The following is a 113,738-nucleotide window of genomic DNA, read 5'->3' as shown; positions in this document are numbered from 1 at the left end:
ACTCGGATATGTCTGACCCCCTTCGTAGGCTGCGCCCGTGAGCATGGAGTCGACTGTGGAGTTCACCGTGGCGACCGCGCCGTTCGCTCGGGCCGCCGCGCGCGCCGACCGGCTGCTGCCGCCCCGGGCGGCCCGCGCGGGCGGCGTACGGCTGGACGTCACCGGGCAGCAGGTGCGGCTGAGCGCGTCCGGCGAGGAGGCGGCGGTCTGGGGTGACGTCGCCGCCGTCGCGAACACCGACGGGGTCGTGGCGGTAGGTCGCCGGGCGCTGGCCTCGGTGCTGGCCTCGCTCGACGCTCCGGAGGTCCGCGTACGCGTGGAGGGGTCGCGCCTGGCGATCCGCACCGGCACTGCCCGCTTCGCGTTGCCGCTGCTCGATCCGGCCGCGCTCGGTTCCGTTCCGGAGCCGCCGCCGGTCGCCGGGCGGGCGCCGGCCGAGGCGGTCAAGGCGGCCGTCGCGGCGGTCGCCGGAGCGGCGTCCCGTGACGGATTGCCGCTGTTCAGCGGCGTACGCGTCCGGTCGGACGGCGATCGGCTCCGGCTTGCCGCCACCGACCGGTTCCGGCTGGCCGTCGCGGCGGTGCGCTGGACCGGCGAGGGAGCGGTCGACGTCCTGATCCCGGCCGGCATCCTCGCCGAGGCGGCCCGGGTGGTGTCGGGAGCGGAGGTGACGCTGCTCGCCGATGCTGATCGGCTCGGGCTGTCCTGGGCCGAGGGTGGCGTCGCGGTGTCCTCCCTCGCGTTGCCGTTCCCGGACGCGCAGCTCGACCGGCTGCTCGGCGTACGCCCGGAGTGCACCGTCGACGTGGAAGCGGGCCGGCTTCGGGCGGCGGTCGAGCGGGCGATGCCGTTCGCCGGTCCGATCGGGACGGTGACGCTGGAGGCGGCCGACGGCGTCGTGGTGGTCCGCGGGTCCGACGACGGCGCGGGCGACTCCCGGGAGGAGGTCAAGGCGCAGACGGCTGGCTCCGCGACCGCGTTCTACCAGGGCCGTTACCTGCTCGACGCGCTGCGCCCGTTCGGCGACGAGCGGGTGGTGCTCCGCCTCCAGACCGGTATCCAGCCGACGAGCGTCAGCGCCGCGGCCGACGACACCGACGGCACCGAGCTGCGCTATCTCGTCGTGCCGCTGCGGAAGGCTCCGTAATCTGCTCAGGTGACCCGTGAGCTGATCGTCCTCGGCACCGCCAGCCAGGTGCCGACCCGCCAGCGCAGCCACAACGCGTACCTGCTGCGCTTCGACGAGTACGGCGTGCTGTTCGATCCGGGTGAGGGCGCGCAACGGCAGATGCTGCTGGCCGGGCTGCCTGCCTCGGCCGTCGACCGGATCTGCGTGACCCACTTCCACGGCGATCACTGCCTCGGGCTGCCCGGGATCATCCAGCGGCTGTCGCTCGACGGCGTAGACCATCCGGTGCCCGTGCATTTTCCGGCGAGCGGGGCGACCTTCTTCGAACGGCTGCGGCATGCGAGCTTCTTCCTCGACCGTTCGCCGGTCGAGGCGGCTCCGATCGAGGCCGACGGGCTCATCGGCACCGGCCCTTTCGGTTCCCTGTACGCCCAACGTCTGCGCCATTCCGTCGAGTCCTACGGCTACCGGCTCGTCGAGCCGGACGGCCGGCGGATGCTGCCGGATCGGCTGGCCGCGGCGGGCATCTACGGTGCGGAGATCGGCCGTGTGCAGCGCGAGGGCGGCCCGCTGCTGGAACAGGTCAGCGAGGTACGCCCCGGCCAGGTGGTCGCGTTCGTCATGGACACCGGGCTGTGCCCGGCCGCGGTCGAGCTGGCCGCCGGGGCAGACCTGCTCGTCATCGAGGCGACCTTCCTCAGCAGCGAGACCGAGCTGGCGGCCATCTCCGGGCACCTCACGGCGGCTCAGGCCGGCTTGATCGCGGCCGAGGCGGGCGTACGCAGACTCGTCCTCACGCACTTTTCGCAGCGCTACACCGAACCGCACGCGTTCGCGGAGGAGGCGGCTCAGGCGTACGCGGGCGAGATCGTCGTCGCGGAGGACCTCACGCGGGTCCCGCTCCCGCCCCGCCGCTGACCACCCCGTTGACCCGCCCGTTGACCCGCCCGCTGGATCAGGGTTCTCGGTCGAATCACGCTCCAAGATTCGACCGAGAACCCTGATCCAGCGCCAAAAAGCGGCAGAGCTAAGGAGCGCGAGCGGGTCAGGGGGTGGGGAGTTCGACGGCCGCCCGGGCCTTGACGAAGTCGCTCGTCACGCTCGCCGAGGTGCGGTAGTAGAACCCGAGCACGCCGTAGGTCTCCTGGTCGGCCCAGAGACAGACGGCGATCGTGATCCCGCTGGCTTTGGCGTCGGCGCATTTGGCGCTGCCGCCGAGCGGGCCGGGGTTGACGTCGTGGAACGGACCGGCGTTGAGGCTGGTCTTGAGGCCGTGGGTCATGCCGCCGGCCCAGGACGCGGGGTCGCCGACGGGCGCGTCGACCGCGATCACCATGGTGAGCTTCTGCTTGGCGAGGTTGCCGTAGAACCCCGAAACGGCGTCCTCGGTCTCCGGCGCGGTGTCCTTGAACTGCAGCGTCATGCCGTCGGCCAGCTTCTGGAGGGTGGCGTCGGTCAAGCGCGGCTGGCTCAGCAGCTTCGCGGGCAGGGTCACCTTCCGTGTCGCCGCCTCGGTCGCTCGCGCCGCCGGCGACTCGGCCGCGCTGGGGCTGGCGAAGGCGGTGGGCACGGCGATCGGTTCGGCGCGGTCCGCGCGGGGGATCAACAGAAGACCTCCGACGAGGCCCGCAGTGATCACGGCCACGCCGAGCGCCAGCCACACGGCGGTCCTGCTTCGCTTCGACTGGTACGCCTCAAGCCGGGGTGTCTGATCCGTCATCGCAGCTCCTGGGGGGTGAGCCAGTGATGCTAGTCGAGCCCGAAGCGCCGATGGAATCCCAGCTCGGCGCGTCCGTGGTGATCGTCACTCGGTCGAGCGTTGGGTGATCGCCGATCTTGGGTTTAGAGTCCGGTGTACGGAACGGTTTCGTACACCGTGACTCGAAGGGGGAGGGGAAGCCATGACCGACACCATGTCGCAGCCGGACGTCGACGTGCGCCGACCCGTCTCGCGCCGGGGGGCTGGTCGCCGCGAGGCGATCTGCGAGGCGGTCTTCGAGTTGCTCGCCGAGGTCGGCTACGACCGGATGACGATGGACCACGTGGCGGAGCGCGCGCACGCCAGCAAGGCCACCATCTACCGGACCTGGGCCGACAAGCCGGAGATGGTCGTCGACGCGATCGTCCAGCACTTCGGCGAGGAGCCACCCCCGGTCGACACCGGGTCGCTGCGCGGCGACCTGCTCGACCTCATGGACCGGGCGTGCACGGCCGCGAACCGTGCCGACGGCGACGTCATCACCGGCCTCATCACCGCGGCGGGTCACACGCCCGCCCTGGCGAAGGCGCTGCAACGCACCATCTTGGAGTCCAAGGCGTTCCTGTTCACCACCATCGTGGAGCGGGCGATCGCCCGGGGCGAGGTTCCGCAGGGCACCGACGCCCAGACTCTGCAAGAAGTGATGCACGCCATGATCGTGAGTCACAAGACCTGGCAGTGCGGCCCGATGGCCGAGGCGTACGCGGTGCACGTCGTCGATGACGTGCTGCTGCCCGTGCTGCGACGGTCCGCCGGCTGAAATATCGCCTTCAATCCAGCGAAATCCAATTGTCGGACACGGCTTCTAGCCTGACCGGGTCCGGCGGCGGACGCGTGCGCTCTTCGGCCGCCATCTCACACCTCAACGGGAAGGGACATTCATGTCCAACGACACCACGACGGCGCCCACCTCCGTCGGCACCTCGTCCCGGGTCGACGCCGGTCAAGCGGCGTCGCACCCGCCGGACCGACGGCGCTGGCTGGCCCTGGTCGTCATCGCCATCGCGCAGCTCATGGTGGTCCTCGACGCGACCATCGTGAACATCGCGATGCCGTCGGCGCAGGAGGCGCTGAACATCTCCCAGGCCGACCGGCAGTGGATCGTCACGGCGTACACGCTGGCCTTCGGCGGCCTGCTGCTGCTCGGCGGCCGCATCGCCGACTTCGCCGGGCGCAAGCGTGTGCTGCTCATCGGCCTCGCCGGCTTCGCCCTCGCTTCCGCGCTGGGTGGTGTGGCTCAGAACGGCGCCATGCTCTTCGCCGCCCGAGCGCTTCAGGGTGTCTTCGGCGCACTGCTCGCCCCGGCGGCGTTGTCCCTGATCACGGTGACGTTCACCGAGGTCAAGGAGCGGGCGAAGGCGTTCGGCGTGTTCGGCGCCATCTCCGGCGGCGGCGCGGCCGTCGGCCTGATCCTGGGCGGTCTGCTCACCCAGTACCTCGACTGGCGCTGGTGCCTGCTGGTGAACATCCCGGTCGCGGCGATCGCGATCCTGCTGGCGATCCCGATCGTCCGGGAGAGCAAGGCGCACGGCAACACCAAGTACGACATCCCCGGCGCGGTGCTGTCCACTGCCGGTCTGGTCACCCTCGTCTACGGCTTCACCAAGGCCGCCGAGGACGGCTGGACGTCGGGCGTCACGCTGACCCTGTTCGCGATCTCGGCGGTGCTGCTCGTCGCGTTCGTGGTCGTCGAGGTGCGGAGCGAGCACCCGCTGCTGCCGATGCGCGTGGTGCTGCAGCGCAACCGGGGCGGCTCCTACCTGACCTCGGTCACCCTGGGCGCGGGCATGATGGGCATGTTCCTGTTCATGACCTACTACTTCCAGGGGACGCTGCAGTACTCGCCGCTCAAGAGCGGTGTCGCGTACCTGCCGTTCTCGGCCGGCATCATCCTCACGGCCGGTCTGGGCAGCGCGATCCTGCCGAAGGTCGGACCGCGGGTGATGATGACGGTCGGCGCGCTGCTCGCGACCGGCGGCATGCTGTGGCTGACCCAGCTGAAGGCGGACTCGTCCTACCCGAAGCTGATCATGCCCGCCCTGGTCATCATGGCGGTCGGCATGGCCTGCTGCTTCGTGCCGCTGGGCAACACCGCGCTGTCGGGCGTGTCCGAGCACGACGCCGGCGTGGCCAGCGCGATGATCAACACCTCGCAGCAGGTCGGCGGGTCGCTCGGCGTGGCCGTGCTCAACACGGTGTTCACCACGGCCGTCGCGAACTACATCGTCGACAACGGCGGACCGACCCCGCAGAACCAGGCGCTGGGCGCGATCCACGGCTACAACGTGGCGTTCACGGTCAGCGCGGTCCTGCTGGCAGTCTCCGCGGTCATCACCTTCGTGATGATCCGGCGGGACCGGACCAACTCGGCCGTCCCGGGCGGCGCCGTCCACATCGGATAGGTTCACGGCACGGAACAGGGGCGGGCTCCCAGGAGGGAGTCCGCCCCTGTCGTGTCGCTGCTATTTCGCGTACACCTCGAATTCCCAGAGCGAGTAGCCGTAGGACGTGGCGCGCGTGACGCCCGTCATACGCACGTACCTCGCGCTGACCGGCGTGAAGGCGTCGATGTCGAGGCCGCCGTTGCCGGTGGTGGTCGACCAGACCGTGGTCCAGGCGCTGTTGTCGGTCGAGACCTCGATCCGGTACGCGCGCCCGTAGGCCGATTCCCAATGCAGCAGGACCCGGCCGACGGTCTGGGCCGAGCCGAGGTCGACCTTGATCCAGTTGCTGTCGTTGTAGGAGCTGGACCAGCGCGAACCGTCGTTGGCGTCGACCGCCTTGCCCGGCGTGTAGCTGGTCAGGAACTGCGTGCTGGACGCCGTCGCGGTCTTGCCGTTGGCCAGGTTCGCGATGGTGTCGCCGCGGTGCGCGGGGAACGAGACGACCTGCTGGTAGGTCGGGCGGTTCTGCCAGCTGATCTTGTCGTCGGTGATCCCGCCGAGCGGGGACTGCACGACGCTGTCCGCACACCACTGGTCGCCCGCCGAGCAGTACTTGTCCGCCGGGTACACCGTGGCCGCCGGCGTCGCCGCCGCGCTGCTCAACGTGCTGAGCAGCATCGATCGGCAGGCGGTCAGGCTGCCGCCGCCGCAGTAGGTCGCCGCGAGCGGGCCGCTGACCGGCCGGCCGAGGACCGCGCGCAGATCCTTGCTCACGTAGCCCCACCAGCCGTGCTGGAACGACGAGCCCTTGTGGCCCTGGGTGTCGTTCAGCGATCCGCCGCTGCCGGCCGGATCCTGCTGCCCGCCCGACGGCGACTCGTTGATCTGCATCGCGCCGACCAGGGAGGCGTACAGGCTGTCGCCCAGCGTCGGTTTGAACTCGCCGGAGACCAGCAACGGCCACCAGGCGTCGAAGACCCGGATCGCGTCGGCGTACTGGTAGGCGTGCGATCCGGCCGACGTCTCCAGCCGCCGTCCACCCGCGTTCAGCCAGGTACGCAGACTGCTCACGAGCGCGGCCTGATTGGCGTCGGTGACGGTCTGGCTCTCGATGACGTCCAGCGCCAGATCCAGGGTCTCGGTCGCCCTTAGATCGGAGACTGCGGCGTCGGCCATGACGCGTACGACGTCGGCGCGGGTGAGTTTCCGCCCGCCCGCCGTCGCCGCGCGGACGCCCTTGTCCAGCAACTGCGCCCGGTGCACGGGGCCGAAGCTGAAGTTGCCGTCGGCGGCGCTGTAGTCACCGGCCTGCTTGTTGTTCCAGCTGACGAAGAAGTCCTGGTTCACCGCCTGCGGATGCGCGCTCGCGGGCGTGTATGCGGCCGTGTTGGTGTCGGGGTTCCAGCTGACCCACTCGTGCGCGGCGTCGGCCTTCTGCGGCAGGTTCGGATCCGCCGTCGACTGGCGCTGCGGGTTCGATCCCGAGTTGAAGTAGGCCGCCTGGGTGTTGTTGAGGTAGAACCAGTTGAAGGCGTATCCGACGTTGGACGCCGAGGTCGTGAACGCGGCGGCGTCGCCCATCTGCGACGGGTCGTTGAACATCTGGAAGCCGATCGCCGAGTCGGCCTCGTGGCGATAGGTCGAGCGCAGCGACGTGTACGCCGTCGGCACGCCCCCGGCCAGCCCGCGATGCGTGACCAGGCCGTACTTGGTGCGGTAGGTGATCAGGGAGTAGGACCCGGCCGGCGTCGAGTCCGCCGTCGTGGGCTGCCACGCGTTGTCCTGCCGCAGCGTCTCCATCGGCGTGCACACCCCCCGGAACAGGTACGCCATCGAGTTCACCGTCGGGGTGGACCCGTTGGTCTCGCAGAGCTGGACGGCGTACGTGTCGGTGATGTCCTGCCCGGCGGAGGTGGCACTCCAGGCGTAGTCCTGGCCCCGGCCGAGCTGCACGTAGAGGTTGACCCCGGCGAACGACGCGCCCCGGGCGCTGATCCCGGGTCCCTGCAGCTCCTCCAGCATGAGCAGCTGCGGCGAGAAGTAGCCGGTCTGCGGACCGAACACGGCGATGGGGTTGCCGGTCGCGGTCATGGAGCCGGAGACGACGATCGCGTTCGACATGCCTTTGCGCTCGGTGGCGGGCTCGACGGCCTCGGCGGACACCCCGGCACTTCCCGTTCGGTTGTAGACGACCGGTACCCCGGACGTCGTGCCTCGGTCGGGCAGCACCACACCCGTGGCGTTCGCTGGTGACTGCCCGTAGGGGAAGCTCTGCCCATTGTGGAGTGTGAGCAGCGTCTCCGGGTCGTTCTGCTCCCGGAAGGCGCGCCAGACCTGGTCGCCGACGGTCGCGCCGTACTTCGCCTGGGCTTCCACCCGGACGAGCGCCGAGGCCATCTCGCCGCCGCCACCACCGCCGAACAGGCCGCCGACGACGCCGGAGATGGCCACGATGTCGGTGACCTTGAAGGGTTCCGGGCCGCCCTCGTTGGTGACCGCGTCGAGGTGACCGGTGAGCACGTACTCGCCGGGGCAGTCCACCGGCGACTGACTCATGCAGTGGTTGATGTACGCGTTGACGCCCGCGATGTACTGCGTGATGTCGGTGTAGAGCTGCGCTCCACGGGCGCCGCGGCTCTGCAGGGCGGTCACCTGCGCCTGCAGATCCGCTTCGGTGTACGGCGAATTGCGCCAGACGCTCTGCTCCAGCTCCTGATTGCCGGGTGAGCCGCCGGCGAAGGTCGTCAGGGTGCCCCGGCCGACATGCCGCAGCAGATCCATGAGGAACAACCGGTCCTGCGCACCGGCGTACCCGGCGCCGAACATGGTGCCCTCACGGGTGGTTCCCGTGACGTGCGGTACGCCGGTCGCCTTGTCGCGCACGATGGTGACGTCGGACCGGGGGCTGATCGTGCTCTCCACCTGCCCGGCCGGCACCCCGAAGGCGCCGTCGTTGTAGAACTGGCCGATCTGCTCGTCCGTCAACCCGGTGTACGCGCTGAGCAGGTTCGCGTACGCGGCGAGCTGGTCGGCGGAGTGGGCCGGGCGGGTGCCGATGCTTTGGTGCAGCAGGATTCCGGCCAGCGTGGCGTTGCCGTTCTCGCCCGGCGGCAGGATGTCGTTGCACTGGTCGAGGCAGTAGTCGTTCGTCTTGAGGTACGCGCTCGCGGCGGCCGCGGGGGCGGCTGGGGCGACGGCGACCATCGCGGCGGTGAGGACCAGGACGAGGGTGGCCCTGGTTTGGAATTTGACGGACATGGGCAGTGTCCTTTCACGACGGAACTCTCGGGTAATGCGAAAGGTTGTCGCGTTTACCGGACAGTAACGTTTAGCGCCCTCAATGTGAAGGGGTCAAAGATGTTCGCCTGGATCGGAGTCGCCCTCTTCGCGATCTCGCTGCTCGTGCAGTGGCTGGACGTGGAGACCAACGACATCATCAACGCGTCGACGCTCAACACCGCGGGTCTGCTCTTCGTGGCCCTCTCGCTCGCGGGATGGGCGCCTCGGGCGTACTGGCGGGGTCGCCGCCGCTGACCCACCTCGGCCCGCGAGGGCTTGCGAGCCGTCCCCGCGGGCCCCTTAAATGATCTAGGCGAGAAATGGCTGCCCCAACGACCATTTCTCGCCTGGATCGTTTTCGTCGCCGCACAAACACGGGTGCCCGCCCTCCGAATCAGGAGGGCGGGCACGGCTGCGCCTGGAGCTACAGGTCCTGCGGACGCGTCTTTCGGCCGGACAACACGTCCCGCATCTTGTCGATCGTGCCGAGCGCTGGGTCCACCACCTTGTTGAGTGGCGGGGTGGACGGCGTGTTCGGGTGCGGCCGGGTCGGCGCCGCCTCCTCGAAGATGTCGATCCGGTTGCCCAGCTTCACTTGCTCTTCGCGGTCGAGCCGGCGGCGCAGCTCGGGGTAGATGTCCTCGTCGGCCGTGCGTACGTGCCGGCGCAGGTGCAGGTCGGCTCGCGCGAGCAGGGCGGCGAACTCCGCACCGTCGGGGTCCGCCTTGTGCAGGTCGGCCAGGACGCGCAGGATCTCGCGATCGGCTTCGATCTCGTCGTCGACGATCCGGTCGCCGTTGTCGAGGGCGGTGCGGGCGGCCGGGTAGAGCTCCTGCTCCTCGGCGGACAGGTGACGGCTCATCGCGGCGATGAAGGCGTCGGCGATCTGCCGGGTCTCGGTCGTCCCGGTCGTGACGGCGCCGGTCGCGGTCAGGGCATCTTCGAGGAGGGTCTGCAGCCGGGTGTGCTCGTCGGCGAGAACGCGTGCGATGCCGCGTCCGCCCCATTCCTCGGACTCCCAGCTCTCCGGATCCGTTACAGTCAAGGCTCCTCCTTCGGTCGGCGAGGTGATTGCCCGTCCGGCCGGTTTCCGAAACCCCGCCGGAGTGCCGATGCGTCGTTTCACCCTCCTCGCCGACATCGTGCCGACATGGCCGGACGGGCCGGCGTGGGCCGACGGGCCGACTCCTGGCCAGGGCTGGAGTGAACAGGGCTACCTACGGCTCGTCGGCATCCTGATCGGCGTGGGCATCCTCTGGTTCGCGATCCGGTCGATCTTCGGCAAGAAGAAGTAGGTGATCCGGGGTACCGTGCGTGCATGGTGGGCGAAGACTCGGCGCCCGGCTGGAGCGCGATCGACGCCGCGTTGGAGCGGCTCTACGGCGATGCCGTCCCGCTGCACGTCGCCCCGGAGCTGCCGTCCTACCTCGGCGGAGTCGAGGCGCTCGACGGGATCAGCATCTACGCGCGGGAGGATCCGGTGCCGCACTGGCACCTGATCAGCTACGGGATGTCGGAGCTGTACGAGAAGCGCAGCGAGAATCCGGTCGACTCCGGATTCGGCTTCGAGTTCACCCTCCGGGCCGCACGCCGTCCGGCCGGGGATGCGCCGCCGGCCTGGGCGGTGCTGCTGATCCAGCAGCTGTCGGCTTACGTGCTGGCGACGGGGGAGTGGTTCACGCCGGGCCAGACGTTGCGGCCGGGCCGGTTGACCCTGGGCGACCTGGACACCCGGCTGACCGCCCTGGGCTTCATTGTGGACAGTGAACTGGGCACCATCCCCACGCCGTTCGGCGGGCTGGCGTTCCTGCAGATCGTGGCGCTCTCCGACGCCGAGTACGCGGCCGCCCAGGACGGGAACGCGCGAGTGGTGCTCGACGCCATCGGGGAGAAGGTCCCGCTGCACGTGATCGACCCGGCGCGGCCGTCGCTCTGGTGACTTGACGCCGGACCGTCGCCCGCCAGGTGGATCCTCCGCCGGATCACGGTTCCCGGTCGAATCTTGCCCCAAGATTCGACCGGGAACCCTGATCCAGCGCCGGAAGCGGCAGCGCCCGAAGCGGCAGCGCCGGAAGCGGCAGCGCCCGAAGCGGCAGCGCCAGGCGCAGCGCCTGCGTCAGGAGATGTCGCGGTTCCGGGTGATGAGGGTGCCGATGACGCCGGTGACCGCGGCCCAGGCGAGCAGGACGAGCCCGCCGACCCAGTAGTGCGGCTGTTCCGGCAGGTCGACTCCGCTGACGAGCAGGCTGGACGCGTTGGACGGCAGGGCCCAGGCGAGCTGCTGGATCCAGTCCTGGTCGAGCCACAGCGACAGCAGCTGGACGATGATCGAGACCGCCAGGGTGCCGACGAGGTACAGGATCAGCGCCGTGACGGTGGCCCCGATCTGGCTGCGGATCAGGACGCCGAAGCCGACGCCGATGAGCCCCCACAACGCGAAGGCGAGCAGGTTCAGCAGGATCGAGCGGATGACCGCCGAGTCGCCGAACGCCGCCTCGGCGTTCTCGATGTTGAGGAAGATGACCGTGCCGATGACGCTGAGCACGGTCGTCACCGCCCAGAGCAGGAAGCCGAAGATGGCCGCCGCCACGGTCTTGGCGACGATGACGGCCGTCCGGTGCGGGGTCGCCAGGAAGGTCGTCGTGGCCGTCTGGTGGTAGAACTCGTTCGTCACCGTCAGGATGCCCAGCAGCAGCACGAACATCAGGCCGAAGTACTGCCCGGTGGTCGCGAGGTAGGCGGTCATCGCCGCCGGTTTGGCCATCGCGCTGAAGGTCGCGGCCTGATCGTCCGGTACGCCCTCGGGGTTGAGGACGTAGTGCGACTGGACGGCGTTGACGAGGAAGGAGAGTCCCCAGAGGACGACCGTGCCGAGCGCGAAGAGCCACCACACGTTGGTGGTGCGGATCTTCAGGAACTCGCTGCGGATCAGGTTCATCGGATGGCCTCCTTGCCCGCGGTCAGCTCGAGGAAGACCCGTTCGAGGTCGGGCCGCTCGGTGACCAGTTCGTGCAGCGCGACTCCGGCCCGCAGCGCGGCTTCGCCGACGGAGGCCGCGGTCGCGCCGGTGACGACGAGCGCGCCGTCGTCCTGCCGGGCGACGGTCGCCGAGTCCAGCGCCGCGATCAGCTCGTCCGGCTTGGGCGTACGCACCCGGACCAGGCCGCCGTCGCCCATGTTGCCGACGATGTCGCTGACGGCGCCCTGCGCGACGAGCTTGCCGGCCGCGATGATGACGACGTCGTCGGCGAGCAGTTCCATCTCGGAGAGCAGGTGGCTGGAGACGAGGATGGTGCGACCCTGGGCGGCCAGGGACTGCAGGAAGTCACGCATCCAGCGGATGCCCTCGGGGTCGAGGCCGTTGGCCGGCTCGTCGAGGATGAGCACCTGCGGGTCGCCGAGCATCGCCGTCGCGATGCCGAGCCGCTGGCGCATGCCCAGCGAGTATCCCTTGAACTTCCGGTTGGCCGCCGGAGTCAGCCCGACGATGGCGAGGACTTCGTCGGCCCGCGACGCCGGCAGCCCCGCCGCCGCGCAGATGACCCGGAGGTGGTTACGGCCGGTCCGGCCCTTGTGCGCGCTGGACGCCTCCAGCACCGCCCCGACGCTCTTGGTCGGGTCTGTCAGGTCTGCGTATCGGTTGCCGCCGATGGTCGCCGTCCCGGCGGTGGGACGGACGAGGTTCAGCAACATTCGCAAAGTGGTGGTCTTGCCCGCGCCGTTCGGCCCGAGGAAACCGGTCACACGCCCCGGCTTCACGGTGAACGACAGCCCGTCGACGGCCTTGACCTGTTTGTAGTGTTTGGTCAGGCCGGACACGACGATCTCACCGTTGGTGATCTCACTGCCCATCGGCACAGTGTGTCGTACGGGGTCAACGCGAAACCATCAGGGTTGTCCCCTATGACTCGGTGGATGTCCACAGCGTGGCATGATCATCCTCCGTTCGGCCTTCCAGCCTGGTCAGCAAGGCGTCGGCTGGAGTGCGGCCTCGTGTGACGAAGCGGTCGGCGTACTGGGCGACGCGCGCGCTGACCGGTGGCGGGGCGCCGAGCCGGGGCAGGGCGTCGAGCGCGGCCTCGAAGCAGGTCGCCGCGGCGATCGCGAAGGCGGGGCGGCTCAGCCCGTGCCGGGCCGCCTCCTGCCACACCCTCGGTATGTGGCGCAACGGTTCGCAGGCGTCGGCGGCCCGATCCGCCGCGCGGGCGTCGGTGAGCAACGCGGTCGCGACCGCGAAGGGCACGGTCCACTGATCGCCGGGCTGGGCGTCGATCATCCGCAGTTCCAGGTAGCCGCGGGGGCGTACCGGCGGGAAGAGGGTGGTCAGGTGGTAGGCCAGATCGTCGGCGGTCGGTGGACGAGGTAGCCCGGTGCGGATCCAGTCGCGGAAGGTGAGCCCCTCCGGCACCAGCCAGGGCCCTTCAGCTTTGCGTACGCAGAGCACGGCGGCGTCCAGGGCGTACCGCGCCCAGGCTTCGCGGGGATCGTCGCCGGTCGGCGGGCGCGTACGCCCCGGGTCGAGACTGGCCCAGACCGCCTGGCGCGTGGATCGCCAGCCGGTCGGGAGCCCGCGCGCGATCGGTGAGTTCGCGAAGGCCGCGACGAGTACCGGGCCGAGGTCGTGGGCGAGCCGCCAGCGCTCGCGGAAGCCGAGCGGACCGCGCGCCTCGTGTCCGGAGTGGACGCAGACTTGCACGGAGGCGGTGCCGGTCATCATCCAGCGCCCGGCGTCGCCCCGGCGGTCCAGGTAGGTCTCCATCGCCGCGTATCGGGGCGCGTCGAGCAGGCGGTGGGGCGGCCGGACGGGATCCAGCCCGGCGCCGACCAGAGAGATTCCGGCCTCGGCCAGTGCGGATCGGACGGACGCCACCTCGGTGGTCATGTCGGCCAGCGCGGCGGCGACGGTGCCCGCCGGACGCGAGCTGAGTTCGAGAGCGCCGCCCGGTTCCCAGGTCAGCGCGGCCCAGCGCGGCAGGGCGGACGCCGCGGTCAAGGCCGCCTGGGCGGTGTCGAATGGTACTCGTTCACGCGGCTGCCGCTTGTCCACGAGCAGCCATTCCAGCTCGACCCCGAGTTGCGGGTCGGCCCCCGGATGGACGGTGCGCGCCGCGACGAACTCCTCGGCCTCGCGCTCGCCGATCGGGCGCGCGGGTTCGGGTTCCGGTGGCGTGTCGGGTAGGGCCGGGGTGACGGACGAGGGGCGAGCGTTCATGGCGCCCTCCGGCTCGACGGAGACAGAGATATCCGTAAATCATATGGGAAATGTGAAGTATCCTCCAAGGCCAGATTGTGTTGCGGTATCTTCGCCGAATGATGAACACCGCCGCGCGGATCGCCGACGAGGTGCTGTTTCCGGCCGCCACGGAGGTCGACCGCGCGGACCGCGTACCGGTGTCGCATGTGGAGATACTGGCCCGCGAGGGCTTCTACGAGGCGGTCGGCGGCCCGGTCGATCAGGTGGGACCGCTGGTCGCGGCGTTCGCGGGCGGCTGCCTGGCCACGGCGTTCGTCTGGCTCCAGCATCGGGGGCCACTGCGGGCCGCGGCCTCGTCTCCAGAGCCAGGGGTACGCGAAAAGTGGCAGGCGTCGTTGGCACGTGGCGAGGTCCGGGGCGGGATCGCCCATTCCGGCGCCCGGCCGGGCGCCGGCGGGCTCAAGGCGTCCGAGTCGGCCGGAGGTTGGCAGCTGACCGGGCAGGCGGCCTGGGTCACCGGCTGGGATCTCATCGACGTCCTGCACGTCGCGGCGATCGGCGACGATGGCTGGGTCCGGTTCTTCCTCGTGGACGCGGTGGAGTCGGGCACCCTGCGAGCACAGATCGTTCCGTTGTCGGCGGCGAACGCCGGCCGGACGGCCACGGTGTCCTTCGACGGCCATGTCGTCTCGGCGGATCGCCTTGTCGCCGCCGAGCCGTACGCCGACTGGGCCGCGCGGGAGGCGCCGGGCTGGGCGCTCAACGGATTCCTGGCGCTGGGCGTCGCCGAGCGCTGCGTCCGGCTGCTGGGCGACTCTCCGGTCGTGCCGGAGTTGACGGCCGACCTGGCCGCTTGCCGTTCGGCGCTGCTCACGGCGGACGCCGGGACGACGCCGGCTGCCCGGGCGACCGCGTCGGAACTGGCGATGCGATGTGCCACGGCGCTGGCGGTGCAGACCGGCAGCCGGTCGGTGCTGCTGGACTCGGCGGCCGGGCGGCTGGTCCGGGAGGCCGCGTTCCTGCTGGTGTTCGGCAGCCGGCCGGTGATCCGGGACGAGCTGCTGCGCCGGATCGTCCCCTCCCGCTAGCGACGGTTCGGGGTGTTCCCGTCAACGGAAAAGGCGGGCCGTGACGTCATCGTCACGGCCCGCCCTTCGGGGTGCTGCTATGTCACTTGACGGCGTTGACCGCCTTGACCACCGCGGTGGCGTTGCCCTGGTGCTTGGCGTACGCGTCGGGGAACGCGGAGCCCTGCACGGTCTGCGCGGCGACGGTGATGGGCATGTTCTGCCATCCCGGCACGCGCTGCAGCGCGCGGTAGAACTTCTTGGCCGACTCGGAGGGGTTCATGATCTCCTTGACCGTGCCCCAGCCGGTGGTGTACCGCTGCTGGAACAGGCCGACCGAGTCGTAGTCGGCGCCGGTGCCCTGGTGGGCGTACTTGAGCGACTCCGGCACGACGTGGCTGGCCAGGTTGTAGAGGTTGCTCTCCTGCATCGCCGTGGCGACGGCGACGATCTGGCCGCGCTCGGAGATACCGAGCTCCTTGCCGGCCTTGACGATGATCGCGGCGTTGTCCATCTGCGTCTGGTTGTAGCCCGCGGTGGGCTTGACCTTGGCCGTGGTCGTCGCGGCCTTGGTGGCCGTCGACTTCGGGGTGGCCTTGGCGGCTGCGGACTTGGCGGGGGACGTCGCGGCCTTGGTGGCCGTGACCACCTGGGCCGCCTTGGCGGTGTTCAAGCTGCTCGGCTCGGCCGTGGCAGCGGAGGTGTGGAGCAGGGCGCTTGCCCCAGCGACGGCCACCAGGCCGAACGCTGCGACACGGCGCGGGCTGGTCGTGAAGCGTTCGCGGATGAGGGTGAAGACCTGCGAAACCTTGTTGGTGAGCATGGTCTTGACGTCGTTGTCTCGGCGCATTGGTCGACCTTAGCGACCGTCTAGAGCCCTGCCCACCTGCACATACGTCGAATGATCACTATGTACGCCATCAATATGGGGGATAGACTGTGCGCGATGGGCCCGGGAAGGCCGCCGACCTGACAAAGTACGCAAAACGCCCATTCCGCCACTCTCGCGCTCAGCGCGTGAGTCGAGGGCGGATCCCTCGGCGCCGATCTCAGTGCTCCGTCACGGCGTGAATACCAAGCGTAAACCCGTAGGGGATGGGTCACAAATCGGTCTCAGACGGGCAATTTTATACGCATAGCGATCTATGTGTCACGCTCCGTGGTTGCCTCGGCGTGGTGCTGGTGTTTGCAGTCAGCCAGGTTCCCCACCGTGATCAGATCTAGTCATGGGGCATTGGTTCGACCACGAGATCGTCGAGACCGGCCGGCTGCCGCTGTTCTGCTTCTTCGCGGGCGTAGTGATCGGCTTCGCGTTCATCCGGATCTCCGTACGCCTCATCCGCGCCCAGGTCAGCTGGTGGCCCGGCAACGTCACCCCGGGCGGCCTGCACATCCACCACGTGGTCTTCGGCGTGATCTTCATGCTCGTCGGCGGAGTGGCCGCCCTGGCCATCCCGCGTGGGCATACCGCCGCCCTGTCCGTGGTCGCGGGGTTGTTCGGCATCGGGGCGGCCCTCGTGCTCGACGAGTTCGCGCTGATTCTGCACCTCGACGACGTCTACTGGTCCGAACAGGGGCGCACGTCGGTCGACGCCGTCTTCGTCGCGGTCGCGGTCTCCGGGATGCTCCTGCTGGGGCTGCGGCCGATCGCGATCGACGAGTTCCTCAACGCCGGCTCCGAGGGCGGCGGCTGGGTCAACTGGGCGATCGCCCTCGCCGGTACGCTCCTCAACCTCGCCCTCGCCGCGATCACCCTGCTCAAGGGGAAGATCTGGACCGGACTGGTCGGGTTGTTCGTCCCCATCCTGCTGTACGTCGGAGCGATCCGGCTCGCCCGGCCGGGCTCGCCCTGGGCGCGCTGGCGGTATTTGAAGGACACGCCCCGGGCCCGGGGGAAGCTGGCCAAGGCGCAGTGGCGGGAACGCCGGATCCGGCGGCCGCTCATCCGGGCCAAGATCTGGCTGCAGGAGCTGCTCGCCGGCCGCTTCGAACCCTGACTTCCGCGAACCCTGACCTCCGCGAACCCTGACCTCCGCGCTGGATCAGGGATCCCGGTCGAATCATGGCCCAAGATTCGACCGGGATCCCTGATCCAGCGCGGAAGGAGAGCCGGTCAGTGGTACTTCTGCTCGCCCGCCGTGATCGCGATCGGCAACGTGTTCTCCGGCGGCGGCAGCGGGCAGGTGGCGTACTCGGTGAAGGCGCAGGGCATGTTGTAGGCGCGGTTGAAGTCGACGCGTACGCGCCCGTCGGCGTCGGGCGCCGGCACCGACAGCGACCGGGAGGCGGCGTACGTGGTGACTCCGCTGGTCGCGTCGCGGAACAGCAGGTCGAGCGAGCCGTCGCCGCCGTCGAACGCGGTGAGCGCCAGCTCCTGCCCGGCCACGGAGAACCGCAGTACGCCGATCGCCGACTCGGCGTGGGTGAGCCCGTCGATCACCGAGCCGATCTTGATCTCCTGCGCCTCGGGGAAGCGCTCGAAGTGGCCGTCGACGACCCAGGCCGGGTCGAAGGCGTACGCCGGAACGCCGGTGAACGAGGTCAGCGTGGGTGACTGCGGATCGCGTACGCGCAGCGCCCACCAGCCGCCGCGCTGGATGACCTCCACCTCGACCTCCCCGGCGTGCACCCGCTCCGGCGTCGAGACGGCGACCTCCCCGTCGATCGGGGTGCCGAGATGGACGAGGCCGTCCGCGCGGTCGGCCGCGACGTAGACGGTGTCGTCCAGCACCCGCCACCGGCCGGGGACGGTGTCGAAGGTGGCCGGATCGGTGCCCAGCCAATGCAGTCCGGTGAGGCTCAACCAGCCGTGCGGATTGCGCAGGCTCCGGTCGCGCCGTTCCCGCCAGCTCTGCCAGCCGGCGAGGAGATCGTCACCCATGGTTCCTCCCAAGATCGTCCGGGAAGCGTACTCCGGGGGTGTGAACAAAATAAGGCCGGTAGGTCGTCCCCACCGGCCTTGGTCCCCTGAAGGATTACGCGCGCAACCAGACGGTCGTGTCCGACGGGACCATGCCGTCGTCGAGCGGGCCGCTGGCCAGCACGATCGTTCCAGCGGGCAGCTCAGCCGGCTCGGTGCCCAGGTTGGACACGCTGATGAGGTCGCCGCGCCGGAAGGCAAGCACCTCGGGCGCCGAGTCGAGCCAGGCCATGGGCGCGTCGCCGAACTCGGGCCGGACGGCGAGGGCCGCGCGGTAGAGCGACAGCATCGACGCGGGATCGCCGTCCTGCGCCTCGGCGGTGTAGTCCTTCCAGCCCGTGGGCTGCGGCAGCCACCCCTCGGTGTCGCCCTGGCCGGAGAACCCGAACGGCGGCTGATCGCCCGACCACGGCAGCGGCACCCGGCAGCCGTCGCGGCCCCGCTCGGTGTGCCCGGACCGCTCCCAGATCGGGTCCTGCCGCAGATCGTCGTCGAGGTCCTCGACCTCCCACAGGCCCAGCTCATCGCCCTGATAGACGTAGACCCCGCCGGGCAGCGCCATCGACAGCAACGCGGCGGCTCGCGCCCGCCGGGTCCCCAGCTCCAGATCAGACGGTACGCCGTGCCGGCGGTCGTCGAAGCCGAAGCCGGTGTAGTCCAGCCGCCCGTAGCGGGTGACCACCCGGGTGACGTCGTGATTGGCCAGCACCCAGGTCGGCGGCGCGCCGACCAGCGCGTGGGCGGCGTTCGTCTCGTCGATGACGGTACGCAGCCGCGCCGGCTCCCAGGGGCAGAACAGGAAGTCGAAGTTGAACGCCGAGTGCAGTTCGTCGGAGCGCAGGTAGCGGGCGAACCCCTCGGGGTCGGGTCCCACGATCTCACCGACGAAGACCCGTTCCCGCTTCGGGTCGGCAGCCGTGTACTCGTCGGCGATGGCGCGCCAGCGCCGGTAGATGGCGTGCACGCCGGGCTGGTCCTCGTACGGCTTGCCCGCGCCGGGCTCCAGCGACGCGATGTCCGGCAGCCCGTCCGCCTTGACCAGGCCGTGCGCCACGTCGATGCGGAAGCCGTCGACGCCGCGGTCCAGCCAGAACCGCAGGATGTCGTCGAACTCCTCGACCACCGCCGGGTTCGCCCAGTTCAGGTCGGGCTGCTCCGGGGCGAACATGTGGAAGTAGTACTCGCCGTCGGCCACGCGGGTCCAGCCCGAGCCGCCGAAGTTCGACTGCCAGTCGTTGGGCGGCAGGTCGCCGTTCGCGCCCCGGCCGGGCCGGAAGTGGAACCGGGCCCGCTCCCGCGAGCCCGGCCCGGCCGCGACCGCGGCCCGGAACCAGGCGTGCTGGTCCGAGCAGTGGTTGGGGACGATGTCGACGATCACCCGCAGCCCGAGGTCGTGGGCCTCGCCGATGAGCGCCTCCACCTCCGCCAGCGTGCCGAAGATCGGGTCGATGTCGCGGTAGTCGGCGACGTCGTAGCCGGCGTCCGCCATGGGCGACGAGTACCAGGGGCTGAACCAGATCGCATCGATACCGAGGGTCTTGAGGTGGCCCAGGCGGGCACGGATGCCGGCCACGTCGCCGACGCCGTCACCGTTGCCGTCGGCGAAGCTGCGGGGGTAGACCTGGTAGATCGCGGCGGTGCGCCACCAAGCGGCGGAGTTCGTCAAGGCAGTCTCTTTCTTGTGTTGGATCGCCTTCAATAGGGGGTCTCGCTGCGCTGCTACTCCTTGACGGCGCCCGTGGTGAGCCCGGCCATGATGCTGCGCTGGAAGATCAGGAAGAAGATCACCGTCGGGATCGCGGCGATGACGGCCGCGGCGATCACGACGTTCTGCGGGGTGCCCCCGGCGAAGGCGTAGATGCCGACGCTGATCGTCCTGGTCTCCGGGGAGGGCTCCACCAGCTTGGGCCAGAGGAAGTCCTTCCAGACGGCGGTCACCGCGAAGATCGAGACGACCCCGAGGATCGGCCGCGAGATCGGCAGGATGATCGACCAGAGGATGCGCAGCGGTCCGGCGCCGTCGACGATCCCAGCGTAGATCAGATCCTGGGGCACCGAGTCGAAGAACCGCTTCAACAGGAAGATGTTGAAGGCGTTGGCCACCGCGGGCAGCCAGATCGCGAACGGCGAGTCCAGCAGGCTGATGTGCAGGATCGGCAGGTCGATCGCGGTCAGGTACTGCGGGACGATGAGGACCATCGCCGGGATCATCAGCGTGGCCAGCATCGCGCCGAGCACGACGTTGCCGAAGATCGGCCGCAGCTTCGACAGGGCGTACGCCGCCGCCGTGTCCAGGACGAGCTGGAACAGCAGCGCCCCGCCCGCGTAATAGATGGTGTTGAACAGCAGCTTGCCGAGCGTCAGGTTGTTCCACGCGTCGATGTAATTCTGCGGGTCCGGGTTCGCCGGGAACAGCGTCGGCGGCGTCTGCGCGACCTCCTGACCCGTTTTCAGGGCGCTGGTCACCATCCAGTAGAGCGGGCCGATGAAGGCCAGCGTGAAGATCACCACGATGGCGATCAGCAGCGTCCAGTAGACCGCCGGTCCCTTGCCCCGGGTGAGCTGCGTGTGCGACAGCAGCGTCCGCGGGCCTTGTTCACGTGTCGTCATCGTCATTCCTGCTTCGCGCTCAGCCGGAGGTAAGCCGCGGAGAAGCCGCCCAGCACCACGAGCATGATCACGCCGAGGGCGGCCGCGCCGTTGAGATCGTTCTGGAAGAAGCCGTGCTGATAGATGAGGTACGCCACCGAGGTCGCCGAGTCCTGCGTACCGGCGCCGTTGGCCAGGATGAGGGGCTCGATGAACAACTGCATCGTCGCCACCACCTGCAGCATCGCCATGAGCGACAGGATCAGCTTGGTCTGCGGGATGGTGACGTGCCGGATGCGTTTGAACAGCCCGGCGCCGTCCAGTTCGGCCGCCTCGTAGAGGCTGCCGGGGATGTTCTGCAACGCCGCCAGGTAGATCAGCACGGCGCCGCCCATGTTCATCCAGGTCGACGCGAGCACCATCGCGGGCACCGCCATCGAGGTGGACTGCATCCACTGGGAGGTCGGCAGGTGCAGGAACTTGAGGACGGCGTTGAACAGCCCGGCGTCGCTCGGGTCGTACGCGTAGTACTTGTACAGGAACAGCGCGGACGCGGGCGGCAGCATGACCGGCAGATACACCAGTACGCGCAGATAGCCGCGGGCGTGCCGCAGCTCGTTGAAGATGATGGCCACGACGAACGGGACGGCGTAGCCGAGCACCAGCGCCAGCACCGTGAAGTACGCCGTGTTCTTCCAGGCCGTCCAGAAGCTCGGATCCTGGAGGATGCGCTCGTAGTTGTCCCAGCCGACCCAGGTGGTCACACCCCGGCGGGTGCGCTGGAAGCTCATGATGAAGCCGCGGACCATCGGATACCAGGAGAACAGCGCGAAGCAGATGATCGCGCCGATCAGGAACGCGTACCCGGTGACGTTGTTGGTGATCTTCTGACCGCCGGGCTTGCGCGGGCGGCGGGCCGGCGCGGCAGGTCGTGAAGCGTGGACGGGGCTGGGCGCCACGGTCGCCGAAGGCATGGGAATGCTCCTTGAGGTGAGGTGGGGGCCGGCTCTCGCTCTCCGACCGGCCCCCACGCCTTCTCACTTACTGGGCGGCGGCTACTTGGCGGCGGCGGCCAAGGCCTGGTTGACCTTGTCCTCGGCCTTCTTCAGCTCGTCGTCGACGCTCGCGTTCGGGTTGGTCAGGATCGCCGACATCGCGGAGTCGAGGATGGCGTAGATCGCCTGGGCGTTGGCCGGCTCGAACTTGATCGGGACGGGGTTGTTCGCGAAGAGCGCGAAGTCGTCCACGGTCACGTTCGCGTTGGCGACCTTCAGGTCGTTGTCCGCCTTGAACGCGTCGCTGCCCGGGATGAACAGCTGCGGCTGCGGCAGGCCGACCGGGTTGTTCTCCGGCTTGGCCCGGACGTAGTCGAACTGGCCCTTGCCGACGGTCAGCTTCTCGTAGGCCAGCCACTTCAGGCCCGCCTCGACCTGCGCCTTCGACAGGCCCTTCTTGAAGAAGTAGCCTTCACCGCCGCCAAGGGTGCCCTTGGCCGGGCCGCCCTGGCCGGGCATCGGGGCCATCGCCCAGTCCTGGTACTTGCCCTGGAACTGGGTGACGATCGCGGTGGTGGCGTCCGGCGCGCCGACGAACATGCCGACCTTGCCGGCCCCGGCGTTGGTCAGGAGGTCCGCCCACTGCAGGAGCTGCTTCTCACCCATGCTCTTGTCGGTGTACCGCATGTCCTTGAGGTTCTGGAGAACCTTCTTGCCGAGGTCGTTGTTGAAGTCGGCCTTCTTGCCGTCGGCCGTCACGACCTGACCGCCCTGCGAGAACAGCTCGGCGGTGAAGTGCCAGCCGCCGGTGTTGCCCGCGCTGTAGTCGGAGTACCCGGCGATGCCGTTGCCCAGGGCGGCGATCTTCTTGGCCGCCTCCCGGACCTCTTCCCACGTCTTGGGCGGGTTCTTCGCGTCCAGACCGGCCTGCTGGAACAGGTTCTTGTTGTACAGCAGACCCATCGAGTAGTTCTTGGTCGGGATGCCGTAGAGCTTGTCGCCCTCGCTGAAGGCGGCCTTGGCCTCCTTGGAGATGCTGTCCCAGGTGGGGATCACGTCCTTGTTCACGTACTGGGTGATCTCCATGGCCTGGCCGGAGTCCAGCACCTGCTGGAGATCCGTCATGTACGCATAGAAGACGTCCGTGACGGTGCCGCCGGCGAGCCGGGCGGTGAAGTCCGGCGGGTTGTTGCACTGGGCGCCGACCGAGACGCTCTTGATCGTGATGTTCGGGTTGAGCTTCTGGAACGCCTCGACGTCGGCGTTCCAGTCTTTCAGCAGCTCCTTCTGCGAGCCCACCGGCATGCAGTCCACGGTGATGGTGACCTTGTCACCGCTGCTGGACGAGTCGTCGCCCTTCGTCGAACAGGCCGCGAGGGCGAGCCCCAGTCCGGCCACGGCCGCGAGGGCTGCCACCCTGCGGTACTGCGTTACGGACATCTATCCATCCCTTCGGGGAACGGGTTGTCGCTGAGTGGGCTCACTGTAACTATGGCGACTCCTGGCGGCAATACTCAGACAACACAATGCAAAATTACGACTTTGCAACGGTGATCGCGAAGAGTCCTTGCATAAGTCCTCTGACCTGCTGCTTTGCGGGCACGAAGAAGCCCCGCCCGGGCGTACGCCGGACGGGGCTGTGCAAGAAAGTGCTAGGCGGCGGGTGCTGGACCGGTGGAGCCGCGGACCACCAACTCGGGCTCGAAGAGCAGCTCGTCGGTCGGGATCGGGTTACCCGCGATCGCGTTGATGAGCAGGGCGACGACCGCCTGTCCCATCGCCTCGATCGGCTGCCGGACCGTGGTCAGCGGCGGCTCGGTGCAGGTCATGAAGGACGAGTCGTCGTAGCCGACCACCGAGACGTCGTTGGGCACGCTGCGGCCCAGCCGCCGGACGGCCCGGATGGCGCCGAGCGCCAGGACGTCGGAGGCGCAGATGAGGGCGGTCGCACCGCGGTTCATGAGCCTCGTCCCGGCGGCGTGCCCGCCTTCCAGGGAGAAGATGGTGTGCTCGTAGAGGTCGGGCTCGGCCGCCTTGCCGCCCCACGCCGTGAGCTTGCGCAGCGACGGCATGTGGTCCTCCGGCCCGATGATCAGGCCGATCCGCTCGTGGCCGAGCGCCACGAGATGCTGGTACGCCTGCTCCACCGCGTGCGAGTCGTCAGTGGACACGCGGGGGAACTTCAGCCCGTCGATGGCTGCGTTGACCAGCACGGCCGGCAGGCCCCGGTCGGCGATGCGATGGTAGTGCTCATGGTCGGCCGCGCCCTGGGCGTAGTTGCCGCCGGCGAAGATCACTCCGGAGACGTGCTGGTCGAGCAGCATGTCGACGTAGTCGCCCTCGGAGACGCCGTGCTGCGTACGGGTGCAGAGGACGGGGGTGAACGAGCGTCGGGCCAACGCGTCCGCCACCACCTCGGCGAACGCCGGGAAGATCGGGTTGCCCAGCTCGGGCAGGACCAGTCCCACCAGGCGGGCTCGTTCGCCGCGCAGCTTGGTCGGGCGCTCGTATCCCAGCACGTCGAGCGCGGTCAGCACGGCGGTGCGCGTGGCGTCGGAGATCCCGGGCTTGCCGTTCAGCACCCGGGAGACCGTGGCCTCGCTGACTCCGACGTACTTCGCTACCTCAGCCAGTCTGCGCGTCATGAGTGCAAGCGTAGTGCATCAGCGTGCAAGTGACTTGCACGAGTCTGTGTGGGATTCCCGTCAGCTCGTGGCGAGCAGCTCCGGCAACCGGCGCATGTCATCGAAGACGACCGTACCGTCTCCGGTGAGCTTCTCGCCAGAGGTGACTCCGGCGGCGTACGCGAAGCAGCGCATGCCCGCTGAGCGGGCCGCGTGAACGCCGGGCTCGCTGTCCTCGACCACCACGCACTTCGCGGGATCGGCGCCGAGCGTACGCGCCGCGTGAAGGAACAGATCGGGGAAGGGTTTGCCCCGCTCGACCATTGTGGAGCTGAACAGCCGATCCCCGAAGTGGTGGCTGAGCCCGGTCAGCTTGAGGCTGTGCCGCGTCTTCTCCAGCCGGCCGCTGGACGCCACGCAGACCGGCAGGTCGATGCGGTCCAGCGCCTCGGCGATGCCGTCCACCGCGGTCAGCTCGGCGTCGTGAGCGGCGGTCATCCGAGTCATCCAGAGATCCGGCCACTCGGGCACCGGCCGGCCCAGCCATTCGGCGATCTTCTCCTGGATGGTCGGCAGCGACTTGCCGACGAAGTGATCGACGATGTCGGCCTCGGTGGCGGTGTGGCCGTACTCGGCCAGCATCTCGATGTTGAGCCGGATCGCGATCCGCTCGCTGTCGACCAGTACGCCGTCGCAGTCGAAGATGACCAGTTCAGGTTTCGCCACGGCGCCACTTTAGGCGGTCGAGCGTCCGGGGCGGCCGGCGTACTGGACGACTGTGCCGAACACCATGTCGAGCAAAGACCGGCGGCGTTCGTCGAACAGCACCGTAGCCAGGCCGACGAACCAGATCGGGGCGAGCAGCAGGCCCACCGCCGCCCGGAGCACTGCCCGGATCGGGCCGATCCGGCGGCCGTCGCCGAGGCGCACCGCGGTGCCGAAGACGCTGCCGCCGATGGTCTCCCCGGTCAAGATCCAGCATCCGGCGAAGTACACGGCGGGCGTGATGTTGGCGGCCCAGTCGAAGCCGGTGAGCATCCACTGCGGCGGCGTACCCGCGACCAGCCGCCACACCTCCGGCAGTCCACGGCCCACGACGACGACCGTGATCGCGGCGATGAGCACGTCCAGGCCCAGGCCGGCCAGCCGTGACACCAGTCCCGCGTACGCCCGGTGCTCCATCGGCTACTTCGCCGTGGCGGAGCTCGAGAGGTGGAACAACCGCCGGAACCCGATCTCCACCCGGTCGTCGGCGGCGGCGGTGCTGTCGCGCAGATCCCCGGCCGCGTCGGCGACCACGTCCCGGCTCTGCTCAGTGATCAGCTCCCGCAGTTCTTCACTCTCGGTCAGGTCCTTGATCATGATCGGGACGACCTTGTCCCGCAGGAGCGGGATCGCGGCGTCGAGCAGGCGAGGCATCATCCGCGCCTCGATGAGCGGCATCGCCGATTCCATCAGTCGTGGCAGCAGCTTGGCCTCGATGAGGGGCAGCGCCGCGTCCAGGAACCGGGGCAGCACGGAACTGGTCAGGTAGGGCATCAGTTCGTCGATGACCCCGGGAGCGACCGCGCGGGCCACCATGCGCACCCGCGTCTGGACCTGATCCAGGGCGGCGTCCCGGGTATCGGTCACCGAGCGGATGCCGGCGGACGCCGCCCGCTTCACGAGGTCGCGAGCCGTGTCGGCAGCCAGCACGGCGCTGCCGAGAGCGACTTCCGGCAGGCTGGCTCGGGTCGTATCGGACATATCACCCAGTCTACGGCTCTCCGGCGGTGAGCTTGGCGAGAAATGGTCGCCGGGTCCGCCATTTCTCGCCAAGATCAATCGGTGGCGAACTGCTACCGTAGAACGCACTGACACCTTCAGACAGGAGGGCGACGTGGCGACGACCGCGAACCCGATGAACCGAGCCCCGCTGGCGCTGCCGCGGCCGGTCGTCGAGGTATGCGGCGTACGCGTACGTCGAGTACGGGTCGCCGGCTGACAGCCGGACCCGTTCGTTCCTCACCCTCCATCAAGCCCGCCTCACCAGGTGTGGCGTCTCGAAAGGTGCACACGAATGCATCAGGCGATCCCGGAAAAGCCCAGTCTGGACGGACTGGGGGAGAAGTGGTCGGCCCGCTGGGCGGCCGACCAGACCTACCGCTTCGACCGGTCGGCCTCGCGCGACCAGGTCTACTCCATCGACACCCCGCCTCCGACCGTGAGCGGAGCCCTGCATCTGGGGCACGTCTTCTCGTTCACGCAGACCGACGTGCTCGCCCGATACCACCGCATGACCGGCAAGGCCGTGTTCTACCCGATGGGCTGGGACGACAACGGCCTGCCGACCGAACGCCGCGCGCAGAACGTCTTCGGCGTGCGCTGCGACCCGACCCTGGCGTACGCCCCCGATGAGCGGACGCCGGGTTCCCTGGAGCACCCGGCCAAGGGCAAGGAGCAGACGCCCGTCTCCCGGCGGCGCTTCATCGAGCTGTGCCAGGAACTCACGGCGTACGACGAGCGGCACTTCGAGGAGGTGTGGCGAGCCACCGGGCTCAGCGTCGACTGGTCGCTCACGTATCAGACGATCGGCGACCGCGCCCGGGCCACCGCACAGGGCGCCTTCCTGCGTAACGTGCGCCGGGGTGAGGCGTACCTCGCCGAGGCGCCGACGCTCTGGGACGTGACCTTCCAGACCGCCGTCGCCCAGGCGGAGGTGGAGTTCCGCGAGAGCGACAGCACCTTCTACGAGCTGCGCTTCGAGGGACCGTCCGGGCCGCTGACGATCGCCACCACGCGCCCCGAGCTCCTGCCCGCCTGCGTGGCGCTGGTGGCGCACCCGGACGACGAGCGCTATCAGGACCTGTTCGGCGGCGTTGTGCGTACACCTTGGTGGGAAGCGGAAGTGCCGCTGCTGCCGCACAAGGACGCGGACCCGGCGGTGGGCACCGGCCTGGTGATGGTGTGCACGTTCGGTGACCTGACCGACGTGACCTGGTGGCGCGACCTGGACCTGCCCATCCGCGCGATCGTGGGCCGCGACGGCCGGTTGCTGCCGGACGCACCCTCTGGTGTGGACGCCGAGCGGTACGCGCCGCTGTCGGGGCTCACCGTGAAGGCCGCGCGGCGCGAGACCGTGCGGACGTTGCGCGAGGCGGGCCTGTTACTCGGCGAGCGGCCGCTGCGGCACGCCGTGAAGTACTACGAGAAGGGCGATCTGCCGCTGGAGATCGTCACGAGCCGTCAGTGGTACATCACCAACGGGGGCCGCGACGACCGTCTGCGGGAGGAGATGCTGCGCCGGGGCGAGGAGCTGAACTGGTACCCGCCGCACATGCGCACTCGCTACGAGTCGTGGGTGCGGGGGCTCACCGGCGACTGGCTCATCAGCCGCCAGCGGTACTTCGGTGTGCCGATCCCCGTCTGGTATCCCCTCGACGAGCACGGCGAACCCCGCTACGACCAGCCCCTGCTGCCCGCGGAGGGCCGGCTGCCGGTCGACCCGCGCGCCGAGACGCCCGAGGGGTACGCCCCGGAGCAGCGCGACCGGCCGGGTGGTTTCACCGCCGATCCGGACGTGATGGACACCTGGGCGACTTCGTCGCTGTCGCCCGTGATCGCCGCGGGTGACCTGCTGGACCAGGTGTTCCCGATGGACCTGCGCCCGCAGGCCCACGAGATCATCCGGACCTGGCTGTTCGCCACGGTGCTGCGGTCGCATCTGGAGTGCGACCGGCTGCCCTGGAAGAACGCCGTGATCTCCGGCTGGGTGCTCACCGACACCATGTCCAAGATGTCCAAGAGCAACGGCCCCATCTCGCGCCCGATGGAGGCGATCGACGAATACGGGCCGGACGCGGTGCGCTACTGGGCCGCGTCGGGGCGTCCCGGGGTGGACATCGCGCTGTCGCCGGGCCAGATGCGCATCGGGCGGCGGCTCGCGGTGAAGCTGCTCAACGCCTCCCGCTTCGTGCTCACCTTCCCGTCGTCGGACGCTCCGGTGACGTCACCACTGGACCTCGCCATGCTCGCGCGCCTGGAAACCGTCGTCTCGGCGGCGACCTCCGCGTTCGAGGCGTACGACTACCCGGGTGCGCTGTCGATTGTGGAGCACTTCTTCTGGGAGTTCTGCGACGACTACCTCGAACTGGCCAAGCCGCGGGCGTACTCGCCGGACGGCGGGTCGGCCGTGGTCGCGATGCGAACCGCCCTCGACGTGCTGCTCCGGCTGTTCGCGCCGGTCCTGCCGTTCGTGACCGAGGAGATCTGGTCCTGGTGGCGTACGGGGTCCGTCCATCGGGCCGCCTGGCCCACGCTGTCCGGCGGGGGTTCGGACGCCCCGTTGACGGCGGCGTCGGAGGTGATCGCGGCGGTGCGGCGGGCGAAGTCCGAGGCGCGGCTGTCGCAGCGGGCTCCGGCGTCGGCCGTGGCCGTCACCGGTCCGGCCGCCTCCCTTGAGGCGCTGGGGCTCGTCGCGGACGACCTGCGGGCCGCCGGCCAGATCGGGTCGCTGACGCTGCATGCCGCCGACGGCTCGCTCGCCGTCTCCGTCACCCTCTAGCGCACCCCCGCGCCGTCCTTCCCGCTGGACCGTGCCGTCCTCCCCGCTGGATCAGGGTTCCAGGTCGAATCTTGGCCGAAGATTCGCACGAGAACCCTGATCCAGCGGTAGCGGGTCCGGCAGTCATCGCCGAGCCGTTGACACGGTCGGGAGACCGGCTTAACCTCGGCGCAACGAGTTTGGTGACTAGTCAACACATCGGAGAACGACGTTGTCTGATGATCCGCATCGCGAGCTGTACGACCGTCTTCAGCAGATCTACGTCCTGCTCGACGACGGCGACCGGCGTGCGCTGCGCTCGATCGGGCTGACGCCGACGCACCTCACCCTGCTCCGGCTGCTCGACCCCGCCCGCGAGACGGGGCGCACCATCACCCGGCTGGCCGAGCTGATGCTCTGCACCCGGGGCAACGCGACGAGACTGGTGCAGCGGCTGGCCGAGGCCGGGCTCGTGGTCACCGGTTCGGATCGCGACGATCAACGCCTGGTGCAGGTCTACCTCACGCCCGCGGGTGCGGACCGGCTCGCGGCCGCGTCCGTCTACCACGCGGCGGCCAACCGGCTGCGGTTCGCCGGGCTGCCGGAGGAAGACCTGCGCCGGCTGACGGAGCTGGCCGGCGTACTCGCCGATCAGCTGGCGAAGAACCTCGAAGGACAGAGCGACTCCACCCGCCCGCGCTGACTTCGTCTGCCGCCGGCCCGTTCCGGACCGGCGGCACGTCCACAGAGGAGACCGCAATGCAGCGGAGATCCCGCCTGACCGCCGTCCTCAGCGCCGGCGTGTTGCTGGCGGCGCTCGGACCGGCCACGTCCGTCCGGGCCGACGCGCCGGTGAGCAACCGGGCGAGCCTCAAACAAGACCTCTGCTATCAGATCGTCACCGACCGGTTCTTCGACGGGAACACCGGAAACAACAACCCCACGAAGAGCCCCGGGCTGTACGACTCGACCAAGGCCAACTGGAAGCTCTACTGGGGCGGCGACTTCGCCGGCATCCAGGCGAAGCTGGCGTACCTGAAGAACATGGGGGTGACCTCGATCTGGATCTCGCCGCACGTCGACAACATCGACAAGTCGGCGGTCTACGGCGGCACCGCCAACGCCGGCTACCACGGCTACTGGGCGCGCGACTTCAAGAAGACCGAGGAGCACTTCGGCACGCTCGCCGAGTTCGACGCGCTCATCGCGGCCGCGCACAGCAACGGCATCAAGGTGATCATGGACTGGGCGCCGAACCACACGAGCCCGGCCAACCCCGCCGACTCGACGTTCGCCGAGGCGGGCGCGCTCTACGACAACGGCACCTTCCTCGGCAACTACGTCTCCGACCCGAACGGCTACTTCCACCACAACGGCGGCATCACGAACTGGGACGACCGCTACCAGACCCAGTACCTCAACCTCGCCGACCTGGCCGACCTGGAGCAGCAGAACGCCACGGTCAACAACCTGCTCAAGACCGACGCCAACTACTGGATGGACCGCGGGGTCGACGGCGTACGCGTGGACGCGGTCAAGCACATGACGGCGGGCTGGCAGAAGTCCTTCGCCGACACGGTGCTGAGCCACAAGGACACGACCCTGTTCGGCGAGTGGTACCTGGGCAGTCAGTCCGATCCGCTCTACGCCGACAACGTCCGGTTCGCCAACACCAGCGGCATCTCGGTGCTCGACTTCTACATGAACATCGCGATGCGCAACGCGTTCGGCTCGGGCGGCTCGATGACGGCGCTCGACGCGGCGATCACGAAGACCGGTCAGGACTACAAGTACAAGGAAAACCTGATCACCTTCATCGACAACCACGACATGTCGCGCTTCCTGACGCTGAACAACAACCAGTCGCTGCTGCACCAGGCGCTGGCGTTCATGCTGACCGTCCGGGGTACGCCGTGCCTCTACTACGGGACCGAGCAGTACCTGCACAACGACACCAGCGGCGGCGGCGATCCGTGGAACCGGCCGATGATGCCCGGCTTCAGCGAGACGACTACGGCGTACCAGGTGGTCAAGAAGTTGTCGGCGCTGCGCCAGACGAACCCGGCGCTGGCCTGGGGCACCCACCAACAGCGGTGGATGAACAACGACGTCTACATCTACGAGCGCAAGTTCAACAACGACGTCGTCCTCGTGGCGATCAACAAGGGTGCGTCAGCGGCCAACATCACCGGCCTGAACACGGCGCTGCCCGCCGGGACCTATTCCGACCAGCTCACCGGTACGCTCGGCGGCGGCTCGCTGACCGTCACCAGCGGATCCGGCGGCAACAACCCGGCGAACGCGTTCACCTTGAACGCGGGGAACGTGGCCGTGTGGTCCTATCACCCGGGTGAGCCGAGCACGCCGCAGATCGGCAGCGTCGGGCCGACGCTGACCCGGGCCGGGAACACCATCACGGTCGAGGGCCGCGGCTTCGGCGCGAGCGGCACGCTCAAGGTCGGCGGCGTCACCGCGTCGACGACCAGCTGGACCGCGAACCGGATCAAGGCGACCGTCCCCGCCGGCGTCGCGGCCGGGACCGCCTCGGTGACCGTCACGACGAGCGGCGGCACGAGCAACGGCTACGACGTGATCAACGAGTCGGCGGCACAAGTCCCGGTGACCTTCACGGTCACCAACGCCTCACCGACCAGCGTCGGGGACAACATCTACCTGAGCGGTAGCGTCTCCGAACTCGGGAACTGGTCGACGAACAAGTCGGTGGCCATCGGGCCGATGCTCGCGCCGAACTATCCGACCTGGTACGTGACGGCGAGCGTGCCCGCTTGCACGACGATCCAGTTCAAGTTCCTGAAGATCACCTCGGGTGGCGCCGTGACCTGGGAGAACGGGACGAACCACAGTTACACCGCCCCGTGTTCGGGCACCGGCTCGACCACGGTCGGCTGGCAGTACTGACCCTCCGGACTCGTTGATCATGGAGTTTCCGATCGCGACACACTAACTCCATGATCAACGAGCGAGCGGGAGGAAAGCCTGGCCGGGTGGCGCGCCACGGGGGTGCACCACCCGGCCACCGCGCCAACGGGGGAGCCGTCAGCGGGAGTAGACGGCGGTCAGGGTCGCGCGGGCGATCGTCGCGAACGTCAAGTTGAAGCCGACCGCCGCCGGGCTGGCGTCGTCGTCGAGGTCGGTCAGCGGCGAACCCAAGGCGTGCACCGCGAAGATGTAGCGATGCGGGGCGTCGCCGGGCGGCGGGCACGGGCCGCCGTATTCCTTGTCGCCGAAGTCGTTGCGCACGGCGAAGACGCCGTCGGGCAGCCGCCCGTCCACGATCTCGGTGACGTCCGGCGGGAAGCCGACGGCCGACCAGTGCCACCAGCCGCTGCCGGTCGGCGCGTCCGGATCCAAGCAGGTCACGGCGAAGCCGGCCGTCTCGGCCGGGAACCCCGACCAGCGCAGGTGGGGGATGTTGTTCCCGCCGCCGGCGTACGTGTGGACGAAGTCGAGCGGCACCGTCTTGCCCTCGGCCAGATCGTCGCTGACCAGCTCGAACGACGGAACCTCGGGAAGAGCGTCATAGGGGAATTGCGCCTTGGCTCGCATGGGCTCCACCCTAATGGAGATCCGGTACGGTTTCCGGCATGCGCTTCGGACTTCTCGGCACCGGATATTGGGCCACGGAGACTCAGGCGACCGCACTGGCCGCGCATCCGCGGGCGGAGCTGGTCGCCGTGTGGGGACGCGATCCGGCCAAGACGGGTGTGGTCGCCGAGCGGTTCGGGCTTCAGGCGTACGAGCAGGTCGACGACCTGTTGGCCCACGTGGACGCGGTGGCCGTGGCGCTGCCGCCGCACGTGCAGGCGCCGCTGGCCGCGCGGGCTGCGCGGGCCGGCAAGCACCTGTTGCTCGACAAGCCGCTGGCCCTGGACGTCGAGGACGCCGACGACATCGTGGCGGCGACCCGCGAGACGGGCGTCGCCAACCTCGTCTTCTTCACCAACCGGTTCGACCCGGTGGTCAGCGCGGCGCTGGCCGACGCCGAGAAGACCGGCGGCTGGTTCGCGGGCCGCGTCTCGCTGTTCGGCGCGATCGACACGCCGGGCTCGCCCTACGCGCAGTCGCAATGGCGGCACGAGCACGGCGGCCTCTGGGACGTCGGTCCGCACGCGCTCGCGCGGCTGCTGCCGGTGCTGGGCCCGGTGCGTCAGGTGACGGCGCTCGCGGGGACCCGGCTGACCGGGCATGTGTTGCTACGCCACGAATCCGGCGCGGTGAGCGAGATGAGCCTGACGGTCCACGCGCCGCAGGCCGCCGGTCACTTCAGCAACGTCTTCTACGGCGAGTCCGGCATTCTGGAGGTGCCCGGCGGGTCCATCAGCGCCGTCGAGGCGTTCGGCAACGCGGTCGACGAACTGCTCGTGCTGGCGCAGACCCCGGGGGCCGGTCACCCGTGCGACGTGGTCTTCGCAGCTCAAGTGGTACGCATTCTGTTCGCTGCGCTGGAGTCGGTCGAATTCGGTCGCACCATCTCGTTGGGAGCATGAGGGAAGGCCCCGGGCAAGCCCGGGGCCTTCGTCGTCCTGCGTTACTCGGTCAGCTGAGGGGCGGGTAGGCGTTCGCCATCAGCTGCTGGAACTGGGCCGAGAACCATTGACCCGACAGCGGCGCTCCGGGCAGCGCGCCCGACAGGTTGTTGCCGTTGAGGCTGTTACCCGTGTAGGTCGGATCGCACATCCGGTCGAAGCCCTTGCCCTCGTCGTTCGGGATCTCGGTGCTCGAGCCGTCCGACTCGCCCGGCGGCTTGATCCAGACGTACGCGTCCAGGCCGGAGACCGGGTTGGCCCGCGGCCGCTCGCCCATGCCCGCGCCGGCCTGGTTGCACCAGTTACCGGCGTGGATCCGGCGGTCGATCCGCGAGTTGTTCACGAAGGTGTTGACGTCGGTCGACGTGCTCGGGGCGGTCGGCCGGAGAGCCGGACCACCGGCGGCACACGGCGTCTGGACGCAGTTGCCCCAGCCGTTGCGGGAGGTGTCGATCAGCATGCCGAGACCGGACTGGAAGCCCTTCGCCACGAGGGCGTTGCGCAGGCCGATCGCGTACGACTGCTCGTCGACGTACTGGTTCCAGTCGACCCACTTCGACTGGCGGATCGAGGTGCCGTTCACCGTGGTGCTGATGGTGAAGTTCGGCTCGACCGTCGCCGAGGTGTTCGCCGTGTTCGTGATGAAGCCGTCCACACTGGCGACACCGGCGGTGGTGCCGGCGGCGGTCGAGTAGAACAGGTTCACGACCGGCCCGAAGTTGCTGTCCCAACCGAGCCAGGCGTGGTGCCCGGCGTCGATGTACGTGTACACGTTGGGCAGCGCGTGCAGCTTGTTGAGCGCGTACTGGACGCCCTGCACGTAGGCGCCGGTGCTCTGCGCCTCGGAACACTTGGCGAAGCTCAGGTTGGTGATGAGGTTCGGCAGCGAGTCCGGCTCGATGACCGTCGAGATCCGCAGGGCGCGGTACTTGCTGTCGGCCATGATCCCCGCGATCACGTCGATGTACTCGGTCTTGTATCGGGCCAGCCCGTTGTTCGCGATCAGCAGCTCACCGTTGGAGGCCAACGCCGAACAGTCGCGGTTGGGCAGGTCGTAGATGACGAACTCGATGGTCACCGGCGCGCTGCCGTTCGCCGCGTCCTGGGCGACCGCCGCGTCCAGGTGTGCCCGCAGGCCCATGCCGCCGTTCACGCCGTTGATCGCGGCGATCCGGTCCAGCCACACCGCGGTCGACGTGTTCGAGACGCGGCTGCCGCCGGGCTCGGCGTTGGCCTTCGCCTTCCACTCCGGGTTGACGTAGCCGGTCGCCCCCGCGTACGGGTTTTCCACGTGGGTTCCGGGCGGCGGCGGGCTCGACGTGGTGCTCGAGCTCGGCGACGTGCTGGACGACGGCGAGGTGCTCGAGCTGGGCGAGGTGCTCGCCGACGGGGACGAGCTGGCGCTGCTGCTCGCCGACGGCGAGGAGGTGGCGCCGGTGCAGGCCACGCCGTTCAGCGTGAACGCGGTCGGGTTCGGGTTGCTGGTGGTCCAGGCGCCGTTGAACCCGATCTGCGTCGAGGCGTTGGTCGCCAGGGCTCCGTTCCAGCTGAGGCTGGCGGCGTTGACGTGCTGGCCGGACTGCGTCCAGGTGGCGCTCCAGCCCTGCTGGACGCTCTGGCCGGCGGCCGGGAAGTCGAAGCCGAGGTTCCAGCTGCTGATCGCGTCACCGAGGTTGGTGATCGTCGCGTACGCCGTGAACCCACCCGGCCATTGGCTGGACGTGTAGGTGACCCGGCAGCCGGCGGCCGCATTCGCGGAGGACGCCATGGCGACGACGCCGGCCGAGGCCAGGGCGACGACTCCGGCCGTGGCGACCGCCCGGCGTACGGGCGACCGCAACGCCTGCCGGATCCTGCCGTGGAGGGGGACAGATCTCATCAGGACACTCCTTGGGCGTGGAGGAAGTGACCGTCATCATGGCATGGGAACGCTCCCATGGCAACAGGTAGGTAACTACCTGGAAATGACGCGGACCGATCCACTGTGGTCAGTCGACCTCCCTCGCGTCAGGTCGCGCGGTGGGTCTGCCGGACTCGGGGCGGTCGGGGCGATACCGTCAGATCGTGACTAATGGCACGCCGCCTCAGCCGCCGGTTCCCGACGAACCGGGTAAGCGCCGCCGGGCCGGTCGGTTGCCGTTGCTGATCATCGCCCTGGTGGTGGCGATGCTGGCCGCGATCGGCTGCCTGGCCGGACTGATCGTCGTCGTGCAGAAGGACCGCCGGCCGCCTCCTCCGCCGCCGATGATCTCGCCGTCGCCGCGGCCCAGCGAGGGGCCCACCACCCCGGGCGGCGGGCCGAGCGGAACCGACACCGACGGACCGCCGGGCAACGCGCTCTTCCGCTGGTGACTCAGGCGTTTCCGGCTGGTCACGGCTGAACGGCTCGCGGCTCGGGTGCTTCGCGGCTCCGGCGTTTCGCGACTCAGGCGTTTCCGGCGCCGAGGGCTCGGCGTACCGGGGTCAGGCGGAGCAGCCGGACGATCTCCGCGGGGAGGACGGCGGCGGCGGCCGGTGACTCGGCCGTCCGCACCATCGCGTACGCCACCGCGGTGAACGGCTGCTCGCGGGCGGTGTCGAGCAGCTCCACGGCCAGCTCGGGTTCGCCTAGTCGCCGGGCGCGGTCCCACATCCGAAGACAGCGTTCGATCGTCGTACGCGCGGCGAGCCGGCCTCGGGTCAGGATCGGCCGGTTGAGCCCGCAGACCTCGATGGTCGCCTCGCCCCGGGCGGTGAGCCCGACGTAGGACCCGGTCGTCAGGGACAGCCGCAGATGGTCGGCCGGGTCGTCGACGGTCGGGTCGACGAGCAGCGGATTGCCCTCGGCGTCCAGCGGGAACCGGTCGCGTTTGTAGTGCCCGTTGCAGATCGAGCAGGCCAGCAGGTGGTTGAGCCAGTCGAAGGTACGCAACGGGTTACGCGACAGCGGCTCGAAGTGGTCCACATCGGAACCCTGGTTGTCGCCGCAGTACATGCACCGTTCCAGCCCCGGCGCCATCCCGCCCAGCGCCTGCCGGATCGTCGGGCGTACCGTGCGATCCCGGGACCAGATGCGGCGGGCCTCGGCCGACCGGCGCGGGCCGGGAACGGCGGCGATCCTCTCGGTCAGGTCGATCATGCGGGCCAGGGCGTCGGTCGGGAGTTCGGGGCGCCGCAGGGGAATCACGCGCGCCGCTCCCGCAGGTACGCCGCCCGCCGCCGCAGCCGGGCCCGGACTTCCTCGCTCCGCGCCTCGGGGGAGCTGGTCAGCAGCGCTCGTAGATCGGTGAAGCGCTCGGCCTGTGCCGCGCTGGCCGTCCCGTCGAGCACCGCCATCTCCAGCGCGACCAGTTCCTCCCGCAGCCGTCTGGCCCCGTCGGAGTACGGCGAGACCACGCCGAACAGCTCGGACTGGGCGGCGTCGTCGCCGCTGCCGAAGATCACCCGGTGCAGCAGGTTGTCGTCGGCTCGGAACGGCGTACGCCCCGGGTCGAGCCGGATCGCGACGTCGGCCGCCTGACAGGCGTACGGGCTGTGGGTCGCCACCACGAACTGCACCCCCGGGAACGCCTCCTTCAGGCGGAACCCCACCGCCCGCTGCGCGACCAGGTCGAGGTGCGCCTCGGGCTCGTCGATCAGCACCAGCCCCTCGGCGTCGGCCTCCGCCCGCGAGGCGAGGTCGTCGAGCAGCACGGCGACCCGGTCGCCGGCCGGCAAGGCGCGGTCGGCGGAGTAGAAGGCCAGGACGCGCGGGGCCGGTTCGACGACCTCGGGATCGCCGTCGGCCATCCTCGTGAGCAGGGCTGATTTGCCCGCGCCGTTCGGGCCGGTGAGCACCACCCAGCCCGGATACGTCCCATCCGGCTGGGACAGCTCCAGCCACCGGGCGCCGGACCGGTCGGCAGGCGGTCGGATGCGCTGGGCGTACATGATGATGAGCGTAACGGTAGGTTCGTCGCATGAGTGAGTTGACGACGCGCCCGGCCGACGCCCAAGAGACCGAGACCTGGCGTGAGCTGTGGATGGACCGCCTGACCGGATACGCCGCACGGACCCGGCGGCCGGTGCGGACCGAGCAGGCGGCCAAGCGCCGGGAGAAGGCCGACGAGGCCGTGCTGCTGCGTCTGCTCGACGGCGAGACGCCGGTGGGCTACCTGAGCCTGATCCGGTTCACCGAAGACGGTGGCCAGGTGGTGATCCTGGAGGACCTCCAGATCGAGGAGCCCTACCGGCGGCGAGGTCACGGCCGGGCCGCGCTCGGGATCGCGCGCGAGTGGGCGCGCGGCCGATCGCCCCGGGTCAGCCTCGGCGCCGACCCGACCGACCCCGCGCAGCAGGCGCTGTTCCGCGACGTCCCGCTCGGCTCCCAGAACATGCACAAGGACCTCGGCGACCGGCCGTCGCTGCCGGCCGGGGTGACCGTCCGCCGGATGTCCGCGGACGAGTTCGGTCCGTGGTGGACCGAGCAGCTGGCCGGGTACGCCGAGTCGTTCGTCCTCAACGGACTGCTGACCGAGGAGCAGGCCCGGGAACGGGCCGAGCGGCAGTCGGGCGAACTGCTGCCGTCCGGATTGGACACTCCCGGGCATGACATCTACACGATCGTCGCCGAGGACAAGCCGGTGGCGTCCATCTGGGTCTGCCACGAGGTCGAGCCGGACACGAGCTTCGTCTTCGACGTGGTGGTGGAGGACGGCCACCGCGGCAAGGGCTACGGCCGGGCCGCGATGCTGGCCGCCGAACAGTCCGCGCTCGACGCCGGCAGTCACGTGCTGGGGCTGAACGTGTTCGGGCACAACGAGGTCGCGCTGCGCCTCTACACGAGCCTGGGCTACCGGCCGACCAGCCAGATGCGCACGATGACCGTCTAGGGCCCGGCGGTGCTGCAGCTCATCACGAAAGCGGTCACCGACCGCGGCGCGCAAGGCATCGCCGCCGCGGTCAGCCGCCTCGTGCACAGTGGTGAGCTGCCCGCCGGCGTCCGGCTGCCCACCGTACGCGCGATCGCCCGGGAACTCGGGGTCAGCCCGACGACGGTCAGCGAGGCGTGGAGCTGGCTGACCCGAGCCGGGCTGGTCGCCACCCGGGGCAGGTCGGGGACGGTCGTGCTCGGCGACGACGGACTGCGGTCCCGGATGCGGTACGCCCGGCTGGCGCCCGGGGTCGCCGCCGCCACCGACCTGTCGACCGGCGTACCGGATCATGAGTTGCTGCCCGACCTCACGGAGTCGCTGCGCCGGCTCGGCGCGAAACCGCTGACGAGCAGTTACCTGGACGCTCCCGTGCTCCCCGCGCTGGAAGCGCACCTGCTCGACCACTGGCCGTACGCCGCCCAGCAGCTCACCGTCGTGGACGGCGCACTCGACGCTCTCGACCGGATCATGCGAGCCCATCTTCGGTTCGGCGACCGCGTACTGGTGGAGAACCCGACCTTCCCGCCGATCCTCGACCTCGTCGACTCGGCCGGGGCCACCGCCGTCCCGCTCACCTTGGATCGCCAGGGCATCATGCCGTCCTCCTTGAAGGCCGAGCTCACCTCCGGGGCGCTGATGCTGATCCTCCAGCCCCGGGCCCACAACCCGACCGGGCTCTCCATGACCAGCCGGCGCGCCGCCGAACTCGCCGGCCTGCTGGAGGAGCACCCGGCGGTGATCATCGTCGAAGACGACCACGCCGCCGACATCACCAGTGCGCCACCGGTGTCACTGGGCCGCTTCCTGCCGGGGCGTACCGTCCGCATCCGCAGTTTCGCCAAAAGCCTCGGACCGGATCTGCGGCTCGCCGCGATAGGCGGACCGGCCTCAGCGCTCGCGCCCGTGGTGGACCGGCGGATGCTCGGTCCCGGCTGGTCGAGCCGTCTCCTTCAGCACGTCCTGCTAGACCTGCTCACCACGCCGTCGACGGCGGTGCTCCTGGAGAACGCCCGGACGGAGTACGCTCGCCGCCGGCTCGCCCTGCTCGCCGCACTCGCCCAAGAAGGCGCGGTCGCGACCGCCGACGACGGGATCAACCTCTGGCTGGAGGTGGCCGACGAACGCGCCGCACTCGTCGCCCTGGCCGCCCACGGGATCGCCGTCGCACCCGGCGTCCCCTTCGAAGCCGCACCGCTCGGCCAGGACCACGTACGCGTGACCGTCGGACTGGTCCGCGACGGGTTTCCCGAGCTGGCCGCCGTTCTCGCCGCGGCCGCTCGGGCTGTTCCTCGCGGGGGTGCGCGGTCACGCTCGTTGCCTCGCGGCACCCGCTGACCCACCCCGTTCCCCCTCCTCTCGCCTTCCCGTGAGCGCTGGATCAGGGTTCCCGGTCGAATCTTGAGCCAAGATTCGACCGGGAACCCTGATCCAGCGCGGGAATGCGGGTCGTGTGTCGGAATGCGGGCACTGCCGGGGTGGGTGCGGGGTGTTCAGTGCGGCGAAGTCCCGGGCCGGCTCCTTGGCGGGCACCGGGGTGGACTCGTCACTCATGATCGGTACTCCTGACTGCGCGGCGCTCGCCGTCGTGAGGTAGAGGACGGCGTGGGGGCCGAGCGTGAGCGAGGCCCACCCGTCCGAGTCGGCGAAGGCGGAGCCGAGGTTGCCCGCCCCAGAACCCCCGTAGCAGGTGGCGTCGGTGTTGAGCATCTCGCGCCACGTGCCCGGGGCGGGCAGCCGAATCCGGTATCCGGAGTGTGGCACCCCGGCGAAGTTGGCCACGCAGACGACGGGCGCGCCTTCGTGTGAACGGCGAGCGAAGGCGACCACATTGGACGCTGGGTCGGAGTGCAGCCACTGCCAGCCGTCCGGCGAGGTGTCCAGTTCCCACAACGCCGGCTGCGCCCGGTAGAGCGAGTTGAGGTCACGGACCAGCGATTCGACGCCGCCCACCAGCGGATCGGCCCGGACGGACCAGTCGAGCCCCCAGGCCTCGCTCCACTCGTGTTCCACGGCCAGCTCGGCGCCCATGAAGACGAGCTTCTTGCCCGGGAACGCCCACATGTACGCCAGCAGCCCGCGTAATCCGGCGACGCGTTGCCACCGGTCGCCGGGCAGTTTGCCGGCCAGGGATCGTTTGCCGTGCACCACCTCGTCGTGGCTCAACGGCAGCAGGAACTGCTCGTCGAAGGCGTACAGGCCGGGCAGGGTCAGCTGGTCGTGGCGTTCGTGCCGCCACAACGGGTCCTGCTCGGCGTAGGACAGCGTGTCGTGCATCCAGCCCATGTTCCATTTGAGACCGAAGCCCAGCCCGCCCCAGTCGACCGGCCGGGACACCGACGGCCAGGCGGTCGACTCCTCGGCGATCATCACGACGCCCGGGTGGTCGGCGTACACGGCGGCGTTGAGGTCGCGGAGGAAGTCGACGGCCTCCAGATGAGTGTTGCCGCCGTAGATGTTCGGCGTCCATTCGCCCGGTTGCCGGGAGTAGTCCAGGTAGAGCAGCGAGGCGACGGCGTCCACCCGCAGGCCGTCGACGTGGAACTCCTCGCACCAGTAGCGGGCGTTGGCGATGAGGAAGTTGCGTACCTCGGGTCGTCCGTAGTCGAACACGAGGCTGCCCCAGTCCGGATGCTCGCCCCGGCGCGGATCGGGATGCTCGTAGAGCGGGGTGCCGTCGAACCGGGCCAGCGCCCAGTCGTCCTTCGGGAAGTGGGCGGGCACCCAGTCCAGCAACACGCCGATCCCCGCCTGGTGCAGGGCGTCGATCAGCTGGCGGAAGTCGTCGGGCGTACCGAGGCGCGCGTCCGGCGCGTAATAGCCGGTCACCTGATAACCCCAGCTCGGGCCATAGGGATGGGCCATCACGGGCAGGAACTCGACGTGGGTGAAACCGAGGTCGGCGACGTGCTCGGTCAGCTGCGTGGCCAGCTCGCGATAGGACAGCCCGGGCCGCCACGATCCCAGGTGGACCTCGTAGACGCTCATCGGCCGCCGGTGGTGCTCACCCGGGCGATCCTTCATCCAGGCGTCGTCGCCCCACTGATACTCGCTGGTCCAGATCTCCGACGCGGTGTCCGGCGGCGTCTGGGCGCGGCGCGCCATCGGGTCGGCCTTGTCGCGCCACACCCCGTCCGCGCCGAGAATCCGGTACTTGTATCGCTGTCCGCGCCGGGCCTGGTCCGCGGTTCCGCTCCAGACCCCGCTGGGTCCCTGCTTCTCCAGGGATACGCCGTCAGCAGCGCCCCAGCCGGTGAAGTCGCCGACGACGCGGACTTCACGGGCGTTCGGAGCCCACACGGCGAACCGGCAGCCGCCGTCGGCTGCCTCATGTGCGCCCAGCACGGTCCACAGTTGCTCATGACGGCCCTGGGCGAACAGATACAGATCGAGATCGGTCGGCTGCTTCATGCGTACAACAGATTCACGCCGGCGGGGACGGAGAGCTGGGGGAGGGTCCCGACCTGGACCCCGACGGTGCTGCTGGTGCCCGCCCGCCGGTACGCCGCCGCGGTGCGCGTGGCGATCCCGTGCCACGCGTAGCGTTCGCGGAGGACGAGCCGCCCGTGTTCGACCATGCGCCGCGCGCCGGACCGATCCGCGAGCAGACCGCCGACCGCCGTGGCCAGGGCTTCTGGATCGCTGTGCGGGAAGGTGACCCCGTTGACCCCAGGCTCGACGATCTCGGCCAGTCCGCCGGTGGCCGCCACGGCGAGCGGCGCGCCCGCGGCGGCGGCCTCCAGCGCGACCATGCCGAACGGCTCGTAGAGGCTCGGGACGACGGTGGCGTCGGTGGCGCCGAGAACGGCGGGCAGCTCACCGGCGTTCAGGAAGCCGGTGAACGTGACGCTCGTGCCGAGCCGGAGCTTGGCGGCCTGCTCCTGCAGTTCGCTGCGGAAGGGACCGTCGCCGGAGATGACCACGCGGAGCCCAGGGTGCTCGGCGCGCAGTTGTGGGATGGCGCCGACCAGGTGCTGGACGCCCTTCTCGTAGACGAGCCGCCCGGCGAACCCGACGAGTGGACCCTTCCCGCCGAGCCGGGCCCGGGCCTTGGCCACCGCCTCCGGCGCGGCCGTCCAGGCACGGTCGTCGACGCCGTTCGGGATGACCTCGACCCGGTCGAGCGACGGTTCCCAGAGCTTGCCGACCTCCCACTTCATGTACTCGGAGCAGACGAGCACCCGGTTCGCCTCGTGGGTGAGCCACCACTCGACGGAGTGGATGCATTTGTTCATCTCCTCCGGCAGCCAGCCCTGGTGCCGGCCGGCCTCGGTCGCGTGGATCGTCGCGACCAGCGGGATGCCGAGATGTTCCTTGAGCGTCACGGCGGTGTGCGTGACGAGCCAGTCGTGCGCGTGGATCACGTCGTACGCCGAGTCCCCGCCGGTCGCGCGCAGCGCCGCCCGGGTCAGCGTGTGGTTGAACGCCATCGTCCAGGCCAGCAACGACGGCGTCGCGAGCGGGAACTGCGGCGGGTCCTCCGGGGCGCGGACGACGCGTACGCCCTCGACCACCTCGTCGAGCGGAGCGCCCGGCGCGTGCCGGGTCACCACGGTGACGTCGTGCCCGACCGCGACGAGGGAGGTGGCCAGCGCGTGGACGTGCCGGCCAAGGCCGCCGACGACCAGCGGCGGGTACTCCCAGGAGAGCATCAGGACGCGAAGCGGCTTCGCCCGGCCGGCCCCGCCGGCTCCCGTGCCGACGGTGCCGGTGGCTCGCGCCTCGCCGACGGCTCCAGTGGTGAGTTGATCCATGACAAGCGACATACCGGCCCCCAGGGTGAACGCGCCCCGCCCGTGCACACGACACCAGGCACCTGACCAGGCGCCTGGTGGTTCGACGGGGTGCCTCTATCCTCGCTGATCAGGCGTTACCGGCGGAGAAGTTCAGGTTTCCGGAATGTAACGTTCGCCTTGCTAGGGCGTTTCGTCCGGCGTGTCACTCGGTCACGCGTGTCGTCTCGCGCTGCTGCGTTGGGCGCTGGATCAGGGATCTGTGTCGAATCTTGGTCCAAGATTCGGCCGGGAACCGTGATCCAGCGGCAAAGGGTGGGCGGCCGACGGTATGACGGCTAGGTGACACGTGTCGTCTCCGCGACGGACCAGGCCTGGAAGGGACACCCGGTCGCCCCGTGGGGCGCGTCGCCGTCGGCGGTCTCGCTCACCGAGCCGAGGCCGTAGTCGGTCCGGTGGGCCTCGATCCCACTGCCGTCCACCTCGAGGCCGACTTTCGCGGCGGCGTCGTGCAGCGGGCCGAGCAGCCACGGCCACACCGTTCCCTGGTGGTATGCGCCGTCGCGCTCGGCGGGCGTACCCCGATGACGTCCCCGGTAGCCGTCGGCCTCCGGTGACAGACTGCGCAAGCCCATCGGCGTGAGCAGGTGGTCCATCAGGCGGCGCAACGGCTCGGGCTCCGGAGTGAGCGGCGCATAGGGGAGCGACCAGGCGAGGAGCTGGTTCGGCCGGACTCCCGGGTCACGTCCGATTCGCTGGCCGGGTCGGGTTCGCTGGTCGGGTCGGGTTCGCCGGTCGGGTCGAGTTCGCTGGTCGGGCTCGTCGAGCACGTCGTGGAGGAGGCCGTCCTCGCGCGGGAACCTCGCCTGGAAGGACTCTCTGGCCCGGTCGTGCAACCGCCGATAGCCGTCCTCGGGCCAGCGCTCAGCCAAGCCGGCCAGCCCGTTGACCCACAGCGCGTTGACGTCCACCGCCTTGCCCGCCCGCTGGGTCACCGGCACCCCGTCGACTCGGGCGTCCATCCAGGTCAACGCCTCGCCGTCGGCCCCCTGGCTCAGCAGGCCGTCGACGGGGTCCATCCTGATCGCGTACCGGGTGCCCCAGGTGTGGTGGTCCACGACCGACCGCAGCTGCGGCCGCAACTCCTCGGCCAGATCCGGGTCCAGCCGCGCATGACGGTCGACCGCGTGCAGGAACCACAGCGTGGCGTCGGCGGTGTTGTACTCCCGGGACCCCGTGTCGCAGGTGTTCGCCAGCATGCCCTCGCTGAGCGTGGCCGCGTAGTCCCGCAGCAACTCACGGCCCTCGTCGAGGCGTCCGGTCGCCAGGAAGAGCCCCTCATAGGAGATCATCGTGTCCCGGCCCCAGGCCCCGAACCACGGATAGCCCGCGACGACGTCCGGGCCGGTCGGCGTACGGATGACGAACTGGTCGGCGGCCCGGTCGTCGCCCAGCCGCCGTCCCCGGTCGCGGGCCAGCTCGACGGTCGTCTCGGCGGGCTCGACGCGGGTGCCCTCAGCGGACGCGGTCACCCCGATGGCCTGCCCGGGTCGGTCGAGGCGACCGGCGTACTCCCCGAAGTGCCACAGGTCCTCGACCGGAGTGAGGCCCCGCGCCGCTTCCTCGCGATGGCGTACGCCGAACCACCACTCGCCCTTCGCCCGCCACTCCGCGTCCCCCTGTACGCGGTAAGCCCTCTCGACGACCACCCCGTCGGCCGTCGTCACGCTCTCGGGCGGTGGACCCTGCGCGGTCCGTTCACCGTGGACGTCCCGCCAGGTGCCGAGCACGGCGAGGGTCAGCTCGACCGGGCCGCCGCTGACCAGCCGGTGCACCACGGCGACCGCCGGTTCCCCGTGCCGCATCGCGATCTCCCGCTCGATCACCACCGAGCCGATCTGCCATCGCCACCGGGGTATGCCGTCCGCAAGGTCGAACGTGGCCAGCAGCTCGTGCCCGCGCGGATCGAGCGTGCCGTCGGCCCACTCGTGTACGCCCAACCGCACACTGCGGCCCGATTCGAGGGTGACCGTCGCGTCCAGACTCGCCAGCCCGAGCCGCCGCCGAGCCGGCCCGTGCACCGGATCGGCCACCACCAGCAGCCCGTGATAGCGGCGCGTACGCAGGCCGGAGACGGTGCCCATGGCGTACCCGCCGAGGCCGTCGGTCACCAGCCATTCGCGTCGCGCGCCCTCGGACAGGTCGGTGCAGAGCTGCGGTCCGAACCGGATCGTCATACCTCCGATTATCGGCTGCTCTTCCAACCCCAGGCGTGTGTTGATCGTCGGCGGCCGCCAATCTTGGCAGTTTGCGCCCCGATGATCGTCGGCTGCCGCCGATAATGGGGCTCTGACCGGCCTGATCGTCGGCTGCCGACGATCACCGACCGGGCCGAGAAGGTTTTCCACAGGAGACTCGCTCTGCTGGACCGCCGAGAACGGCGGCTGCCGTCAGCGGCGGTGGAGGATGAGGTTCAGGACCAGGGCCGTCCAGCCTGTCTGGTGCCAGGCGCCCAGTGCCGCCCCGTTGTCTCCGTGGAAGTACTCGGGGAAGGCGAGCCGATCCTTCCAGTCGGGATGGGTTTGGAACAGCTCGCACGCGCCGTAGATCGGCCGTCGTCCGTGCTCGTCGCGGAGGAAGAGGGAGATCAGCCGGTCGGCGAGGTCGTCGGCGACTTCGGTCAGCGTACGTTGCACCCCCGAGCGCACCGGATACTCGACGCGGAGGTCGTCGCCGAAGAACAGCGCGTACTCGCGGAGCGCTTCGACGAGGAGGAAGTTGACCGGCATCCAGACCGGGCCGCGCCAGTTGGAGTTGCCGCCGAAGACGCCGCTGGTCGATTCGGCGGGCTCGTAGCCGACGGTGAAGTCCTGCCCGGCCAGGGTCACGGTGAAGGGCTTGTCCTCGTGTCGTTTCGACAGGCTGCGGATGCCGTACGGCGAGAGGAACTCCTCGTCGGACAGCATCCGGCGGAGGACGCGGAGGAGTCGTTCCGGGTCGACCATCGCCAGGAGCCGGCGTTGCTGGCCGCCGTCGGAGATCCGGCGGGAGCCGACCACTTCGGCGTACTCGGGCTTGTTGGTGAGGAACCAGCGGATGCGCTGGGCCAGTTCAGGCAGGCGGACGAGGGTCACCGTGCCGACCGTCGTCGTGGCGCACAGCGGGATCAGCCCGGCGACCGAGCGGTAGCGCATCGGCGTACGCCCTTGGCCGGGCACGCGCAGCGAGTCGTAATAGAAGCCGTCCGCGTCGTCCCACAGCTTGGCGGCCGCCGTCGCGATGTACGCGAAGTGCTCGAAGAACTTCGTCGCAATGTCTTCGTAGGTGCGGTCGTGCAGCGCCAGGACGGTCGACATCTCCAGCATGTTGAGGGCGTACATCGCCATCCAGCCGGTGCCGTCGGACTGTTCGAGCAGGCCGTCGGCGATGGGCAGCGCGGCCGAGCGGTCGAACGGGCCGACGTTGTCCAGGCCGAGGAAGCCGCCTTCGAAGACGTTGTTGCCGTCGGTGTCCTTGCGGTTGACCCACCAGGTGAAGTTGAGCAGCAGCTTGTGCGTGATCCGGCTGAGGAAGCCGAAGTCGGTGCCGCCGTCGATCTCGAAGACGCGTAGCGCCGCCCAGGCGTGCACGGGCGGGTTCACGTCCCCGAAGGCCCACTCGTACGCCGGGATCTGCCCGTTGGGGTGCTGGTACCACTCGCGGAGGAGCAGGAGCAGCTGCTGTTTGGCGAACCCCGGATCGACGTGCGCGATGGCGACGCAGTGGAAGGCGAGGTCCCAGGCGGCGTACCAGGGGTATTCCCAGGGATCGGGCATGGAGATGACGTCGAAGCTGTTCATGTGCCACCAGGCGCTGTTGCGCCCCTTGCGGCGGGACGGCCACAGCGGTGGTGAGGCCGGATCGCCGCGGAGCCATTGCTGGACGTCGAAGTGGTAGAACTGCTTGCCCCACATCAGCCCGGCGACTGCCTGGCGGACGACGGCGGCCTCGTCGGCGGACGCGCCGGCTGGAGTCAAGGCCGCGAAGTACGCGTCGGCCTCGGCCTGGCGCTGCTCGACGATCTGGTCGAAGGCGAGGTCGAGCGCTGGCGGCGGGCCGAAGGCGGGCGGCGGCGCGGTCTGCGCCAGCCGCAGCCGGAGGGTCACGGACCCCCGCCCGGCCACCTCCAGGGTGTAGTGCAGCGAGCCTTTCGTGCCGACCAGGTCGGGGTTCACCGTCGCCGCGCCGTGCACCAGGTGGTCGTTGATCCCGTCCTTCGGGTACGCCGACCGCCCCCGCAGTCCCCACAGCCGCTCGGCGTTGGACTCGTTGTCGCAGACCAGCGCGGGCGGGCGGGTGCCGTCCGGGCCGGGGCCGGCCTCCAGCACCAGTTGCCCGAGGGTCTGATGCCGGGCGACGAGCCGGCCGCCGGCGGGATCGCCGTGCAGCACCGGCTTCACGTCCCGGTTGGGCAGGCCCCAGGACCAGGTGTTGCGGAACCACAGCGTCGGCAGGAGGTGCAGCGTCGCCGGGTCCGGACCTTGGTTGGTCACGGTGATCTCGACGCAGACGTCGTGCGGGTCGGCTTTGGCGTAGACGACCTCGACGGCCCAGTAGCGGTCCTCGTCGAACACGCCGGTGTCGACCAGCTCGAACTCGGGCTCGTCCCGGCCGCGTTCGCGATTGACCGCGGCGAGCCGCGTATAGGGGAACTCGGCCTGCGGGTAGTGATAGCGCCAGCGCATCAGGGAGTGGGTCGGCGTGGAGTCCAGGTACCACCAGTACTCCTTGGCGTCCTCGCCGTGGTTGCCCTCGGGGCCGGCGAGGCCGAACAGCCGCTCCTTGAGGATCGGGTCGCGGCCGTTCCACAGGGCCAGCGCGAAGCAGAAGATCTGGTGCTCGTCGCTGAACCCGGCCAGGCCGTCCTCGCTCCACCGGTAGGTCCGCGACCGCGCGTGGTCGTGGGGGAAGTAGTCCCACGCGGTGCCGTGCTCGCTGTAGTCCTCCCGCACCGTGCCCCAGGCCCGCTCGGACAGGTAGGGTCCCCACGCTCGCCAGGGCTCCGCGCCGGCATCGGCCGCTTCCAGGCGTCGCCGCTCACTGCTCGCGTGTTCCTCCATCACGAGAATCTTCCCGGTTGTACGCCCAGCGGCGGGCCCTTTGCCGGAAAGATTTTGCCGGGTGTTCACAGACGCCCCGGTTAGCCGGAGTTCACCCACGGCCGAATGAGGTGGCCGCTGCCAGCCGGGCCGACCTACCATCGGCGGGTGCTCAAGCCGTCCTACCCGATCTACACCGCCCGGCTGACCCTGCGCCCCTACACGCTGGACGACTTCGACGACCTCTACGCGATCCAGTCGAATCCCGAGGTCACGCGCTATCTCTACTGGGAGACCCGGGACGAGGCGGGGGTCCGGGCGGACCTCCAGGCCAAGATGGGCGCGTCGGAGATTCGGGAGGTCGGCGACCGCCTCTTCCTGGCCGTGGTCTGGCGGGAGGTCGAGCGGGTCGTCGGCGGGGTGACGCTGACCTGGCTGAGCCGGGAGGACGGCGGCGGCGAGATCGGCTACGTCTTCAATCCGGAGTTCGGCGGGCATGGCCTGGCGACTGAGGCGACCTCGGCCGTGCTCCGGCTCGCCTTCACCCTGCCGGTGGACGGCGGCCTGGGCCTGCACCGGGTGATCGGGCGGCTCGACGCGCGCAACACCGCCTCGGCGAAGGTGCTCGAGCGGCTGGGCCTGCGGCGCGAGGCGCACTTCGTCGAGAACGAATACGTCAAGGGCGAGTGGACCGACGAGGTCGTCTACGCCATCCTCGAGTCGGAGTGGCTCGCCCGGCGCGTCTCGCCGCCGCGGACGCGTGTGTCGCGCAGCTGAGCCCGGGGCGTCCTACGCTGGGCCCATGGCGCTCGGTCCGATCGCTCAGATCCACATCTCGGTCACCGACCTCGATCGCTCGGTGGCGTTCTACCGCGACGTCCTCGGCATGTCGCTCCAGTTCGTGGTGCCCGGCCAGCCGATGGCGTTCTTCGCCAGCGGGGACGTCCGGCTCTACCTCGGCGTACCGGAGAACCCGGAGTTCCGGACCCGGACGGTGCACTACTATTCCGTAACCGACGTCGACGCCGAGTACGCGCGCCTCCGCGACCTGGGCGTCGAGTTCCTCGACGAGCCGCACGTGGTGCACCGGGACGACTCCGGTGACCTGTGGATGGCATTCCTCGAAGACCCGGACGGGCACAAGATCGCCCTCACCGAGCTGAGGAGATAGGGGCTGCGCGAACAAGCCCGGATCACGCAGACTGGGGCGCGTGACCGTCCACACTGTCCAGACTGGCCAGCCTGACCCGAGCGCGCGAGGCAACCGTCCGCTGCTGGTGATCGCCGTCGTCGCCGCGCTGGTGGAGTTCGCGTTCAGCGGCCGGTACGGCTTCCACCGCGACGAGCTGTACTACCTGGCGGCGGGCCGGCATCCGGCGTTCGGCTATGACGACCAGCCGCCGCTGGCGCCGCTGTGGGCGGGCTTCACCGGCCTCGTCGCCGACGGCTGGCCCGACTGGCTGCAGCTGATGCTGCTCCGGCTGCCGTCCGTGCTCGCGCTCGGCGGAATCGTGCTGATCACCGGCCGCATCGCCGCTGAGTTCGGGGGTGGCCGCCGGGCGCAGGCGCTGGCCGGGCTCGCCATCGCGATCGCACCCGCCGTCGTCATCTCCGGTCACCTGCTGTCCACCACGATCTTCGACATCCTCGTCTGGAGCGTCCTGGCCTGGCTGCTCGCCCGCTGGCTGCGTACGCGGGACGACCGGCTCCTGCTCCTGCTCGGGGTCGTCGCCGGGGTCGGCCTCCAGATGAAGAACCTGCCCCTGATCTACGCCGCCGGGCTGGTCGCCGGACTGCTCATCGCCGGGCCACGGGAGGTGTTCCGGCGCTGGCAGTTGTGGGCGGGCGGGCTGATCGCGCTGCTGATCTGGGCGCCGAACCTGTGGTGGCAGGCCACCCACGGCTGGCCCCAGCTGCAGATGACGGCGGTCATCCGGGAGGACGCCGACTGGGGCGGCCGGGCCGGGCTCATCCCGTTCCAGCTGCTGCTGCTCGGCATACCGGCGGCCGTCGTCTGGGCGACCGGGCTGTGGCGGCTGCTGCGGGACCCGTCGGCGGTCCGGTTCCGGGCGCTCGGGTGGGCGTACGTGGTCGTCTTGCTGCTCGTGCTGGCGACCGGGGGACGGGAGTACTACCCGGCCGGGGCGTACCCGGCGCTGCTGGCCTCGGGCGCGATCCTGCTCGACCGGTGGGTCGGCGACAGCACGGCCCGGCGTCGGACCGTCGGCTGGGTCGCCGGGATCTTCGCGCTCAGCACGCTCTCGTTGGGCCTGCCGGTGTACCCGGTCTCGATGCTGCACTCGACGTTGCAGCCCGCGGTCAACTACGACGCGGGGGAGACGGTCGGCTGGCCGGACTTCGCCGCCCAGGTCGCCGCGGTCTACCAGGGGCTGCCGGAGGCGGAACGGAAGACGGCGGTGCTGGTGGCCGGGAACTACGGTGAGGCCGGTGCGCTCGACCACTATGGACCGTCGCTCGGGCTGCCTCAGGTCTACTCCGGGCACCTGGCGTACTGGCGCTGGGGTCCGCCGCCCGAGGGCCCGGGCCCGGTCTTGGTCGTCGGCCACTTCGAGGAGGCGGAACTGCAGACCCAGTGCGCGCAGGTGACCCATGCGGCGACCTACGACAACGGTGTGGACCTCGACAACGAGGAGCAGGGTGTGGACGTCTGGATCTGCCGGGGACCGCGGCGCACGTGGGCGGAGTCGTGGCCGGAGCTGCGGCGGCTCTGACCTGTGAGACCTACCTGTTAGGTTGCATCCGTGCTGCAGGAGTCTCCCCCGAAGGGCGCGGTGCTGGAGGCCGTCCTCGAACGGATCACCTATGCCAACGAGGAGACCGGCTACACGATCGCGCGCGTGGCCACCGATCGGAGCGCCACCGATCTGCTGACGGTCGTCGGACCGCTGCTGGGCGCGCAGCCGGGGGAGAGCCTGCGGCTGACCGGCCGCTGGACGTCACACCCCAAATACGGCAAGCAGTTCGAGGTCTGGTCCTACAAGACGGTCCTCCCGGCGACCATCAAGGGCATCGAGCGCTACTTGGGCTCAGGGCTCATCAAGGGCATCGGCCCGAGGCTGGCGGAGAAGATCGTCGGCCACTTCGGGGCGGACACCCTGCGCGTCATCGAGGAGGAGCCGGCGCGGCTGGTCGAGGTGCCCAAGCTCGGCCCGAAGCGGACGAAGATGATCGCGGCCGCCTGGGACGAGCAGAAGGCCATCAAGGAGGTCATGCTCTTCCTCCAAGGCGTCGGCGTGTCCACCTCGCTGGCCGTACGTATCTACAAGCAGTACACCGACTCGGCCATCTCGGTGGTGAAGAACGAGCCGTACCGGCTGGCCGCGGACGTGTGGGGGATCGGGTTCAAGACGGCCGACACCATCGCCCAGGCGGTCGGCATACCCCGGGACAGCCCCGAACGGGTGAAGGCCGGCCTGCAGTACACCCTGAACGAGGCGGCCGACGCCGGGCACTGCTTCCTGCCGCAGCCCAACCTCGTCGGCGACGCGGTGAAGATTCTGGAGGTGCCGTCGGCGCTGGTCACCGAGTGCCTCGAAGATCTGGTCGCGACCGAGGGCGTGGTCCGGGAGCCGGTTCCCGGTCCGGTGTCGGCCGACGGCCCGGCCACGATTCCCGCCGTCTACCTCGTGCCGTTCCATCGGGCGGAGACCTCGCTGGCCAACACCCTGCTCGGGCTGCTGAACACGAGCCGCGACCGGCTGTCCGCGTTCGCCGACGCCGGCTCGAACGCTCGAGCCGGGAGTGAGGACGGAGAGCCGGCTCACCGAGGCACGGTCGACTGGGTGAAGGCGCTGGCCTGGCTGCGTACGGTCACGGGGCACGAGCTGGCCGCGGAGCAGGAGCAGGCGGTCCGCCTCGCGCTGACCGAGAAGGTCGCGGTCCTTACCGGCGGCCCCGGCTGCGGCAAGAGCTTCACCGTACGCTCGGTCGTGGAACTCGCCCGCGCCAAGCGCGCGAAGATCGTGCTGGCGGCGCCGACCGGGCGGGCCGCGAAACGGCTCGCCGAACTGACGGGCCACGAGGCGACGACGGTCCACCGGCTGCTTCAGCTGAAGCCGGGCGGCGACGCGACCTACGACCGCGAGAACCCGCTCGACGCCGATCTGGTCGTCGTCGACGAGGCCTCCATGCTGGACCTGCTCCTCGCCAACAAGCTCGTGAAGGCGGTCGCGCCGGGCGCGCACCTGTTGTTCGTCGGCGACGTCGACCAGTTGCCCTCGGTGGGCGCCGGGGAGGTCCTGCGTGATCTGCTCAACGCCGATACCGTCCCCCGCGTACGCCTGACGCGGATCTTCCGGCAGGCCCAGGAGTCCGGCGTCGTGGTGAACGCCCACCGCATCAACAACGGCGAGCCGCCGCAGCTGCGGGGCTTCGGCGATTTCTTCTTCTTCGCCCGCGACCAGCGGGAGGACGAGGAGCCCGCGCAGACCGCGGAGGCGACCGCGCAGCTCGTCGTCGACCTGGTGAGCAAGCGCATCCCGCGGAAGTTCGGCCTCGACCCGAGGCGGGACGTCCAGGTGCTCGCGCCGATGCATCGGGGCGCGGCCGGGGCGGGGAACCTCAACGCCCTGCTGCAGGAGGCGCTCACGCCGGGGCGGGAGAACGTGCCGGAGAAGCGGTTCGGCGGGCGCGTGTTCCGCATCGGCGACAAGGTCACGCAGATCCGCAACAACTACGACAAAGGCGTCGCCGGGGTCTTCAACGGGACGCTGGGTGTCGTGACCGGACTGTCGGCCGAGGACCACAAGCTGACCGTGCGCACCGACGAGGACGAGGAGATCGAGTACGCCTTCGACGAACTGGACGAGCTGGCGCACGCGTACGCGGTGACGATCCACCGCTCGCAAGGCAGTGAGTATCCGGCGGTGGTGGTGCCGCTGACCACCGGTGCGTGGATGATGCTGCAGCGCAACCTGCTCTACACCGCCGTCACCCGGGCGAAGAAGCTCGTGGTGCTGGTCGGCTCGTTCAAGGCGCTCGGCGTCGCCGTACGCACCCTGGGCGCGGGCCGCCGCTGGACCGCGCTGGACCATCGGCTCACGCCGGGCGACCGGCCCGGGAACTACAGGTAGCTCAACAGGTCCACGCCGAAGCTGAGTTTGAGCGTCAGCCAGACCACGAAGGACACGAAGACCAGTCCGGCCGCGCCGATGAGCGCCTTGACCGGCCACGGCTGGAGGCTGACCCAGGCGGTCCACGCGCCGAGCTTGCGCCGGCCGTACTGGAGAAGGTGGCGGGCCCAGACGAACTCGATGGCCCAGATGCTCACGCCGAAGAAGACGATGAGCCAGCCGGGGCCGGGCAACGGAACCAGCGCCAGTCCCAAGACGACGATGAGCCCGCCGAGAATGGCGATCGCGGTCCGAAAGGCGACACTGCCCGTGGGATGTGCCCGGATTGCCGCAATCTTCCGCTTAATCCCACGGGGACTGTCCGGTTTCGACCCTCCCGCGGGGTCCTGGAGCGTACTCATATCGCGTGTGGCGGTCTTTCCGGGTGACTCGTCGGGCAGGGCGGTGTTCCTCGCCCGTCACCTTACAAGTGGTGCGCACGTTACGGAGGTGAGTCGACGTTGAATGCACCCGGCGCCGACAGGCACCCCGCAGCGAGCTGCGGATTCTAACGAAATCCGGCCCCCCATGGGCCGGGTTTCTGCCTGTCTTCCCACTACTGGGTGAGATCATCGTATGACGGAGCGTAATTGCCGGAGTGCGCCTGAGTATGGGAAGGCGGGGCGAGACCAGCCTCGCAGCGGTGCCGGGGGGAGTACGACATGAGTGCCATCCGACCAACGACCGTCGAGGTCGAGACGTCGCTGCGGCTCGTCGCGCCGGACGCGACGGCGTTACCAGTACGCGCCAGCCTGCGCTATGACCCGGCTGACCCGTACGCGGTCCAAGTGATCTTCCACGCCGAGTCCGCCGGAGGGGAGGCGGTCAGCTGGTCGTTCGCTCGCGAACTTCTGGTGACCGGTCTCGACGAGCCGGCCGGGATCGGCGACGTACGCGTCTGGCCATGGGCCACGCCGCGCGGCGACTTCGTCGCGCTCGCGCTCTCGTCACCCGACGGGAACGCCCTGTTCGAAGTGCCGCGGAGCGTCCTCGTACGCTTCCTCCGGCGTACCTATGTCGTCGTGCCGAGGGGTCGGGAGACCGAGCACCTGGACGTCGACGCGGCGGTCAACCGGCTGCTGGCCGGGCGCTGACCGTCGTCACGGAGGGTGACGAGCCGGTGGGTGACGTGGGAGGCGGCGCAGGGGAAGGTGTCGCCTCCACGTATTTCGCCCGGTGGTCGGCTCCGAGACGGGTCTTGTCGGGGTCCAGGAAATCGATGAGGTCGATCAGCGCCCGCTGCGTGTCGATCACGCGGGCGTTGCCGGCCTCGCTCTGGTCGGCGATGTCGTCGACCTCGCGGAGCAGCCGCTCGAACCAGTAGCGGAATCGGGGGTCCTCGTCCAGCCGGCGGGTGAATTCCGGGTAGGTGATGCAGTCGTGGTGCCCCTCGGCGCCCGGCTGCATCATCAACTCGCCGATCGCCCGCTGCTGGCCGCGGAACAGGCGGTAATGGGCCCGCTCGTACTTCTGGCTCGACAGCGTGTTCGTCACGTCGAGCAGCCGCTTCGTGAACTCCCGGTTCTGCTCTTCGCCGCCCAGGTCGAGGAAGCGCAGCTCGCGCCGGATGATCTCCACCCAGCAGAGGTACTCCGCCAGGGTGTAGACCGTGAACTGCCGGGCGTAGTCCTCCTGCTCCGGGTCGCCGCAGTGCAGGTAGACGGGCAGGTACTCGTCACGCACCGCGTTGAACAGGCGCGACTGGAGGCTGTTGGCCGCCAGCAGCAGCGGCTCCCGGTACCGGCCGAGCACCTTCGCGGCCTGCTCGGCCTTGGTCTCCTCGTGCCGCTCCCGCTCCAGCTTCGCCTCGAAGGCGGTCGCCTTGCGGCTGGACCAGCTGGTCATGACGCCGGCGACGATCGCGCCGACGACGGAGACGACGGCCGAGAGGATGCCGATCAGGTTGTCCACGGCGGCAGTCTGCCGGGCCGGCCGACCTCGCGGCATCCTCCGCCCGGCCGGGCTTGATTGTCTACAAGAGACGGACGTAGTGGACAAGCGGCCCCACCTGTGATGCCATGTCCGGCGTGCTGATTTGCTCCGCCGGAGGCTTGAGGTGTTGAAGAGACGGTCGATCCGGGCGAAGATGGCGGCCCTGGTCATCATCCCCCTGGTGGCGCTGCTCGGGTTGTGGCTGCTGGCCACGGCGCTGACCGTCGGACCGGCCCGCAATCTGGCCGACGCCGGCCTCTTCGCCCGCCACGTCGGCGGGCCGGCCGCCCAGGTCGTCGCCGAGCTGCAGACCGAGCGCCGGCTGACCGTGGTCTGGCTCGCCCAGCCCGGCACCTCCACCGAGATCACGGCCCAACGGGACGCCACCGACACGGCGGTCCGGGAGTTCCGGCAGCAGTCGGCGAGCGAGGACGTCTCCGACCGCGCCGACGACCTGATCAAACGGCGGCTGACCGAGTTCACCGGCGAGCTGGATCAGCTCCAGTCCGCCCGCAGCGCGGCCGACGCGGGCGGCGCGGGCCGCAGCGCGGATCTGCGCGCCGCCGCGATGACGGCGTACACGAAGATCATCGACGCGGCGTATCGGCTGTTCGTGCCGCTGGCGGAGGTGCAGGACCCCCAGCTGTCCCAGCTGTCCCGGACGCTCATCGGGCTCAGCCGGGCCCGGGAACTCGTGGCCCAGGAAGACGCGCTGGTCAGCGCGGTCTTCGCGGTGGGCAAGCCGGCGATGAACGACGTCACCCAGATCGCCGGGGCCATCGGCGCCCAGCGCCAGCTGTTCGCCGACGCCGTGGGGGAGCTGCCCGACGCCGACCGCGCCCGCTATCAGGAGATGGTCCGCGGGGACGCGTTCGTGCAGCTCGCCGTCATGGAGGAGGCCTTCCTCAGCCGGGGCCAGCCGAACAATCCGCTGCCGATCAACGCCGCCAACTGGCGTACGGCGACGAATGCGGTGCTCAAGGCGCTGCGCTCGTTCGAGGAGCAGGCGGCGGCCGCGCCCGCGGAGCGGTCGGAGGCGGCCGTGTCGACCGCGTACACCCGGATCGTCGCGACCGGGCTGGCCGGGTTGATCTCGGTCGCCCTGGCGCTGTGGGTGGGCCTGCGGGTCTCGCGCTCGGTCGCCGGGCGGCTGCTGCGCCTCCGCGACACCGCCACGGACCTGGCCGAGGTCGAGCTGCCCGCGGTCGTCGCCCGCCTGCGCAAGGGCGAGCGGGTCGAGGTGGCCGAGGCCGAGCTGAGCTTCGGGCACGACGAGATCGGCGAGGTCGGCCGAGCCTTCGCCGAGGTACGCCGCACGGCGGTGCGGTCGGCGGTCGACGAGGCGGTCCTGCGGCACGGGCTGAACGAGGTCTTCCTCAACGTCGCCCGCCGCAGTCAGACCCTGTTGCACCGGCAGCTGAGCCTGCTGGACCGGATGGAGCGGCGCGCCCGCGACCCGCAGGAGCTGGAGGACCTGTTCCGGCTCGATCATCTGTCGACCCGGATGCGGCGGCACGCCGAGGACCTCGTGATCCTCGCCGGGGGCGCCCCGGGCCGGGGCTGGCGGCATCCGGTGGCGGCGGTCGACGTCATCCGCGGCTCGGTCAGCGAGATCGAGGAGTACGTCCGGGTGGTCGTCGAGAAGATCCCCGACGTGGCGATCGCCGGGCGGGCCGTCGGCGACATCATCCACCTGCTGGCCGAGCTGGTGGAGAACGGGACCTCGTTCTCCCCGCCGCAGACCCGCGTCCACGTCAGTGCCGAGAAGGGGCCGGACGGTCTGCTCGTCCGCGTCGCCGACCGGGGCCTGGGCATGACCGAGGAGGCGCTGGCCGAGGCGAACGCCCGTCTGGCCGTCCCGCCGGACTTCGATCCGGCCAACAGCGCCCGGCTGGGCTTGATGGTGGTGGCCCGGCTGGCGGCCCGGCACGGGATCACCGTCGCGCTGACCCGGTCGAGCCACGGCGGCGTCTGCGCCGAGGCGCTGATCCCGAATTCGCTCATCGCGACGGTGCCGAAGCCGGCCGCCAAGCCCACCCCGGTGACGGATCTGCCGAAGCGCCCTTCGGGGGCCAAGATCCCGGTCCAGGCCGAGGTCTCCGCCCGGCCGGAGCCGGTCACGCAGACGGCCGGGTCGGTCGACGTGGGCGGTCTGCCCCGCCGGTCGCGCCAGGTGCCGGCCGAACCGCCGGCGTCGCCGGCGCCGGAGGCGGCGAGCCCGGTCAGCGAGCGTACGCCCCAGCGGGTGCGGGCCAACCTGGCGGCATTCCAGCGAGGCACCGCGTCCGGCCGGGCCTCGCTGGACGCGCCGGCCGATCAGGCGACCCAACCGGAGTCGCTTTCGGACGGTGGAGAAACCGACAGTTCCGGGTCTGTCCCGGCGGGTGATAATGGTCCGTCGAGCCCGGCGGCCACGCCGCCGGAAACCGATTCGGTCGAGGGCGATCAGCCCGTGCGCGACGAGGGGAAGGCCCAGCCATGACGTCCACCAGCGACACCGCCGCGCCGAGCGGACTCGGGTGGCTGCTCGACGACCTCGTCGGCAAGGTGCCCGCCGCCCGGCACGCGGTCCTGCTGTCGGTCGACGGTCTCGTGCTCGGCCGCGACGCGAAGTTCACCGCCGACGAGGCGGATCACCTGGCCGCGGCCTCCGCCGGACTGGCCAGCCTGGCCCGCGGCGCCGGGCGCCGGTTCGAAGGCGGTGCGGTCCGGTCCACTGTGGTCGAATTCGACACGGCGTACCTGCTCATCGCCGACGCCGGCAACCGGACGTGTCTGGCCGTGCTGACCGGGGCGGACACCGATCTCGGGCTGCTGGCGTACGAGGCCGAACTGATGGTCACCCGGGTGGGCGAGCACCTGGCGACTGGAGCGCGGTGAAGGCGGAGGACTGGGAGTCCGACTGGCTCGACGAAGAGGCCGGTCCGGTCGTCCGTCCCTACGCGATCACCGGTGGGCGAGTGGACCCGGCCGGGTTCGATCTCATCGCGCACGTCGTGGCGACCGTCGACGACCCGGCCGGCGGGCAGACACCCGAGCAGCGGGCCATCCTGGCCGCCGCCGCTCGGCCGTGCGCGGTGGTCGAGGTGGCGGCGGTGGTCGACCTGCCACTCGGGGTGGTCCGGGTGCTGCTGGCCGATCTGCACGCGGAGGGCCTGATCGAGCGCTACGACCCGCCGTCCACTCCCGACGGTCCGACCGAGCAACTGCTCCAGGCGGTGATCCATGGCCTCCGGGCGATCTGAGCGGGCGGTGCCGCAGGCACTGAAGATCCTCATCGCGGGCGGTTTCGGGGTCGGCAAGACGACGCTGGTGTCCTCGGTCAGCGAGATCAGCCCGCTGCGTACCGAAGAGGTGCTCACGAGCGCCGGCGAGGCCACCGACGACATCAACGGCGTCGAGGCCAAGCGGACCACGACGGTCGCGATGGACTTCGGCCGCATCACGATCGCCCCGCACCTGGTGCTGTACCTGTTCGGCACGCCTGGTCAGGACCGCTTCATGTTCCTGTGGGACGAACTGGCCTCGGGCAGCCTCGGCGCGGTCGTGATGGCCGACACCCGGCGGCTGGCCGACAGCTTCAACGTCATCGACTACTTCGAGCGCCGGGGCACGCCGTTCATGGTCGCGGTCAACTGCTTCGACGGCGTGCGTACGCACACCTCGACGCAGGTGCGGACGGCGTTGGACCTCGAGCAGCACGTCCCGGTGGTGCTCTGCGACGCCCGGGAACGCGAGTCGGTCAAGGAAGTGCTGATCACGCTGCTGGAATACATCCTGCGAACGGGCGGAGCCTCGGCCACCAAGTGACCGAGGCTCCTGTCCCGAACGGCGTGGCGGTCAGACCTTGTTGGCGTGGATGATGTCGGAGTACCACAGGGCGCTGCGCTTGGGGATCCGGCGCTGCGTCGGGTAGTCCACGTAGACCAGGCCCCAGCGCTGCTCGTAGCCCTCCTGCCACTCGAAGTTGTCCATGAAGGACCACACGTGGTAGCTCTCCAGGCGGACGCCCTGGGCGATGGCGGCGTGCGCGGCGGCGAAGTGGTCGCGCAGGAACGCGATCCGGCCGGCGTCGTCCACCTTGCCGTCCTCGCCGACCTGGTCCGGGGTGGGCAGGCCGTTCTCGGTGATGGTCAGCGGCACGTCGCCGTAGTCCTTCTTGACCCGGACGAGGATGTCGGTCAGCCCGCGGGGGTAGATCTGCTGCCAGAACGCCTCGGTCAGCGGGTGCTTCTGGATGGTGCCGCCGGACGAGGTGACGTAGATCGGCGTGTAGTACTGCACCGCCAGCACGTCGACCGGCGCCGAGATGATCTTCAGGTCACCGTCCTTGATGTACTGCGCCATCGGGCTGAACTCGGCGATGGACTCGAGCGTGTCGCGGGGGTACTCGCCGCGGAAGACCGGATCGAGGTAGAGCCGGTTCTCGTAGCCGTCCATGAGGTGCGTCTGCTCGGCCGCCTCGGGGCTGTCGTCGGCGGGGTAGCACGGGTGCAGGTTCAGCGCCGGGCCGATCCGGCCACCGCCGATGTGCGGGCGCGCGGCTTCCACCGCCAGGCCGTGCGCCAGCATCAGGTGGTGCGCCACCACGTACGCCTTCGCCGGGTCGCGGAAGCCGGGCGCGTGCCCGCCGTTGAGGTAGCCGTTCTGCACGACCGTCTTCGGCTCGTTGAGCGTCAGCCAGGTCGGCACGGCCTCGCCGAGCGCCTCGGTAACGGCGGCGGCGTACTCCGCGAAGCGGTAGGCGGTGTCCCGGTTCTCCCAGCCGCCCGCGTCCTGCAGCGCCTGCGGGGTGTCCCAGTGGTAGAGGGTCGCCATCGGCGTGATGCCGCGTTCGTGGAGCCCGTCGACGAGGCGCTTGTAGAAGTCCAGGCCTTGCTGATTGATCGGGCCCTTCCCGTCCCGGATCACCCGCGGCCACGCGATGGAGAAGCGGTAGGAGGACAGTCCGATGGACTTCATCAGGTCGAGGTCGGCGGCGAACCGGTGGTAATGGTCGGCGGCCACGTCACCGGTGTCTCCGTTGCGTACCTTGCCGGGCGTGTGGCTGAACGTGTCCCAGACCGACGGGGTGCGGCCGTCCTCGGCGGCGGCTCCCTCGATCTGGTACGCCGACGTCGCGGCGCCCCACACGAATCCGGTGGGGAAGCTCAGCCCGAGGGTGGGTTCGGGGATGGGCTGCCCGGGGCTGTCGTCGCAGGCGGCCACGGTTGTGCCTACGGCCGCTGCGGCTGCCGCCGCGCCGGTCGTGCGGGCCGTGGTGACCGCCGCGCTGTAGGCCGACGCCGCGGCCCCTTCCAGCAGCCTCCGGCGGGTGAGCACCGGCATGGTCGACTCCTTCAGTTATGGACCTTGGACGTAGTGTATGTGGGAACGCTCCCACGTTCGGCCGGGCGTCGCCTTATCTGCGACCGGGCCGCCGCATTGCGCTGCGATCCAGTCTTTGCCGCCGACCGTGGGAGCGTTCCCACGCTATTGCGAAGGACTGTATCTCGGATGACTCGGCCAGTGGAAGACCCGCAACCACATTTGAATATTTCAGGCACTTGGCCGTAACGCGGGTCGACTAGGACGCAGCCGAAATTGGCCCGTTCCGCGTGCAACGCAAGCTCGGGGAGTGGCGTCTTCCGGATTGAGGCATCCATGAACTCATGGATGCCATTTCACGGATAGGGGAGGTCATGCTTCGAAACCGACGAGAAGGGGGCCGCGTTCTGGCGGCCGCCTTCGCGCTGGCGGTGCTGGTCGGCGGCGTACCCGCCGCGGCCGTGCCGTCCGGACCGGTCAGTGCAAACCCGACCGCCACGACCGACGGGGGCATCCGTGCCACTCCTGACGGCCGGGCTCACACCGTCACGCTGATCACCGGCGACGTCCTGCGAGTCGCCGATTCGGGTCGGATCAGCATTCTGCGAGGAGCCGGCCGCGATCACATCACGTTCGCCAGCTACCGATCGAAAGGACATCTGCACGTCATTCCGTCCGATGCCCGGCCGATGCTGGCCGCGGGCCGGCTGGACTCGCGGCTGTTCGACGTCACCGCGCTCATCCAGTTCGGTTACGACGAGCGCCGGGGCGATCTGCCGGTGATTGTGGCCGCGAAGTCGGCCCCGCCGGCCGACACCGGTCTGAAGCTGACCCGTACGCTCACCGCGGTCCACGGGTCGGCCGGGAAGGCCGACAAGCGCAGCCTCGGCAAGCTGTGGAAGGGGCTGACCGGGGTCGACCGCCGGCTCGCTGCCCAGCCACTAGCCACGGCGAAGGTGTGGCTGGACGGCGTACGCAAGCCGACCCTGGACGTCAGCGTTCCGCTGATCGGCGCGCCCACCGTCTGGCAGGCGGGTTACACCGGGGCGGGCGTGAAGGTGGCCGTCCTGGACACCGGCGTCGACGACACCCACCCGGATCTGGCCGGGAAGGTGATCGCCCGGCAGAACTTCGCCGCCGCCGACTATCCGGATGAGGACGACCGCGATCACGTCGGCCACGGCACCCACGTCGCGTCGACGATCGCCGGCAGCGGCGCGGCCTCGGGCGGCCGGTACAGGGGTGTGGCCCCCGATGCGAAGCTGCTCAACGGCAAGGTGTGCGTCGAAGGAGGCTGCGCCGAGTCCTGGATCCTCGCCGGGATGCAGTGGGCGGCCGAGCAGGGCGCCGACGTGGTGAACCTGAGCCTGGGCGGCCCGGACACCCCCGACGTCGATCCGCTGGAGCAGGCGGTCGACGACCTGACCGCCCAGTACGGCGTACTGTTCGTCATCGCCGCGGGCAACGACGGAGAGTTCGGCGATCGGACGGTCGGCTCACCGGCCAGCGCGGACGCCGCGTTGGCGGTGGCGGCCACCTCGAAGACCGACGAACTGGCGAGCTTCTCCAGCCGGGGACCACGGGTCGGCGACGCGGCGGTCAAGCCGGAGATCTCCGCACCCGGCGTCGACATCGTCGCCGCGTGCAGCTCGATCGGCTTCCTCTGCACACCGGGAGAGCCGTACGCGACGTTGTCGGGCACCTCGATGGCCACACCGCACACCGTGGGTTCGGCGGCGCTGCTGGTGCAGCAGCATCCGCAGTGGACACCCGCACAGCTGAAGGCGACGTTGATGGCGTCGGCCAAGCCGCTGGACGGCGTCGCCGCGTTCGGGCAGGGTGCGGGCCGGGTGGACGTGGCCCGGGCGATCGGGCAGACGATCACCGCTGACGCGCCGAGTGTCAGTTTCGGGTTGGCGTCGTGGCCGCACGGCGACGACAGTCCGGTGGCCAAGACGGTCACATTCCACAACAGTGGCGCGTCCGAGGTGACCTTGAGCCTCGCGTTGCACACGACCGGGCCGGGTGAGGCGGGTTCGTTGTTCTCGCTGAGCGCGCCGACGGTGACGGTGCCCGCTGCCGGATCGGCGTCGGTCACGCTGACCGCCGACACCCGTGCCGACGTGCCGGACGGCTTCTACTCCGGCCAGCTCGTCGGTACCGCGTCCGGGGTGAGCGTGAGCGTGCCCTACGGCGTGGAGAAGGAGATCGAAAGCTACGACGTCACCTTCGAACACGTCTCCCGCGACGGCACGCCGAACGACACCCACCTCACGATCCTGTCCGACGGCGGCATGGGCCAGTACGTGCTGTTCGGCGGCGGCTCGGAGACGCTGCGCCTGCCCAAGGGCCGGTACTTCGTGAACAGCTGGCTGGACGACCTCGACGAGCCGTCGACCACCATGCTGATCCGGCCCGAGCTGGTCGTGGACGCGCCCGGCAAGGTCGTCCTCGACACGCGTACGGCTCGGCCGGTGCGGACCAAGGTGCCCGATCCGGCGGCGATCAACGTCGGCACCATCCTCGACGCCGAGTACCTCTTCCCGAACGGGAGCACGGCCGGCTTCGGCCTGATCGGCGACGAAGGCCTCGGCAAGATCTACAGCGGCCTGATCGGATCGTCGCCGGTGCAGGGACTGTCCAGTTCGGTCGTCTCGGCCTGGGCACCGCCGGGACCCGACGGAACCCTGTTCAACGCGCCGAGCATGTACAACCTGGCCTGGTTCTATCCGAAGACCTTCCCGACCGGCGTCGACAAGGAGCTGACCAAGCGAGACCTGGCCGTCGTCAAGACCACCTACCACCAGCACACGACGGGCCTGGAATCGGTCGCCTTCAGCCATCCGACGCCCGTGGACGATCCACTCGCGGGCAGTTGGGCGATGGGGATCTCGTTCCGGACGCCGCTGCAGCGCACGCAGTACTACGGTGGCGACGCCGCCTGGCAGGAGGAGTACCAGGAACAGGACTGGTCGGACGAGACCGGCGGGCAGTGGGCCACCCTCATCGGGGCACGGCGCGTCCTCAAGCCCGGTCGCACCACCGCCGAGTCGTGGAACGCTCCCGTCTTCGGGCCGGCCTTCGGCGGCGACGGCCGGTTCCCGAGCATCGGCCGGCTCGGCGACGAGCTGATCGTGAGCCCGCCGCTGCTCGGCGACGGGGCCGGTCATCCGGGCTACTCGGCGTACTCCTCGGTGCGGACGACGCTCTACCGCGACGGGGTGAAGATCGCCGAGGCGGACGACACCTACCTCGACGTCGAGGTGCCGCCGGAGGCCGCGACCTACCGGGTCGTCAGCGAGCTGACCCGGGACGCGCGGTTCTCCACCAAGGTGACGGCGAGCTGGACCTTCCGGTCGAAGCATGTCGACGGCGACCCCGAAGCCGGGTTCGCGCCGGTGCCGGTCACCTCGGTGAGCTTCGGCCCAGAGGTCGACGCGACCGGACTGGCGTCGCCCGCGCTGGTCGCGATGGTGCCGATCACCGTGGCGGGTCAGCCGAACTCCGGCGCGGCCCCGCTGCGCAAGCTGAAGGTGGACTACTCCACCGACGGCGGCAAGACCTGGAAGCCCGTGCTCGTGGTCCCGGCCGGCCCCACCTGGTACGCGTTCGTGCCGCAGCGGGCGGGCAGCACGATCTCACTGCGTGCCCAGGGCGGCGACGCGACCGGAGTGGTCGTCGAGCAGACGATCCTGGGGGCGTACCAGGTCAAGAAGTAGTGGCGGCCTGAAGGAGGAGCGGGTCGTGGGTGGCGACGACGATCGCCGCCCCGGCCCGCGCCGCCGCCCGGAGGGTCGACGCGACCAGTTCGGCGTGCGCCTCGTCCTGCTGTGACGTCGGCTCGTCGAAGACGGCGATCGACGGCTCGGCGGCCAGCGCCCGGGCGACGGCGACCCGCTGGCGCTCTCCGCCCGAGAGCGTCTCCACCGGCCGGTGGCGTACGCCGGTCAGCCCGAGCCGGGCGATCAGCTGCCCGATCAGCTCCGGATGCTCCGGCAGTCCCCGGGCCTCCCGCGCGACGTGGAGGTTGGCCACGGCGTCCAGCGTCTCCACGAGGGCCGCCCGTTGCCCGGCGACGCCCAGCCAGGTACGCCGGAACCGGGCCAGCTGAGTCCGGTCGAGGCCGGCCAGATCGGTGCCCTGGACGACGACCCGGCCGGAGTCGGGCCGTTCCAACCCGGCCAGCAGCCGCAGCAGCGTGGTCTTCCCGGAGCCTGACCGTCCCTTGAGGATGGTCCAAGCGCTCGCCCGGACGTCGAACGAGAGCCCGGAGAGGATCGACCGGCCGTCCCGGGCCAGCGTCACCTCCGACAGCGACGCGACGACGTCTCCCGGCGGGTGCGGCGGGGTCGCCGCCTGCGCCGGTCGCTCCGCCTCGACCAGGGTGGTGGGACGAAGTAGCAAGCCGTCCGGCCGCTGCTCTGGGCGTACCCGATGAAGCGCGAGCGGGAGCCGCACCCAGCCGCGGTCGTCGACGACCAGATCCTCCGGCTGGCCGGGACGCCATTCCTCGGACAGCCGCCCGTCGCGGATCCGGACCACCCGGTCGGCGATCCGCGCCGCGCGGACGTCGTGGCTGACCACGAGCAGCGACGCACCGACCGCGGCGGTGGCCGCGACGAGCAGGTCGTAGATCAAGTCGGCCGACGCCCGGTCCAGCTCGCCGGTCGGCTCGTCGGCGAGCACGAGGCTCGGGGAGTGGGCCACGGCGGCACAGACGGCGACCCGCTGGGCCTCGCCGCCGGACAGCGAGCCGGGGGACCGGTGCGCGAGGTCGGTGAGGCCGAGCGTCGCCAGCAGCTTGAGGGCGGTGTCCCGGGGCTTGTCGGCCTTGCGCGTTCCCACCCGGCTCTGCAAGGCGATGTTGTCCACGACGGACAGTTCGGGGATGAGGGTCTTCTGCTGGTCCACCAGGCCGAGGACGCGTGAGCGCAGGCGAGCGGTCTCCGCCTGCGGCGCGCCCACCAGATCGACACCGCCCACGGTGACCGTGCCCGCGCTCGGGGCGATCTCCCCCGCGAGCACCCGGAGCAGCGTCGTCTTACCGGATCCGTTCGGGCCGTGCACCAGCAGGCGTTCGCCCGGGGCCAGCTCCAGGGTGAGGCCGCGCAATGCTGCGACGAACCCGTTGCCGGGCACGCGGTGCAGGCAGAACAGATCGTCGGCGCGAATGACTGGGCTCACGGCGATTCCTCCGGGCGGGTCGACTGGTGGGCCGTGGTGCGCGCTGGATCAGGGATCTCGGTCGAATCATGGCGGAAGATTCGGCCGAGATCCCTGATCCAGCGGGATCGGAGAACCCGCGGCATCACAGCGCCTCCGGGCGGACGGGCAGGGGAGTGCGGAAGGATCGCCAGGCCACCAGCCCGGCGCACAGCAGGCCGAGGCCGACGCCCGCGCCGAGCACCGCCGCGAGCTGCAGCGGCGAGGCCGCCAGGGCGAGCGGCGGGCGCGGCGCCGAGCCGACCGCCGTCACGAGCACCAGCGCGGTGGTCAGCCGGGTCAGGAGCAGACCCAGGAGTACGCCGCAGGGCACGGCGACCGCGACGACGGCGGTGGCGCGGGCGAACAACAATCCGCGCAGCGCACCCGGGGTCAGGCCGTCGCTTTCCCAGGCGTACAGCTCGGCCGCGTCGTCCCGGCGTTCGGCGATCACCAGCAGCACCAGGGCGACGGCGGCCACGCCGAGCGCGACGAGGGCTCCGGTCCACAGCAGACTCGCCGCGCCGACCGCGAGCGGATCGGTGGCGAGCTGATCCTCGACCTGCGCGCGGGACCGCACCAAGAGCTGGTCGTAGGGGGACTTCGCGAGGTTCTGGCGCAACGCGTTCGGGTCCGAGGAGGACAGCCAGAGTTCGCTCACCGAGCCGGTGCCCGGCTCCCGGGCGTCCAGCGCGTCGGCAAGCGCCCGGACGTCGGCCACGACGAACCGTTCGCCGGTGGCGGGGAACCGCGGCAGCACCTGGACGATCCGCCCGGTCACCGGGGCCGAGCCCTGGACGCTGAACTGAAGCCTGCCGCCGCTCGCGGCGGTGGCGGTGACGGGGTCGACGATCACCGGCAGCTCGGTCTCCGGCGTCGCCCCGATCAGCGCGACCATCCGGCCGGTGGCCAGCTCGTAATCGGTCTCGAAGGTGTTGCCGAGTCCGCGGACGGTCAAGTGGCCGGACAGGACCGGGACGTCGAGGCCGCCCTCGCCGGTGTGGTGCTGGCGCCGCTGGCCGTAGTCGGCGGTCTCGGCGATGTTCAGGGCGAACAGCTTCGCCTCGGTGGTCGTCGCCTTCGCGAGGTCGCCGGACAGCTGCCGCCCCGATCGGGTCAGCTCGACGGCGAAGTCACGGCCCCCGGCGTCACGGAGCCAGGCCGTGATCTTCAGGTTGTCCAGCGGACCCTGCGTATCGAAGGTCAGGTTCTTGGTCCCGGCCGGCACCGTCCAGCCCCGGACCGGCGGAGCGGCCGTGAGGAGCTGGGCGGAGTGGGCGGCGTCGTCGCCCCCGGTCACCCGGTCCCAGGCGGGGATGCGCGCGAGCGCGTCGGGGGTCACGCCGACGACTTCGGCCGCCTTCGTCTCGGCCGCGTTGACCCGGATGCCGGCGGTTGCGCGTACCACCCTGGCGGTGAGCACGCCCGGAGCCAGCTGGGTGTAGTCGGTCTCGTCGGCCACGTCGAGTGGACGGCGCAGGTTCTGCCCCGACCGGACGCTCACGTCGAGCGGCACGGCGAAGGTCGCCTGATCGACCGCCCCCTGCTCCAGCGTCGCCCGGTAGCCGCCCGCGAACAGGACGATCCCCGTCGCGGCGGCGAGGAAGGCCACCGTCGCCACTGCGCGCAGCGGGCGGCGTACGGCACCAGACAGGCCCAGGCGTACCGGCAACCCGGCCGCGCCCGGCAACCGGCGGGCGACGCGTACGCCCAACGGCGCGACCAGTGGGAACAGGCGCCCGGCCAGGAGGCCCCCGCAGACGATGGCGATGATCGGCAAGGCGACCAGCAACGGATCGGTGCGCTGGCCGATGGCCTGCACGGTGACCGCACCGCGGGCGAGGGCCACCGCCGCGATCACGATCCCGGCCACCACGACGGCGTCGACCGCCCGCCACGGATGCTCCGGCGCCCAGCTGAGCGCGGCTCCGAGCAGCACCGCGGCCAGCACCGTCGTGACCGAGATCTGCGCCACCGCGGTGCCGGACAATGCGGTCGTGCCGAAGACGGCGAGTCCCAGCAGGACGCCGAGGACGGTCCCGACGAGGACGGGGATGACCGCGGTGACCGCCGTCAACGTGAACAGGCGGCGGGCCGGTGCGCCGCGGCGGCGTACGAGGGCGACGACCGCCCGATGATCCCGGCGCGCGCCGATCGCGCCGATGACGGCGAAGCCGACCAGCAAGGCGGTCGCGGCCCCACTGAGCAGGTCGAATCGGCGGGTGCTGCGCTGGGCGCGGTCGTGCTCGCCGCTCAGCACCTCGTCGGGGGCGGTCAGGTGCAGGCCGACGCTGTACCGGGACAGATCGTCCCCGGCCTGGCGGCTGGCGTCGAGGTATGCCGGCACGTCGGCCGAGGCGCGCTCGACGTCGAGGGGGGCGACCCACCCGTACTGCCGTTGGAAGGCGGTCAGCGCGCCGATCGCGCTCGCCTTCGCCACCCCGTCGGCGAGCAGCAGCGGAATGTCGCGCTTCGGCTCGAACGTGCCGGTCAGCAGCAGCGGATCGGTGCGTACGCCAGTCCCGACGATCTCGACGCCGAGCCCGTCCGGCATCTTCGGCGGCGTCTGTCCGATGAGGATGACCTCGCAGTGCTGCGGCGTGCACTCGGCGGGCAGGCGACCACTGGTCACCTCGACACCGGAGGCGAGATCGTCGGCGGCGCCCAGGAAGAACGAGCCCCCGGCGGTGTCGCCCATCTCCCGGAACAGCATCTGCGCCCGGGCCGGATGCCGGGTCAGCTTGGCCAGCTGGGTGCGTACCTGGGTGTCCATGCCGGTCAGCCGGTCCGGCTCCATCGCGAGGTTCGGGTAGGACACGATCAGGCTCTGCTCACCGGGTGGCAGTGCGGCCAGCCCGTGTGCCAGCGCCTTCGTCGAGGTCGAGGCGGCGGTGGCGGCGGCGGACATCGGCAGCAGCGTCGCCACGGCCACGCCGGCCACGATGAGCAGCCACCGGGTCGGCCCCCGGTAGAGCCGGGCCAGGGCCAGTGAGAGGATCGCCCGCACACCTTCTCCTCAAGGGGAGCCGCCGGCCTTCTCCTGCTGGAGAGCTAACCGGTAGAGTACGGTTCAGAGGTTAGTGGTTGACTAAGGGGTAGAGCAATGCCTGTCATGGTCGACGGTCTGCGGATGCCCGCCATCGTCGCCGGAGACGTGGCGCTCGAAATCTGCAACACCCGCGCGGCCTGGGCCGACTACGGCGTGACCGGCGTGGAGTCCCACGAATACCTGCACAGCTACGAGCATGTCGCGGTGTGGGCGCGCCATGCCGGGCTCCTGCCCGACCTGGCCCGCGCCGGAGCGGCGGAAGGCGAGCGCGTGCTGCGCCGCGTCCTGGAGTTCCGCCGGGCGTACTACCTCGCGCTGACCGGCGGCGACCCGGACTGGTCACTCCTGTCGCGATACGCCCGCGAGTACGCCCCCGGCCTGCGACCCACCGGCGAGACCACCGCCGAGTGGGATTACGGCGACGACGCGGAACGCCCGTTGCGGGCGATCGTCCATCAGGCCGCCGGACTGCTCGCGTCGCCGGGAAGCACCGAAGTACGCGCCTGCGCCGGAGCCGGCTGCGGCTGGCTGTTCCGCGACCCGCGTGGTCGGCGGCGGTGGTGCGTCATGGCGGTGTGTGGCAACCGGGCCAAGGTCGCCCGGCACGCGGCTTCCCATCGTCCGTCCGCCTGACCGTTTAGGCGCTGGATCAGGGATCCGGGTCGAATCATGGCCCATGATTCGACCGAGATCCCTGATCCAGCGCCCTCGGCTGCACCGCGGGGAGCGAGGGCGCCCACAGCGGCGGGCGAGTCAGGGGCCGAGGACGCGGGAGAGATACGCGTTGGCGAACACCCGGTCGGGGTCGAGCTTTTCCCGGGCCGCGACGAACTCGCCGAACCGGGGATACAGCGAGGCGAAGTCGGCCGCCTCCCGGTAGTGGATCTTCCCCCAGTGCGGCCGTCCGGCGTGGGCGCGGAAGATCTCCTCGACCGCGCGGAAGTACTCGTGGTGGTCTTCCTTGAAGTAGCGGTGGACCGCGATGTAGCCGGTGCGGCGCCCATGCGCGGTCGACAACCAGATGTCGTCGGGCGCGGCGACGCGTACTTCGAGGGGGAAGGAGATCCGCCAGTTCTTGCGGGAGATCAGCTCCTCGATCTCCCGGACGGCGAGCGGGACCGCCTCGACGGGGAGGGCGTACTCCATCTCGCGGAAGCGCACGCGGCGGACGGTGGTGAAGACGGAGGTCGAGACGTCGGTGAAGGTACGGTCGCCGGTCAGGTGCGAGGCCAGCCGGTTGATCGAGGGAATCGCCCCGGGGAAGGCACGACCGAGGCCGCAGACCCAGGAGAAGACCGTGTTCGACATGAACTCGTCGTCCACCCACCGCTGGAACCCGCCCAGCGGCGCGCTCTCCGAAGAAACCGGCAGGCGGGTGTTCGTCTTCGTCAGCGCCGTCGTCGTATGCGGGAACCAGTAGAACTCGAAGTGATCGGGCGCGGCCGTACGCTCCAGAAAGGACTCCAGTACGCCCGCCAGCGGCTCGGGCCGCTCCACCGCCGCGAGTTTGAACGCCGGTACGCACTGCACCGTGATGTCGACGAGTACGCCGAGGGCGCCGAGCCCCAGTCGGGCGGCGTCGAACAGTTCGTGCGAGGAGTCGATCCGCAGGATCTCGCCCGTCGCGGTGACGAGGGTGACCGCCACGATCTGGGTCGCGAGCCCGCCGAAGGCCGCTCCGGTGCCGTGCGTACCGGTCGAGGTGGCCCCGGCGATCGTCTGCGCGTCGATGTCGCCGAGGTTCTGCATGGCCAGCCCGTACGGCGCCAGCAGCGCTGGAACCTCGTGCAGGTGCGTACCGGCGGCCAGGGTGACCTGCTGAAGCTCGGCGTCCACTGCGAGCAGGCCGCTGAGGCGGGACAGGTTCAGCTGCACCCCGTCGGCGACGGCGATGCCGGTGAAGCTGTGCCCGGCGCCGATCGGCTTGACCGTCAGCCCGTCGCGGCGGGCGTCGGTGATCGCGGCGGCCACCTCGTCCGGCGACGCCGGGGTGACGACGCGTACGGGGTTGGCGGACTCGGAGCGACCCCAGTTGTGCCAAGTCACAGGAACACCTTTCCCTCGCCGCGATACGTCGGCACCGAACCCACGACCGCCGAACCGTCCACGATGTACAGCTCATCGACGTGCTCGCACACCTCGCCCGCCTTCGTGTGACGGAGCCAGACCCGGTCGCCGACCCGCAGCGACCGAGCGGCCGCTCCGACGACGGGCGTCTGCACCTCGCCGGCCGCCTCCCGGGCGACGTAGGACAATCCGGCGGGCCAGACGAGCTGGGGCAGCCGGTCTGGTCCCGGCGGGCCGGACGCGATCCAGCCGCCGCCGAGCAGGGTCACCCGGTCCGGCGCCGGACGGCGTACGACGCTCAGGGCGAACGCCGCGGCCGGGGCCGGGGTGAAGTGCGCGTAGTTGTCGAACAGATGCGGCCCGAGCAGCCCCGAGCCGGCGGTGACCTCGGTGACCGACGGATCGGCCGCGGTCGCCTCCAGACTGCCGGTGCCGCCGCCGTTGACGAACTCCAGCTCGGCCAGCTCGCGCACGGCGGCCACCGCGGCGGTCCGTCGCTCGATCAGCTCCGCCATCGATCGCTTCTGGACGGTCCGGAGAATCCGGCCCATGAGCGGCTTGCCGCGCGGCGCGTTGCCGAGCCCGGCGATCTGCGCCTCGTACCCCATCATCCCGACCAGGGTGAAGCCCGGCCGCCGGACGATCTCCCGGGCCAGGGCGGCCGCCTCGGGCGCCTGCCGGACGGGCGACCGCCACACGCCGACGTGCCCCAGCAGGCGGGACCGGTAGGACGAATCGAGCTCGATGCACACCCGGAGCGGTTCGCGGTGCGGCACGACGGAGTCGATGAAGTCCAGCTGCTCCACCGAGTCGACCATCAAGGTCACGCGCGTCGCCAGCTCCGGCGACAGCGCCAGCTCCGTGAGCGCCGCGCGGTCCGCGGTGGGATAGCCCACCACCACGTCGTCGACTGGACTGCACTCCTCGCGGCTCGCCCAAGCGGCTCCCCGGCCGGCGGCCAGCCACATCGCCTCCGCCAGCGTGTAGGCCAGCACACCCCGATAGCCCGGCAGGGCCAGCAGGCCCGCGATGAGCTCGCGGCTGCGGATGCTCTTGCTCGCCACACGAATAGGGGTACGCCCAGCGCGGCGCACCATGTCCTGTGCGTTGTGCCGCAGCGCTCCCAGGTGGACAGTCCCGAACGGAGGGTCCAGGTCGGCGGTCGCCTTGTCCATCTCCTCCCAATTGACGGGGAGATGCGCTGCGGGCAACGACAGGTCGATCATTTGACGCCTTTCACGGGTGCGACGCAGAGGGCGCCGACGAGCGAGGTGAGCCCGGCGATGAGGTAGAGCACCCCGAACCCGCCCGCGTACGCGACGATCGCCGCGCCGACCAGCGGGGCGACCGCCTGCGGCACGGTCGTCGCGATGTTCATGATGCCGAGGTCCTTGCCATGGGTGGCCGGGTCGGGCAGCACCTGCGTCGCCAGGGCCTGGTCGACGGACAGGAAACAGCCGTAGCCGAGCCCCAGCAGACCGGCCCCCACGGTGGCGACGGTCAGGTTCGGGAAGACCGCCAGCAGGATGGCGGCCAGGGCCTGGCTGGCCGACGCCGTGATCACGAAGATCTTGCGGCGGCCCAGGCGGTCGGACAACCGGCCGAGGTAGAGCGACGCGGCGATCACGAAGAACATGTAGATCACCGAGAGGAGCAGCAGCGAGCCGTCCGGGTCGGCCGCGTGCACGTGGTACTTCAGGAAGTACAGCAGCAGCGTGGTGCCGAACGCGTTGCCCAGGTTCACCAGGATCCGGCTCAGGAGGGTCCAGCCGAAATCAGGATGCTCCTTCGGTGACACCCAGAAACCGGCGAGCAGACCACGCAGGCTGAACGGCGGCCGGTCGCTCTGGCGGAGCGCTGCGTCCGGCGTACGCATCAGGAAGGGAAGGACCAGCGCGACGAGCAGGACGGCGACGGTCGTGTAGCCGCGGAGCCGGCCCGTGAAGATGGTCGTGACCAGCAGCAGACCGAGGATGGTGCCGATGGCCTGCGGCGCGGAGATCCAGCCGGAGACGAACCCGCGCTGGCCGACCGGGACCTGATCGGAGATCGTGGCGGTCAGCGCGGCGGTGAGCACGCAGAAGCCGATGAGCGCGAGCGTCCACCAGACGCCGACCGCGACCACCCCGGTCTGGGCGCCCAGCACGACGAGCGACAGCGCGAACAGCAGCGTGCCGACGGCGATCCACGGACGGCGACGGCCGAAGCGCGACGTCGTGCGATCCGACAGCGCCCCGGTCAACGGGTACGCGACCAGCGCGAACAACCCGGCGACGCCGGAGATGACGCCGAACGCCATGACGCTGCCGACCCAGTCGGAGGCCGGGCGTTGCGCCTCGACCTGCTCGGGCAGCAACAGTTGGACGGGAGTCAGCTGGGCCATCCAGATGCCCAGCCAGGCGAGTCCGAACAGGCCGACCCAGCGGCCGGTGACCGGCTTGGCGGGTTCGATGAAGACAGCGGGTCTTGCGGCGAGCGTCTCGCTCATGCCGGCTCCGGGGTGTCGAGGGGGTCCGCGAGCGCGGCGATCGCGTCCGCGGCGAAGTCGATGATGGGCTGGGTGGCCGTGCGGTCGCGGTGGACCAGCCAGCCGAGGGTGAGCCCGTCGGTCAGGGTGACGACGATCCGGGCGATCTCGCTCGCCGGGCGGCTCCAAGTACGCCCGGTTAGCTGGGCGGCCGCCTCGACGAGGGCCTCGGCCGCCTTGTAGTAGCTCGCGTACTGGGCCTTCGCGGCCTCGTGCAGGTCCTCCGTACGCAGCGCGTAGAGGGAGAGTTCGAACATCGCCTGCTCCCGCGCCGGATCGGCGGCGACCAGCTCTACGAATGCCTCCATCGCGTTCTTTACGGTCGTATGGAGGTCGTGCCCGGGGGCCAGGGTCTGCTCCGCGGCCAGGCTCTCATGCTCCACGACGTACGGGATCAGCTCGGCGATCAGCTCGTCCCGCGACCGGAAGGCGTAGTGGAAGCTGGCCAGCGACATGCCCGCCTCGGCGGTGATCGCCCGGGTGGTCGCGGCGGCCACCCCGTCGGCGGCGATCACCCGCAGCGCCGCCTGGATCAGCGCGGCACGCCGCTCGGTCACCGCCATCCTGGCCATGCGCTCGCCTTCGGTAGTGGGTCAGGTGACCCAGTCGTGTGACCTAGAACTATGGCACGCGTCACGCTCACTGGCAATGGCCCGCTTCCCGGCTGCCCGTCCGGGTCGGCGCTGGATCAGGGTTCCCGGTCGAATCTTGGGGAGAGATCCGACCGAGAACCCTGATCCAGCGGAAGGCGACAACCCTGACCCAGCGGGGAGTGGGAGTGAGGCATTAACCTCATCGCGTGCGGTATGTCGCAGCCATCGATCAGGGCACGACCTCCTCCCGGTGCATCGTCTTCGACGCCGAGGGCCAGGTCGTCGCCGTCGACCAGCACGAGCACGAGCAGATCTTCCCGCAGCCGGGCTGGGTGGAGCACGATCCGGAGGAGATCTGGGCCAACGTGCGCCGAGTGGTCAGCGGGGCGCTGGACCGCGCCGGGCTCACCCGGTCGGATCTCGACGCCGTCGGGATCACCAACCAGCGTGAGACGACGATCGTCTGGGACAAGCAGACCGGCCGTCCGGTGCACAACGCGATCGTCTGGCAGGACACGCGTACCGACTCGTTGTTGCGGGAGTTCGGCGAGCCCGAGGTCTTCCGGGCCCAGACCGGTCTGCCGCTGGCGACCTATTTCGCCGGACCGAAGCTGCGCTGGCTGCTCGATCACGTGCCCGGGTTGCGGGCGCGCGCCGAAGCGGGGGAGGTGCTGTTCGGCACGGTCGACTCCTGGCTGATCTGGAATTTGACCGGCGGGCCGAAGGGCGGCCGCCACCTGACCGACGTCACCAACGCGAGCCGCACGTTGCTGATGAACCTCGCGACGCTCGACTGGGACGAGGACATCGTCAAGGCGATGGGCATCCCGCGCGCGATGCTGCCCGAGATCCGCCCGTCCGTGGAGGTCTACGGCGAGGCCCGGGGCGAGCTGGCGGGCGTACCGGTGGCGGCGGCGCTGGGCGATCAGCAGGCGGCGCTGTTCGGGCAGACTTGTTTCTCGCCCGGCGAGGCCAAGTGCACCTACGGCACCGGCAGCTTCCTGCTGCTCAACACCGGCACCCGGCCGGTCGCCTCGACCCACGGGCTGCTCACGACGGTCGGCTATCAGATCGGAACAGGTCCGGCCGCGTACGCGCTCGAAGGTTCGATCGCGGTCACCGGCTCGCTCGTGCAGTGGCTGCGCGACAACCTCGGCCTGATCCGCTCGGCCGACGAGATCGAGGCGCTGGCGGCCAGCGTGCCCGACAACGGCGGATGCTATCTGGTCCCGGCCTTCGCGGGCCTTTTCGCACCGCACTGGCGCTCGGACGCGCGCGGAGTCCTCGCCGGGCTCACCGGCTACGTCACCAAGGGCCACATCGCCCGCGCCGTGCTCGAGGCGACCGCGTGGCAGACCCGCGAGGTCGTCGACGCGATGCTCCAGGACTGGCAGGGCAGCGGCCTATCGCAACTGCGGGTGGACGGCGGCATGACCGCCAACAACCTGCTCATGCAGTTCCAGTCCGACGTGCTCGACGTCGAGGTCGTCCGGCCCGCGGTCGCGGAGACGACCAGCCTGGGCGCGGCGTACGGCGCCGGGCTCGCGGTGGGCTACTGGCCCGACCTCGCGACACTCCGGGCACAGTGGACGGTCTCGGCTCGCTGGACGCCGGCTATGACCTCAGGGGTACGCGACAAGGAGCTGGCCCAGTGGCGTAAAGCGGTGCAGCGTACCCTCGCGTGGGTCTAGCGCTCGCCGTTCGCGTGATCATTGCGCCACTCGCCGTTCGCGTGATCATTGCGCCAGCCATGCTGTTTCGGGCGTCGAAATGTCCGTTTATGCAGCATGGCTGACGCAATGATCTTGGTCAGCCCTTGACGGAGCCCGCGAGCAGGCCGCGGACGAAGTAGCGCTGCAACGACAGGAAGACGATCAGCGGGACCACGATCGAGATGAACGCGCCCGAAGTGAGGCGCTGCCATTCGTTGCCTCGCGTACCGGCCATCTCGGCGAGGCGTACGGTCAGCGGTGCGGTGCGCTGGTTGCCGCCGGCGAAGATGAGCGCCACGAGCAGGTCGTTCCACACCCAGAGGAACTGGAAGATCGCGAAACTGGCCAGCGCCGGGACGATCAGCGGCAGCACCACGCTGCGGAAGATCTTCGGGTGGCTGGCCCCGTCCACCTTGGCCGCCTCGATCAGGTCGCGCGGCAGCTCGGCCATGAAGTTGTGCAGCAGGAAGATGCCGAGCGGCAGGGCGAAGCAGGTGTGGGCGAACCAGACCTGGATGAACTTGTCCGGCCCCTGGAGGTCCCACGCGGGCAGGAGCTGGATGCCGGCGAGGCTGACGCCCTTGCTGAAGAAGCTGAGCAGCGGGACGAGCGCCATCTGCAGCGGCACGATCTGCAACGCGAAGATGCCGATGTAGATCCAGTCCCGGCCCTTGAAGTTCAGCCACGCCAGCGCGTACGCCGCGAGGCTGCAGAAGAACACCGGGAACAGCACCGACGGAATGGTGATCACGATGGAGTTGATGAAGTAGCTGGCCAGCCGCCCGTTGACGTTGGACGTGCCGAACAGCACCTCCTGGTAGTTCTCCAGGGTGAAGCTGGGGCTGGTGAAGAAGTTCCACCAGCCGTTGCCCTTGATGTCGTTCTCCGGCCGGAACGAGGAGATGAACAGGCCGAAGGTGGGGACCGTCCAGAGCAGGGCGATGACGATCGAGACGACGGTGGCGGTGCGGCTGGTCAGCTTCTTGCCGACGCGCTTGGCCACGCCGCCCTGATCGCCCGGCGCGACCTCGGTCTCGCCGCTGACGACGGCAGGCGGTACGACGGTCATCGGATCTCCCTCTGCTGGCGGAGGTTGCGGATCTGGTAGATCACGATCGGCGTGACGAGCAGGAAGAGGAAGACGGCCAGCGTCGAACCTCGTCCGGTGTTGTCGAACGGGAACGCCCAGTTGTACATGTCGTACGCCAGGACGCTGGTCCCGAAGTTGCCGCCGGTCATCGCGCGGACGATGTCGAAGACCTTGAGCGTGCCGATGGTGATGGTGACGAGCACGACGATGAGGGCCGGCCGGATGCTGGGGACGGTGACCCGCCAGAACATCTGCCAGGCCGTGACGCCGTCCAGGCGGGCCGCCTCGACGATCTCGGCGGGGATCGCCTTGATCGCGGCGGACAGGACGACCATCGCGAAGCCGGCCTGGATCCAGATCAGCACGACGATGAGGAACAGCGTGTTCCAGGGACCCTTGAGCAGCCACTGTTGCGGCGTGCCGCCGAGCCACACCACGATCTGGTTGAGCAGGCCGAGCTGCTTCTCGTCTTCCGGGCGGTACTCGTAGATGAACTTCCAGATGATGCCGGCCCCGACGAATGAGATCGCCATCGGCATGAAGATCAGGGACTTCGCGAACGCCTCACCACGCGAGCGGTCCACCAGGACGGAGTAGATCAGGCCGACCGCGGTCGACACCGTCGGGACCAGCAGCACCCACAGCAGGGTGTTCAGCAGGGTGTGGCGGGACTCGGGTTCGGTGAACATCCAGATGTAGTTCTCGAACCCGGCGAATTTGTTGCTGCCGGGGTGGGCGATGTCCGGCTTGGTGAACGAGAGGATGAAGGTGCGGATGGCCGGGATGATCAGGCCGATGGTGAGCAGGACGCCGGCGGGGAACAGGAAGGTCAGGGCGACCCAGCGATCCTTGCGCATCGGCAGCTTGTCGAGGACGAACAGCAGGAGGCCGACCACGGCAAGGAAGCCGATGACGCCGTAGAGCAGCTCTAAGAGTTTGGGCGGTTCGTTGCTGAAATCCATCAGATCTCCCGGTGTGCCCCACAGGGCCGGTGGGCGGCCGGAGCCCCGTCCGGTGTGGACGGAGCTCCGGCTGGTGTCGATGTCGTCACGGCCACGACGGTCGTCGTGACCCCAGGATCACTTCGGCCAGCTGTTCTCGATGTAGTCCAGCGTGTCCTTGGTGCTCTTGCCGTTGATCCAGTCGGTCATGCCCTTCCAGAACGAGCCCGCGCCGACCGCGGCCGGCATGAGGTCCGAGCCGTCGAAGCGGAACACCGTCGAGGAGTCCTTCAGGATCTCGACCGACTTCTTGTCGATCGGGTTGGCGACGTTCGCGATGTCCAGGCCCTTGTTGGCGGAGACCCAGTTGCCCAGCTTCGCCCGCGAGTTCGCGTGGTCCGCGCTGGCCAGGTAGGTCTGGAAGGCCTGCACCTCGGGCCGGTCGTCGAAGATCGCGGTGAACTCGCCCGCGCCCAGGACCGGCTTCTTCGACGGGTCGACCGCCGGGAAGTAGAACGCGAACACGTCGCCGTCCTCGGCCACCTTGGTGCCCTGCGGCCACTGGTTGGCGTAGAACGACGCCTGCCGGTGCAGCGCGCACTTGCCCTGCGTGATCGGCGTGCCGCCGGCCTGGAACGACGTGGTCGCGATGGACTTCACGCCGCCGAGGCCGCCGTTGACGTACTTGTCGTTCTTCAGGATCGAGCCGACCTTGTCGACCGCCGAGGCGATCTTCGGGTCGTTGAACGGGATGCTGTGCGACACCCACTGGTCGTAGACGTCCGGGCCCTGGTCACGCAGGAGGACGTCCTCGATCCAGTCGGTGGCCGGCCAGCCGGTCGCGCTGCCGGACTCGATGCCCGCGCACCACGGCTTGATGCCGGTGGCGGCGATCTTGTCGCTCAGCGAGATCAGCTCGTCCCAGCTGGTGGGGATGGTCCAGCCCTTGTCCTTGAACATCTTCGGCGAGTACCAGACGAACGACTTCACGTTCGAGCCCAGCGGCGCGCCGTAGAGCTTGCCGTCGACCGTCGCGTACTTCAGCCAGTCGGCCGAGTAGTTCTGCGTGGCCATCGCCTGGGTCTTCTCGGCGGCCGGCTTCAGGTTGCCCGCCTTGGCGAGCTTCTCCAGCAGACCGGGCTGCGGGATGAACGCGATGTCGGGCGCGTTGCCGCCCTGTACGCGTACCTGGAGCTGGGCTTCGAAGTCACCGTTGCCCTCGTAGTCGATCTTCACGCCGGTGCAGTCGGCCCACTGCTTCCAGGACTGCTGGAGCAGATCGGCCTCGGCGTCCCGGATCGACGTGTAGACGCTGACGGTCTTGCCAGCGATACCTGTGTAGTCCTTGTATGCCGCGCACTCCGGCTTGTCCAGATTGTCGCTGGACTTCTCGCCGGAGCTGCACGCCGCGAGTCCGCCGAGCGTGAGCCCGGCTGCCGCGACGAGCGCCACGAATGAACGCCGCCTGGCTGATGCCATGGACATCTCCTTCTCACCCTGCTGGGTTCTTGCACGACCTGATCGGATCATGCAATCCCTTACCGTCGGTTTACGTCTAGAGCCGGGGCGTAGCGGGCTTCGTAACGATTCGGAAACCCAGTCGTGAGCCTGCCGTGACCTCGGTTATCGTTATACAAGACGGACGTACGGTTTTCTACATGCTGCGTGGGAGCGTGCACAATGTGGGACCCCCAGGTGTATCAGTTGTACCGGGACGAACGATCTCGCCCATTTTATGATCTTCTGGCGCGTGTTGGGAGTCACGCACCTGCGCACATCGTGGACCTTGGCTGCGGTCCTGGCAACTTGACCGTGACCTTGTCGCAACGCTGGCCGGAGGCCCGGATCGAGGGTCTCGACTCGTCCGCCGAGATGATCGAGTCGGCGGCGGCCCGGCCGGAGGTGCGCTCGGGGAAGGTCGCCTTCGCCGTCGGCGACGTACTCACCTGGAGGCCGCCGGAGGACGTGGACCTGATCGTCGGCAACGCCGTTCTGCAATGGGTGCCCGGCCATCGCGACCTGCTGCGCTCGTGGGCCGGGGCGGTGCGTACGGGGACGTGGCTGGCCTTCCAGGTGCCGGGCAACTTCGAAGCGCCGTCGCATCAGCTCCTCCGGGAGCTGTCGGCCAGCCCGGAATGGGCCGGCCGGATCGACGGCCTGCGCGACGGCGGCGCGGTGTGGGAACCCGCCGAGTACGCCGGTGACCTGCTGGCGGCGGGCTGCGACGTCGACGCGTGGGAGACGACGTACCTGCATCTGCTGCCGGTCCGGCCCGACGCGCCGCATCCGGTGCTGGCCTGGATGGAGGGCACAGCCCTGCGACCGGTCAAGGCGTCGCTCGCCGATCGGCCGGCGGACTGGGCCCGGTTCCGGGAGCAGTTGCAGGACCGGCTCGCGAAGGCGTACCCGGTGCGGCAGGAGGTCGTGGCCTTCCCGTTCCGCCGGATCTTCCTGGTGGCCCATAAGGCCTGAGCCCGATCGCCGGCGCCTATGATCACTCGATGCAGGAGTTCATCGCCGGTCTGCCCAAGGCCGAGCTGCACGTGCACCATGTCGGATCCGCGTCGCCGCAGACCGTGGCGGCGCTGGCCGCCCGGCACGAGGGCACCTCACCGGTGCCGGCCGACGCCGACAAACTCGCCGAGTACTTCACGTTCACCGACTTCGCCCACTTCGTACAGGTCTACCTGAGCGTCGTCGACCTGATCCGCGACGCCGAGGACGTGCGTACGCTGACCGCCGGGATCGCCGCCGACCTGGCCGGCCAGAACGTCCGGTACGCCGAGCTGACCGTCACTCCATGGTCGAGCGTCCGCCGGGGGATCCCCGCCGAGGCGTTCTGCGAGGCGATCGAGGACGTCCGGGTGACCGCCGCCCGGGACCTCGGCCTCCAGCTGCGCTGGGTGTTCGACATCCCCGGCGAGGCCGGCCTGGAGGCGGCTGAGAACACCCTGCGGATCGCCCTCGACCAGCGGCCCGACGGGCTGATCAGCTTCGGCCTCGGCGGACCGGAGATCGGCGTGCCCCGGCCGCAGTTCAAGCCGTACTTCGACGCCGCCCGCGCGGCCGGACTCCACTCGGTCCCGCACGCGGGGGAGACGAGTGACGCCCAGAGCATGTGGGACGCCATCCACGACCTCGGCGCGGAGCGGATCGGGCACGGCATCCGCGCGGTGCAGGACCCGGAGCTGGTGGCGTACCTGGCCGAGCATGGAATTCCGCTCGAGGTCTGCCCGACGTCGAACGTCTGCACCCGGGCGGTGGCCTCGCTCGAGGAGCACCCGTTGCCGCAGCTCGTCGCGGCCGGCGTGCAGCTGAGCATCAACACCGACGACCCGCCGATGTTCTCCACCTGGCTCAACAAGGAATACGCCGTCGCCGCCGAGCTGCTCGGACTGGACGAGCGCGGCGTCGCCGACCTGGCCCGGGCGGCGGTACGCCAGTCGTTCGCGTCGGAGGCGGACAAGTCCGCGCTGCTGGGCGAGATCGAGGCCTACTCACACGCCGTGTAGGCGGCGTACCTTCTGCCAGATCTTCGCGTCGAGCGTCCCGGCCCGGTCCTGGAAGCCGCCCAGCGGCACCCGGATCGGGCCGGTGAGATCCAGCCAGCTGTCGTGGTCGGCACCCGGATCCCAAGTACGCGTGGGAATGACGACGTGGTCGTTGCGGTCCGACTGGTCCTGACTGGTGATCTTGAGGACTTCGCGGTGCCGGTTGTCGCCACGGAGTACAAGGCACGGCCGCACCTTATGCCCGCTGCCGTCCTCGTAGGGGACGTCGGCCCACCAGATTTCGCCCGGTTGCGGCCCCGCGACCGGGGTGGCTGGACGCTTCGGCGGGGCGGGTTTCGGACCACGGCTCGGCTTCGGCGCTCGACCCGGCTTCGAGGGCCGACGTGGTTGCGTCCTCGTCCGCGTGACGATCACGACGACGGCGACGAGGACGACGGCCAGCAGGACCCACCAGATCATGGCGCGACCCTACCTGCCGGATTCCGGCGCTCTCGATTCACGCCCTCGCCCGGAAGCGGAGAACCTGGTAATTTCGCGACGTCCCTCAGTCCGGAAGACGGGTGCCCCAATGAGCTTCATCGATGTCCTGAAGCGTTTCCGCGGCGACGACCTGGTGCGCGCCGTGGCTCGGCGGCAGTCGGAGCAACTACGAGAGATCAACGAGCGGCTGGAGCGAATCGAGAAGTCCCTATCTGTTCGGACCAGTTCCGCGGCGCCGCTGCGCTCGACGATCGACCGGGACGCCTGGCAGGGCGCCGCGCAGTCGGGCGAGCTGAGCTTCCACAAGGGAAACGCCGGGTTCCGCGGCCAGGATGATGTCTGGCAGGCGGCGGTCGACACCGACTGGCGCGCGGCCGGCTTCAGCCCTGAAGGTTGGGCGGGCAAGACGATCCTCGACGTCGGGGCGGGTTCACGCTTGCGGTCGCTGTGGTTCCAGGGGGCCGAGGTGCTCGTCCTGGAGCCGCTGGCCGACCGATTCCGGGCCGAGGTCGAATGGTGCGACCTCGACCGGGCGCAGGAGGTCTACTCGGTGCCGGGCGAGGAGTTCGTCCCCGAGCTGGCGGGCCGAGCCGACCTGGTGGTCTCGATCAACGCGCTCGACCACGGCTACGACATCGCCCAGTCGATCCGCAACATCCGTGGCTATCTGAAGGACGGCGGCGAGGCGTTCCTCTCCTTCGACATGCACTACCAGCCGGACGAGATGCATCCGCTGGTCCTCGACAACGAGATGATGCTGAAGATCTACGCCGAATCGGGCTTCGAGGTGGTGCGCCACGAACCGGCCCGCCGCTATCACGGCACCGACGGCCCGGGTGCTTTCCACTACTGGCTCAAGCCGGTCCCGGCGGCCGTCCCCCGGCAGCGATAGGCCTACAGGTCGCTCGTCAACTGCGCGAGCAGCTGACTGGTGACCTCACGGCACACCTTCTCCCCGTACGCCTGGCCGAAGTCGAGCGGGTATCGGGTCAGGATCGCCAGGACGATCCGGTCGCCGGTGCCGGTCGAGGCCCACTCGGCCAGGCAGTTCAGGTTCCAGAGGCCGGTGGCGGCATGGTCGGTCCAGCCGTTCTTCACCGCCGGGTCGGCCTGCGGATCGGTCTCGGCCAGCACCTGGGCGATGCCGAACGCGTTGTCGTCGGCGACGTTGCGCATCAGGTCGTCGACGAGCCACCGCACCGGCTCGGACGTCTCGGCCCGGCGCAGGATCTCGCGCATCATCCTGGTTGCGTCGAGCGCCGTGATCTGGGTCTTCGACCACCAGGTCTCGGTGATCGTGGTGCCGGTGAGCCCGCATTCGTCGATCGCCCGCTGGATCACCTCGTCGCCGCCCCGGCGCAGGTACAGCGTCTGAGCGGCGGCGTTGTCGGACTGCTTGATCATCTTGGTGATCAGCGTCTTGTCGGCGTCGCTGAGCGCCTGCCCGGACGCCTCGATCCCGGCGAGGTAGTCGGCGCCGATCCACGCCTTGATCATCGACTCGGTGTTGTTCGTCTGCGTTGCGGCGTTGGCCGATCCGTAGGTCTCGCCGGTCGTCAGATTCACCCACTGCCAGGCGTACCAGGTGTCCGCGTCGGTCTGGACGCGGACGACGGGATCGACGACCTTCGCCGAGACGGCCGGGGACGAGCCGGTCGCGGTGGCTGAGGAGGACGTCGTGGCGAGGGCGGGGGACGGGCCGGCGGCGTTGCCTCCGGACTGGGCGGTGAAGATGCCGACTCCGCCGACCGCGGACGCGGCGATGCCTCCGGCGAGGATGCCCATCAGACGCCGACGGCTCAGCTGGGGGCGGCGAGTCGTGTCCTCCATGTCATCGACCTTGACTCAGCAACCTGTGAGCAACCTGTCAGCAGGGCCCGAAGGTGGTGCACCTCACTGGCGGTGACGCCGGCGGCCGGGGCGGCGCCGGGCGCCGAGAGGACGTGGCGATAGCATGACCCAGGCCGGAATGTCCGCCTCTGACAAGCATCCGCACCTACTCGAGGAGCACACCGTGAGCGCAGCGCCCGCACCCGCCGCAGGCCCCAGCGGAGACGCCGTCGTCACCGTGGCCGCCGGGACGACGGCCGCCGCCGCGGTGGCCGCCGCCGGACTGCCGGCCCACGGCCCGAAGGCGATCGTCGTCGTCCGCGACCCCGAGGGCACCCTGCGGGACCTCGACTGGACCCCGGCGACCGACGTCGAGGTGCAGGCGGTCCCGATCGACTCGCCGGACGGCCTGAACGTGCTGCGGCACTCCACCGCCCACGTCGTCGCCCAGGCCGTTCAGGACGTCTTCCCCGAGGCCAAGCTCGGCATCGGCCCGCCCATCGAGAACGGCTTCTACTACGACTTCCAGGTGCCCAAGCCGTTCCACCCGGAGGACCTGGCCAAGATCGAGGCTCGGGCGCAGGAGATCATCAAGCAGGGCCAGACCTTCAAGCGCCGCCGGTTCGATTCCCTCGAGCAGGCCAAGTCGGAGCTCAAGGACGAGCCGTTCAAGCTCGAGCTCGTGGACGTCAAGGGCGATACCGCTGATTCGCAAGAGGAACGCAGTGAGGCGCAGCGAATCGGCAGTGCTGATCTAGGCCCCGACGTGATGGAGGTCGGCGGCGGCGAGCTGACGATCTACGAGAACTTCGACCCCAAGTCGGGCGACCGGTGCTGGGGCGACCTGTGCCGGGGTCCGCACCTGCCCAGCACCCGCCTGATCGCCGCGTTCAAGATCATGCGCAGTGCCGCGGCGTACTGGCGGGGCGACGAGAAGAACCCGCAGCTGCAGCGGATCTACGGCACCGCTTGGCCGACGCGGGATGCGCTGAAGGCGTACCTGTCGTTCTTGGAGGAGGCGGCCAAGCGCGACCACCGCAAGATCGGCGCGGACCTCGACCTGTTCTCCTTCCCGGACGAGATCGGGTCGGGGCTAGCGGTCTTCCACCCGAAGGGCGGCATCATCCGCCGCGAGATGGAGGCCTACTCGCGGCAGCGCCACGAGGAGGCCGGCTACGAGTTCGTGAACACGCCGCACATCACCAAGGCGCAGCTGTTCGAGACCTCCGGCCACCTGCCGTACTACGCCGACACCATGTTCCCCCCGATGCAGCTCGAAGGCGCCGAGTACTACCTCAAGGCCATGAACTGCCCGATGCACAACCTGATCTTCTCGGCGCGCGGGCGGTCCTACCGGGAGCTGCCGCTGCGCTTCTTCGAGTTCGGCACGGTGTACCGCTACGAGAAGTCGGGTGTGGTCCACGGCCTGACCCGGGTACGCGGCCTGACGCAGGACGACTCGCACATCTACTGCACCAAGGAGCAGATGCCGGGCGAGCTGACGGCGCTGCTGGACTTCGTCCTCAACCTGCTGCGTGACTACGGCCTCGACGACTTCTACCTGGAATTGTCCACTCGGGACGACTCGCCGAAGTTCATCGGGGCCGACGAGGACTGGGCGGAGGCCACGGCGGCGCTGGAGACCGCGGCCCGCAGCTCCGGCCTCGAGTTGGTGCCGGACCCGGGCGGCGCGGCGTTCTACGGGCCGAAGATCAGCGTGCAGGCGCGCGACGCCATCGGGCGTACCTGGCAGATGTCGACGATCCAGGTCGACTTCAACCAGCCGGCCCGGTTCGGGCTGGAGTACCAGGCCGCCGACGGAACCCGCCAGCGCCCGGTGATGATCCACCGCGCGTTGTTCGGCTCGATCGAGCGCTTCTTCGGCGTCCTCACCGAGCACTACGCGGGCGCGTTCCCGGCGTGGCTCGCCCCCGTGCAGGTGATCGGCATCCCGATCCGGACAGACGCCGGCGATGGCCCGGACCACGTCGCGTACCTGCACGACTTCGTGACGAAGCTGAAGGCGCGCGGCCTGCGGGCCGAGGTCGACGCGTCGGACGACCGGATGCAGAAGAAGATCCGCAACGCGCAGGGGCAGAAGATCCCGTTCATGGTGATCGCGGGAGACCAGGACGTCGCCGACGGCACCGTCTCGTTCCGGTACCGCGACGGATCCCAGCGCAACGGCGTGCCGATCCAGGACGCCGTCCTGCACGTGGAGGAGTTCGTCCGGTCGCGGGTCAACACCGCGCCCACCGCCACCCCGGTTGACTAGCTCCGGGTCCGTGTGTGATCTTGGCCGGATGGAAGACGTTCGGCTGGGAGTCATCGGATTCGGCCTGCGGAAGAGTCTCGCGACCGCCGCGCATCACCCGGGCTCGGGGTCCCGGGTGGTGGCGGTCGCGGACACCGACCCCGCCGCCTTGGCGACGGCCGTTTCGCTGATCGACGGGGTCGACACCGTCGCGGACTACCGCACGCTGCTCGACCGGTCCGACATCGACGGCATCGTCGTCATGACGCCCGACCACACCCACCTCCGCGTGGCCACCGACGTGCTCGAGGCGGGCAAGGCCGCGTACGTGGAGAAGCCACTGGGCATCACGGTCGAGGAGTGCGACGCCATCCTCGCGACGGCGCACCGCACCGGCACCCGGCTCTACGTCGGCCACAACATGCGGCACATGGGCGTGGTCCGGCTGATGCGCGACATCATCGCCCGTGGGGAGATCGGCGCCGTCCAGACCATCTGGGTACGCCACTTCGTCGGTCACGGCGGCGACTTCTACTTCAAGGACTGGCACGCCCAGCGGGCGAACACGACCTCCCTGCTGCTGCAGAAGGCCGCCCACGACATCGACGTGCTGCACTGGCTGGCGAACGGGTACGCCCAGCGCGTGAGCGCCTTCGGTGACCTGCGCGTCTACAACCGGGTGACCGACCGCCTCGGGCCGGACCAGCCGAAGCACGACGACTGGTACGCCCCGGAGAAGCACTGGCCGCCGCTGGCCCAGTCCGGGCTGCACCACGAGATCGACGTCGAAGACGTGTCGCTGGTGAACATGGTGCTGGACAACGGGGTGCTGGCGGCGTACCAGCAGTGTCATTTCACGCCGGACTACTGGCGCAACTACACCGTGATCGGCGACGCCGGGCGGCTGGAGAACTTCGGCGACGGCCCGGGCGGCGTGGTGAAGGTGTGGAACTCCAAGCGCTCCGGCTACCGCGCGGACGCGGACGCCGTCCACGACATCCCGGGCGCGACCCAGCTCCACGGTGGGGCCGATCCGCTCATCATGGCGGAGTTCTGCCGGTTCGTCCGGGACGGGGGAACGACCGACACATCCCCGGTCGCGGCCCGGATGAGCGTCGCGGCGGGGGTGTCGGCCACCGTGTCGCTACGGGCGGGCGGCGTACCGCAGGATGTTCCGGCGCTGGACCCGGCGCTGGCCGCGTACTACGCCAACGCTCAGGTTCGCTGAGCTTATAGGCTGTCCACGTGGAACAGATGGGGGAGCCGGACGGGCTCGAACGGCTGTGGACCCCGTGGCGGATGGCGTACGTGCAGAGCGGGGACTCGTCGGCCGAGCCGGTGGGCTGCCCGTTCTGCGTCGCCCCGGACAACGACGTCCACGGGCTTGTTGTGGCCCGGGGCGACCTCGTCTACGCCGTTCTCAACCGGTTCCCCTACAACCCCGGTCACCTGCTGATCTGCCCTTACCGGCACGTCGCCGACTACACCGACATCGATGTGGCCGAAACGGCCGAACTGGCCGCCTTCACCCAGACCGCGATGCGCGTGATCCGCAAGGTCTCCTCGCCGCACGGCTTCAACCTGGGCATCAACCAGGGTGGCGTGGCCGGGGCCGGTATCGCCGGGCACCTCCATCAGCACATCGTGCCGCGCTGGGGCGGCGACGCGAACTTCATGCCCGTGATCGGGCGGACGAAGACGCTGCCGCAGCTGCTGACCGACACCCGGGACCTGCTCTCGGCCGCCTGGCCCGCGTGAGTGTCACACCTCGCGGGTATGCAGGTGACGTGATGGGAAAACTGAGCGAGATCGTCATCGACACCCCCGACGTCGTCGGGCTCTCCGCGTTCTACCGCGACCTGGCCGGCTTCGAGGTGGTGCGCACCGACGACGACTGGATCACCACGAAGACGCCGGAGGGGTGGAAGGTCGCCTTCCAGCTCGCCCCCGGCCTCGTCGCGCCGCGGTGGCCGGATCCGGCGTACCCCCAGCAGATGCACCTCGACCTGGTCGTGACCGACCTTCCGGCGGCCGTCGAGAAGGCGGAGAAGCTGGGCGCGACCCGGCTGCCCGGCGGCGGCGAGACCTTCACCGTCTTCGCCGACCCGAGCGGGCACCCGTTCTGCCTCTGCCAGCGAGACGGCGTGGACGGCGTCGGCCTGGCCGACCTCATGATCGACTCGCCGGACGGGGCGACGCTGGCGCGTTTCTACGCCGAACTGCTCGGCATGAAGACGACCTACGAGGGTCCCGAGGGCGCCATGATCTCGGCCGAGGGCCAGCCCGCCGTCTGCTTCCAGAACGTCGGGTCCTACACCGCGCCGCAGTGGCCGGATCCGGCGTACCCGCAGCAGTACCACCTCGACGTCGAAGTGGCCGACGCGGACGAAGCCGAACGGCAGGTGCTGGCGCTGGGCGCGACGCGGCTGCCCGGCGGCGGCGAGGACTTCCGCGTCTTCGCCGACCCGGTGGGGCATCCGTTCTGCCTCGTTTGGTGACATTCCGCGTCCGGCTCGCGTCCGGCTCGCGTCCGGCTCGCGTCCGGCTCGCGTCCGGCTCGCGTCCGGCTCGCGTCCGGCTCGCGTCCGGCTCGCGTCCGGCTCGCGTCCGGCTCGCGTTATCCGGGATAACGTCCCCTTGCGGCGCGCCAAGACCGCGTTATCCGGGATAGTGCGTGGCTGCGCCGTCACACGCCGCGCGCCAAGACCGCGTTATCCCGGATAACGCGGGGCGCGCGGTGGTGCGGCCCGGGGTGATCAGCGGAACACGTGGCGGGGTCGCGTACGCACGGCGGGAAGCGCGATGATGGTAACGTGAGACCGACCTTCGTCTTCGACGGTGACTGCGCCTTCTGCACCCTGTGCGCGAACTTCGTGAACCGGTGGATCCCGACATCGGCCGACGTCGTGCCGTGGCAGCGTGCCGACCTCGCGGAGCTGGGCGTCTCCAAGCAGGCCGCGCAGCAGGCCGTGCAGTGGGTGGCCGAGGGACGTGAGCCGCTGGCCGGTCCGGAGGCGATCGGCGCGCTGTTGCGGTCGAGCAACCTGTTCTGGAAGCCGTTCGGTTGGGTGCTCGCACTGCCGCCGGTCCGCGCCGCGGCGTGGCCGCTCTACCGGCTGGTCGCTCGCAACCGGCACCACATGCCGGGCGGCACCGCCGCCTGCGCGCTGCCGGTCGACCACCCGGCTGCCACGCCGGTCACTCCCGCTCCGGTGCGCAAACTGGCGAAGGTGTCGGCGATCCGGTAACGCTGTCCGTGTCGGGACAGCAGCGGCCGTCGCCGACCGGCTACGCTTCGGTCCGCCATGGACACGCTTTCCCGTACCGCCCGCACGACCCGCGTGGTGATCACCGCCGTCGTCTGCGCACTGCTGCTAGGCGGAACCCTCTGGGGTTCCGATGACGACTTCCCGTTCGGCCCGTTCCGGATGTACGCCGGAGTCAACCCGCCGAACGAGCCCGCGCCCGATCCCCGCATCGAAGGCGTGACCGCCGACGGGACCGTTATCCTCCTCGACGAGAAGCGCACCGGCCTGCGCCGGGCCGAGGTCGAGGCGTCGCAGGACGCGTACGCCGCCGATCCGTCGCTGCTGCGGCAGGTGCTGGAGGCGTACGAGAAGCGCAATCCGCAGGCGACGCCGCTGGTCGAAGTCCGCTACGTGAACCGGATGCACGAGATCCACTCCGGCCGGCCGACCGGCAAGTGGACCGACAACGTGTTGGCCGATTGGCGGGTGGCCCGATGAGCTGGCTGTTCGCCCCGGTCCCCAAGGCCCGTGTCGCGCTGTTCCGCACGATCGTCTACCTGTTCGCCGCCGCCGATCTGGTGATCTTCACCCCCTGGGTACGCGGCCACGCCCACGCCAGCGCGGAGTCGTACCAGCCGCTGCTGGTCGCCCGGCTCCTGCACCTGCCCCGGCCGACGGCCGTGATCGTCTGGGTGATCTTCTGGACGCTGCTCGTCACGGCGTTGGCGGCGGCGACCGGCCGGTTCCCGCGGCTGCTGGGCTGGACCGTGTTCGGGCTCTACTTCGCCTGGATGCTGGTGGCGATGAGCTACGGGAAGGTCGACCACGACCGGTACGCGTACCTCATGGCCCTCGCGGTGCTGCCCACCTGCGGCCCGGCGCGATTCGGCGACCGTACGCCCTCCGAGCGCGCGGGCTGGGCCTTCCGCATGGTGCAGCTGGGCGTGGTGGCGACCTATTTCCTCGCGTCCTGGGCGAAGCTCCGGTACGGCGGTCCGGAGTGGATGACCGGGTCCGTGCTGGCGCGCGCGATCCTGCGCCGGGGCACGGACCTCGCGCACCTGATCGCGCCGATCCCCGGCCTGCTCATCGGGGCGCAGATCGGCATCATGCTGTTCGAGCTGTTCAGCCCGCTGGTCTTCGTGGTACCCGAGAAGTGGCGGCTGCGGGTCGTCGGCTTCTTCTACTCGTTCCACCTCGTGACGATCGCCACGATCACGATCTCGTTCGCGCCGCACCTGGTGGCGATGCTGAGCTTCCTGCCGCTGGAGCGGGCCTACGACTGGCTCCGCCGCAAGATCAAGCGGGATACGCCCGCCGAGCCTGTGGCGGAGCCGGCGCTGACCGGCTGACCCGCCGCGACCCGCATCGCGCCGCGTCTTGCCGCGCCGCGCCCGCCGCCACGCGCCGGTCGATCATGACCGAAAGTTCATGATCGACGGGACGGGCGGGCGGGTGAGCCGGGTGGGTCAGCGGGAGGCGTGTTCCTTTCGGGCCACGTCGGCGAGGTGCGACGGCATCGGCTCGAACCGGGCGAACGACCGGCGGAAGGTGCCCGCGCCTGAGGTCATCGCGCGGAGTTCGATGGCGTATCGGACGAGTTCGGTCGCCGGGACTTCGGCGTGCACGACTGTCTTGCCGTCGTGGTCGGGGTCGGCGTCGCTGCCGAGGACGCGGCCGCGCCGCCCGGACAGGTCGCTCATGACCGCGCCCACGTACGTGTCGGGCACCCGGATCTCGACGTCGTCGACCGGTTCCAGCAGCGAGATCTGGGCTTTCTCGGCGGCGTCCTTGAGTGCCATCGCACCGGCGGTCTGGAAGGCGGCGTCGGACGAGTCGACGCTGTGCGCCTTGCCGTCGACCAGGGTCACCCGGACGTCGATCACCGGGTAGCCCGCGACGAGCCCCTTTTCGACTTGGGCGCGTACGCCTTTCTCCACGCTCGGGATGTAGTTGTGCGGCACGGCCCCGCCGACGACTCGTTCGGCGAATTCGATGCCGGAGCCACGCGGCAGTGGTTCGACGACGATGTCGCAGACGGCGTACTGCCCGTGCCCGCCGGACTGCTTGACGTGCCGGCCGTGGCCCTGCGCCTCGCCGAGGAACGCCTCGCGCAGGGCGACCTTTACCGGTTCGGTGCTCAGTTCGACGCCGCCCGCGCGGAGGCGTTCGAGGACGACGTCGGCGTGCGCCTCACCCATGCACCACAGCACGAGCTGATGCGTCTCCGGGTTGCGTTCCAGCCGCAGCGTCGGGTCGCCGGCGGCGAGCCGCCCGAGGTTCTTGGCCAGCGCGTCCTCGTCGGAGCGGGTCTTCGGCACGACCGCGACGGGCAGCAGCGGCTCCGGCATGTCCCACGCCTCGACCAGCAGCGGGTTGTCCTTGGCCGAGATGGTGTCCCCGGTCTCGGCGGCGGTCGACTTCGTGATCGCGCAGACGTCGCCGGCGATGGCGTACGGCACCTCCCGGAGGGTGGCGCCGAGCGGCGAGTAGATGTGGGCGATGCGTTCGTCGGTGTCGTGGTCGGCGTGGCCGCGCTCGGCCAGCCCGTGGCCGGAGATGTGTACGGCGATCTCCGGGCGCAGCGTGCCGGAGAAGACTCGGACCAGCGACACCCGCCCGACGTAGGGGTCGATCGTCGTCTTGACCACCTCGGCCACCAGCGGGCCTTCCGGGTCGCACGTCAAGGGGGCCTGCGGGGAGCCGTCGACCGAGGTGACCGCGGGCAGCGGATGCTCCAGCGGGGTCGGGAACGCGCTGGTCAGCAGCTCCAGGAGGGCGTCGAGACCGACGCCGGTGGGGGAGTTGACCGGCACGACCGGGTAGAAGTGGCCGCGCGCGACCGCCTTCTCCAGGTCGTCGACCAGGGTCTGGATCTCGATGTCCTCGCCGCCGAGGTAGCGGTCCATCAGGGTCTCGTCCTCGCTCTCGGCGATGATCCCCTCGATCAGCTCGTTGCGGGCCTCCTCGATGGCCGGCAGGTGCTCCGGGTCGGGGTCGCGGACGACCGGGGGGTAACCCTCGGTGTAGTCGAACACGCGCTGGGTGAGCAGCCCGATGAGGCCTACGACGCTCTCGCCGTCGTCGCCGTGCATGGGCAGGTAGAGGGGGATGACGCCGTCGCCGAAGACGCGGGCGCACAGCGCCACGACCTCGTCGAAGTCGGCGCGCGGGTGGTCCAGCCGGGTGACGGCGACCGCGCGCGGCATGCCGACGGCGGCGCACTCCTCCCACAGCGCGACGGTCGCGGCGTCCATGCCGTCGACGGCGCTCACCACGAAGAGGGCGGCGTCGGCCGCGCGTAGCCCCGCGCGCAGCTCGCCTACGAAGTCGGCGTACCCGGGGGTGTCGAGGAGGTTGACCTTGACGCCGTTGTGCAGCAGCGGCGCGCAGCCGAGCGCGACGGAGCGCTGCTGGCGGACGGCGGCGGGGTCGTTGTCGGTCACCGTGGTGCCGTCGGTGACGGAGCCTTCCCGGGAGATCGTCCCGGTCGCGGCGAGCAGCGCCTCGACCAGGGTCGTCTTGCCCGTGCCGGAATGCCCGACGAGCACCACGTTGCGTACGTTGACGGGCGATTCCACCGCCGGCACGACGCCGGCGACCCCCTTCTCCGCGCCTTTGGCAGGCGCAGTTTTCTGGGCCATCGCAACCTCCTCGAATAGCGTGTGTCTCACATCACATACCTAGATCCCACACCCGGAGCCACGACTTAACAACCCCGACACACAGATCCGGCAGACCCTCCGATTATCTTTAGACCGCTATGGCGAAGATCCTCAGCGTCACCGTCAAGAGCGCCACCGTGCGACTCTTCGATCCACTCATTCGCGCCCTGCTGCGCGTCGGCGTGACGGCCAACGTCGTCACGGTCATCGGCACGCTCGGCGTCGGCGTGGGCGCCCTCGGCTTCGCGACCCGGGGTCACCTGGTCGCGGCGGTCGTGATCGTCACGCTCAGCGCGCTCACCGACGTCATCGACGGCGCGTTGGCCCGAGCCCAGCACAAGACCGGCAAGTTCGGCGCGCTCCTCGACTCCACCATGGACCGGATCGCGGACGGGATGGTCTTCGCCTCGCTGGCGTACTTCTACCGCGACGAGACCCCGACCCTGGTCGCCGTGCTCATCTGCCTGGTTGCCGGGCAGGTGGTCTCGTACGTCAAGGCGCGGGCGGAGGGGCTCGGCCTGGACGCCAACGTCGGCCTCGTCGAGCGGGCCGAGCGGCTCATCAGCATCGGCGTCGGCGCGCTGCTCACCGCGGCCGGCGTCGGCTGGGGCCTGCCCGCCGCGCTCTGGCTGCTCGCCGCCGGCTCGATCTTCACGATCGGCCAGCGGATGGTCCAGGCCGCCCGGTCGGACCGGCTCCAGGCCGCCGCGCAGCCGGCCGCCGGGTCGCAGGACGCCGCGTGAACCGCGACAAGCTCGTCGAGGTCGGGTTCGCGGCCGGCTGGCGGGTCGTACGGGCCCTGCCCAAGCCGGTCGCGGCGGCGGCCTTCCGGGCCGGTGCGGATCGTGCCGTGCGTCGTCAAGGCCCAGGGGTACGCCGGCTGGAGGGCAACCTCGGGCAGGTCCTCGGCGGTCCGGTGCCGCCCGAGCTGCTCCGCGACGCCGTACGCTCCTATGCCCGCTACTGGATGGAGTCGTTCCGGCTGCCGTCGCTGTCTCGGCAGCAGCTGCGGGACGGATTCGCCCTCGAGCACTGGGAGATGCTGCGGGAGGCCCGCGAGCGGGGGACCGGAGCGATCGTGGCGCTGCCGCACGCGGGGAACTGGGACGCGGCGGGAGCCTGGGTGACGGCGATGGGCATGCCCCTGACGACGGTCGCCGAGCGGCTGAAGCCGGAGGCCGTCTACCAGCGCTTCCTCGCGTACCGGGAGAGTCTGGGGATGCGGATCATCCCGACGGCGGGTGGCTCGGCGCCCACGACCGATCTGCTGGTCGAGGCGCTCAAGGACAACCACATCGTGCCGCTGCTGGCCGACCGGGATCTGTCGCGGCGGGGCGTCGACGTGCGCTTCTTCGGAGGCAAGGCGCGGATGCCGGCCGGTCCGGCGCTGCTGGCGCTGCGTACGGGGGCGCCGCTGTTCGTGGCGAGCCTCTGGTACGAGCCCGAGCGTCCGGTGGGACGGCTCGTCGGTCCCCTCGAACCCCCGCCGGAGGGTACCTTGACCGAGCGGGTGCGAGCGCTGACTCAGACGGTCGCCGACGAATTGGCCAAGGGCATCGCCCAGCACCCCGCCGACTGGCACATGCTGCAGAAGCTCTGGCTGGCCGAATAACCGCGGGCTGCGGGAAGAGGGGAGGGGCAGTGCGGATCGGGATCGTCTGCCCGTACTCGCTGGACGTGCCCGGTGGGGTGCAGTTTCACATTCGGGACCTGGCCGAGACGCTGCTCGGGCTCGGGCACGAGGTGAGCGTGCTCGCCCCGGCCGACGAGGACGCCGACCTGCCGGCGTACGTGGTGGCCGCGGGGCGTGCCGTCGCCGTGCCCTACAACGGGTCGGTGGCGCGGCTGGCGTTCGGGCCGATCTCGCTGGCCCGCGTACGCAAATGGCTGGGCAACGGGAAGTTCGACGTGCTCCACGTCCACGAGCCGATCACGCCGAGTCTGTCGATGCTGGCCGTGCTCGCCGCGGACGGTCCGGTCGTGGCGACCTTCCACACCGCCATGACGCGGTCGAAGATGATGGCCGCCGCCCAGGTCGCCCTGCAGGTGGTGCTGGAACGGATCACCGGCCGCATCGTGGTCAGCGATCTCGCCCGCCGGGTGCAGGTCGAGCACCTCGGCGGCGGTGGTGTGGAGATCCCGAACGGGGTGGCGGTCGCCAAGTTCGCCACCGCCGAACCGTTGCCCGGCTGGCCGGGCGAGGGTGGCGCGATCGGCTTCCTCGGCCGGTTCACCGAGCCCCGCAAGGGCTTCGGGCTGCTGGCCGAGGCGTTCGCCCGGATCGCCCCCGCCCGGCCGGGGCTGCGGCTGCTGCTGGCGGGCCCGAGCGACCTCGACGAGATCGAGCTGCCCTCGATCGTCCGCGAACGCCTCACCTTCCTCGGCAAGGTGTCCGAGCCGGACAAGGCCACGATGCTGCGCAGCGTCGACCTCTACGTCGCGCCCAACACCGGCGGCGAGTCCTTCGGGATGATTCTCACGGAGGCGATGGCGGCCGGGGCTCCCGTGGTCGCCAGCGACCTCGACGCCTTCCGCCGGGTGCTCGACGGGGGCCGGGCCGGTGCGTTGTTCGCCAACGGCGACGTGGACGCCCTTGCGCGTACCATCTCGGAGCTTTTGGACGACCCCGGACGCCGCACCGAGCTCGCGGCCAAGGCCACCGCAGTGGTGAGGGAGTTCGACTGGCCGGTGGTCGCGCGGCGCGTGCTGGAGGTGTACCAGACGGCGATCGACGCGAGCCCGGGCAAGGTCGTGCCCGGCGCGGACGAGTCGTTGACCGCCGGGTGAGCCCGCGCGGGTGAGCGACCACTACCATGCTCGACGTGGCGTGGGTGGTGGGAGTCGTGGCGGTCGTCGTCCTTGTGGGCACGTACGTCACCTGGCTCGCCGCCCGGCTCGACCGGCTCCACCTGCGGGCCGGCTCGGCCCGGCGAGCGCTCGACGCCCAGCTGGTACGCCGCGCGGCCGCTGCGGCGGTGCTCGCCGAGCAGGCCGAGACACCGCAGGACGACCTTTACCTCGCCGCCCGAGCCGCCCTCGACGCACCCAACGGTGAGCGGGAAGCGGCCGAGAACGACCTCACCCGGCGGCTGCGGGAACTGGACGTGACCGCGGCCAAGGCCGACCCGGCGCTGGTGGAGGCGGTCGACGCGGCCGGTCGGCGGCTGGCGCTGGCCCGGCAGGTCCACACCGACTCGGTCCGTGACGCCCTCACCCTGCGGGAGCACCGCATGGTGCGGATGCTGGCGCTGGCCCGGCGCCACCAGCGCCCGTCATACTTCGACATCGACGTCTAACCCCCGGCTTTTGCGCGATCATGAACTAGTGGTCGTGATCGACCGGCGCGTCGTGCCCTCAGGAGCCTGATCATTCCCCTGCGGCCATGATCGACATGCCGTGGGGAAGGCGGGCAGCGGGCCGGTTTGTGACTGGCGCCACACGGGCGGCCACCCGGATGTGATTGGCCGTAGGGCGGCCCGTTCGCGGACGCGTAACATCGCTGGTAGACCCCCCTTGTATCCGACAGGAGTTGATACCGCCATGTCCGAATCCGTCAGCACGGCCGCGGTCACCGGAACCGCACGCGTCAAGCGCGGCATGGCCGAACAGCTCAAGGGCGGCGTGATCATGGACGTGGTCACCCCCGAGCAGGCCAAGATCGCCGAGGACGCCGGCGCCGTCGCCGTCATGGCGCTCGAGCGCGTCCCCGCCGACATCCGCGCCCAGGGTGGCGTGTCCCGCATGTCGGACCCCGACATGATCGACGGGATCATCAGCGCCGTCTCGATCCCGGTGATGGCCAAGGCCCGTATCGGCCACTTCGTCGAGGCCCAGGTGCTGCAGGCGCTCGGCGTCGACTACGTGGACGAGTCCGAGGTGCTCACCCCGGCCGACTACGCCAACCACATCGACAAGTGGGCTTTCACCGTGCCGTTCGTCTGCGGTGCGACCAACCTGGGTGAGGCGCTGCGCCGGATCACCGAGGGCGCGGCGATGATCCGCTCGAAGGGCGAAGCCGGCACCGGCGACGTCTCGAACGCGACCACGCACATGCGGAAGATCCGCGGCGAGATCAAGCGGCTCACGAGCCTGCCCGAGGACGAGCTGTACGTCGCGGCCAAGGAGCTGCAGGCGCCGTACGAGCTGGTCAAGGAGATCGCGGAGACGGGCAAGCTGCCGGTCGTGCTGTTCACCGCGGGCGGCATCGCCACCCCGGCCGACGCCGCGATGATGATGCAGCTGGGCGCCGAGGGCGTCTTCGTCGGCTCCGGCATCTTCAAGTCGGGCAACCCGGCGCAGCGCGCCGCCGCCATCGTCAAGGCCACCACGTTCCACGACGACCCGGACGTCCTGGCGAAGGTGTCCCGGGGCCTCGGCGAGGCCATGGTCGGCATCAACGTCGACGAGATCCCGCAGCCGCACCGCCTGGCGGAGCGTGGCTGGTGAGTGCCGATACACGCGTGCGTGTATCGCCTGAAGCGCAGCCGGTCGTCGGGGTCCTCGCCCTCCAGGGCGATTTCCGCGAGCACCTGGCGGCGCTGGCGGAGTGCGACGTCATCGCCCGGCCGGTCCGCCGACCGGGCGAGGTCGCCGAGATCGACGCGTTGGTCATCCCCGGCGGCGAGTCCACCACGATGAGCAACCTGGCCCAGGAGTTCGAGGTCTTCGAGCCGATCCGCGAGCGGCTGCGAGCGGGGCTGCCCGCGTACGGGACGTGTGCCGGGATGATCATGCTCGCCGACGAGGTCCTCGACGGCCGGCCGGATCAGCGTTCCTTCGGCGGCCTGGCACTCCAGGTACGCCGTAACGCCTTCGGCCGCCAGGTCGACTCGTTCGAGACGCCGGTCGAGATCGCCGGAGTCGAGGGCGGTCCGGTCACCGCGGTGTTCATCCGCGCGCCCTGGGTGGAGAAGGTGATCGGCGACGTCGCGGTGCTGGGGCAGGTGGGCGACGGCCCGGACGCTAGGATTGTCGCGGTCCGGCAGGGCAACCTGCTCGCGACCTCATTCCACCCGGAGCTCACCGGGGACCTGCGCCTGCACCGCTACTTCGTGGACATGGTGCGGTCCGCGGTCTGACCGCAACACGACGGAGGGGTTATGTCCGGCCACTCAAAGTGGGCGACTACCAAGCACAAGAAGGCTGCCATCGACGCCAAGCGTGGCAAGCTCTTCGCCCGCCTCATCAAGAACATCGAGGTCGCGGCGCGTACTGGTGGTGGTGACCCCGGCGGAAACCCGACGCTCTATGACGCGATCCAGAAGGCGAAGAAGAGTTCCGTCCCGAACGACAACATCGACCGCGCCGTCAAGCGGGGCTCCGGCCTGGAGGCCGGCGGCGCCGACTGGCAGACGATCATGTACGAGGGCTACGGGCCGAACGGCGTCGCGCTGCTCATCGAGTGCCTCACCGACAACCGCAACCGTGCCGCCACCGAGGTGCGCGTGGCGCTGACCCGCAACGGCGGCAACCTCGCCGACGCCGGGTCGGTGGCGTACATGTTCACGCGGAAGGGCCAGGTGCTGGTCCCGAAGAACACCCTGACCGAGGACGACGTCCTGGGCGCGGTGCTCGACGCCGGCGCCGAGGAGGTCAACGACCTCGGGGAGTCGTTCGAGGTGATCTCGGAGTCGACCGACCTGGTCGGCGTACGCGAGGCGCTGCAGAAGTCCGGGATCGACTACGAGTCGGCCGAGTCCACCTTCGTCCCCAGCGTCCAGGTGGCGCTGGACGAGGAGGGGGCGCGGAAGGTCTTCAAGCTGATCGACGCGCTCGACGACTGCGACGACGTCCAGAACGTGTACGCGAACTTCGACGTGTCGGACGACGTCATGGCGGCTATCGACGCCTGAGCGTTCCCCACGGGTACGCAGAACGCTGGATCACTCGGGTACGCAAAGCGCCGGATCGCTCCCCACGGGTACGCAGAACGCTGGATCAGGGTTCCCGGTCGAATCATGAGGCGAGATTCGACCGGGAACCCTGATCCAGAGCCATGAGTGGGGGATCAGGTCGTGCCGCGCCAGTGGCCCAGCGTGGTGATGCCGATGATCCATCCGGTGAACAGCCCGTAGAGCGCCCCGTTCCCGGCGCTCTGGAACGCCGTCAGCAGCGACGGGTTGCTCCGGATGAAGGTCGTCAGCAGTGCGGCGAGCGCCGCCGCGAAGATGTACGCCGACCAGCCCGCGAAGAACTGGCTGAGGGTGCCCCGGGCGCGGGCGAGCTGCTGGCCGGTCGTGAGCATCAGGAAGACGCCGGTCAGCACGATCAGCAGGATCGCCTTCAGGTCGTCGGCGAGGACGTCGCCGAAGGTGTCGTTGCTGTCGAAGCGCCAGGCCGGCCAGCCGAGCAGCCGCAGGAACCAGCCGCCGGCGGTGTCGGGGTTCGTGTGGTCGGCGGCCCAGTTCCGGTACCACGGGCTGCCGAAGACCAGCACCAGCACGAGCGCGGTGAGGACGCCGGCGCCGGTGGCGGTCCGATATCGAGAGAGCACTGCCATGTCGTTCGGGTTACCCCGAACAACAAGAACGACAAACGCGGCTAGGCGATCTCCAAATAGGACCCTGCTTCGGTCGCGGCCGCGACGGGGTCGCCCGCGCGAATCGCCGCGATTAGTCCACTGTGGTCGCAGTAGCTCTCCGGGGTGAGCACGCTGCCGATGCGCTCGCTCAGGCTCGCACGAAGGGCTGCGCCGAAGGACGCGTACAACTCGGCCAGCATCGAGTTGTGCGCGGCCGCGACCACCGCCATGTGCAAGCGGGCGTCGACCTCCACGAACGACGCGGCGTCTCCGTCGGCCCAGGCCCGCTCGCGCGCGTCCAGCGCCGCTTCGAGCAGTCTCAGGTCTTCAGGGGTACGCCGTAGGGCGGCGAGCCGGGCCGCCTCGACTTCGAAGGCGCGACGGACTTCGACGGCCTCGTCGAGCTTCGCGCCGGTGAGCCGGCGGCTCGCCGCGCCGGTGAGTTCGTCGGTGGCGAGCACGTAGGTGCCCGACCCCTGCCGGCGTTCGAGGATGCCCGCGTGGACCAGGGCGTTCACCGCCTCGCGGACGGTGTTGCGGCCGACGCCGAGCGCGGCGACGAGGTCCGGTTCGGGCGGGATGCGGGTGCCGACCGGCCATTCGCCGCTGGTGATCTGCTCCTGGAGCTGCTCGACCACCTGGGGGACGAGGGTCTGGCGCGACGCCGAGCGCAGGCTCATCTGTGTCGGTCCTTACATCCGGTTTCACAATTCGTCCCATGATTCTACGATCGGATCTATGAGTTCGCCAGCCGTGACCGCCCCCGCACCCTCCCGTCACGTCTTGGCGCCCGCGATGGCGCTGGTCGGCATCCTCCTCGTCGCGTTGAACCTGCGAGCCGCGATCACGAGCCTCGGCGCCCTCCTCGACGAGGTACGCGTAGGGCTGCACCTGTCGGGCGCGCTCGCCGGCATCGTCACGACGCTCCCGGCGCTCAGCTTCGCCGCGTTCGGGGCGCTGACCCCGTGGCTGACGCGGCGGTTCACGCCGGCTCGCGTACTGGTGGGGGCGATGGCCGCGCTCGCCCTCGGCGAACTGCTCCGGGCCACGACGCACTCGGCCGCGATCTTCGTCGCGCTCAGCGCCCTGGCGCTGGCCGGGATCGCCGTCGCCAACGTGCTGCTGCCCGTCATGGTCAAGACGTACTTCCCCGGCCGGGCCGGCCTGGTCACGGGCGTCTACACGATGACGCTCACCGCGGGGACGACCGCGGCCGCGGCGGCCTCCGTGCCGATCGCCGAGGCGTTCGGGTCCTGGCGGGCCGGGCTCGGCGTCTGGGCCGTGATCGCCGTCGTCGCGATGCTGCCCTGGCTGCGTGCGGGCCTTCGGCGTACGCCGCCGGGCACTCGTTCATCGGGCGCGGCGCTGGCCCGCGTCCACCCGGGTCGCAAGCCGCTCGGCTGGGCGATGGCGGTCTACTTCGGCACGCAGTCCCTCTCCGGGTACGCCACCATGGGCTGGCTGGCCCAGATCTTCCGCGACGCCGACTACAGCCCGACGACGGCTGGGCTTCTGCTCGCCGGGGTGACCGGAGTCGGTGTGCCGATCGCGTTGCTCATGCCGGCGCTCGCCGGACGGATGCGAAACCTGCGCAGCCTGGTGCTCGGGATGTCGGTGGCGATGGTCGCCTCCTACGTCGGACTCGCGCTGGCCCCGCACGGTGGCGCGGTCGCCTGGGTCGTCCTGCTCGCCATCGGCCAGGGTGCGTTCCCGCTGGCCCTGGCGATGATCGGGATGCGCGCCCGCACCTCCGAGGGCACCGTGGCGCTCTCCGCGTTCGCCCAGTCCACCGGCTACCTGATCGCGGCGCTCGGCCCGTTCGTCGTAGGCATGCTCTACGCGGCGACCTCGGGCTGGGTCGTGCCGATCGGCTTCCTCATCGTGGCCGCGCTCGTCCAGGGCGTCGCCGGAGTCTTCGCCGCCAAGCCCCGCTTCATCGAGGACTGACTCCCCCCTCGCTCCGTCTTCGGCGCTGTTCTTCGGCGCTGGATCAGGGAACTCGGTCGAATCTTGCCCCAAGATTCGACCCAGTTCCCCTATACAACGCCCCGCGGGCGGTCGGGGGGGCACCCACGGACCGCCCGAAGGACGACGTGTGTGGATACGCCCCTGAAACAACGCTGAATGTGTGGATCGCCGACATGGCCCGGGTTCGCTCCCGGGCCATAGGTTTTCGCGACATCAGTGGTCGGCGTCACACCTTCGCCGCCACTGCCGCGAACGCGAGCACACAGGAGGCGGCTGCCCATGGCGCACAGCGCGCTCACCGCGCGCGCCCTGACCCGCGATTTCCGCGGCTTCCGGGCGGTGGACGCGGTCGATCTCGACGTCGCCGACGGCAGCGTGCACGCGCTCGTCGGGCCGAACGGGGCGGGCAAGACGACGCTGTTCAATCTGCTCACCGGTTTCCTCGCGCCCACCGCCGGGCGGATCGAGGTGGGCGGACGCGACATCACCGGGCTCGCTCCGGAGAAGATCGCCCGGCTCGGGGTGGCCCGCAGTTTTCAGATCACCAGCCTGTTCGGTCAGCTGACCTGCCGGGAGCACGTCGAGCTGGCGTTGGCGGGGGACCTCGGCTGGAAGTTCTGGCGATCGGACAAGCTGCTGCACCGCCACCGCGACCGGGCGCTGGACCTGCTCGGGCAGGTCGGGCTGGCCGAGCATGCCGAATCCACGGCGGACAGTCTGGCGTACGGGCGGAAGCGGGCGCTCGAACTGGCGCTGGCCCTGGCGCTGGACCCGAAGGTGCTGCTACTCGACGAGCCGACCGCCGGGATGGGCGTGGAGGACGTCGACCGCACCGTCGAACTGATCGGCCGCGTACGCGACGGGCGGACCGTGGTCATGGTGGAGCACAACATGAGCGTCGTCGGGGCGCTGGCCGACAAGGTCACCGTGCTCCAGGCCGGGAAGGTGCTCGTCGAGGGCGCGTACGCCGAAGTCCGCGACGACGAGCGCGTCATCAGCGCGTACCTGGGAGAAGCGCATGTTGCGGATTGACGGCCTGAACGCCTGGTACGGCGAGGCGCAGGTGCTGCGCGACGTGGCGCTGGAGGTGGCCGCGGGCGAGGTGGTGACCTTGTGCGGCCGTAACGGCGCCGGGAAGACCACGCTGCTGCGCAGCGTGATGGGGCTGCACCAGCAGCAGCGGGGCGCGGTCAGCCTGCGCGGCGCGGACATCAGCCGGAAGCCTCCGCACACCCGGGCTCGGCTCGGCCTCGGCTGGGTCCAGGACGACCGCGGCAGCTACGCCACGCTGACGGTGACCGAGAACCTGACGTTGCCGCCCCGGGTCGGGCCGCGCGCGTGGTCGCTGGACCGCGTCTACGAGATGTTCCCGAACCTGTACGAGCGCCGGAACTCGCCGGCGACCAAGTTGTCCGGCGGCGAGCAGCAGATGCTCGCGCTGGCCCGGGTTCTGCGGATGGGCGCCGAACTGCTGCTCTGCGACGAGCCGACGGAAGGACTGTCGCCGCTGCTCGTGCAGCGGGTCGGCGAGATCCTGCGGCTCGTGAAGGCCGACGGCGCGACCGTGCTGCTCGTCGAGCAGAACCTGCATTTCGCCACCACCGTCGCCGACCGGCATTACCTGCTGGCCGAGGGCCGGGTCGTGGAGTCCCTCGACAACACCGAGGTGCGTAACCGCGAGCGCGAGCTGCTCGCGTACCTGGGCATCTGATTGATTCTCAACGAGGAGAGACGCATGAAGAAGTTCGCGACCACGCTGGGCGCGGTGGCGTTGCTCGTCACCGCGTGCGGCGGTGGCCCGCAGTCCGGCGGGGACAGCAAACTCACCGGCGGCAAGATCGTGCTCGGCGTGCTCAACGACCAGTCGGCGGGCTACTCGGCGCTGTCGGGCAAGAACTCCGTCGAGGCCGTCAAGATGGCGATCGAGGACTTCAAGGCCAAGTACGGCGACAAGGCGGTGACTAAGGACATCGAGGTGGTCGACGCCGACCACCAGAACAAGCCGGACGTGGCCAACACCAAGGCGGCCGAGTTCTACGACCGGGACGGGGTCGACGCGATCCTCGACGTGCCCACGTCGTCGGCGGCGCTGAAGGTCGCCGACGTCGCGAAGGCGAAGAAGAAGCTGTACTTCAACATCGGCGCGGCGACGACCGACCTCACCGGCAAGTCCTGCAACAAGTACACGTTCCACTACGCGTACGACACCTACATGCTGGCCAACGGCACCGGCAAGAACGCCACCGAGAACGGCGCGAAGAACTGGTACATCGTGTACCCGAACTACGCCTTCGGCCAGGACATGGAACGCAGCTTCAAAGCGGCGGTGGAGAAGGCCGGCGGCCACGTCGTCGGCGAGGACGCGGCGCCGTTCCCGAGCGACAACTTCTCGACCTATCTGCTCAAGGCGCCGACGCTGAACCCGAAGCCGGACGTCATCGGCACCATGCAGGCCGGGGCGGACCTGGTGAACCTCGTCAAGCAGTACAACGAGTTCAAGCTGAGGGACAAGGGAGTGGGGCTGTCCGTCGGCCTGATGTTCCTGACCGACATCCACTCGCTGACCCCGGCGGCGCTGGCCGGCACGACCTACACCGATGCCTGGTACTGGAACTTCGACGCCAAGAACCGGGAATGGGCCGACAAGTTCAAGGCGCGTACGGGATCGCGGCCGACCTTCGCGCACGCCGCGAACTACTCGGCGGCCACGCAGTACCTGGAGGCTGTGCAGGCGGCGGGGTCCGACGACGCGGACAAGGTCGTCGCCCAGCTCGAAGGCAAGAAGGTCGACGACTTCTTCCTGCGCAACGGCGAGATCCGCAAGGCCGACCACCGGGTACTGCACGACGCGTACCTGGCGCAGGTGAAGCAGCCGGAGGAGGTCAAGGAGGACTGGGACTACGTGAAGATCCTCAAGACGATCCCGGCGGCTGAGGCCTTCCGCGCCCCCAGTCCCGACTGCCAGATGTCCGGCGCCTGATACCGGAACAGACACTTCGGCGGCCCGGCCCGGTGAGAGCCGGGCCGGGCCGCCGGACCGCAACGAGAGAGCCGACATGGTCAACTTTCTGGAGCAGACCTTCAACGGTCTGGTGAGCGGCAGCTTCCTGGCGCTGCTCGCGCTCGGGCTCGCCGTCATCTTCGGCCTGCTGCGGGTGGTCAACTTCGCCCACGGCGCGATCTACATGCTGGGCGCGTTCGGGGCGTACGTGCTGGCCGACGAACTGGGCCTGCCGTTCTGGGCGGCCCTGCTCGCCGTGCCGGTCGGGCTGGCCGTCGTCGGGATGGTGCTCGAACGCGCCTTCATCCATCGGCTGACCCGGCTCGACCCGCTGTACAACTTCCTGCTGACCTTCGGCTTGACGCTGATCCTGCAGGACCTGGTGAAGGCACGGTACGGCGTCCAGTCGTCGCCGTACGCCGTGCCGAGCGCCCTGTCCGGCAGCGTGGACCTCGGCTTGTTCGAGTTCCCGGCGTACCGGGTGTTCGTGCTCGGGGTCTCGGTCGCGATCTGCGTCGGCGTCTGGGCTTTGCTGACGCGTACGCGGGTCGGCATGGTCGTCCGCGCCGCGACCGAGCGGCCGGAGCTGACCCGGGCCTTCGGCATCAACGTGGGCCGGTGGATCACTCCGGTCTTCGGCTTCGGTGTGGCGCTGGCCGGTCTCGCCGGGGTGCTCGCCGCCCCGATGCGGGCGGTCAATCCGCTGATGGGAGCGGATCTGATCATCGTCGTGTTCGCGGTCGTCGTGATCGGCGGCCTCGGCTCGATCTTCGGCTCGGTGGCGGTCGGGTTCGTCATCGGGGTGGCCCAGGTCTGGGCCGAGGCGTACGCCCCGGAGTCGTGGCGGGCGCTCATCGCCCAGACCCTGCCCTTCGTTCTCATGGCGGTCGTGCTCCTGTGGCGCCCGGCCGGCCTGTTCGGCCGCGAGGAGATCGCGTGACTACCATCGCCCCGTCCGACACCGGCACCGTCGAGCCCGCGCCCGCGAAGCCCGGTGGTGGGGTAGTGCGGCGTTTTGCGGGTCCGGTCCTGCTCGCCGCCGGGCTGATCGTCGCGGTGTGGCTGCCGAACGGCATCTACACCGGGCTGGCCGTCGACTTGTTGTGCTGGGCGCTGTTCGCGGTCTCCGTCGACCTGCTGCTCGGGTACGCCGGTCTGCTGTCGTTCGGGCACGCGGCGTACTGGGGGTCGTCGGCGTACGCGACGGGGCTGCTCGCCGTCCATCTAGGACTGCCGTTCCCCCTGGCGGTGCTGGGCGGGGCGCTGACCGCCGCGTTGATCGCCGTGCCGGTCGGCTACCTCGCGGTCAAACGAGTCGGCATCTACTTCGCCATGGTGACCCTGGCCTTCGCGCAGATGATCTATTTCATCGCCAACGAGTGGCGCAGTGTGACCGGCGGCGAGAACGGGATGCAGTCGGTGCCCCGCACCCTGGGCTCGGTCGATCTGAGCGACAACTACTACTTCTACTACGCCGCGCTGCCGATCGTCCTGGGTGGACTGTGGCTGACCTGGCGCATCGTGCACTCGCCGTTCGGCCGAGTGCTGGTCGCCATCCGCGACAACCCCGCCCGCGCGCGGGCCCTCGGCTATCCCGTCCACCGCTACAAGCTCGCCGCGTTCGTGTTGTCCGCGTTCGTCGCCGGGCTGGGCGGCGGGCTGTTCGCGCTGGCTCACCAGTTCGTCAGCCTCGACACGCTGCACTGGACCACCTCCGGCAAGGCCGTGATCATGGTCGTGCTCGGCGGCATCGCCACGCTCTGGGGCGCGCTGTTCGGCTCCAGTTTCGTCGTCGTGCTGGAGGACTCGTTGTCGCAGGCCGACTTCGCGAGCCCGGGGCTGATCACCGGCGGCGTCTTCGTGCTGGCCGTGCTGCTGTTCCGCCGGGGTCTGTGGGGGAGCGTGGCGGCGATCGTGCGCCGCCGGTTCTAGCCCGCGCGTGGTTCTGAAGGCGCTGGATCAGGGTTCCCGGCCGAATCTTCCGTCAAGATTCGGCCGGGAACCCTGATCTGCTTGGGAGCCAGGAGGCGGTAGGCCACCGGCCCCGCGAACGGCAGGCCCACGATCGCCAAGACCACGGCCAGGCCGACGGTCACGCCAGTCGGCAACGCCAGGCCCGCGAGCCAGACCAGGCCCGCGACGATCAGCTCGTACGCGACGACGCCGAGCCCGGTCGCGAACAGTGCTTTGGCCATGACCCGCGCCGCGCCGGGTCGCGCCGGTCGCAGGATTCTCGGCAGCGCTTGGAGTCCGAGCAGCAGGGTCAGTCCCGCGACGCCGCCGGCGCCGATCCCGGCGATGCTGGCGGGCAGGACGAGCGCCGGGTGCCCGGCGAGCAGCCCGGTGCGGTTCAGCGCTGTGTCGGCGGCGTACGCGCCGAGGATCCCGCCGCCCACGCCGAAGACGAGGATGCCGAGGGCAGTGCGGGTCTTGGCCACCCGGCGCACTGTACAAGGTCAGGCTGTGCGGGTGAGGAGACTCACAATCGAAACGATACGGTGCCGTATCAGAACTGCGGGGCGTAGTGTTCCCCTGGATGCGAGACGGAACCGTTCCGTTTCGTAAAAGATTCGTGACACTGGGGGGAACTCCCGTGGAGACTCAAGCAAATTCCGGGCACCCGAGGCGCTGGGCCATCCTCGCGGTGCTGGTCGTGTCGTTGCTCGTCGTCGTGCTCGACAACACCGTGCTGAACGTGGCCCTCAAGAACCTCGCCGACCCGGTCAAGGGTCTCGGCGCCACCCAGGGTGAGCTGGAGTGGGCGATCAACTCCTACACCCTGGTCTTCGCGGGGATGCTCTTCACCTTCGGCGTGCTCGCCGACCGGATGGGCCGCAAGAAGGTCCTCATCGCCGGCCTGATCCTGTTCGCCCTGACCTCCCTGGTCTCGGCGTACGCCCAGAACCCCGGTCAGCTCATCGCCGCACGGGCGGTCATGGGCCTCGGCGGCGCCGCGATCATGGCGACCACGCTGCCGATCATCACCAACGTCTTCGACCCGCGGGAACGGGCACGCGCCATCGGCATCTGGGCCGGCGCCGTCGGCCTCGGCGTGGCGCTCGGCCCGATCCTGGCGGGCGCGCTGCTGGAGCGGTTCTGGTGGGGCTCGATCTTCATGATCAACCTGCCGATCATCGCCGTCGGCCTGCTCTTCGTCGCGGCGATCGTGCCGGACTCGCGCAACCCGAGGCCGGGCCGCATCGACGTGCCGGGAGTGGCGCTGTCGATCCTCGGCCTCGCCGCACTGGTCTACGGCATCATCGACGGCGGTCAGGCCGGCTTCGGCGAGCCGAGCGTCTGGGCCTGGATCGCGGTCGGCGTCGTCGCGCTGGCGGTCTTCGTCTGGTGGGAGAACCGCACCGAGCACCCGTCGCTGGACGTCAAGCTGTTCAAGGACGCGCGGTTCGCCGCGGCGACGAGCCTGGTCGGGCTCTCCTTCTTCGCGGCCATGGGCGTGTTCTTCTTCATGTCCTTCTTCCTGCAGCTGGTCCGGGGCTACTCGCCGCTGCAGACTGGTCTGTTGATGCTGCCGTTCGCGGCCGCCCAGCTGATCTTCGCGCCGCTGTCGGCCAGCTTCGTCAAGCGGTTCGGCGCCAAGGCGGTCAGCGCCGTCGGCGTCACGATCGTGACCCTGGCGACCGCGGGCTACCTGCTCATCGACGAGACCAGCTCGATCCTGCTGGTGATCGGCATGTTCTTCGCCTTCGGCGTGGGCATGGCCAACATCATGCCGCCCGCCACCGACGCGATCATGGCCTCGGTGCCCCGCGAGAAGGCCGGCGTCGGCTCGGCGGTGAACAACACCGTCCGGCAGGTCGGCGGCGCGCTCGGCGTGGCGATCCTCGGCTCCGTGCTGTCGTCGGTGTACCGCAACGGCGTCGACGACACCGTGGCCGGGTTGCCGAAGGAGGTCCCGGCGCAGGCCAAGGACGCGATCAACGAGTCCGTGGCCGGTGCGCACGCGGTCGCCGACCAGCTCGCCGGCACGCCCTTCGCCGGAGCCGCCAACGCCCTGGTCAGGGCGGCCGACTCGGCCTTCGTCGACGCGGTGCACGCGGCGGCTCTCGGCTCGGTCGCCGTCGGCGTCGTCGGCCTGATCGTGGTGCTCGGCTGGCTGCCGGGCAAGGCCAAGCCGAACACCGCCGCCGAGGCGGCCGAGAAGGCCATGACCGCCGAGCGGGCGGTTGAGGCGGTCGAGGTCGGGTAAGGTTTCCCTACCATGACGAACACGAGCAGCGTCGATCTACCGGAGGCCGCGCCGGGGGCCAAGGCGCCTTCGGAAGGCACGGCTTCCCGGCTCGACGACGCCGGCACGGAGGCTCCGCGGGCGGTCGGCCGCCCGCGGAGCACCCGCGCGCACGAGGCCATCATCGACGCCGTCCTCGACCTGCTGGCCGAGGGCACCTCGGTCGGCGAACTGTCCATTGAGGCGGTCGCCGCCCGGGCCGGAGTCGGCAAGGCCACGATCTATCGGCGCTGGTCGGGCAAGAACGATCTGATCCTCGAGGCGATCCGGGCGTTGAAGGCGCCGCAGCAGGTCGACGAAGGGCTGTCGGTCCGCGACAACCTCGTCAAGCTGCTCAGCGTGGTGAGCGTGAGCGCCGATCCCCGGGCGGCGCGGGTGTTCCCGTGCATCGTCCCCGAGGTGTTGCGCAATCCCGAACTCTGGGGCCTCTACCAGCAGATCGTCGAACCGCGCCGGGTGCGTACGCGGGAAGTCCTCGAACGGGGGATTTCCGCCGGCGAGCTCCGCGCGGACACCGACGTCGAGATGGTCGCGCTGATGCTCACCGGACCCGTTATGTTGCAACGAATGCTCAAGTGGAGTCCCACCATCGACGACGCGACCCTGCCCGAGCGCGTGGTCGACACGCTCCTGCAAGGGATCGCCGTTCCCCGGAATTGACCGGCGTTGGCACATAGAGTGCTAAACGGGCGCTGCGCGCGCCGGTCGATAGGGAGAACAGTTCTATGGAAGGCTCACCAGCAACAGAACAGCTCCGGATCGCGTTGGTCGCACCACCCTATTTCGACATCCCTCCCGCGGCGTACGGCGGAGTCGAGGCCGTCGTCGCGGACCTGGCCGACGCCCTTGTGGACGCCGGTCACCAGGTCACCCTGATCGCCGCCGGACGCAACGGAACCAAGGCCGACTTCGTCCCCGTGTGGGACGAGATCCAGGCCGACCGGCTCGGCGACCCGTTCCCCGAGGTGGCGCACGCCGCGGCGGCCCGTCAGGCGGTCACCCGGCTCGCGGAGACGATCGGGCTCGACGTGGTCCACGATCACACGCTCGCCGGGCCGCTGAACGCGCCCTATTACGAGACGCTCGACCTGCCGACGGTCATCACCGCGCACGGCCCGGTCACCGGCGATCTGCGTGGGCTCTACCGCACGCTGGGCGCCGAGGTGCACCTGGTCGCCATCTCGCACCGCCAGCGCGTCCTGGCCCCCGAGCTCAACTGGGTCGGCACCGTCCACAATGCAGTACGCGTGGAGACCTTCCCGTTCCAGCCGGAGAAGGGGGCGTACGCGCTGTTCCTGGGCCGATTTCATCCGGACAAGGGAGCGCACCTGGCGTTGGACGCCGCGCACGCGGCCGGAGTGCCGCTCGTGCTGGCCGGCAAGTGCAACGAACCGCTGGAACAGCGGTACTTCGACCGGGAGGTCAAACCCCGGCTCACCGCCGACGACCTGGTCTTCGGCATGGCCGACGCGACCGAGAAGCGCAAACTGCTCGCCGAGGCACGGTGCCTGTTGTTCCCGATCCAATGGGAGGAACCGTTCGGCATGGTGATGATCGAGGCGATGGCCTGCGGAACTCCGGTCGTCGCCCTGCGTGGCGGCGCGGTCGCCGAGGTCGTCGTCGACGGCGTCACCGGGTTCGTCCGGGACGATCCGGCCGACCTGCCGCAGGCGGTGCACGACGCGGCTGCGCTGGACCCGGCCGCCTGCCGCCGGCTCGTCGCCGACAGCTTCACGGTCGACCATCTCGGCGCGGGATACGTCGCGGCCTACCGGCACGCCATTCGGCGTACGCGTGGACGGCGGCTGCGGCTCGCACCGCTGATGCTTGCCTGAGCCGGTCATTTCTTCGGCGCTGGATCAGGGTTCTCGGTCGAATCTTGGCTGACTGCACTCCTGGCGGCTCGCCCAAGGCTCCCCGGCGAGATTCGACCCGGAACCCTGATCCAGCGCTTCCACGTGCGGGCGGTCAGGCTCCGGTGCGCAGGCGGTGCAGGCGCAGCGCCAACTGCACTTCGAGCGCGCGTTCCGGGCGCTGCCAGTCCGGCCCGAGCAGCTGGGCGACCCGGTCCAGCCGTTGAGTGACGGTGTTGACATGGACGTGCAGCTGCTCGGCGGCGCGAGCCAGGCTGCCGCCCGCGCCGAAGTAGCACTCCAGCGTCTTGACCAGCGCGGTTCCCCGGCGGCTGTCGTAGTCGACGACCGGGCCGATGGCGTGCTGGAGGAACCGGGCCACACCCCGGTCGCCGCCGTCGGTCACCGCGCCGAGCAGCAGGCCGACGAAGCCGAGCTCCGAAGTGGATGCCGCTTCGCCGGTTCGGCCCAGGGCGACCAACGCGGTCACGCAGCGATCCGCTTCGGCGTACGCGTGGGCCTGTGCGGCTGCTCCGGTAGCCGGGCCGGCCGAGCCGACCGTGACCGGGCGCCCCAACGCCCGGGTCAGATCCTTGGCGACCGCACGGGCGGTGGCTCCGGCGTCGCCGCCGGGCAGCATCAGGACGACTCGCCCGTCCCGGGTCGCCGAGAGCCCGGACCGGGTGGCGGCGTACGTGACGCCCCAGGACGCGGCCCGTTGCCGCAGGGCGCCGGACGAGCCGAACTCGTCTCCGATGGCCACCATGACGTGCGGGGAATCGAGATCCACGCCGATCCGGCGAGCGCGTACGCGCAACGCGTCGACGTCGCGCCCGGGCCGGGCGATGAGGTCGTCCAGCAGCTCTCCGCGTACGCGACCCTCGGCCTCGGCCAGGTTGCGCCGGAACAGCTGCACCAGGGCGGTGACGAGGGCGGCCCGTTCGAGGATCTGCTGGTCGGCGTCGGCGAGCGGCTGCTGCGGACGGCAGACGAGGGTGCCCAGGTTCTCCGTTCCGGCGACGACGGCGGCGTACCAGAGGGCGTCCCGGCGGACCGCGTGTCCTTCGGCGCGGGCGGCGGTGACCGCCTCGGCCAGCGTGGACGAGTCCGGCGTACGCAGATCGCCGACGAGCGCCAGAGTGCGGCCGTCCGCGTCGAGGACGAGCAGCGAACCGCCGAGGGCGTCGGTGACCGCCGCCGCCACGTCCTCGACACCGCCGCCGCGGACGACCAACGAGGTCATGCGGTCGTGCGCGGCCGCCGCGCGTTCGACCGAACCGCTGTGCGCCCGGATCACCTCGTTGGCCGCCGACAACTCGGTCAACGCCGCCTGCGTCTCGGTGAGCAGCCGGGCGGTGTCGATCGCGACGGCGGCGTGCGCGGCCAGCGAGACGAGCAGGGCCACCTCCTCCCGGGCGAACGGGCGGGCGGACCGGTTCGCGGCGTACAACACGCCGATGACCTGCGCGCCCAGCCGCAACGGCACGCCCAGGATCGCCACGAGCCCCTCTTCGCCGACCCCGGCGTCCACCTCGCCGAGGTGCTGGAACCGGCTGTCCTTCGCGTAGTCGGCCGTTGCGTAAGGCGTACCAGTCTGGGCGACGAGGCCGCCCAACCCCCCGCCGAGCGGCAGCCGGAGGCGCTGGAACCGCGCGGAGATCGAGCCGTCGGTGACCCGCATGTAGGTGTCGCCGCGCTCGGGGTCGTTGAGGGTGAGGTACGCGATGTCGGTGCCCAGCAGGTTGCGCGAGCGGTGGACGATCGCGGACAGGACGCTGTCGAGGTCGCGCAGGCCGGCCAGGTCGCTGGCGGTGTCGTAGAGCCCGGACAGCTCCAGCTCCCGGCGACGGCGGCGTTCCAGCAGCGCACGGACCCGCAAGGCGACGGTCTTGGCCTCCTCGAGCGCGGCGAGTTCCTCGGGGGCCGCGCCGTCGGCGCGCGCCTGGAGGAGCGGGCCCTCGAACTCGACCGGGCTCGCCTCCCGTTCCAGCAGCTCCAGCAGGTGGGACAGCGGTGTCATGCGGAGCATTCTCAGTGTGCTGTCCATCCGCCGTCCATCGCGATGCTGGTTCCGGTGATGAAAGATGCGGCCGGTGTGCACAGGTACGCCATCAGTTCGGCGACTTCGTCCGGTTCGATCAGCCGCTTGATCGCCGCCTTGGCGAGCATGATCTCGGTGACGACCTCGGCTTCGGCGATCCCGTGCGCCCGGGCCTGGTCGGCGATCTGCCCCTCGACCAGCGGCGTACGCACGTAGGCCGGGTTGATGCAGTTGGAGGTGACCCCGTGCGGGGCTCCTTCGAGCGCGGCGACCTTGCTCAGCCCCTCCAGACCATGTTTCGCGGCGACATACGCGGCTTTGAACGGCGACGCACGCAACCCGTGAACGGAGGAGATGTTGACGATCCGGCCCCAGCCCTGCGCGTACATGTGCGGCAGGGCCCGCCGGACCAGCAGGAACGGCGCGACGAGCATGACCTGTTCGATGTACGCGAACCGGTCGGGCGGGAACTCCTCCAGCGGCGCGACGTGCTGCAGGCCGGCGTTGTTCACCACGACGTCCAGTTCGGCCGGGACCGCGTCGGGCGCGGCGGGGTCGGCGAGGTCGACCACGATGGCGGTGCCGTTCGTCTCGGCGGCGACCTTGCCCGCCGCCTCGGGGTCGCGATCGACCACGAGCACATGGGCCCCGGCGGCGGCGAGCCGGCGGGCGCACGCCCGCCCGATGCCACTGCCCGCCCCGGTGACCAGCGCGGTCTTGCCCGACAGGTCCAGGCCCACGGTTTCCCCGATCGTCATGCGCAGAAATTACGAGCGTGCGACCTGGCAACACATGTGTCCGCGCCACACACTCCTCACCTGGTTCGTGTGCGGCGGCGCGTGCTTGCGGGCGCGGGAGCTTTCGCGGGCCGGGCTTTCGCGGGCCGGGCTCTCGCGGGGGCGGGCTCTCGCGGGGGCGGGCTCTCGCGGGCCGGGCATTCGCGTTATCCCGGATAGTGCGGCCTTCCGGGCGAGGAATAGCCGCGTTATCCCGGATAACGCGCGCCGCCGAGCGGAGCGAACGCGCGGCGGGGACGGCTGATCATGCGGCGTGCCGTGCGAACACTGTCGGGGCCGGACGATAGGGTGTCGTACACGTGTGCGGGGAGGGGTGAAGTCGGTTGCGCGTGCTGGGAGTCGACCCCGGGCTCACCCGCTGCGGCGTCGGCGTGGTCGAGGGAGTCCCCGGGCGTCCGTGCACGCCGATCGCGTACGAGGTGGTGCAGAGCGACCCGGACGAGGAGCTGGCCCACCGGCTGTTGCGTTTGGACGATCGGCTGACCGAGCTGATCGCGTTGCATCAGCCGGACGGCGTGGCCGTGGAGCGCGTCTTCAGCCAGCACAACGTGCGCACGGTGATGGGCACCGCGCAGGCGGGCGCGGTCGCGATCCTCGCGGCGGCGCGTGCCGGGCTGCCGGTGGCGCTCTACACTCCCAGCGAGGTCAAGGCGGCGGTGACCGGTTCGGGCACGGCCGACAAGGCTCAGGTCACCGCGATGGTCACCCGCCTGCTGCGGCTCGACGCTCCGCCCAGGCCGGCGGACGCGGCCGACGCGCTGGCCCTGGCGATCTGCCACGTGTGGCGTGGCGGGACGCGGGACAAGGTGGCGGCGGCGTTGCAGCAGTATCGGAGGGGTCGATGATCGCGAGCGTGGCGGGCAGGGTCGCCTGGGTCGGCGCGGACACCACTGTGGTCGAGGTCGGCGGGGTCGGCCTGGCCGTGCACTGCACGCCCAACACGCTGGCCACCCTGCGGGTCGGCCATGACGCGCGGCTGTCCACGACGCTCATCGTCCGCGAGGACGCGCTCACCCTCTACGGCTTCGTCGACGACGAGGAGCGGGAGATCTTCGAGCTCCT

Annotated in this window: 100 protein-coding genes (1 of these 100 only partly in view); 56 read left to right on the top strand and 44 right to left on the bottom strand. The window is 70.1% G+C overall.

All coding sequences use genetic code 11. The features are described 5' to 3' along the window. Positions 1-43: 43 nt before the first annotated feature. Together AB0H43_RS15615 and AB0H43_RS15610 are read left to right on the top strand one after the other, a co-directional pair. On the top strand, positions 44-1,147 hold the full coding sequence (locus AB0H43_RS15615; RefSeq protein ID WP_360000355.1) for a DNA polymerase III subunit beta: 1,104 nt from the start codon (positions 44-46) through the stop codon (positions 1,145-1,147). Between the two features lie 9 nt (positions 1,148-1,156). Continuing rightward, positions 1,157-2,047, top strand: coding sequence for a ribonuclease Z (locus tag AB0H43_RS15610; RefSeq protein WP_360000021.1), 891 nt, complete (start codon positions 1,157-1,159; stop codon positions 2,045-2,047). Positions 2,048-2,174: 127 nt separating this feature from the next. Here AB0H43_RS15610 and AB0H43_RS15605 read toward each other — a convergent pair whose 3' ends face one another. Beyond that, positions 2,175-2,849, bottom strand: a complete 675-nt coding sequence (locus AB0H43_RS15605) for a hypothetical protein (RefSeq protein ID WP_360000020.1) — start codon at positions 2,847-2,849, stop codon at positions 2,175-2,177. Positions 2,850-3,030: 181 nt separating this feature from the next. Here AB0H43_RS15605 and AB0H43_RS15600 point away from each other — a divergent pair, with 181 nt between their 5' ends. Both AB0H43_RS15600 and AB0H43_RS15595 read left to right on the top strand, forming a co-directional pair. Beyond that, a complete protein-coding gene (locus AB0H43_RS15600; protein ID WP_360000019.1) occupies positions 3,031-3,648 on the top strand; it encodes a TetR/AcrR family transcriptional regulator in 618 nt (205 codons plus the stop codon). A gap of 121 nt (positions 3,649-3,769) precedes the next feature. Then, positions 3,770-5,290 carry an MFS transporter gene (locus tag AB0H43_RS15595; protein ID WP_360000018.1) on the top strand — a complete coding sequence of 507 codons (1,521 nt, stop codon included), beginning with the start codon at positions 3,770-3,772 and terminating at the stop codon, positions 5,288-5,290. 60 nt (positions 5,291-5,350) lie between these two features. On the opposite strand, the gene AB0H43_RS15590 is transcribed toward AB0H43_RS15595, so the two are convergent. After that, the gene (locus tag AB0H43_RS15590) at positions 5,351-8,530 is read right to left on the bottom strand and encodes a penicillin acylase family protein (protein WP_360000017.1); all 3,180 of its coding nucleotides are present in this window, start codon (positions 8,528-8,530) and stop codon (positions 5,351-5,353) included. 99 nt (positions 8,531-8,629) lie between these two features. On the opposite strand from AB0H43_RS15590, the gene AB0H43_RS15585 reads away from it, so the two are divergent. Then, on the top strand, positions 8,630-8,806 hold the full coding sequence (locus AB0H43_RS15585; RefSeq protein ID WP_360000016.1) for a hypothetical protein: 177 nt from the start codon (positions 8,630-8,632) through the stop codon (positions 8,804-8,806). A 169-nt stretch (positions 8,807-8,975) separates the two neighbouring features. On the opposite strand, the gene AB0H43_RS15580 is transcribed toward AB0H43_RS15585, so the two are convergent. Next, positions 8,976-9,596 carry a hemerythrin domain-containing protein gene (locus AB0H43_RS15580; protein ID WP_360000015.1) on the bottom strand — a complete coding sequence of 207 codons (621 nt, stop codon included), beginning with the start codon at positions 9,594-9,596 and terminating at the stop codon, positions 8,976-8,978. Between the two features lie 67 nt (positions 9,597-9,663). Between AB0H43_RS15580 and AB0H43_RS15575 the strand changes: the two genes are divergently transcribed. Together AB0H43_RS15575 and AB0H43_RS15570 are read left to right on the top strand one after the other, a co-directional pair. Then, on the top strand, positions 9,664-9,846 hold the full coding sequence (locus AB0H43_RS15575; RefSeq protein WP_360000014.1) for a hypothetical protein: 183 nt from the start codon (positions 9,664-9,666) through the stop codon (positions 9,844-9,846). A gap of 23 nt (positions 9,847-9,869) precedes the next feature. Continuing rightward, complete coding sequence (locus AB0H43_RS15570; RefSeq protein ID WP_360000013.1) at positions 9,870-10,490, top strand: suppressor of fused domain protein; 621 nt, start codon at positions 9,870-9,872, stop codon at positions 10,488-10,490. Between the two features lie 177 nt (positions 10,491-10,667). Here AB0H43_RS15570 and AB0H43_RS15565 read toward each other — a convergent pair whose 3' ends face one another. The 3 genes from AB0H43_RS15565 to egtA are packed head-to-tail and all read right to left on the bottom strand — an operon-like array spanning position 10,668 to position 13,763. Beyond that, complete coding sequence (locus AB0H43_RS15565; RefSeq protein ID WP_360000012.1) at positions 10,668-11,489, bottom strand: ABC transporter permease subunit; 822 nt, start codon at positions 11,487-11,489, stop codon at positions 10,668-10,670. Next, the gene (locus tag AB0H43_RS15560; protein WP_360000011.1) at positions 11,486-12,403 is read right to left on the bottom strand and encodes an ABC transporter ATP-binding protein; all 918 of its coding nucleotides are present in this window, start codon (positions 12,401-12,403) and stop codon (positions 11,486-11,488) included. Before AB0H43_RS15560 ends, AB0H43_RS15565 begins: the two co-directional genes overlap by 4 nt. Before the next feature lie 49 nt (positions 12,404-12,452). Next, positions 12,453-13,763: an ergothioneine biosynthesis glutamate--cysteine ligase EgtA gene (egtA, locus tag AB0H43_RS15555; RefSeq protein ID WP_360000010.1), complete on the bottom strand. Its 1,311-nt coding sequence runs from the start codon at positions 13,761-13,763 to the stop codon at positions 12,453-12,455. A gap of 98 nt (positions 13,764-13,861) precedes the next feature. Between egtA and AB0H43_RS15550 the strand changes: the two genes are divergently transcribed. Further along, on the top strand, positions 13,862-14,833 hold the full coding sequence (locus AB0H43_RS15550; protein WP_360000009.1) for an acyl-CoA dehydrogenase family protein: 972 nt from the start codon (positions 13,862-13,864) through the stop codon (positions 14,831-14,833). 82 nt (positions 14,834-14,915) lie between these two features. Here the strand turns inward: AB0H43_RS15550 and AB0H43_RS15545 are convergent, their stop codons facing one another. Next, on the bottom strand, positions 14,916-15,662 hold the full coding sequence (locus AB0H43_RS15545) for a hypothetical protein (RefSeq protein WP_360000008.1): 747 nt from the start codon (positions 15,660-15,662) through the stop codon (positions 14,916-14,918). Between the two features lie 376 nt (positions 15,663-16,038). On the opposite strand from AB0H43_RS15545, the gene AB0H43_RS15540 reads away from it, so the two are divergent. Then, the gene (locus tag AB0H43_RS15540; protein WP_360000007.1) at positions 16,039-16,809 is read left to right on the top strand and encodes a hypothetical protein; all 771 of its coding nucleotides are present in this window, start codon (positions 16,039-16,041) and stop codon (positions 16,807-16,809) included. 116 nt (positions 16,810-16,925) lie between these two features. Here AB0H43_RS15540 and AB0H43_RS15535 read toward each other — a convergent pair whose 3' ends face one another. The 9 genes from AB0H43_RS15535 to AB0H43_RS15495 all read right to left on the bottom strand — a co-directional run bounded on the left by AB0H43_RS15535 (position 16,926) and on the right by AB0H43_RS15495 (position 25,686). Continuing rightward, positions 16,926-17,693, bottom strand: a complete 768-nt coding sequence (locus tag AB0H43_RS15535) for a DUF1684 domain-containing protein (RefSeq protein WP_360000006.1) — start codon at positions 17,691-17,693, stop codon at positions 16,926-16,928. 94 nt (positions 17,694-17,787) lie between these two features. After that, the gene (locus AB0H43_RS15530; protein WP_360000005.1) at positions 17,788-19,398 is read right to left on the bottom strand and encodes a glycoside hydrolase family 13 protein; all 1,611 of its coding nucleotides are present in this window, start codon (positions 19,396-19,398) and stop codon (positions 17,788-17,790) included. A 53-nt stretch (positions 19,399-19,451) separates the two neighbouring features. After that, positions 19,452-20,342, bottom strand: coding sequence for a carbohydrate ABC transporter permease (locus AB0H43_RS15525; protein WP_360000004.1), 891 nt, complete (start codon positions 20,340-20,342; stop codon positions 19,452-19,454). A 2-nt stretch (positions 20,343-20,344) separates the two neighbouring features. After that, entirely contained in the window at positions 20,345-21,295 is a 951-nt protein-coding gene (locus tag AB0H43_RS15520; protein ID WP_360000003.1) for a sugar ABC transporter permease, read from the bottom strand. A gap of 81 nt (positions 21,296-21,376) precedes the next feature. Beyond that, positions 21,377-22,756, bottom strand: coding sequence for an extracellular solute-binding protein (locus AB0H43_RS15515; RefSeq protein ID WP_360000002.1), 1,380 nt, complete (start codon positions 22,754-22,756; stop codon positions 21,377-21,379). A gap of 212 nt (positions 22,757-22,968) precedes the next feature. Beyond that, complete coding sequence (locus AB0H43_RS15510; RefSeq protein ID WP_360000001.1) at positions 22,969-23,961, bottom strand: LacI family DNA-binding transcriptional regulator; 993 nt, start codon at positions 23,959-23,961, stop codon at positions 22,969-22,971. A gap of 60 nt (positions 23,962-24,021) precedes the next feature. Continuing rightward, positions 24,022-24,666, bottom strand: coding sequence for an HAD family hydrolase (locus tag AB0H43_RS15505; RefSeq protein WP_360000000.1), 645 nt, complete (start codon positions 24,664-24,666; stop codon positions 24,022-24,024). Positions 24,667-24,675: 9 nt separating this feature from the next. Further along, complete coding sequence (locus tag AB0H43_RS15500) at positions 24,676-25,122, bottom strand: RDD family protein (RefSeq protein ID WP_359999999.1); 447 nt, start codon at positions 25,120-25,122, stop codon at positions 24,676-24,678. 3 nt (positions 25,123-25,125) lie between these two features. Continuing rightward, entirely contained in the window at positions 25,126-25,686 is a 561-nt protein-coding gene (locus tag AB0H43_RS15495) for a hypothetical protein (RefSeq protein ID WP_359999998.1), read from the bottom strand. 313 nt (positions 25,687-25,999) lie between these two features. On the opposite strand from AB0H43_RS15495, the gene valS reads away from it, so the two are divergent. From valS to AB0H43_RS15480, 3 genes are all read left to right on the top strand, one after another. Continuing rightward, positions 26,000-28,483, top strand: coding sequence for a valine--tRNA ligase (gene valS, locus AB0H43_RS15490; RefSeq protein ID WP_359999997.1), 2,484 nt, complete (start codon positions 26,000-26,002; stop codon positions 28,481-28,483). Between the two features lie 211 nt (positions 28,484-28,694). Further along, entirely contained in the window at positions 28,695-29,165 is a 471-nt protein-coding gene (locus AB0H43_RS15485) for a MarR family winged helix-turn-helix transcriptional regulator (protein WP_359999996.1), read from the top strand. Between the two features lie 56 nt (positions 29,166-29,221). Continuing rightward, positions 29,222-31,381 carry an alpha-amylase family glycosyl hydrolase gene (locus AB0H43_RS15480; RefSeq protein WP_359999995.1) on the top strand — a complete coding sequence of 720 codons (2,160 nt, stop codon included), beginning with the start codon at positions 29,222-29,224 and terminating at the stop codon, positions 31,379-31,381. Positions 31,382-31,519: 138 nt separating this feature from the next. On the opposite strand, the gene AB0H43_RS15475 is transcribed toward AB0H43_RS15480, so the two are convergent. Next, positions 31,520-32,029 (bottom strand): YbhB/YbcL family Raf kinase inhibitor-like protein, encoded by a 510-nt coding sequence (locus AB0H43_RS15475; RefSeq protein ID WP_359999994.1) that lies wholly within the window; start codon positions 32,027-32,029, stop codon positions 31,520-31,522. Between the two features lie 38 nt (positions 32,030-32,067). On the opposite strand from AB0H43_RS15475, the gene AB0H43_RS15470 reads away from it, so the two are divergent. After that, complete coding sequence (locus AB0H43_RS15470; protein ID WP_359999993.1) at positions 32,068-32,970, top strand: Gfo/Idh/MocA family oxidoreductase; 903 nt, start codon at positions 32,068-32,070, stop codon at positions 32,968-32,970. Positions 32,971-33,019: 49 nt separating this feature from the next. Here the strand turns inward: AB0H43_RS15470 and AB0H43_RS15465 are convergent, their stop codons facing one another. After that, positions 33,020-34,888, bottom strand: coding sequence for a glycoside hydrolase family 6 protein (locus AB0H43_RS15465; protein ID WP_359999992.1), 1,869 nt, complete (start codon positions 34,886-34,888; stop codon positions 33,020-33,022). A 185-nt stretch (positions 34,889-35,073) separates the two neighbouring features. On the opposite strand from AB0H43_RS15465, the gene AB0H43_RS15460 reads away from it, so the two are divergent. Next, complete coding sequence (locus tag AB0H43_RS15460) at positions 35,074-35,361, top strand: hypothetical protein (protein WP_359999991.1); 288 nt, start codon at positions 35,074-35,076, stop codon at positions 35,359-35,361. Between the two features lie 73 nt (positions 35,362-35,434). Here AB0H43_RS15460 and AB0H43_RS15455 read toward each other — a convergent pair whose 3' ends face one another. Next, the gene (locus AB0H43_RS15455) at positions 35,435-36,175 is read right to left on the bottom strand and encodes an HNH endonuclease (RefSeq protein ID WP_359999990.1); all 741 of its coding nucleotides are present in this window, start codon (positions 36,173-36,175) and stop codon (positions 35,435-35,437) included. Beyond that, positions 36,172-36,918: an AAA family ATPase gene (locus AB0H43_RS15450; protein ID WP_359999989.1), complete on the bottom strand. Its 747-nt coding sequence runs from the start codon at positions 36,916-36,918 to the stop codon at positions 36,172-36,174. Before AB0H43_RS15450 ends, AB0H43_RS15455 begins: the two co-directional genes overlap by 4 nt. Positions 36,919-36,947: 29 nt before the next feature. Between AB0H43_RS15450 and AB0H43_RS15445 the strand changes: the two genes are divergently transcribed. Both AB0H43_RS15445 and AB0H43_RS15440 read left to right on the top strand, forming a co-directional pair. Further along, the gene (locus AB0H43_RS15445) at positions 36,948-37,859 is read left to right on the top strand and encodes a GNAT family N-acetyltransferase (RefSeq protein ID WP_359999988.1); all 912 of its coding nucleotides are present in this window, start codon (positions 36,948-36,950) and stop codon (positions 37,857-37,859) included. A 9-nt stretch (positions 37,860-37,868) separates the two neighbouring features. Further along, entirely contained in the window at positions 37,869-39,236 is a 1,368-nt protein-coding gene (locus tag AB0H43_RS15440) for an aminotransferase class I/II-fold pyridoxal phosphate-dependent enzyme (RefSeq protein ID WP_359999987.1), read from the top strand. Here the strand turns inward: AB0H43_RS15440 and glgB are convergent. The 4 genes from glgB to AB0H43_RS15420 form a co-directional block, all read right to left on the bottom strand. Next, the gene (gene glgB, locus AB0H43_RS15435) at positions 39,207-41,309 is read right to left on the bottom strand and encodes a 1,4-alpha-glucan branching protein GlgB (RefSeq protein WP_359999986.1); all 2,103 of its coding nucleotides are present in this window, start codon (positions 41,307-41,309) and stop codon (positions 39,207-39,209) included. The genes AB0H43_RS15440 and glgB overlap by 30 nt on opposite strands. Further along, positions 41,306-42,550: a glycosyltransferase family 4 protein gene (locus tag AB0H43_RS15430; RefSeq protein WP_360000354.1), complete on the bottom strand. Its 1,245-nt coding sequence runs from the start codon at positions 42,548-42,550 to the stop codon at positions 41,306-41,308. The genes glgB and AB0H43_RS15430 overlap by 4 nt, the downstream gene beginning before the upstream one ends. A 419-nt stretch (positions 42,551-42,969) precedes the next feature. Next, positions 42,970-44,868, bottom strand: a complete 1,899-nt coding sequence (locus tag AB0H43_RS15425) for an amylo-alpha-1,6-glucosidase (RefSeq protein WP_359999985.1) — start codon at positions 44,866-44,868, stop codon at positions 42,970-42,972. 213 nt (positions 44,869-45,081) lie between these two features. Continuing rightward, complete coding sequence (locus tag AB0H43_RS15420; protein ID WP_359999984.1) at positions 45,082-47,730, bottom strand: glucosidase; 2,649 nt, start codon at positions 47,728-47,730, stop codon at positions 45,082-45,084. 147 nt (positions 47,731-47,877) lie between these two features. Here AB0H43_RS15420 and AB0H43_RS15415 point away from each other — a divergent pair, with 147 nt between their 5' ends. Genes AB0H43_RS15415 through AB0H43_RS15400 form a run of 4 tightly spaced genes read left to right on the top strand, consistent with a single transcriptional unit; the run spans position 47,878 to position 52,802 of the window. Next, positions 47,878-48,486: a GNAT family protein gene (locus tag AB0H43_RS15415; protein WP_359999983.1), complete on the top strand. Its 609-nt coding sequence runs from the start codon at positions 47,878-47,880 to the stop codon at positions 48,484-48,486. 25 nt (positions 48,487-48,511) lie between these two features. Continuing rightward, positions 48,512-48,880, top strand: a complete 369-nt coding sequence (locus AB0H43_RS15410) for a VOC family protein (RefSeq protein ID WP_359999982.1) — start codon at positions 48,512-48,514, stop codon at positions 48,878-48,880. A 40-nt stretch (positions 48,881-48,920) separates the two neighbouring features. After that, on the top strand, positions 48,921-50,441 hold the full coding sequence (locus AB0H43_RS15405) for a glycosyltransferase family 39 protein (RefSeq protein ID WP_359999981.1): 1,521 nt from the start codon (positions 48,921-48,923) through the stop codon (positions 50,439-50,441). A gap of 30 nt (positions 50,442-50,471) precedes the next feature. Beyond that, on the top strand, positions 50,472-52,802 hold the full coding sequence (locus AB0H43_RS15400) for an ATP-dependent RecD-like DNA helicase (protein WP_359999980.1): 2,331 nt from the start codon (positions 50,472-50,474) through the stop codon (positions 52,800-52,802). On the opposite strand, the gene AB0H43_RS15395 is transcribed toward AB0H43_RS15400, so the two are convergent. Continuing rightward, positions 52,793-53,203, bottom strand: coding sequence for a TIGR02611 family protein (locus AB0H43_RS15395; RefSeq protein ID WP_359999979.1), 411 nt, complete (start codon positions 53,201-53,203; stop codon positions 52,793-52,795). The two genes, AB0H43_RS15400 and AB0H43_RS15395, sit on opposite strands and share 10 nt — an antisense overlap. A 300-nt stretch (positions 53,204-53,503) precedes the next feature. Here AB0H43_RS15395 and AB0H43_RS15390 point away from each other — a divergent pair, with 300 nt between their 5' ends. Beyond that, on the top strand, positions 53,504-53,935 hold the full coding sequence (locus AB0H43_RS15390) for an SsgA family sporulation/cell division regulator (RefSeq protein WP_184843436.1): 432 nt from the start codon (positions 53,504-53,506) through the stop codon (positions 53,933-53,935). Here the strand turns inward: AB0H43_RS15390 and AB0H43_RS15385 are convergent. Continuing rightward, positions 53,910-54,752, bottom strand: a complete 843-nt coding sequence (locus AB0H43_RS15385) for a hypothetical protein (RefSeq protein ID WP_359999978.1) — start codon at positions 54,750-54,752, stop codon at positions 53,910-53,912. The two genes, AB0H43_RS15390 and AB0H43_RS15385, sit on opposite strands and share 26 nt — an antisense overlap. Before the next feature lie 148 nt (positions 54,753-54,900). Between AB0H43_RS15385 and AB0H43_RS15380 the strand changes: the two genes are divergently transcribed. Genes AB0H43_RS15380 through AB0H43_RS15365 form a run of 4 tightly spaced genes read left to right on the top strand, consistent with a single transcriptional unit; the run spans position 54,901 to position 58,583 of the window. Then, complete coding sequence (locus AB0H43_RS15380; RefSeq protein WP_359999977.1) at positions 54,901-57,255, top strand: nitrate- and nitrite sensing domain-containing protein; 2,355 nt, start codon at positions 54,901-54,903, stop codon at positions 57,253-57,255. Next, entirely contained in the window at positions 57,252-57,653 is a 402-nt protein-coding gene (locus AB0H43_RS15375) for a roadblock/LC7 domain-containing protein (protein ID WP_359999976.1), read from the top strand. Before AB0H43_RS15380 ends, AB0H43_RS15375 begins: the two co-directional genes overlap by 4 nt. Next, on the top strand, positions 57,650-58,018 hold the full coding sequence (locus tag AB0H43_RS15370) for a DUF742 domain-containing protein (RefSeq protein WP_359999975.1): 369 nt from the start codon (positions 57,650-57,652) through the stop codon (positions 58,016-58,018). Before AB0H43_RS15375 ends, AB0H43_RS15370 begins: the two co-directional genes overlap by 4 nt. Next, the gene (locus AB0H43_RS15365; protein WP_359999974.1) at positions 57,999-58,583 is read left to right on the top strand and encodes an ATP/GTP-binding protein; all 585 of its coding nucleotides are present in this window, start codon (positions 57,999-58,001) and stop codon (positions 58,581-58,583) included. Before AB0H43_RS15370 ends, AB0H43_RS15365 begins: the two co-directional genes overlap by 20 nt. Before the next feature lie 30 nt (positions 58,584-58,613). On the opposite strand, the gene AB0H43_RS15360 is transcribed toward AB0H43_RS15365, so the two are convergent. Then, complete coding sequence (locus tag AB0H43_RS15360; RefSeq protein WP_359999973.1) at positions 58,614-60,101, bottom strand: GH1 family beta-glucosidase; 1,488 nt, start codon at positions 60,099-60,101, stop codon at positions 58,614-58,616. A gap of 353 nt (positions 60,102-60,454) precedes the next feature. Here AB0H43_RS15360 and AB0H43_RS15355 point away from each other — a divergent pair, with 353 nt between their 5' ends. Next, positions 60,455-63,799 (top strand): S8 family serine peptidase, encoded by a 3,345-nt coding sequence (locus AB0H43_RS15355; protein ID WP_359999972.1) that lies wholly within the window; start codon positions 60,455-60,457, stop codon positions 63,797-63,799. Here AB0H43_RS15355 and AB0H43_RS15350 read toward each other — a convergent pair. Together AB0H43_RS15350 and AB0H43_RS15345 are read right to left on the bottom strand one after the other, a co-directional pair. After that, positions 63,789-65,264: an ATP-binding cassette domain-containing protein gene (locus tag AB0H43_RS15350; RefSeq protein WP_359999971.1), complete on the bottom strand. Its 1,476-nt coding sequence runs from the start codon at positions 65,262-65,264 to the stop codon at positions 63,789-63,791. The genes AB0H43_RS15355 and AB0H43_RS15350 overlap by 11 nt on opposite strands. A 124-nt stretch (positions 65,265-65,388) precedes the next feature. Next, complete coding sequence (locus AB0H43_RS15345; protein ID WP_359999970.1) at positions 65,389-68,289, bottom strand: FtsX-like permease family protein; 2,901 nt, start codon at positions 68,287-68,289, stop codon at positions 65,389-65,391. A gap of 96 nt (positions 68,290-68,385) precedes the next feature. Here AB0H43_RS15345 and AB0H43_RS15340 point away from each other — a divergent pair, with 96 nt between their 5' ends. Next, positions 68,386-68,964, top strand: coding sequence for a CGNR zinc finger domain-containing protein (locus tag AB0H43_RS15340; RefSeq protein ID WP_359999969.1), 579 nt, complete (start codon positions 68,386-68,388; stop codon positions 68,962-68,964). 120 nt (positions 68,965-69,084) lie between these two features. Here the strand turns inward: AB0H43_RS15340 and AB0H43_RS15335 are convergent, their stop codons facing one another. Genes AB0H43_RS15335 through AB0H43_RS15320 form a run of 4 tightly spaced genes read right to left on the bottom strand, consistent with a single transcriptional unit; the run spans position 69,085 to position 73,497 of the window. Next, positions 69,085-70,377 (bottom strand): D-arabinono-1,4-lactone oxidase, encoded by a 1,293-nt coding sequence (locus AB0H43_RS15335; protein ID WP_359999968.1) that lies wholly within the window; start codon positions 70,375-70,377, stop codon positions 69,085-69,087. Beyond that, positions 70,374-71,624 (bottom strand): amino acid deaminase/aldolase, encoded by a 1,251-nt coding sequence (locus AB0H43_RS15330; protein ID WP_359999967.1) that lies wholly within the window; start codon positions 71,622-71,624, stop codon positions 70,374-70,376. The genes AB0H43_RS15335 and AB0H43_RS15330 overlap by 4 nt, the downstream gene beginning before the upstream one ends. After that, on the bottom strand, positions 71,621-72,886 hold the full coding sequence (locus AB0H43_RS15325; protein ID WP_359999966.1) for an MFS transporter: 1,266 nt from the start codon (positions 72,884-72,886) through the stop codon (positions 71,621-71,623). The genes AB0H43_RS15330 and AB0H43_RS15325 overlap by 4 nt, the downstream gene beginning before the upstream one ends. Further along, positions 72,883-73,497, bottom strand: coding sequence for a TetR family transcriptional regulator (locus AB0H43_RS15320; protein WP_359999965.1), 615 nt, complete (start codon positions 73,495-73,497; stop codon positions 72,883-72,885). Before AB0H43_RS15320 ends, AB0H43_RS15325 begins: the two co-directional genes overlap by 4 nt. 227 nt (positions 73,498-73,724) lie before the next feature. On the opposite strand from AB0H43_RS15320, the gene glpK reads away from it, so the two are divergent. Beyond that, on the top strand, positions 73,725-75,209 hold the full coding sequence (gene glpK, locus AB0H43_RS15315) for a glycerol kinase GlpK (protein WP_359999964.1): 1,485 nt from the start codon (positions 73,725-73,727) through the stop codon (positions 75,207-75,209). Between the two features lie 118 nt (positions 75,210-75,327). On the opposite strand, the gene AB0H43_RS15310 is transcribed toward glpK, so the two are convergent. From AB0H43_RS15310 to AB0H43_RS15300, 3 genes are all read right to left on the bottom strand, one after another. Next, positions 75,328-76,299, bottom strand: a complete 972-nt coding sequence (locus AB0H43_RS15310) for a carbohydrate ABC transporter permease (RefSeq protein ID WP_359999963.1) — start codon at positions 76,297-76,299, stop codon at positions 75,328-75,330. Continuing rightward, the gene (locus tag AB0H43_RS15305; RefSeq protein WP_359999962.1) at positions 76,296-77,282 is read right to left on the bottom strand and encodes a sugar ABC transporter permease; all 987 of its coding nucleotides are present in this window, start codon (positions 77,280-77,282) and stop codon (positions 76,296-76,298) included. The genes AB0H43_RS15310 and AB0H43_RS15305 overlap by 4 nt, the downstream gene beginning before the upstream one ends. A 117-nt stretch (positions 77,283-77,399) precedes the next feature. Further along, positions 77,400-78,746, bottom strand: coding sequence for an ABC transporter substrate-binding protein (locus AB0H43_RS15300; RefSeq protein ID WP_359999961.1), 1,347 nt, complete (start codon positions 78,744-78,746; stop codon positions 77,400-77,402). Between the two features lie 195 nt (positions 78,747-78,941). Here AB0H43_RS15300 and AB0H43_RS15295 point away from each other — a divergent pair, with 195 nt between their 5' ends. Then, positions 78,942-79,733, top strand: coding sequence for a trans-aconitate 2-methyltransferase (locus AB0H43_RS15295; protein WP_359999960.1), 792 nt, complete (start codon positions 78,942-78,944; stop codon positions 79,731-79,733). 29 nt (positions 79,734-79,762) lie between these two features. Further along, positions 79,763-80,773, top strand: a complete 1,011-nt coding sequence (locus tag AB0H43_RS15290) for an adenosine deaminase (RefSeq protein ID WP_359999959.1) — start codon at positions 79,763-79,765, stop codon at positions 80,771-80,773. Here the strand turns inward: AB0H43_RS15290 and AB0H43_RS15285 are convergent. Further along, entirely contained in the window at positions 80,759-81,232 is a 474-nt protein-coding gene (locus AB0H43_RS15285) for a type II toxin-antitoxin system PemK/MazF family toxin (protein WP_359999958.1), read from the bottom strand. The two genes, AB0H43_RS15290 and AB0H43_RS15285, sit on opposite strands and share 15 nt — an antisense overlap. A gap of 109 nt (positions 81,233-81,341) precedes the next feature. Here AB0H43_RS15285 and AB0H43_RS15280 point away from each other — a divergent pair, with 109 nt between their 5' ends. Then, the gene (locus AB0H43_RS15280) at positions 81,342-82,145 is read left to right on the top strand and encodes a methyltransferase domain-containing protein (RefSeq protein WP_359999957.1); all 804 of its coding nucleotides are present in this window, start codon (positions 81,342-81,344) and stop codon (positions 82,143-82,145) included. Positions 82,146-82,147: 2 nt separating this feature from the next. Here the strand turns inward: AB0H43_RS15280 and AB0H43_RS15275 are convergent, their stop codons facing one another. Continuing rightward, positions 82,148-83,083: a serine hydrolase gene (locus AB0H43_RS15275; protein ID WP_359999956.1), complete on the bottom strand. Its 936-nt coding sequence runs from the start codon at positions 83,081-83,083 to the stop codon at positions 82,148-82,150. Positions 83,084-83,267: 184 nt separating this feature from the next. Here AB0H43_RS15275 and thrS point away from each other — a divergent pair, with 184 nt between their 5' ends. The 7 genes from thrS to AB0H43_RS15240 all read left to right on the top strand — a co-directional run bounded on the left by thrS (position 83,268) and on the right by AB0H43_RS15240 (position 89,937). Beyond that, positions 83,268-85,358 (top strand): threonine--tRNA ligase, encoded by a 2,091-nt coding sequence (gene thrS, locus AB0H43_RS15270; protein ID WP_359999955.1) that lies wholly within the window; start codon positions 83,268-83,270, stop codon positions 85,356-85,358. A gap of 28 nt (positions 85,359-85,386) precedes the next feature. Further along, positions 85,387-86,565, top strand: coding sequence for a Gfo/Idh/MocA family oxidoreductase (locus tag AB0H43_RS15265; protein ID WP_359999954.1), 1,179 nt, complete (start codon positions 85,387-85,389; stop codon positions 86,563-86,565). A 26-nt stretch (positions 86,566-86,591) separates the two neighbouring features. Further along, positions 86,592-87,095: an HIT domain-containing protein gene (locus tag AB0H43_RS15260; protein ID WP_360000353.1), complete on the top strand. Its 504-nt coding sequence runs from the start codon at positions 86,592-86,594 to the stop codon at positions 87,093-87,095. A gap of 32 nt (positions 87,096-87,127) precedes the next feature. Further along, positions 87,128-87,835: a VOC family protein gene (locus AB0H43_RS15255; RefSeq protein WP_359999953.1), complete on the top strand. Its 708-nt coding sequence runs from the start codon at positions 87,128-87,130 to the stop codon at positions 87,833-87,835. A gap of 315 nt (positions 87,836-88,150) precedes the next feature. Then, positions 88,151-88,585, top strand: coding sequence for a DCC1-like thiol-disulfide oxidoreductase family protein (locus AB0H43_RS15250; protein WP_359999952.1), 435 nt, complete (start codon positions 88,151-88,153; stop codon positions 88,583-88,585). A gap of 57 nt (positions 88,586-88,642) precedes the next feature. Continuing rightward, positions 88,643-89,083: a hypothetical protein gene (locus tag AB0H43_RS15245; RefSeq protein ID WP_359999951.1), complete on the top strand. Its 441-nt coding sequence runs from the start codon at positions 88,643-88,645 to the stop codon at positions 89,081-89,083. Next, the gene (locus AB0H43_RS15240) at positions 89,080-89,937 is read left to right on the top strand and encodes an MFS transporter permease (RefSeq protein WP_359999950.1); all 858 of its coding nucleotides are present in this window, start codon (positions 89,080-89,082) and stop codon (positions 89,935-89,937) included. The genes AB0H43_RS15245 and AB0H43_RS15240 overlap by 4 nt, the downstream gene beginning before the upstream one ends. A 117-nt stretch (positions 89,938-90,054) precedes the next feature. Here the strand turns inward: AB0H43_RS15240 and AB0H43_RS15235 are convergent, their stop codons facing one another. Beyond that, complete coding sequence (locus AB0H43_RS15235) at positions 90,055-92,229, bottom strand: elongation factor G-like protein EF-G2 (protein WP_359999949.1); 2,175 nt, start codon at positions 92,227-92,229, stop codon at positions 90,055-90,057. Between the two features lie 119 nt (positions 92,230-92,348). Between AB0H43_RS15235 and pgsA the strand changes: the two genes are divergently transcribed. The 7 genes from pgsA to AB0H43_RS15200 all read left to right on the top strand — a co-directional run bounded on the left by pgsA (position 92,349) and on the right by AB0H43_RS15200 (position 98,102). Next, on the top strand, positions 92,349-92,993 hold the full coding sequence (pgsA, locus tag AB0H43_RS15230) for a phosphatidylinositol phosphate synthase (protein WP_359999948.1): 645 nt from the start codon (positions 92,349-92,351) through the stop codon (positions 92,991-92,993). After that, the gene (locus AB0H43_RS15225; RefSeq protein WP_359999947.1) at positions 92,990-93,862 is read left to right on the top strand and encodes a phosphatidylinositol mannoside acyltransferase; all 873 of its coding nucleotides are present in this window, start codon (positions 92,990-92,992) and stop codon (positions 93,860-93,862) included. The genes pgsA and AB0H43_RS15225 overlap by 4 nt, the downstream gene beginning before the upstream one ends. 29 nt (positions 93,863-93,891) lie before the next feature. Further along, positions 93,892-95,037, top strand: coding sequence for a glycosyltransferase family 4 protein (locus tag AB0H43_RS15220; protein ID WP_359999946.1), 1,146 nt, complete (start codon positions 93,892-93,894; stop codon positions 95,035-95,037). A 35-nt stretch (positions 95,038-95,072) separates the two neighbouring features. Continuing rightward, a complete protein-coding gene (locus AB0H43_RS15215) occupies positions 95,073-95,546 on the top strand; it encodes a hypothetical protein (RefSeq protein ID WP_359999945.1) in 474 nt (157 codons plus the stop codon). A gap of 244 nt (positions 95,547-95,790) precedes the next feature. After that, positions 95,791-96,696 (top strand): pyridoxal 5'-phosphate synthase lyase subunit PdxS, encoded by a 906-nt coding sequence (pdxS, locus tag AB0H43_RS15210; protein WP_253752164.1) that lies wholly within the window; start codon positions 95,791-95,793, stop codon positions 96,694-96,696. A gap of 14 nt (positions 96,697-96,710) precedes the next feature. Next, positions 96,711-97,328 carry a pyridoxal 5'-phosphate synthase glutaminase subunit PdxT gene (pdxT, locus tag AB0H43_RS15205; protein WP_359999944.1) on the top strand — a complete coding sequence of 206 codons (618 nt, stop codon included), beginning with the start codon at positions 96,711-96,713 and terminating at the stop codon, positions 97,326-97,328. 21 nt (positions 97,329-97,349) lie between these two features. Continuing rightward, positions 97,350-98,102: a YebC/PmpR family DNA-binding transcriptional regulator gene (locus tag AB0H43_RS15200; protein ID WP_359999943.1), complete on the top strand. Its 753-nt coding sequence runs from the start codon at positions 97,350-97,352 to the stop codon at positions 98,100-98,102. A gap of 155 nt (positions 98,103-98,257) precedes the next feature. Here the strand turns inward: AB0H43_RS15200 and AB0H43_RS15195 are convergent, their stop codons facing one another. Together AB0H43_RS15195 and AB0H43_RS15190 are read right to left on the bottom strand one after the other, a co-directional pair. Beyond that, entirely contained in the window at positions 98,258-98,749 is a 492-nt protein-coding gene (locus AB0H43_RS15195) for a hypothetical protein (protein WP_359999942.1), read from the bottom strand. A 41-nt stretch (positions 98,750-98,790) separates the two neighbouring features. Continuing rightward, positions 98,791-99,450 carry a FadR/GntR family transcriptional regulator gene (locus tag AB0H43_RS15190; RefSeq protein WP_359999941.1) on the bottom strand — a complete coding sequence of 220 codons (660 nt, stop codon included), beginning with the start codon at positions 99,448-99,450 and terminating at the stop codon, positions 98,791-98,793. Between the two features lie 58 nt (positions 99,451-99,508). Here AB0H43_RS15190 and AB0H43_RS15185 point away from each other — a divergent pair, with 58 nt between their 5' ends. The 6 genes from AB0H43_RS15185 (at position 99,509) to AB0H43_RS15160 (ending at position 105,671) form a co-directional block, all read left to right on the top strand. Continuing rightward, a complete protein-coding gene (locus tag AB0H43_RS15185) occupies positions 99,509-100,717 on the top strand; it encodes an MFS transporter (protein WP_359999940.1) in 1,209 nt (402 codons plus the stop codon). 300 nt (positions 100,718-101,017) lie between these two features. Continuing rightward, a complete protein-coding gene (locus AB0H43_RS15180; RefSeq protein WP_359999939.1) occupies positions 101,018-101,770 on the top strand; it encodes an ABC transporter ATP-binding protein in 753 nt (250 codons plus the stop codon). After that, positions 101,757-102,449 carry an ABC transporter ATP-binding protein gene (locus AB0H43_RS15175; protein ID WP_359999938.1) on the top strand — a complete coding sequence of 231 codons (693 nt, stop codon included), beginning with the start codon at positions 101,757-101,759 and terminating at the stop codon, positions 102,447-102,449. Before AB0H43_RS15180 ends, AB0H43_RS15175 begins: the two co-directional genes overlap by 14 nt. A 24-nt stretch (positions 102,450-102,473) precedes the next feature. After that, a complete protein-coding gene (locus AB0H43_RS15170; protein WP_359999937.1) occupies positions 102,474-103,718 on the top strand; it encodes an ABC transporter substrate-binding protein in 1,245 nt (414 codons plus the stop codon). Positions 103,719-103,794: 76 nt separating this feature from the next. Continuing rightward, positions 103,795-104,679, top strand: a complete 885-nt coding sequence (locus tag AB0H43_RS15165; protein WP_359999936.1) for a branched-chain amino acid ABC transporter permease — start codon at positions 103,795-103,797, stop codon at positions 104,677-104,679. A 65-nt stretch (positions 104,680-104,744) separates the two neighbouring features. Further along, a complete protein-coding gene (locus tag AB0H43_RS15160) occupies positions 104,745-105,671 on the top strand; it encodes a branched-chain amino acid ABC transporter permease (RefSeq protein ID WP_360000352.1) in 927 nt (308 codons plus the stop codon). On the opposite strand, the gene AB0H43_RS15155 is transcribed toward AB0H43_RS15160, so the two are convergent. Further along, on the bottom strand, positions 105,668-106,177 hold the full coding sequence (locus tag AB0H43_RS15155; protein WP_359999935.1) for a hypothetical protein: 510 nt from the start codon (positions 106,175-106,177) through the stop codon (positions 105,668-105,670). The genes AB0H43_RS15160 and AB0H43_RS15155 overlap by 4 nt on opposite strands. Positions 106,178-106,332: 155 nt before the next feature. On the opposite strand from AB0H43_RS15155, the gene AB0H43_RS15150 reads away from it, so the two are divergent. The 3 genes from AB0H43_RS15150 (at position 106,333) to AB0H43_RS15140 (ending at position 109,820) form a co-directional block, all read left to right on the top strand. Next, positions 106,333-107,946 carry an MFS transporter gene (locus AB0H43_RS15150; protein ID WP_359999934.1) on the top strand — a complete coding sequence of 538 codons (1,614 nt, stop codon included), beginning with the start codon at positions 106,333-106,335 and terminating at the stop codon, positions 107,944-107,946. Positions 107,947-107,958: 12 nt separating this feature from the next. Further along, positions 107,959-108,645: a TetR/AcrR family transcriptional regulator gene (locus AB0H43_RS15145; RefSeq protein ID WP_359999933.1), complete on the top strand. Its 687-nt coding sequence runs from the start codon at positions 107,959-107,961 to the stop codon at positions 108,643-108,645. 65 nt (positions 108,646-108,710) lie between these two features. Beyond that, positions 108,711-109,820 (top strand): glycosyltransferase family 4 protein, encoded by a 1,110-nt coding sequence (locus tag AB0H43_RS15140; protein ID WP_359999932.1) that lies wholly within the window; start codon positions 108,711-108,713, stop codon positions 109,818-109,820. A 133-nt stretch (positions 109,821-109,953) separates the two neighbouring features. On the opposite strand, the gene AB0H43_RS15135 is transcribed toward AB0H43_RS15140, so the two are convergent. Beyond that, entirely contained in the window at positions 109,954-111,858 is a 1,905-nt protein-coding gene (locus AB0H43_RS15135; protein ID WP_359999931.1) for a helix-turn-helix domain-containing protein, read from the bottom strand. An 11-nt stretch (positions 111,859-111,869) separates the two neighbouring features. Further along, positions 111,870-112,637 carry a 3-hydroxybutyrate dehydrogenase gene (locus AB0H43_RS15130; protein ID WP_359999930.1) on the bottom strand — a complete coding sequence of 256 codons (768 nt, stop codon included), beginning with the start codon at positions 112,635-112,637 and terminating at the stop codon, positions 111,870-111,872. 362 nt (positions 112,638-112,999) lie between these two features. Here AB0H43_RS15130 and ruvC point away from each other — a divergent pair, with 362 nt between their 5' ends. Further along, a complete protein-coding gene (gene ruvC, locus AB0H43_RS15125) occupies positions 113,000-113,521 on the top strand; it encodes a crossover junction endodeoxyribonuclease RuvC (RefSeq protein WP_359999929.1) in 522 nt (173 codons plus the stop codon). After that, positions 113,518-113,738, top strand: the beginning of a protein-coding gene (ruvA, locus tag AB0H43_RS15120) for a Holliday junction branch migration protein RuvA (protein ID WP_359999928.1). 385 nt of this gene lie beyond the right edge of the window; only the first 221 of its 606 coding nucleotides appear in the window; it begins with the start codon at positions 113,518-113,520; its stop codon lies beyond the right edge, outside the window. The genes ruvC and ruvA overlap by 4 nt, the downstream gene beginning before the upstream one ends.

It is taken from the genome of Hamadaea sp. NPDC050747, assembly GCF_040654195.1.
GTDB lineage: Bacteria > Actinomycetota > Actinomycetes > Mycobacteriales > Micromonosporaceae > Hamadaea.
The sequence above is the reverse complement of the archived record's forward strand: the minus strand, read 5'-3'. Positions and strand labels throughout refer to the sequence as shown.

What these genes read in the sequence shown, in the direction of transcription:
- AB0H43_RS15290 (WP_359999959.1), top strand. Translation starts at nt 79,763, where the DNA reads ATGCAGGAGTTCATCGCCGGTCTGCCCAAGGCCGAGCTGCACGTGCAC.
- AB0H43_RS15565 (WP_360000012.1), bottom strand. Translation starts at nt 11,489, where the DNA reads ATGAACCTGATCCGCAGCGAGTTCCTGAAGATCCGCACCACCAACGTG.
- AB0H43_RS15295 (WP_359999960.1), top strand. Translation starts at nt 78,942, where the DNA reads ATGTGGGACCCCCAGGTGTATCAGTTGTACCGGGACGAACGATCTCGC.
- AB0H43_RS15135 (WP_359999931.1), bottom strand. Translation starts at nt 111,858, where the DNA reads ATGACACCGCTGTCCCACCTGCTGGAGCTGCTGGAACGGGAGGCGAGC.
- AB0H43_RS15540 (WP_360000007.1), top strand. Translation starts at nt 16,039, where the DNA reads ATGGGGCATTGGTTCGACCACGAGATCGTCGAGACCGGCCGGCTGCCG.
- AB0H43_RS15590 (WP_360000017.1), bottom strand. Translation starts at nt 8,530, where the DNA reads ATGTCCGTCAAATTCCAAACCAGGGCCACCCTCGTCCTGGTCCTCACC.
- AB0H43_RS15195 (WP_359999942.1), bottom strand. Translation starts at nt 98,749, where the DNA reads ATGGCAGTGCTCTCTCGATATCGGACCGCCACCGGCGCCGGCGTCCTC.
- pdxS (WP_253752164.1), top strand. Translation starts at nt 95,791, where the DNA reads ATGTCCGAATCCGTCAGCACGGCCGCGGTCACCGGAACCGCACGCGTC.
- AB0H43_RS15300 (WP_359999961.1), bottom strand. Translation starts at nt 78,746, where the DNA reads ATGTCCATGGCATCAGCCAGGCGGCGTTCATTCGTGGCGCTCGTCGCG.
- AB0H43_RS15275 (WP_359999956.1), bottom strand. Translation starts at nt 83,083, where the DNA reads ATGGAGGACACGACTCGCCGCCCCCAGCTGAGCCGTCGGCGTCTGATG.
- AB0H43_RS15360 (WP_359999973.1), bottom strand. Translation starts at nt 60,101, where the DNA reads ATGCCGGTGCTCACCCGCCGGAGGCTGCTGGAAGGGGCCGCGGCGTCG.
- AB0H43_RS15575 (WP_360000014.1), top strand. Translation starts at nt 9,664, where the DNA reads ATGCGTCGTTTCACCCTCCTCGCCGACATCGTGCCGACATGGCCGGAC.
- AB0H43_RS15130 (WP_359999930.1), bottom strand. Translation starts at nt 112,637, where the DNA reads ATGACGATCGGGGAAACCGTGGGCCTGGACCTGTCGGGCAAGACCGCG.
- AB0H43_RS15395 (WP_359999979.1), bottom strand. Translation starts at nt 53,203, where the DNA reads ATGAGTACGCTCCAGGACCCCGCGGGAGGGTCGAAACCGGACAGTCCC.
- AB0H43_RS15515 (WP_360000002.1), bottom strand. Translation starts at nt 22,756, where the DNA reads ATGTCCGTAACGCAGTACCGCAGGGTGGCAGCCCTCGCGGCCGTGGCC.
- AB0H43_RS15200 (WP_359999943.1), top strand. Translation starts at nt 97,350, where the DNA reads ATGTCCGGCCACTCAAAGTGGGCGACTACCAAGCACAAGAAGGCTGCC.
- AB0H43_RS15615 (WP_360000355.1), top strand. Translation starts at nt 44, where the DNA reads ATGGAGTCGACTGTGGAGTTCACCGTGGCGACCGCGCCGTTCGCTCGG.
- glgB (WP_359999986.1), bottom strand. Translation starts at nt 41,309, where the DNA reads ATGAAGCAGCCGACCGATCTCGATCTGTATCTGTTCGCCCAGGGCCGT.
- AB0H43_RS15325 (WP_359999966.1), bottom strand. Translation starts at nt 72,886, where the DNA reads ATGAGCGAGACGCTCGCCGCAAGACCCGCTGTCTTCATCGAACCCGCC.
- AB0H43_RS15525 (WP_360000004.1), bottom strand. Translation starts at nt 20,342, where the DNA reads ATGACGACACGTGAACAAGGCCCGCGGACGCTGCTGTCGCACACGCAG.
- AB0H43_RS15255 (WP_359999953.1), top strand. Translation starts at nt 87,128, where the DNA reads ATGGGAAAACTGAGCGAGATCGTCATCGACACCCCCGACGTCGTCGGG.
- AB0H43_RS15365 (WP_359999974.1), top strand. Translation starts at nt 57,999, where the DNA reads ATGGCCTCCGGGCGATCTGAGCGGGCGGTGCCGCAGGCACTGAAGATC.
- AB0H43_RS15310 (WP_359999963.1), bottom strand. Translation starts at nt 76,299, where the DNA reads ATGACCGTCGTACCGCCTGCCGTCGTCAGCGGCGAGACCGAGGTCGCG.
- AB0H43_RS15180 (WP_359999939.1), top strand. Translation starts at nt 101,018, where the DNA reads ATGGCGCACAGCGCGCTCACCGCGCGCGCCCTGACCCGCGATTTCCGC.
- AB0H43_RS15390 (WP_184843436.1), top strand. Translation starts at nt 53,504, where the DNA reads ATGAGTGCCATCCGACCAACGACCGTCGAGGTCGAGACGTCGCTGCGG.
- AB0H43_RS15545 (WP_360000008.1), bottom strand. Translation starts at nt 15,662, where the DNA reads ATGCGCCGAGACAACGACGTCAAGACCATGCTCACCAACAAGGTTTCG.
- AB0H43_RS15285 (WP_359999958.1), bottom strand. Translation starts at nt 81,232, where the DNA reads ATGATCTGGTGGGTCCTGCTGGCCGTCGTCCTCGTCGCCGTCGTCGTG.
- AB0H43_RS15550 (WP_360000009.1), top strand. Translation starts at nt 13,862, where the DNA reads ATGATGAACACCGCCGCGCGGATCGCCGACGAGGTGCTGTTTCCGGCC.
- AB0H43_RS15340 (WP_359999969.1), top strand. Translation starts at nt 68,386, where the DNA reads ATGCCTGTCATGGTCGACGGTCTGCGGATGCCCGCCATCGTCGCCGGA.
- AB0H43_RS15510 (WP_360000001.1), bottom strand. Translation starts at nt 23,961, where the DNA reads ATGACGCGCAGACTGGCTGAGGTAGCGAAGTACGTCGGAGTCAGCGAG.
- AB0H43_RS15355 (WP_359999972.1), top strand. Translation starts at nt 60,455, where the DNA reads ATGCTTCGAAACCGACGAGAAGGGGGCCGCGTTCTGGCGGCCGCCTTC.
- AB0H43_RS15420 (WP_359999984.1), bottom strand. Translation starts at nt 47,730, where the DNA reads ATGGAGGAACACGCGAGCAGTGAGCGGCGACGCCTGGAAGCGGCCGAT.
- AB0H43_RS15170 (WP_359999937.1), top strand. Translation starts at nt 102,474, where the DNA reads ATGAAGAAGTTCGCGACCACGCTGGGCGCGGTGGCGTTGCTCGTCACC.
- AB0H43_RS15480 (WP_359999995.1), top strand. Translation starts at nt 29,222, where the DNA reads ATGCAGCGGAGATCCCGCCTGACCGCCGTCCTCAGCGCCGGCGTGTTG.
- AB0H43_RS15560 (WP_360000011.1), bottom strand. Translation starts at nt 12,403, where the DNA reads ATGGGCAGTGAGATCACCAACGGTGAGATCGTCGTGTCCGGCCTGACC.
- AB0H43_RS15605 (WP_360000020.1), bottom strand. Translation starts at nt 2,849, where the DNA reads ATGACGGATCAGACACCCCGGCTTGAGGCGTACCAGTCGAAGCGAAGC.
- AB0H43_RS15280 (WP_359999957.1), top strand. Translation starts at nt 81,342, where the DNA reads ATGAGCTTCATCGATGTCCTGAAGCGTTTCCGCGGCGACGACCTGGTG.
- AB0H43_RS15425 (WP_359999985.1), bottom strand. Translation starts at nt 44,868, where the DNA reads ATGACGATCCGGTTCGGACCGCAGCTCTGCACCGACCTGTCCGAGGGC.
- AB0H43_RS15320 (WP_359999965.1), bottom strand. Translation starts at nt 73,497, where the DNA reads ATGGCCAGGATGGCGGTGACCGAGCGGCGTGCCGCGCTGATCCAGGCG.
- AB0H43_RS15470 (WP_359999993.1), top strand. Translation starts at nt 32,068, where the DNA reads ATGCGCTTCGGACTTCTCGGCACCGGATATTGGGCCACGGAGACTCAG.
- pgsA (WP_359999948.1), top strand. Translation starts at nt 92,349, where the DNA reads ATGGCGAAGATCCTCAGCGTCACCGTCAAGAGCGCCACCGTGCGACTC.
- AB0H43_RS15140 (WP_359999932.1), top strand. Translation starts at nt 108,711, where the DNA reads ATGGAAGGCTCACCAGCAACAGAACAGCTCCGGATCGCGTTGGTCGCA.
- AB0H43_RS15260 (WP_360000353.1), top strand. Translation starts at nt 86,592, where the DNA reads ATGGGGGAGCCGGACGGGCTCGAACGGCTGTGGACCCCGTGGCGGATG.
- AB0H43_RS15570 (WP_360000013.1), top strand. Translation starts at nt 9,870, where the DNA reads ATGGTGGGCGAAGACTCGGCGCCCGGCTGGAGCGCGATCGACGCCGCG.
- AB0H43_RS15175 (WP_359999938.1), top strand. Translation starts at nt 101,757, where the DNA reads ATGTTGCGGATTGACGGCCTGAACGCCTGGTACGGCGAGGCGCAGGTG.
- AB0H43_RS15185 (WP_359999940.1), top strand. Translation starts at nt 99,509, where the DNA reads ATGAGTTCGCCAGCCGTGACCGCCCCCGCACCCTCCCGTCACGTCTTG.
- AB0H43_RS15330 (WP_359999967.1), bottom strand. Translation starts at nt 71,624, where the DNA reads ATGATCGACCTGTCGTTGCCCGCAGCGCATCTCCCCGTCAATTGGGAG.
- AB0H43_RS15430 (WP_360000354.1), bottom strand. Translation starts at nt 42,550, where the DNA reads ATGCTCTCCTGGGAGTACCCGCCGCTGGTCGTCGGCGGCCTTGGCCGG.
- valS (WP_359999997.1), top strand. Translation starts at nt 26,000, where the DNA reads ATGCATCAGGCGATCCCGGAAAAGCCCAGTCTGGACGGACTGGGGGAG.
- AB0H43_RS15165 (WP_359999936.1), top strand. Translation starts at nt 103,795, where the DNA reads ATGGTCAACTTTCTGGAGCAGACCTTCAACGGTCTGGTGAGCGGCAGC.
- AB0H43_RS15445 (WP_359999988.1), top strand. Translation starts at nt 36,948, where the DNA reads ATGAGTGAGTTGACGACGCGCCCGGCCGACGCCCAAGAGACCGAGACC.
- AB0H43_RS15600 (WP_360000019.1), top strand. Translation starts at nt 3,031, where the DNA reads ATGACCGACACCATGTCGCAGCCGGACGTCGACGTGCGCCGACCCGTC.
- egtA (WP_360000010.1), bottom strand. Translation starts at nt 13,763, where the DNA reads ATGAACGCTCGCCCCTCGTCCGTCACCCCGGCCCTACCCGACACGCCA.
- AB0H43_RS15265 (WP_359999954.1), top strand. Translation starts at nt 85,387, where the DNA reads ATGGAAGACGTTCGGCTGGGAGTCATCGGATTCGGCCTGCGGAAGAGT.
- AB0H43_RS15410 (WP_359999982.1), top strand. Translation starts at nt 48,512, where the DNA reads ATGGCGCTCGGTCCGATCGCTCAGATCCACATCTCGGTCACCGACCTC.
- AB0H43_RS15235 (WP_359999949.1), bottom strand. Translation starts at nt 92,229, where the DNA reads ATGGCCCAGAAAACTGCGCCTGCCAAAGGCGCGGAGAAGGGGGTCGCC.
- AB0H43_RS15520 (WP_360000003.1), bottom strand. Translation starts at nt 21,295, where the DNA reads ATGCCTTCGGCGACCGTGGCGCCCAGCCCCGTCCACGCTTCACGACCT.
- AB0H43_RS15145 (WP_359999933.1), top strand. Translation starts at nt 107,959, where the DNA reads ATGACGAACACGAGCAGCGTCGATCTACCGGAGGCCGCGCCGGGGGCC.
- AB0H43_RS15240 (WP_359999950.1), top strand. Translation starts at nt 89,080, where the DNA reads ATGAGCTGGCTGTTCGCCCCGGTCCCCAAGGCCCGTGTCGCGCTGTTC.
- AB0H43_RS15585 (WP_360000016.1), top strand. Translation starts at nt 8,630, where the DNA reads ATGTTCGCCTGGATCGGAGTCGCCCTCTTCGCGATCTCGCTGCTCGTG.
- AB0H43_RS15305 (WP_359999962.1), bottom strand. Translation starts at nt 77,282, where the DNA reads ATGGATTTCAGCAACGAACCGCCCAAACTCTTAGAGCTGCTCTACGGC.
- AB0H43_RS15375 (WP_359999976.1), top strand. Translation starts at nt 57,252, where the DNA reads ATGACGTCCACCAGCGACACCGCCGCGCCGAGCGGACTCGGGTGGCTG.
- AB0H43_RS15495 (WP_359999998.1), bottom strand. Translation starts at nt 25,686, where the DNA reads ATGTCCGATACGACCCGAGCCAGCCTGCCGGAAGTCGCTCTCGGCAGC.
- AB0H43_RS15475 (WP_359999994.1), bottom strand. Translation starts at nt 32,029, where the DNA reads ATGCGAGCCAAGGCGCAATTCCCCTATGACGCTCTTCCCGAGGTTCCG.
- AB0H43_RS15535 (WP_360000006.1), bottom strand. Translation starts at nt 17,693, where the DNA reads ATGGGTGACGATCTCCTCGCCGGCTGGCAGAGCTGGCGGGAACGGCGC.
- AB0H43_RS15465 (WP_359999992.1), bottom strand. Translation starts at nt 34,888, where the DNA reads ATGAGATCTGTCCCCCTCCACGGCAGGATCCGGCAGGCGTTGCGGTCG.
- AB0H43_RS15595 (WP_360000018.1), top strand. Translation starts at nt 3,770, where the DNA reads ATGTCCAACGACACCACGACGGCGCCCACCTCCGTCGGCACCTCGTCC.
- AB0H43_RS15450 (WP_359999989.1), bottom strand. Translation starts at nt 36,918, where the DNA reads ATGTACGCCCAGCGCATCCGACCGCCTGCCGACCGGTCCGGCGCCCGG.
- AB0H43_RS15190 (WP_359999941.1), bottom strand. Translation starts at nt 99,450, where the DNA reads ATGAGCCTGCGCTCGGCGTCGCGCCAGACCCTCGTCCCCCAGGTGGTC.
- AB0H43_RS15500 (WP_359999999.1), bottom strand. Translation starts at nt 25,122, where the DNA reads ATGGAGCACCGGGCGTACGCGGGACTGGTGTCACGGCTGGCCGGCCTG.
- AB0H43_RS15245 (WP_359999951.1), top strand. Translation starts at nt 88,643, where the DNA reads ATGGACACGCTTTCCCGTACCGCCCGCACGACCCGCGTGGTGATCACC.